Below are 115,343 nucleotides of genomic sequence, written 5' to 3'. Positions count from 1 at the left end.
TAAATAATTCATTTAGATTTGCCAATTAATACACATAATGAAATTTAATTATACAAATGAACGCTTAAATTAAACTTAACTATTATTTATAAGATAATAGTTCGACTTGCCTCAAATTATCTATTACTTAAGACAAAAGCTGGAAACTTTTTAGTTCTTTAAGGTAGCTTTAGCTATTTCCTAAGGGTGAAAGCCAAATCCAGCTTTAGGAATTAATTTATTTCTAGGCCCTAGTTCAAATCGCGATAGATAGAGCATAACTAATTGTTAAATGAAAACAAATGAACGTTAAAGAAACAGGTATTATCTGGTTTAAACAAATAACACCTGTTAGATAAGAGTTTTATACTAACTATTGGTAAGCTGTTTATTTTTAAAGCGAATTAAATAATCTATAGCCCGAAAGGCTTCAGCTACTCGTTCGCCATTAGCGACACGCTCTTGTAAAAGAGCTAAGCTTGGTGCTGAAATAATACCATTACCTAGTAACAGACCATCAAGCGCAAATTTAATAAAGCATTCCTTAACATGCTCCCAGATAAACTCATAATGATCCGTGCTTCCTTTAAGGAGAAGACTAAGTGGAATATATCCTGCAAAAGGACGGTGTTGATGATAATATTGCATGACTGCAGGAATTTCATAAGTGCCTGCTTCTACGGTTTCTACCTGATAACTATAAGAGGACTGATTTAATAAATTAAGGCAGCTTTCTAATTGCTGCTCCGCTAATTCTTCATAGTAATTAGACCATACTACTAATATTTTTTGTTCTGCCATTGCTTAGCCTATCTACTTTTAAATTAATTTATATAGTTTCCTATTCTGCAAATGGATTACGTAATATCATAGTTGAATCACGTTCAGGGCCAGTTGATAAAATATCAATTGGAATATCTAAAAGCTCTTCTATTCGTTTGATATACGCTTTAGCATTAGCTGGTAATTGATTAACAGAGGTAATATCAGCTGTAGATTCTTGCCATCCAGGCATTTCCTCATAAATGGGAACTACGTGCTCAAAGTCGTCTGCAGCAGGCGGGAAACTAGTAATTAATTTACCATGCTGGTCTTGATAACCAGTGGCTATCTGAATTTTATCTAAACCATCTAAAACATCTAATTTAGTAAGGCAAATACCAGAAATACTATTAATATCAATAGAACGACGTAGTAAGACGATATCTAACCAACCACAGCGCCTTGGCCGGCCAGTGACTGCGCCAAATTCATTGCCTCGCTGAGCTAAGCGCTTACCAATATCATCGTGTAGTTCAGTTGGAAAAGGACCGCCACCAACACGCGTGGTATAAGCCTTTGCAATACCTAAAATATAATCTAAATAGCACGGGCCAAAACCAGCGCCATTAACGACACTACCCACGCAGGTATTAGATGAGGTAACATACGGATAAGTACCATGGTCAATGTCTAGGTGAATACCTTGTGCACCTTCAAATAAAATAGAATCTCCTTGCCTACGATGTTCGTGCAAACGAGTCGTGACATCACAAGCCATATTCCTTAAGGCATCAGCCCATATTAAAGCATCATCCAAAATTGGTTGTAATTCTACGGCAGGTTGATCGTAATAATTTTGTAATAGAAAATTATGATAACTAACTAATTTCTTTAATTTTTCAGTAAATTTTTCTAGATGAAAGAGATCATTAACTCTAAGCGCTCTCCTAGCAATTTTATCTTCATAGGCTGGACCAATACCACGACCTGTCGTGCCAATAGCCGTATTGCCTTTTTCTCTTGCTTTATCTAAAGCAACATGTGAAGGTAAAATCAAAGGGCAGCCCTCACTAATATGTAAACGCGAGCGCACTTCAATGTTTTTGCTTTCTAATTCTTTAATTTCTTTTAATAAATCATTAGGAGATAACACAACCCCATTACCAATATAACACTGCACATGAGAACGTAGCATACCGGATGGAATTAGACGTAAAACAGTTTTTTCACCATTAATTTTTAGTGTATGTCCCGCATTATGCCCGCCTTGATAGCGAACAACAACTTGGATATCACCTGTTAATAAGTCAACAATTTTACCCTTACCTTCATCACCCCATTGGGTCCCCACAATGACTACATTTTTACCCATATCTAACTCTTAATTTGCAAATTGGTGAATAATAGTAAGAAGCATTAAGCCTGCTAACATACTTAAGAATCCTATAATACGCAATACCTTTTCATCTTGTATAATGATTTTGCCCAATAAACGCTTCCAACGTTGCGGAAAACCAAATGGCATTAGCCCTTCAAAAACAAACACTAAAGCTAATGCTGAAAGAAAATCAACTAACACCTAAAATCTCCAAAAAATCTTTGCATAGGGCAAAAATTTAAAAACGCTTTAATTCTACTTTAAAAATCCGATCTAGTAGCAAGATAGATGTAGTGCTTTGGCTAATTTTCTAAATCCTGCGGACAAGCCGCAGGACGTTGGGAAAACATCTATTTATTTTCTTACACCAACGTCCCGCGACTTGTTCGCGGGATCCAGGCCACCTTCCTAGCTCCTTTGCACAGGCCGCAGAACGTTGGGAAAAGAATCTATTTCATAAGTTCTTCAGTTTCTGTCTTATGCTGCGCAAAAAAATAGGTTAAGCAAGTTACTTAACCTGTACTTAAATACTTTAGCAATCAGCCGACTAAATAGTCACTTTAAACGCTACTTTCTCATCAAGACAAAACTAACAATTATAATCCGTTTTTCTGTGCTACTCCATTATCTTTTACTAAGGAATGCTTAAAGTAATCAAAAAAAGCACTACTTTGATCAAGGACCATTAGAGTATGATCATTAGTTAAGCTTGCTTCGTATGCTTTTAAACTGCGATAAAAATCAAAGAAACTAGAGTTTTTACTATAGGCATCATTATAAATAGCTGCTGCTTGGGCTTGCCCCTGTGCTCTTATGATTTCACCTTGACTTTTTGCCTGAGCAATTAAAATGGTAACCTCTGCATCAGCCGCCGCCTGTATTGCTTCAGCCTCAGCAATACCATCAGCACGATGTCGATTAGCAATTTTTTGCATATCGGCACGCATCAATTGATAAACTGCGTTACTTGTACTAGGTGGAAGTTCAATTCCTTTTACCCTTACATCCATTACTTCAATACCTAAACCACGTGCTTGTTGTTCGGCTCTTTCCCGTAATAAATTCATAATATCATCACGACCAGACACCAAATCAGAAATAGTACGCTTACCGAACTCAGCTCTTAAAAAGGTATTTAACTGCTGTTCAAGTAAAGTTTCTGCTTTAAACTCGTTTCCACCCGTTGACTTAAAATAATAAGCCAAATTAGCAATACGCCATTTTACGTAATAATCAACGATAACGTCTTTCTTTTCTCGTGTAACAATACGTGATGATTTAATATCTAAGGTTTGTAGGCGGGTATCAAATATTCTTGCACTTTCAATAAAAGGAACTTTTACATGCAAGCCAGGCTCCAATACTTTAGCTTGATTCGTGTGTGAATCATTAACTAAACGTCCTAAACGCAATAAAATACCTTGTTGACCTTGTTGTATTGTAAATACACTGGCCAGAAATAACATTAAAATAAAAAATATCAATATGCCTATTATAGCTTTTAATGCATTCATTTATTCACTCCTTCCTGGGCGGAGAGTTTGTCTAACTGTATTACGAATTACTTTAGTATTATCCGTATCATTAACTCCCGTACTTTGCTCTGCAACAGCATCACTACCTTCAACTTTGTTTTGATTTGGATTCGTAGGAAGGATACTCGCTAACTTATCTAAGGGAAGATAAAGTAAGTTACCAGCTTTAGCTTCAACGATAATTTTATTACTTTGACTTAAGACCTTTTGCATAGTATCTAAATACATGCGTTGTGAAGTAACAAAAGGTGATTGAGTATAAAATGGCAAAAGAGCTAAAAATTCTGCAACTTCGCCTTTAGCACGTAAAACTACTTGCCTTGCATAAGCTTGTGCTTCTTCAGTAATACGTTTTGCATTACCTTGAGCTATAGGAATAACGCGAGCCTGATAAGCCTGAGCTTGCTGCTTAAACCGTTTCTCATCTTCTTGTGCTTTAATTGCATCATCAAAAGCATCTTGTACGTTTTCAGGTGCTCGGGCAGGCTGTGGCGCAACGTTAACAATCACAATACCCGTTTTATAAGTATCTAAAATTTTTACTAAAGCATCATAAACATTATTACCCCAAGCTTCACGCCCCTCAGTAATAATTTCATCTAAAGTTGTTAAGCCAACCACATGGCGCAGTGCACTTGAAGTGGCTTGTTGTAAGCTTACTTCTGGATCAGCTACATTAAATAAATAAGCCTTTAAATCGCCAATTCGGTATTGAACAACTAAGGAAACTGCAACTAAATTTCCATCTTTAGTAAGCATTTGGGCTGAATAAGAGTAATCAGATACACGTTCCACATTAACTACAATTTTTGAATCAATTAAGCGCGGGATCCAATGTGGTCCTGGTCCAACAGTTTTAATATACTTGCCAAAACGTAAAATAGCTGCTTGCTCTGCAGGATCAACAATAAAAATACCTGACAAAGCCCATAAGATAAAAAGAACTAATAAAACCATTAAAGAAATTAAGCCACCATTACCCTTGCCTGCTGGCCTTTCAGTGGGATCCTCTGGACTATTGTTTTGACTTCCGCCGCCCTTTAACGCTTTACGTAATTTATTTTGAAAGCGTTTTAAAGCTTCATCTAAATCTGGTGGCTGCTTTTTGCCAGTCCATGGATCTTTATCTTTCTCTGGCTCATTCCATCCCATGTGTTTCTCCGCACTCTTAATTTTAAAGAAAGCTAGAATTCTAGGGCCTACCTACATTTTAAGCAAGGGTAAAGACTTATCTTCTTCCAAATACTAGAATTTAACATGCCATAATGTTGCTATTTTATTCTCAAATACGCCAAGTTTTAGCATTGTTAATTTGCTCACTTAATAATAGAAATTTTATTAAGAATTACGTTAATTGAATGCATCTAAGTTAGTCTCAGCAGGTAAATGGAAGAATAACTTGTGGTAACTTAGCGAGCTACCACAAAATCATTATAAAAATATTGTGTTAATTTAAGGGTGAGAGGGAGGCTTTTTCTTCTATCTCAGTTAAATTGACATATACTTCTGGCTGAGGCTTAGTCATTTCTTCTACAATACGGGCTGTACGAGTTTTAGGATGCTCATTTGCATACTGACAAACGCCTTGCCATGTATTAATTTGACCTGTTGAAATTTTCCAGAGCATCTCACTCCAAGGTGAATAAAAGGTAGCTCTTTTAATGCTTTCTTTGTATCTTTTTACAAAACTAGCAAACAGTCTTTCATTTTCATCAAGCTTATCCTTATTTATATCAGCAAGCGCTATTTTTTCGCATTTGAATGCTAAGCGATCAGCAATACCAAAAAAGTTTTTTACTGACTGCTTCCATGTTTTGTTAGTATAAATAATTTCATGTAAAGGATTATTTTTATCATGGCTTGCACGAAGAAATTGAATACTAGGATGCGCACCTTCATTAGTATATTCTTTCACGGCTTTTACTAATGCTACTCGGTGACTATTTAATAAATTACGCCAGGCTTCCGTAGAAGGTACAGCGGCCCCATGGCATAATAAAATTGCAATACCTTGTATAGCCTGTTTCGGCTCATTACTCTCCTGCAAACGTTTACATAACAATTCAAGAGCTGTATAACCATTGCTATTTCTAATATTAAGCTGCTCATGGATTAATTCACGGCTTTTAGGGTGGTTTAATAACACTTTTAAAGCATCAATTGCTCCTAAATGAGCAGCCAGTAATAGTGCCGGTTCTTTAGTAGCGAGGCATGGATTTTCTACACTTGCACCAACACTTAAAAGCCTATCAACAGCATACGAGAAATTACACGCTATTGCTTGATAAAGTGGTTGTAAACATCCCTGCATTGTGTTTTCTAACGTTACTTCACTAGCTTGATTGATATCTAAATTAAGCGCCATAATAGTAGCAAAAGTTTTTTCATCCCCTAAATTAATGGCATGAGCTAGAATCGTTTGCCCAGTTATGTCATAAGAATTTAAAGCTTGCTTGAAATCAGCAGGTGGTAATTGCGCTAAGCAAATTGGTAATAAGTCTAGCTTAGCGAGTTTTAATATTAAATGCAGTGGTTGATGCAGATAAACATTTGTTTTTGTTAATAAAATAGATTGAATGAAAGCAGTTAAATTTTTATTTTCAGGGTCATGTTGCTGAATTAAATAATTTAGCACAGATATTTGTTGGCCGTCTAACCAAAAAGCTCGTTCTAAAAACTTAGAATCCAACTCTAATTGTCTATCAATAAATTCTTTAAATTCATTGATATTTTCAAGGCGTTCTGCCAGCTCATTAAACACATCCATAGTTTACCTCAAATCTTCAGTTAGAAAGACAATAATAGAGCTATTAATCACTCGTAAATTTTGTTTTATTATCAAGTGCAATAGATTCAAAAAGTGAATTTTACATGAAGTAAATGAGCACCACAGAAACGATTGCAATAGACCTCTTGCCTAACCTGTTTATTTTGCATGAATGTAAGGGGCAAGGGTTTTAAGAAGCGAAGTTTACATGGTGTAAATGAGCACCGAAGAAAACCTTGCAACACAGCAATTGCGTAAAATAAATAGGTTAGGCAAGAGGTCTAATGTGACAACAAAGCAAAAGATGCAGGTTATACACAAGCTCTAATTTATATTACCTCAAGCAATACTAGTATTACTAATATAAATTAAAAATTTGTTGCTTTAGAAATAAAATAACTTAATTAACTTTATCTACACCCGTGGCGCTCAGTCAAAAGAAAGATATTTTGCTTTAATAGTTACTTTTTAAAATAAATTAAGTCCCAAACACCATGTCCTAAACGGTGGCCTCTTAACTCAAATTTAGTAATTGGTCTTGAGCTAGGTCTAGGTGCATAGCCACCATCAGGTTGGCTATTTATTAGCGCAGTTTCAGCTGATAAAACTGCTCGCATCGACTCAGCATAATCCTGCCAGTCAGTAGCACAATGTAAAAAACCACCTGATTGTAAACGCTCAGCTATTAATTTAACAAAGTCCGGTTGAATTAAGCGCCTTTTATGATGTCTTTTTTTATGCCATGGATCAGGAAAAAAAACTTGTACACCATTGAGTGTATTCGGTGAAATTTGTTGTTTGAAAACTGTTACAGCATCGCACATAACAACGCGAACATTATTAATTTTTTTCTCATATAAATCAGCTACTAAACTACCTACACCAGCCCGATGAACTTCAATACCAATAAAATCTTTATCAGGATTTTGCTCAGCCATCCTAATAAGAGAAGCACCCATGCCAAAACCAATTTCTACTATAATTTCAGCTTGGCGACCAAAAATAGTGGCAAAATCCCACTGCTTATCATCTATTATTAATAGGTACTGGTCTAACCAATTATCTAACGCTAATTGTTGACGTTTACTAATGCGGCCTGCTCTTAATACAAAACTTTTAATGGTTCGCTGCATACATTAATTAATTTAACTAAAACAGTAATTATAAGCTAATTAACTAAAATAAAGTAACTATGTAATAATTTTTTAGACCTTTAGCGATTAAAACGAGGCAAAAAGTCGCTTATCGATTGCAAAAATCTTCTTTTTTTGTTATAAAAGCGCTCTTTGCCTAACACTGAGTCAACATCCATTTTAATGGTTGTGATTTTTCAGTTATGGTTTTACTTAGAGAAAATTTGGAGTCACAGCATGTCAAGAGTATGTCAAGTTACTGGCAAGCGGCCCATGACTGGTCATAATGTATCACACGCCAATAATAAAACTAAACGCCGTTTTTTACCTAATATTCAAAATCATCGATTTTGGGTAGAAGAAGAAAACCGCTTTGTTACATTAAGAATAAGCATGAAAGGTATGCGTATCATTGATAAGCTTGGTATTAAAGCAGTTATCGATATGTTAAGAGAAAAAGGCGAAAAAGTTTAATTAAGAGGAATAACCATGGCAGCTGTCACTATCAAAGTTAAAATGGAGTCTACCGCAGGTACAGGTTATTTTGTAACCACGACTAAGAATCCAAGAAATTGTCCAGATAAGTTGGAATTCAAAAAATATGATCCAGTAGTACGTAAACATGTGCTATTTAAAGAGAAAAAGATAAAATAATCATTTTGCTTTAAAACCTTCTCTTTCTTTAAAGAATTAATAAAAGCCATGCTCTGAGGCATGGTTTTTGCTTTTTAATTATCCTCTTTTCATTTATACAACTCTCTAACCTAACTTAAACTAGCTAATAATTCTAACTTTCAATGATCTAAATCAGCCTTTTATTACTTTTAATCATTTTACTTATGGCTTAAGCTACTGGATAATCCTTGTGAATCAGTTAAACTTAATAATAAGCAATGATTTAAGAGGATGGTGGATGAAACCCTCGTTGCAACTTAGTATTAGTCAACAATTGACGCTTACCCCTCAGCTTCAACAAGCGATTCGCTTGTTACAGTTGTCTACATTAGATTTACAACAAGAAATTCAACAAATCGTCGAATCAAACCCTATGCTTGAAGTTTTACCTAATGAAGAAAGAGAAGAAATTAACAATAGAAATGAACAAAATATCGAAGATAATGATTTTCAATGGTCACAACTTTATAACCTTAATAAACGTAATAATTTTGAAGATACCGATGTTAATTACGAAAACTTATATTGTACGACTACCAATCTACAGGAACATTTACGTTGGCAATTAGAACTAACTCCCATGAGCGATATCGATCGGGTTATTGCCACAGCCATTATTGATGCAATTGATGATGATGGCTTTTTAACTGTATCCGTTAATGATTTGCATGCTAGTTTAAATAGTGACTCTTACCCACTTGATATCGAAGAAATTGAAGCCGTTCGCCATCGCTTGCAACTTTTTGATCCAGTAGGATGCGCTACCTTAAATTTAGCTGAATCATTATTAGCTCAACTTAGCCAATTTTCCGACTCTGATAAAGATATTGAATTAACTAAAACCATTATTAAAAATGATTTAGAATTATTAGGCCAGCATAACTACCGTCAATTGATAAAAAATTACCATGTTAATGAAGCTACCATTCTGCAGGTACTACAGATTATTCAAGCATTACACCCTAAACCAGGTAGTTTAATTCAACAAAATAATATTGAATATATTATACCTGACGTCATTGTCAAAAAAATAGATAGCACTTGGCAAGTTTATTTAAATCAAAATACACTACCGCGTCTGACAATTAATAATCAGTATGCGGCTATGATTCAGCGGGCTAATACCAGTGCTGATAATCAATTTTTAAAGAATAATCTGCAAGAAGCCAGATGGTTTTTAAAGAGTATTCAGAGCCGACAAGAGACACTACTTAAAGTTGCACGTTGTATTGTAGACAGGCAAACTGAGTTTTTAGAACATGGTGAAGAAGCTATGAAACCCTTGATATTAAATGATATTGCTACTACTCTGAATATGCATGAATCAACTATATCAAGAGTAACCACCAAGAAATTCATGCATACCCCGCGCGGCGTTTTTGAATTAAAATATTTTTTCTCAAGTCATGTTGCCACAGCTAACGGTGGTGAATGTTCATCAACCGCAATACGTGCTGTAATTAAAAAAATAATCGCCTCAGAAAATCGCCAAAAGCCCCTTAGTGATAGTAAAATTGCACAACTAATTAGTGAGCAAGGTATTAAGGTTGCTCGTCGTACAGTAGCTAAATACCGCGAAGCAATGTGTATTGCTCCATCTAATGAACGTAAAATAATTCGTAGTTAATAAGTTTTAAGAGGAGGAAAAGTTATGCAAATAAACTTCACTGGTCATCAAATGGATGTTACACCAGCATTAAAGTCTTACACTGAAGGTAAACTTGCTAAATTAACCAATCATTTCGATAATATTACTGCTATCAATGTAGTATTTAATATTGAAAAATTAGCGCAAATTGCTGAAGCGACAATACATATTGTGAAAGGAACCATTCATGCACGTGCTGAACATGATGATATGTATGTTGCAATTAATGACCTAGTTGAAAAATTAGATCAACAGCTCATCAAACATAAGGAAAAATTACGCTCTCATTAGTTATTTCTTACTGCTGCACCAAGGATAGGTGCAGAATTTTTCTTAGATCGTTATTAAATTATAAACTTGCTGACTTATTTAACCCAAGGTAAAATAATTATTTTTCACTAAATTATCTATGGAACTTAGTTATTTTCTTACCCTTGAGCACGTTTGTGTAGATTCAGTATCGCAAAGTAAAACAGCTGTTTTTCATAAAATTAGTGAACTATTCTCTACAACAACACCTGAACTTAACTTTGATGAACTATTTGATGCCTACTGGCAACGAGAAATTCTTGGTAGCACAGCCATTGGCCATGGGATAATTGTTCCACATTTACGCCTACCGAATGTGACCCGCCCTAAAGCTTGTTTTATTAAACTTATACACCCAATTGATTTTGGTGCAGAAGATAAACAACCAGCCGATCTAGTTATGGGCTTGATTGTTCCCTGTAACCAAGAAGAGCATCATTTAACTCTCTTGGCAGCAATTATTAAACAATTTCGGGATGTAAATTTTAGAAATGCTTGCCGAAAGGCAAATAATGCGGAATCATTATATAACCTGATGGTTAACGGTGTGCTGGAACCTCAAACTTAACTATTTGAATAATGCTATAAAACCAAGAAAATTTTTGTAGGTTCCATTAACAAGCAATTTAATGCTAAAAATAAGCTTATTTTACATTAAATTCACATTAATTGATGATTATAAGTTGATTCCTATGATTGAAACAAGTGTTCGGATTATTAACAAATTGGGCTTACACGCCCGTGCTTCAGCTAAATTTGTTTCTACAGCAGCTAAATTTCAAAGCCAAATTGAAGTTATTAAGCAATCTCAGAAAGTTAATGGCAAAAGTATTATGGGAGTAATGATGCTTGCTGCGACCCAAGGTTCAGAATTAATTATTAAAATTGAAGGTCCTGATGAAAAAGATATGGAGCAGGCTCTCATTGAATTAATTGAGAATCGTTTCGATGAGCCAGAATAAATTAATTTTTTATATAACACGCTTATATAACACGCAATCTTTAGATTATTTTAATAAAAACTTTTTCCGAAAGTGTTAATGACGAGTTAAGTTTAAAACAAGAGTTTATGAGCTTAAACTCGTTAAATAGTATCTATATAATAGAACAGCGGTATCTTAAATCTTGGCGAAAAACTCAATTTAAGTGATCTCTGAGTATTATCAACTATTCGTCTCACGTAAGTTAACAGTTGAACTAAATCATCTCTATTTTTTATTGCGAAAAATTAGCTGTCATTCTCGCACAGGCAGGAAGCTATTTTAGGTAGGCACAGTGTGAGTATGAAGATGGATTTCCGCCTGCGCGGAAATGACAAAAGTGTATGAAGTCAACGACCTTAAGCGAGCTCTTACACATTAACTATGCGCCTCAATTAAGTTAAAGTCCTACTAAATTATCTCTATTTTTAGTGTAAAAATTAATTGATGTCATACTAGTCACTAAAAAATTTCTTTTGTTTACGAAGCCTATATAATTTAATTAATAATTGTACAGGGCCAGATAGAACATAAATTACAAAACCAGTAAATAAAATTAAGGAAGGATTAGCCGCAATAGCCACAAATAAAATAACCACAAATAATAAGTATAAAAAAGGAACTTTACCGTGAAAATCGACTTCCTTAAAACTATAGTAACGAATATTACTTACCATAAGTACTGCAGCTAAAATGGTAATAATCGCAGTTATCAATGATATTAGCAGATAATGAGTTTGGTTTTGCTGACATAACCAGACAAACGAAGAAACTAGTGCTGCTGCTGCCGGACAAGCAAGGCCTTGAAAATAACGTTTATCAGCCGTACCTACTTTAGTATTAAAACGTGCAAGCCTTAAGGCTACTGCTGCTGTATAAATAAAGGCAACTAGCCAGCCAAATTTACCTAATTGCTGTAAATTCCAACTGTATAATAATAAAGCAGGGGCAACTCCAAACGTTACCATGTCTGATAAGCTATCATATTGGGCTCCAAATGCTGTTTGAGTATTGGTTAAACGAGCAATACGGCCATCTAAGCCATCAGCAATCATACCAATAAAAATGGCAATAATAGCCGCTTCAAATTGACTTTTAAACGAAGCAACAATAGCATAAAATGCTGCAAATAAACTTGCTGTCGTAAAAAGATTAGGCAATAAATAAACACCTGAAGGATTTTCTTTCTGGTTCACAACTAAAATCTACCAAATAAATATGCATAAATACCATTATAAGCTGCTTTAATATGCTTAGGCGCATATTTTAAGCAACTTAAAAGCATTTAAAGCAAGCAAAGTTATTTAAAATCAAACAAAATATCCTAACATACTCATTCCTAGACTGCTACGTTCATTAAACACTCTAAGTAATTTCTTAGAAATAATCTTTAATCCTACTTATAGCTTACCAATATGGTGCTATAATAGGCATATTGTTTTGATTATGTTTTAGCTATGACTAATTCTGATGTTGATAAAAAAAAGATTGTGATTGAAGGTGTTACCGAACAGGGGAAAACTTTTCGTCCGAGTGATTGGGCAGAAAGAATGAGTGGCACTATGGCTGTTTTTAAAAATAATCGTCTTTACTACTCTCCACTATTACAGCCTAGTATTAACACCCAAGGCTATAAATGTGTTTTACTTGATCCAAAGCTTAAAGAAACAAGTCCCGATGTCTATCAGGCAATTATGGAGTTTGCAAAAAAAAATAACCTTAAAATTTGTGATGAAAATTAAGTACCAATGTTCAAGGTCACAGAGGCTATCTTAGACATAAGTCCTGACAAGAAATTAACCGTATTATCAAAGTTAACAGCTAAAATTCCAGCAAATAAAAACAAAAATCCTTTTAAACCGTCTTGTGATTGCGAACCAGGATTACTAGCATGGCTTAATAATACAGCGCCTCGTACAAACCAAATAAGGCCGGCAATACGAATTATAATCGCCATAGAACCTAATACACTGTTACGATTATATTGTGCATACGATAAGATATTACCTACCCCAAAAACCGTATTAGATAAGGCAGTTAAAGCAGAGGGTAGAAACAAGATAGCAGCTCCGCCTAATATATAAGCAATAGGAACATAAATACTTTCATGTGAAGATGAATTTGCGCGATGATCACCAATCTTTCGTAGTTTTTGCAAGGCCGTCATAAAAAAGAGAATGCCAAGCATATAAGCTATTCCAGTAATTATAGGCTGCACATAAAAAAGCGATCGGCTTAGGTTGCCGAGCATTGCAATTAAATCAGTATTTCCAGTCATAGCTTAATTATACCTTAATTTATAGATTACCCCTTGCAATGCGAGCTATTTAGCCTATAGTAGATAACTTTTCCAGTTAGTAGTAAGAACATGCAAGTACAATTATTTCCCATTACCTTAATAGAAGCTTTTATGCTCTCACCTAAAGTTAAACATTTTATCTTTCAAGCAGATAAAATTCCGCCTTTTAATTACATAGCCGGACAGTTTATTACTATTCATTTTGAACGAGATAGTAAACTACTTAAGCGTAGTTATAGTATAGCTAATGTGCCAAACCAGGATAACCGCATCGAGTTTGCTGCAGGCTATGTAGAAAATGGGCCTGGTACTGAATTATTATTTAACTTAAAACCTGGTGACATAATTAATATTAATGGTCCTTTTGGGCGTTTAGTTTTAAAAGAAGAATTACCCAAGCGCTATATTTTAGCAGCAACAAGTACAGGTATTACACCTTACCGAGCAATGTTACAAGAACTTACTAAACGACTTAAGCAAAATCCTGACTTAAAAATATTGCTTATGTTAGGCGTACAACGGCCTGAAGATGCACTTTATGAGCAAGAATTCTTAGCATTTGCAAAGGCATATCCAAATCAAGTTACTTTTAGAGTACAATTAAGTCGCGCTAATGATACGAATCTAGAGTCAAATCAATTCAAAGGCTATATTCAGCATGCCTTTCCCGAAATAACCTTAGATCCTGCTCAAGATTTAGTTTATTTATGTGGGAACCCCGGTATGATTGATGCATGCTTTGAAGAATTAAAAACTCGTGGGTTTGTGATGCAACAAATCATTCGCGAAAAATATATTTCAGGTAATACAAAGTAGCTATAGTGTTATTTCTTAAGCTCTAAATAAGACGCAAGTAAACAGGGCTAAGGTACATATAATTAATATTATCTAATAACCTGACAAATTTGCAGTGCCGTATTACGGCTATAGGTAACACTATATTTCTGCAGTCTAACTAAGATGGGAGTGTAAATTAACATGTATTATGAAGAGTTAGCAGACACCATAGAACAATTAACTCAAGAAGGGAAAGGTATACTAGCAGCCGATGAGAGCAATGGTACTATCGGCAAACGTTTTGCCAGCATTAATGTTGAAAATACCGAAGATAATCGCCGAAATTATCGCCTTCTTCTAGCTAATACGCCTGACTTAGAAAAGTATATCAGTGGGGTAATTTTATTTGAAGACACCTTTAAACAAAGTGATGATAAGGGTACACCGATTCCAGAATTATTTAGACAAAAAGGTATTGTACCTGGCATTAAAGTTGATAAGGGCTTAATTAGTTTAGCTAATACTGATAATGAAAAAGTAACTCAAGGATTAGACGGCCTAGAAGAAAGGTTAATCCAATTTAAACAATTAGGCGCCCGTTTTGCTAAATGGCGCAACGTTTATTCTATCAGCGAGGCTACTCCAAGCTTAGCAGCTATGAAAGCAGGTGCTGAGAATTTAGCGCGTTATGCAGCCTGCTGTCAATCAGTAGGGATTGTTCCAATTGTAGAACCTGAAGTTTTAATTGATGGAAATCATAGCATTGAGTTATGTGCTGAAGCTTCAGAAATGGTGTTACATGAAGTTTTTAAAGCGTTATTCGTTTATCAAATCGATTTAGAGAATATTATTCTTAAGCCAAGCATGGTTACCAATGGTAAAGAAGCGCAACCTTTTAGCTCACCTGAGGAGATTGCTGAATATACTCTTAGCGTTTTTCGTAATACTGTTCCCGCTGCTGTACCTAGTATTAACTTCTTATCAGGCGGGCAAACTTCTGAACAGGCAACAGCTAATTTAAATGCAATTAATCACCTCGGTTATCAACCCTGGAATTTAAGCTTTTCATATGGTCGCGCACTACAGGAAGATTGCTTGAAAATTTGGCAAGGGAATTCAGCAAACATTGAGGCAGCACAAGCTGCGTTATTAAAGCGTGCACGCTTAAACAGTATGGCATGCTTTGGTGAGTATCAAGCTCATATGGAACAAGAGTAATTTTTTAAGCTATTATCAAGTAATAGTCAAAATTCATTGTTGGGCCGAGTGGCCCAACCTACTAGGTCTCTAAATAAATAGCTAATATATTATTTATTTAAATTAAGTGAAATTTGGCAAATAATGGTAGATGATCAGATAAAGTTCGCCATGGTTTACCACTGAAACACTGTGCTTTCTCCGCAGTTAGACCACGATAATAAATACGATCAATGCATAAAGTAGGCTTTAATGCCGGAAATGAACGTGCATGCTGCCCATCTAAAACTTTAAATGCTTCTTGAATACCTAATGCATCAGACAAAGGTTGCGATAAATGCATTTGCCAATCATTAAAATCACCAGCCATTAAAAGCGGCTCATTATCAGGTATGGCATCTATAATACGTCTCACTAAGGCTCGGCATTGAGAGGCCCGCTCAGCCTTAAAGAGGCCTAGATGTACACAGAGTAAATGTAAAATTTGATTATTATCTAATTTAATTTGTCCATGTAATATACTTCGAGAGGCCCTATTTTGTCTTGATACATTAATATTTTCAAAACTAACAAAAGGGTATTTGCTTAAAATGGCATTCCCATGATGCCCAGACTGATAAATAGCATTTTTTGCATATAAATAATGTGGCCACTCCTTCTCAGCAATATATTCAAACTGAGGTAAATCTGGCCAAGTTTGTATTCTCTGAGCTCGCCGTTGATGAGAACCTTGCACTTCTTGCAAGAATACAAAATCCGGATTTAATTTAGACAATGCATAGCGCATTTCAGGTAGCAAAAATCTTAATTTGCCAACGCCAAAACCTTTATGAATATTATAAGTTACCAGCGACACACTCTGTCGCGGTTGCTTCATAATGTGTAACCTTAAGTTAACAGAATTATAAGCATAGCATTATTAATTTCTTTTTAAAGTAGCAAACCTTAATTTAATAATATAGTTAGTAAAATTTTTTACTTTTTACCATTTATGCAAAAATGTCACAAAAATAAAATAAATAAATGTCACTAAATTTGTGTAAAATATTACTCTATGTTATTCTATAGTAGTTGTCAATAAAATTGAGTCAACATATAACTATAATAGTAATTTATTAAAGGAGAAAGCTATGCAGCGATCCTGGTGTAAAAAAATTATTTGTCTAGTTAGTGCGACAATAGGTAGTGGATTAATTTATGCAGCTTCTAATGAGATAAAATTAAATGAGGGTTTACCTCTTATGGTTGATAGCAGAACACAGCTAAATGATATCCGCTTAAAAGATGATACGGTAACGTTTACTTATCAAATTAAAGATATTGATGTGCAGCATGCATTAGAAGTAAAAGAAGAGAATAAAAATATTATTGAGGAAAATGCTTGTGAAGATGAGCAAGTACAAGATTTATTTCATAAAGATTTTCATGTCAATTTTGTTTATTGGATTAAAGACCAAAAGATACTAGAGGTTCCGGTTAATAAAAAGCTTTGCCACACTCGCCAAAATCAAGTGATTTAATAAAATTAACACTTGCAACGTTAATTTAAATTGATGCGCTACCTTAGCGCATCGCAATTAATAAAATAGACCTCTTTCACAGAAGACGAATTATAACTAATTTTTCCTTGGCAAGAAGTACAATGTAATTCACAATAAATTATCCATTGCCTATACTTTCTCTCATTCTAATGGAAGAATTTAATTTAACTATTCCGGGTTTTACCATCGCTATTAAAACCTGGGGTAAGCGAACTTTACCTCCCCTTCTAGCAATACATGGCTGGCTTGATAATGCTAATTCTTTTTTACCTCTTGCGCCTTATCTAGAGCACGATTTCTATGTTATAGCTATTGATTTACCAGGGCATGGGCTATCTTCCCCTTTAAGTGAAGGAAGTTATTACCATTTTATTGATGGCCTTTTTACTTTAATGAATATTATTGATGCATTACATATTAAAAAAATTCATTTGCTTGGCCATTCGCTAGGCGCTTGTTTGGCAAGCCTATTAGCAGGTATTGCACCATTACATATTGCCTCGGTAGCACTGATTGAAGGGCTTGGTCCTTTTTCGCGTAGTGAAGAGACTTGCCGCGAGCAACTAAGTAACTACATTAATAAGATTAGTGAAAAAGGACCCCGAAAGCTTAAATATTATTCTTCTTTGGATTTAGCAGCAGAAGCTCGCGCCGCTCAAGGCTTTTTATCCTTTGAATTTGTTAAACTGCTTTGTGAGCGTGGAGTAAGTGAAGTAAATGGTCAGTTTTACTGGCACCATGATAGGCGGCTAGTATACCCTAGCCCTTTACGCTTAACAGAAACACAAATTCTTTCCTGTCTTCAAGGCATTACGGCACCAATAAGCCTTATTCTTGCAAAACAAGGCTCTTTGTTTAATGAAAATGACATTAAACATCGGATTGCGGCTGTAAAAAATTTACAAATCTTTAGTGTAGATGGTGGACATCACTTGCATATGGAAAAACCAGATGAGGTTGCAAAGCATTTAGCTAATTTTTATCAGGGTGTATTTAACGGCTAGACGAGAAACCAGTTATACTAACAGAGTTAAAATGATTCAAATACTACTAACAAATAATCCTTTAAAGATTAATTATGAAAATTGCTATATATCACGTTGATGCATTTACTAATCAGTTGTTTCATGGCATGGCAGCTCTCGCAACGTGGGGGCGAAGTTGTATGTGAACTTTATAAAGATCATATTACCTTTTTATATATGCAAGGCGCTATTTTTATGACTAGACCTCTTGCATAACCCGCCAATAACTACAACATTATTTTAAAAAGCAAATTGATTTGTGTTGATAGTTAACTACAATTTAATTTTGAGTGTCTGAATAAAACCAAGGAGGGAGTCATGAAAAAATTCTTATCACCTTTATTAGGTATTATATGCTTTACAATGGCCAATTTAGCATTTGCCGGTATGCCAGGAAGCCCTTGTATGGGAGTAAATGGAATGGTTTGCAATTCTGGAACACAAAACTGTGTCTGCCAAAAGAATAAAATTGGCAAATGGTGCCGTGATGTGAATGGGCATCGTTGTCATCGCGGAACTCGTGGCTGTATCTGCAGACATTAATCAAAGAAATTGTTTTTATACTATAAGTTAAATGGCCATATTTAATAACATGGCCATTATACTAATTTCTATTTAATAGCGGTATATAATTGCACCCATCTAACAATTTAATCGCAAATCCCAGTAAAAAATACTTAGTAGATGATGTCAGTGAATAAGAAGCTTCATTAATAAACCTTTCATAAAACACCTACATGTTATTAATCATTTTCGCAGCAGAAATTGAGATAATTTAGCTCAGATGTTAACTTAAGTGAGGTAACTAGTTGCCGTTTAATCAAATATCGGAATAGATTAGCTAAATTTATTGCCGAAAAATACTAATAGTTGTCATACTGGCTATCAATTTAACTAATAAGTAACACTGTGGCCATAAATGAGAGGACTGCCAAATGAAGCGACTTATCTTACTAATTTTTTCATTTCTATTTTCTATACAAAATACCTTTGCCTTATCCAGTCTTAAAACTAATACGATTTATCAAATTGCTCAACCTACTAGCTGTATTACGGCAAATTTTAGTTCAACTGGGAATAGCTCTTGGAAAACTATTTCATTAAAACTAATTAATAATTGTAGCCAAGCAGTCGATTTTCAAAACGCAGCTATTACGTTTACCAATGCCTCTGCTCTAAATACTCCTTTTTGGGGTGATTTTTCTCCCCTATCCTATCCAGACAATACCTTACAAATTACGTCGCAAACACAAGCAGGAGGTAGTTTTTTAGCCACACTTAATCTACACTTCCCAACTTCTACTGGCAGTAATAGCATATTACCTAAAGGTAGCTCAATTACCATTATCTATGGTGCACCCACGGCTGATTATGTCGCAAATTCTGTAAAAGTATACTTACAGACTAGTCCCGCTACTGGAGCGATAACTTTAACTAATACTTCTCTTAAACCAGCTAATGTTAGTCAACCTTATGCTTTAGTTAATATTACTTTAAATGGTCAACCTATAAGTAGCGCGCAAGTCCCTTGGTCTGGTCGACAAACAATATCAGGAATAGCCGCAGGCACCTATGTTATTTCGCCATTGAGTGTAACGGATAGTAATGGCGTTGTTTATCAAGGTAGCGCGAGTCCTAGCACTGTTACGGTGACTGCTAATAGCACCGTTCTCTCAAGTATTAGTTATGCAGCTCAAGCCAATACAGGTGCGATTAATATTAAACTCCAAGCCTTACCTAGCCAATTATCAGGCTATACTGCAACACCCACCGTAACCCTTACTCGAGCAGATAATCATAGTTCAACGACTGCAGCAGTTAAGTGGAATGCTACTACTACGGTCAATCAATTAGTAAGTGGTGTTAGTTATACTTTTTCTACCCCCGCAATTAGCTATAATGGGTATAACTGCATTCCAAGCTTTACACCTACCTCAGCAACGGCGGCTGCTTCTGCACCAACTGTGCAATTAGCTTATAGTTGTACAGTTGTTACGCAAACACCAGTGACATTAAAAATTAATGGCCTACCCGCCTCGGTTACTTCTATTACTGTAACTTTAACGCCTACTGATGGTTCTAATCCTGTTAAGAAAACTATCCCCTTAGTTAATGGCTCAGGCTCTACTGTATTAAATCTGCCACTCGGAGCAATTTATACTGTTTCTACTAATTCAATTTCAGGTTATTCAGTCAATTTTAACCCGCAACCATTGACTACTTCAGTTAACAGCAGCGAAACCATTACTTTCTCAGCTGGTAAAATAGCTGTACCAGGCTGGCCAGCATACCTTGCTATGGGAGCAGTTACTGATGATTCGCCTGCTACTAAGTTATCCCTTGAATCTCGACCTATAGATACTATTTTTAAATATGCAGGGCTAGGTGGTAATGGTGATCCAGGACAAATTATCTATCCTATTTTTGATCTGCAAACAGTGGAACAAGCTCAAGCTTTAACTACCTACTATCAGCAACACAATATCGCAAATCGCGTTATACCCACCATGGTAATTTATACAGCTCAGATGAGTGGAGGCGCCACCTTTACGGATTTTGAATATGATAATTTAGTTATGCATTATATTAATCTCATTATGGAATCCCAAAAATTACAGTCCTATAAGACACCACAAATGCCTTACCCTGCTTCTATTATTCTTAATCCAGATTTGTTAGGTATGATGCAGCAAGGAAACTTAATGAGTCAGGCTAATGCTGCAATTAGTCAAGTACCTTTAGCAAAGGCGCTAGCTACAGCCATTTGTTTTGCCACCTCTACTATCGATACTACTTATGGCAGTGGTTTAAATTACGAGCAACTGTTTGCAGCTATACGTAGTAAAACTACCGATAATTGGTCAGCAATGAGTATTTGGGATACTTATAAAATACAGTATTTTAATAATTGCACCGCAAATCCAACTGTACCCAGTTCTATTACTATACCTTCGTTTACCAATGATTTTCCTGGCTGGGCAGAATCTACTAATTGGTTAATTCGTCAATTTGCACCTAATGTTACCTTTGGTTGGCAAGTTAATTTATGGGGAGTTGGAAGCTCTAATTGGGTACATCAAAATTATGATGCGACTACTTTAAAAACCACAATTAGTGACCCCACCGCTGCTTTAATTAAAGCAACGAAGACGTATGCTAGTCCTTATACACCTGATTTTATAGTATTTGATAAATATGAGATGGACGCTATTCCTAGTGCTACAGGTATCGGCTACCTATTTAATGCTAGAGATTGGACTAATGTTTTAAATTATGTAAAAAATATCTCTGAAGCGTTAGGTAATATGCCTGTTATGTTGTGGCAAATACCTGGAGGCCACTTACAACAGCAGTCTAATGATGTAGACCCACGTAATAATCATGCCTCAACAGAACCTGACTTCTTTTTTGGCGACAGCTATAATCCCTTAACTAATCTACGCAACTATATAGCAAATACTACATTGCCTACTGGCATCTATGGTACCAGTAGCATTATTAATTATTTACAGATGGACCCTTCAGGAACCACAAATCTCTATAATTGGCAAACTAACAATTTACAACAAGCAGCAAACAGTCATGTATTCTCGATTTTATGGGGAGGCGGCAATACTACCAGTGTAAGTAGTTTCCCAAGTGATGATGGCGGCTGGCTTGCTAGTAAAATTATTAATTATTATAAAAATCCCATTAATCTATCATTAAAATAATCTTTTGCCCTGTTATTACGATAGATAACGGGGCACATAAACTAACTTTATAGTAGAATTAAACTAGTTATATTAAAAAAGTATAGTTTAGCAGCTTTAAATTATAGCTAGTATAATAACCCCTCTCTAAATATCTATCACTGAGTTAGAAAGTGAGCAGCAAGCTTAGGATCAATCACATAACTATTAAGTTCACAGGTCAATGCTAATTCAGAAGAAGTACTAAGATAGGTTTTCCACTTTTTAAAACCAATTTTAGTCAGCATATTATTAGGCAACTTATTAGATGAACGAGGTTCACATAAAATCATTTTTAAATTAAAAATTTTATAAAATTCAAGTGCAGCCATACAAAATAATTTTGCTCCATAACCCTTGCCTCTAGATTCAACATCCCACATATGTAAGTGCATATGCGCAATTTCATCTCGTAAGATATCTTTTAAAGCGCTATAACCGATTGCTTTCTCATTAATAAGCCAAACTAAATAATAGGACGCCACCTCTTTTAAAGGAGCGCTACAAATAGCTTGTAAGGAATGAGCAAATTTTATTGGTGAATTTAGCTTAGCTTTATCTGCTCCCATCCGTATAAAATTAGCATCATTATTTTCAAACCAATAATTAACAATATTAGGAATATCTTCCTCTCTTAGCGCTCGTATGGATAAATTTGTCATGGTGATTTAATAATTGTATTGAAAATGTATTCATAATAACTATTTTTTAAAGCCAAAAGTCAACAGTACCCGGTTGATTACATAATTTTATAGGTTAATCCATTATTAATTACTTAACTATTTGCTAAAAAATAAATTAAGTATGTTAACTAGTATTCATTTAAGATAATTCTTTATTTTAAACTAAATAAATAGAATAATTATGAACTTGAAGTTGGTACTACTTTATTTAGATTAATTATAATTCAAATTGTTTAATTAATTTCTATATTTATTGTTATTTAAACAACAATTACGCACCAGGCGCTGAGTCCTGGCTTATTTGAATAGAGGCCGTTTCAATATTATCCTTGTTCCTTTTGTTGGAAAAAAGTAAAAGGTCATTATTTAAATTTTGTTTAACTTTAGACTCTAGAGCTGCATGTTGTTCTATAATTTTAGCAACCTCCTCATGGCCCATAATTTTAGCCATTTCGTGAGGCATGACTGAAATATTGGTATTTGCTGGCACATTACCAAGAAACTCAGCCATACGCCTTATTACTTCATTATTATTAATAGATGTTGCAAACCACCTTAGTTGCCCAGCTGTGCATTTAAGAGCAATGGTGTAGTCAGCCCCAGCTTTCAATAAAGATTCAACAACTCCTCGACGATTATTTTGAGCAGCGATAAAAAGTGGAGTTACTCCATCAGTTTTTTGGTTTAAATCAGCTCTATCAAGATAGTGAGTTAATATTTTAATAACCTCCGTATGCCCATATTGTGCTGCAATCCAGACAGGCGTTATGCCACTTTTATCAGCTTTATTTAAGTTTGCTTTATGTTGAGCTAATACGTCTATAACTGCAGCATGTCCCTTTTGAGCGGCAATTAAAACTGCCGTTTCACCAGCACTATTTGCTTGATCTAAATTAGTTTTATTCTCTGCTAATACTTTCATAACATTAGCATGGCCATTATATGCAGCAATTAGAACTGGCGTTGTATTATTATTACTAGCTTCATTTAGGTTAACGTTATACTTCACTAATACTTTCATGATATTAGCATGACCATATTCTGCTGCTATTATTGCTAAAGTTGTTCCATCATCAGCAGGCCCGCCTAAGCTATTGTATTTTGCTAATACCTCTACCACCTCAGCATGACCATTAAATACAGCACCTAAAGCTAGTGGTATACCTTGATAGGTTTGATTTAAGTTAACTTTATGCTTTATTAATATTTCTAAGATGTCGGCATAACCTTTTTTTGCCGCCATCCAAACTAAAGGCTCTCCGTTATAAGCCTGATTTAGGTCAACTTTATACTTTGCTAATATTTCTAGCGCCTTAACATACCCTTTTTCTACAACGGACCAAACGGGCGTTTTACCATTACAACGTTGTTCTAAGTCAGCGTTATTTTTGGCCAATACTTCTAAGGCCTCGGTTTGATTATGTTCAGCTGCAATCATGGCTGGCGTGTCGCCATTGATATTGGTCTGATTTACATTAATACCAAATCGAGCTAATTCCTCAAGCATCTTTGCATGGCCATATTTAGCTGCGAAATGTATTAAATTTGCTGCATTTGCTTTGCGAAAGGCTATCTCTTTGGTTATTTTGTGAGTTTGTTTAAATTTATCTAGCTGATATTGTATTTCCTTATATTGGGGAGCGAGCCTAGGTAATACTACTTGCACATTAAAGGTAATATAGGGCGTAATTTTCTTAGGATTACAGCTTTGCATGATAGCCGCTGCAACTTGCTCTGTGGTAGGCGATTTATTATGATTGATTGAACTTGGATTAATATCCCGATATTGAAAACCTTGGCCAGGTGTATAAAGTAAAGCTACTGTATGGCCTTCACCTTCTAATAAGATTCCTATAGGCTCTTTCGAGAGACCTGCAGCGATGTCAAGTTGCTTACTTAAATTATCTAAATATTCTTTAGTCTCAACTTCTGTTGTAACAAACGCATCAGAATAAAGTGCTTGTAAACCACCCACTTGCAATATTTTAATTGCAGAAGCTGCAGAAGATAGGCCCTCAAAATCAGATTGTACAATATAAGGTTTGTTGATTAAATAAGACCACGGGTAGGGCCTCTGAAGCAAAATAAGGCTGTCATAAAAACTAAGAATATCAAGCAGCTCCTCATCAAACTCCGTTTTATTTTTACCCTTTTTTGCTTTAGCTTGCTCAATTGCTTTCACTAAATCACTGGTTGATGCCGTAGTGATAAGGTCTATACGCTTTTCTAACCGTAATTGTTCTTCGGGGCTTAGCAAGGATGCCTCTAACCAGCGCCGCGAAAAACCATGACACAATCCGGGTATTTTCGGGTAATTTAGAGCATGATATAAATCTAATAGCGCCTGATGAACTGACATAATAAAACAAGATCAGCAACCAATATTTTTAATTATAATACAATTAGTACATTTTATATAAAATTATTGTTTTTTTTACCGCAGAAAAAGACCTATAATCAAGCTTTATCTAACCATTGTCTAATATTGTAATTTGTTAATAAACTTAGAGTTTTCTATTAGTATTCTATTTTTACAATTTCTAATTGCTCTAGGCCGTTAGGAGTTTTAACCTTAACAATGTCATCTACCTCCGCTTTAAACAAAGCCTTGGCAACTGGTGAATTCCAACTTATTTTACCTTGCTCAATATCTGCCTCATCAATACCGACTAATTTTACAGTTTTTTCTTCATCGTTTTGTAAATAGGTGACCGTAGCACCAAAAAATACTCTTTTAAGGTCTTTTTGTAAGGCTGGCTCAACCACATAAGCCGTTTCAATGCGTTTATTTAGATAGCGTACTCGGCGATCAATTTCTCTTAATCGTTTTTTTCCATAGATGTAATCACCATTTTCTGAGCGATCGCCATTCCCTGCAGCCCACCGCACTACCTCTACAATTTTTGGCCGCTCAACATATAATAATTCTTGTAATTCTTTTTGGAGCTGCCCAAATCCATAAGGTGTCACATAATTTCTATTATTATCAATCATAATTTCTGGTAATTCTAAATCGCTATCATCGTCATTTTCTTTGGTAAATGCTTTACTCATAAGTGCTATCCCTCCACTAAATTAGAAAAGCCTAAATTAAGTTAAGCTACTTTGCCAAAGACAAAATCAAATACCGGTTAAAAACCTTTTTTATCAAGCTTACGTCCCGTAGCTTGTTTATAGAATCTAACCCTGTAACTGGAAAACTGGCTCCCACAAATAATTCATGGGACCTCGGCAGAGGTTAAAGATCTTTTTTACTTGGCCTGTACAAAGCTTAATTTATCTAGGTGAAAAATAATTAATAATTCAATGATAAATTTCAAAGGTGCTTATTATTAAGTATAGATTTAGAGGCCAGATATAAAAATTTTTAATTGCTTAAATTGACTGGTGTTTAAAACAATCTGCTAATATCTAAATATAAAAAACCAAGTGCCGATAGCAACACTTGGTTGAATTTATAAATTATATTTAATGATTATTTACAAGAACTATAGTCAATAGCTACTGTTTTTAGCGATTGCTTAATGCCATCAAGTTTAAAGCCTAAATCTTTTGCAGCACTTAGTATACCGCAACCACCTTCAACAAAGGTTGAATAAGGTGTCCAATAATCCATATTCGCTTTAACCATAACATCAAATGCTTTACGGGCGTCATAGCCTGGAAGATTAGCAATTAAGTAATATAAATGGTTATATACGCCACTAGAATAGTGAACATCTAACCCACCATAATAATCATCAGCTGTATCAATTGAGCTTCCATCACGGCTTGGTAAATCCATATAGCGTAAGGCTTCATAGCCACTGCTTTCTTTCATAATTTCAGCACCAATCATCCAGCTTGCTTTACCTACAGAGTAAAATTCTGCAGCTTGAGCCGCCATATCTGAGAATGACTCATTCATACCACCCGATTGACCATAATACTCTAAATCAGAATGTTGTTCGGTAAAACCATGACTAATTTCATGAGCACCAACTCCAAGTGACACGAGAGGATACATCATGTGTTCGCCATCACCGAAAGTCATTTGTCGGCCATCCCAATAAGCATTTTCATAACCATCACCATAATGAACGCGCATTACTAATTGCATAGGCGAACCATCAGATTTAGTAAGGACATTAATACCATACCAATCTTTATACATATGGTTAATCACATAGCCTGCATAATGGGCATCATTAGTAGGTGAATAAGCACCATTTTCTTTATCATAGCCATCTGCATTATAACCAGACCAATAAGTGTCTTTTTCAATTGTTGTTTTACAATCAAACACCATAGGCAGGTTTTTTGAGGAATAACGATGTGCCATGTCAACGACTCGTACGCCATCATTTTCCATATAGCATTTTGCCGTATCATCATCGCGAGTTATGTCAAGTAGAGGTAACTCACCACCGTAGGAAAAACGGCCTACCTTTGTATTGCCACCATAACCTTTAGCTTTTACTTGCGAACGTTCGGTTTTTACATTATTCCATTGTACAAAGGGTTGATAGGTTGTTGCATCAATTATTGCAGTTGGCCTTTCAGGAATTTTGTCTTGATACGTTACAAATACGCTGACTTTATAAGCCCAATGCGCTTTTGAATTATTATCTATATAAACGATTGGACTTACTGATTCTTCACTTACTAAGTGACCAGCAAATTGAGCTTTAAATTGTTGTAGTGCTGCTTGAGCATTTTTAAAAAATGTTGGCGCAGGCTTACCTAGTTCTTTTTGTAAACCTTCATAAACTACCCCGTTCATTTTGATATCAGGACTTCTATCATTTGCTAATAGCGTTGGGGCTACTTGTGATGTATGAATGATAGCATAGCCACCTACGACTACTAATCCTTCATATTTTTGCTGCATACGAATATGATTAATCTTATTCTTATCAGTGTGTTGCTTAATAAAATCCAGCGTATTAGTAGCCATTAATCCCTTCGCTGACATATTAAGAGTAAACTGCTTCTTAACTGCTGGTAGAGATGATTTATTTAAAACTACAGGTTCTGCTGCTTGTACAGAGGAAACCACTGTTAGCGCTAAACACGCAGCTAGCGGTGATAAATAAAAATTAGAGTGCATTAATCTTAACTCCTTAACTTAATACACATGAAGCAAATCCATTTAGAATGCTCACGTCGTTAATATTGTCCATGTGCGCACAACCAATCTTCCCTTTAAATAGAAAGTTCCTTGTAAGCTGTACTATGCCTTAAAGCATTCTCAGAACCTACCTTAATAGGCTACTAGGGTGGCCAAAAGAGATTGATTTTCGTCTCACTCTAGCGACCCTCAAGATAGGTTCTAAATAATAAGTACAACCAAATAAGATTACTTTGTTATTAAAGTGGCTGATTCATAACATCCAGCTATGAACAACATGGTAACAAAAGCAATTATTGAATGCCTATTTTAATTGCATCATAGAATTTAAGACTAAGAGGTTGGCCTTACTCTCGAATTCAAGGACGTAATTCTAACAGGTAACGATCAAACTACCATAAATTTTTAAAATTTTAAATTAGACTTCTTTAGAAGAAAATAAATTTACTAAGAAAACTTAGACTCTTGGTGATTCTTTTTAGTACAATAGTAATTTTTGCGGAAAAAAGAATTTTACTAAATTATTTTTGAAGCAATAAATAGACAAGTTTTAAGTAACAGAATTTAAGGTTATAAAGGTAGCTTAAAAAGCTTTCAATATATTCCTGACTTAAAGCCATCAAGACAAATAACTAAATTAATTACATTATGAGTACTATTACTACCAATATTGATGAAGCTATTATTGAATTAAAGGCTGGTAATCTTGTTGCCATACCTACTGAAACTGTTTATGGTTTGGCTGGTAATGCTGAAGATAAAGAGGCTATTTTAAAGATTTTTACTCTTAAAAATCGACCTCTAAATCACCCTTTAATTATGCATGTTGCAGCGAATTGTGACTTAACTAGATGGGTAGGTAATATCCCTTCTTATGCGCAAAAATTAATTGATGCCTTCTGGCCTGGCCCTTTAACAATAGTATTTAATTGTAAACCTGGCTCGGTAAATCCTTTAGTTACCGGTGGGCAGTCTACAGTTGCTATACGTTGTCCTAAGCATCCTATGGCTCAAGCATTACTTGCAGCAGTTAAGTTTCCGCTTGTTGCACCGTCGGCTAACCCTTTCGGTAAAATAAGCCCTACTACAGCTTGCCATGTTCAACATAGTTTTGGTAATCAACCCTTATTAATACTGGATGGAGGACGTTGTGAGGTAGGTATTGAATCAACCATTGTGGCAGCAACAGATCCAGACCACTATCAAATATTGCGCCATGGCATCATTGATGAACAAATTATTGAAACAACCATAGCCATTGATGCATTGAAAAATGACAGTAAGATTCGTGTTTCTGGCCGTCTATTAACCCATTATCAACCAGAAAAGCCACTTTATTGCTTTGCAACGAACGATGAGCTTAAGCAACTACTAAACTTATATCCGCAGGCTTATATTTTTTCTTTTAATGACCATTTAAACATCAATAACGCTTTTCACTATCAATTTCCCCTAAATGCTAAACAAGTTGCCTATGAGCTTTATTATCAACTACGTTGCGCTGATGAGTCAGAAGCTTCTACAATTTTAGTAGAATTACCTCCAACCAAAAAGTCCTGGGAAGGCGTTAAAGAACGTTTATTAAAAATGGTTAATCAACCAGATGCTAAAACAAAGATTGAATAATTAGCCTAAATTTTTAAAAAAGTGTTAAAATAATAATTATATAGATTTGAATGGAAAACAAATGGCAGAATTACATAAACCCTATAAAAAGTTATATCGCTCACGTACTGAGAAAAAAATAGCTGGTGTTTGTGGCGGGTTAGCCGCTTATTTTAATATGGACCCACTTTGGATTAGGCTTTTATTTGTCCTTTTTTTTCTTGTTGGGGGCTCTGCCTTCTTACTTTACATCATTTTATGGCTTCTTGTTCCACTTGAACCAACCGCACCTCCTTCTGGCGATTGGAAACCTTAATGTAAGTTGGGCTAGGCCCAACTTCTCTAAAAACTTTTAAGATGACTCTATTAGGTACTATAAAGCAATCATGAGCATTTTAAAGCACATTTTTCAACTGAGATTGGCGCTCAATAGTAGTTTGAAAAGAAGTCCAATCTTTCGGTAATATGGCTAGTATTATGCTGAGATCATGCCGAGATCATCGAATTTCTAGACATTAACTAAAACTTCAGGCAGAATCGCAAAAACGTTGTTTTAGTTCACCCAAAATGAAGAAAATTTTAGTTTTACATGGACCTAATTTAAATCGCTTAGGTACCCGTGAGCCTTCGGTATATGGCTCAACGAGTTTAGCAGATATTAATAATCATTTGCGTAAACAAGCAGCAGACAAGGGTTGGGATTTAAGTTGTTTTCAAAGTAACAGTGAAGCAGCTTTAATTGATGCCATTCATCAAGCTGCTGATGCTGGTATTAATCATATTATTATTAATCCAGCTGCTTTTACTCATACTAGTATCGCACTTCGCGATGCATTAAGCGCAGTAGCAATACCTTTCTTTGAAGTGCATATTTCTAATATTTATGCTCGTGAGCCTTTCAGACATCACTCTTATTTGTCTGACATTGCTCAAGGTGTAATAACAGGATTTGGTATTAGAGGCTATTTATTAGCCCTACAAGCCATTTTAGAAGAGTCTAAGAACCTATCTTCAGAGGTACTAAAGTGAAACAAAAAAGATTAATTTTTAAAGGCTATGGCAGAACATACATAAAAGTATACGAGCAACAGACCAAAGAAAATCAATTCTTTTCGACCACCCAAGTAAACTATGAAAACAGGTTCTAATTAAGAGAGAGCTATTATCAATGGATATCCGCAAAATCAAAAAACTTATTGAATTGTTGGAAGAAACAGGTATTTCGGAAATAGAAATTAAAGAAGGCGAAGAGTCAGTTCGCCTAAGCCGTTATAGTTATCCGCCTGCTGAAGTAATGCAACCTCGCTATAATCCTTTACCACCCCAACAATCCCATTTACACACAAATACCGCGCCAGTAACCGAGCCCTTAGCAACACCAGAAGTAAAATCAGCAGAAAAAACTGTCCAAGGCCATCAAATTCGCTCACCTATGGTCGGTACCATGTATACGTCCCCTTCGCCTGATGCGCTACCCTTTGTTACTGTCGGCCAGACAGTAAAAGCCGGTGATACCTTATGTATCGTTGAAGCAATGAAAATGTTTAATGAAATTGAAGCTGACAGAGCCGGTAAAATTACAGAAATTTGTGCAAACAATGGCGATCCAATTGAGTATGATCAAGTTTTATTTATTATTGAGTAAGGAAGTTTTGCATGCTTAACAAAATTGTAATTGCTAATCGTGGTGAGATCGCTTTACGTATTTTGCGTGCTTGTAAAGAACTTGGTATTCAAACTGTTGCTGTGCATTCTAGTGTTGATAGAGATTTACTCCACGTACGTCTTGCTGATGAAACTGTTTGCATTGGCCCGGCACCTTCACAAAAAAGCTATTTAAATATCCCTGCTATTATTTCAGCTGCTGAAATAACTGATGCAGTTGCTATTCATCCAGGTTATGGCTTTTTATCAGAAAATGCAGATTTTGCTGATATTGTTGAACAAAGCGGTTTTACCTTTATTGGTCCTCATAGCGATACTATTCGCTTAATGGGTGATAAAGTCTCAGCAATTGCAGCCATGAAGAAAGCAGGAGTTCCCTGCGTACCTGGTTCAGATGGGCCTTTGTCTGATGATGATCAAACAAACTTAAAATTAGCAAAAGAAATTGGCTATCCAATTATTATTAAAGCAGCTGGCGGTGGCGGTGGTCGCGGTATGCGTGTAGTTCATACTGAAGCAAATCTGTTAAATTCAATTGCTTTAACACGCAGTGAAGCAAAAGCTGCCTTTAATAATTCCATGGTATACATGGAAAAGTTTTTGGAAAATCCTCGCCATATTGAATTTCAAGTATTAGGCGATGGCAAAGGTAAAGCAATTCACTTAGGTGAACGTGACTGCTCTATGCAAAGACGTCACCAAAAAGTTGTAGAAGAAGCACCAGCTCCTGGAATTAGTGAATCCTTACGGCAAGAAATTGGAGCGCGTGTTGTTAAAGCTTGTTCAGAATTAAATTACCGTGGCGCAGGAACGTTTGAGTTTCTTTATCAAGATGGCTGTTTCTATTTCATAGAAATGAACACACGTATTCAGGTAGAACATCCTGTTACTGAATTGATCACTGGTATTGATTTAATTAAAGAGCAAATTAAAATAGCTAGCGAGATACCTTTTACTTTAAAACAAGAAGACATCCAACTAAATGGTCATGCCATTGAATGTCGTATTAATGCCGAAGATCCTAGAACATTTATGCCTTCTCCGGGTACTATTCGCCTACTTCATCAACCAGGCGGTCCTGGTATTCGCTTTGATTCTCACATCTATAGTAGTTACACAGTACCTCCAAACTATGACTCTATGATCGGTAAATTAATTAGTTACGGAAAAACGCGTGAAGAAGCTATTTGTCGAATGCGCAATGCTTTAGATGAAATTATTATTGATGGGATAAAAACAAATATTGAATTACATCAACGAATTATGCATAACGAAGAATTTGTTCGTGGTGGAACCAATATTCATTATTTAGAATCTATGTTAAAGGAATCTTAAAACGGTGTGGTATCAACTAGAAATTGATGTTTGTCTTTCTGAAGAAGTGGATAACCTAAGTGATATTCTTGAAACAAGTGGTGCTGTATCCATTACTCTCAGTGATAAAAATGATAACCCAGTTCTTGAACCGCTGCCAGGTTCAACACCCTTGTGGCCAGAAATAACTATTAAAGCACTTTTTTTATACGAAGAATTAGCCGAAGAGATTGCTAAAAATTTACTTAACTTATATCCACATCTGCAAATCAATATCGCTTCTTTGCCTGATCAAGATTGGGAACGAGCCTGGATGGATGATTTCAAGCCGCAGCAATTTGGCGAGCGTCTATGGGTTTGCCCCTCGTGGATTACGCCACCTGATCCACAAGCGGTTAATTTAATTCTTGACCCAGGCCTTGCCTTTGGTACTGGCACTCACCCTACTACCCAACTTTGCTTAACTTGGCTTGCTAAAGCAGAGCTTGCTGCTAAAACTATTATTGATTATGGTTGTGGCTCAGGTATTTTGGCTCTAGCTGCTTTAAAATTAGGTGCCGCTTTTGCCTATGCTGCCGATATTGACCCCCAAGCACTACAAGCTACCCAAAGTAATGCCAAAGTTAATCATATTAGCGAGCAACAACTAACTATCACTGTGCCCGCTGACCTTAGCGTTCAAGCTGATTTAATTATCGCTAATATTCTTTTAACTCCATTAATAGAATTAAAAACTAGATTTAAGCAACTTATTGCGCCACATGGCTTATTGGTCGTTTCAGGAATCCTAAATGAGCAAGTAGCAGATTTGATTGAAGTATATCAATCTGATTTTATACATCAACAAACAAACAGCTTAGCAGATTGGTCTCTAATTGTATTCACACGTCGATAAAATGCTTGGCCTATGCATGGAAAGTTATCTTTGTATATTTCATGATTTATCCGCAGAAACTTCTGGATCCCGCGAACAAGTCGCGAGACGTAGGGGGAGACGTTATTTGCATATGAAGTTGGAGTAGAGCAAGGACTGAAAGCCGGAAATAGCTTTACCGCTCTACGTCCTGCGGCTTGTCCGCAGGACCCAGAAGATAGTTAATAATTAAATGCAGCAAACAAATCGCGGGACGTAGGATGAGATGTTATTTGCAGATGAAGTTGGAGTAGAGCAAGGACTGAAAGCCGGAAATAGCTTTACCGCTCTACGTCCTGCGGCTTGTCCGCAGGACCCAGAAGATAGTTAATAATTAAATGCAGCGAACAGGACGCGGGATGTAGGATAAGAATTAGATTGAAATAATTAAATTTAATAAAAGTTTTTAGATATAGATCCTAATAGAACAGCAATATTGGAGAAAATTATAAAATGCTCCCTTTTAAACCTAAAAGAGCGTTATTAAGTGTTTCAAATAAAAATGGCTTATTAGAAATTGCAACTATCCTTCATGAGCATCATGTTGAACTAGTTGCCACTGGCAATACAGCTGCTTTATTACGTCAAGCATCACTGCCTGTTACCGATGTTAGTGATTGCACTCATTTTCCAGAAATAATGGATGGACGAGTTAAAACACTACATCCGGCTATTCATGCAGGCTTATTAGCACGCGGGAAGCAAGATCAAAAAATTTTGGAGCAACATACTATTGCTCCTTTTGATATTCTTATTGTTAACCTCTACCCTTTTGAACAAGTAATTAGTAATCCTGATTGTAAATTCAAAGAAGCCATTGAAAATATTGATATCGGTGGGCCTGCGATGATTCGGGCAGCAGCAAAAAATCATGATCATCTTACGGTTATTGTTAGTCCTAATGACTATCAACAATTAGCAGATTATCTAAAGTTAAAAAAGATCCCTAAAGATTGGCGCTTTAGTTTAGCTAAAAAAGCTTTTGCGCATACTGCGGCGTACGATGCAGCAATTGCTAACTATTTAAATGCACTAGATGATCATAAAAAGCCCAGTGGCTTTCCCACTGTTCTAACTTGCCAATTTAATAAACAACATGAGCTCCGTTACGGCGAAAATCCACACCAACAAGCTATCTTTTATACTGATAAAAATGCCACCCCCGGCTCTTTAGCGCTGGCTAAGATTATTCAAGGTAAAGCGTTATCTTATAATAACTTATTAGATGCTGATGCTGCCCTAGATTGTGTGCGAGACTTTTCTAGAACAGCTTTCGCCTGTGTCATCGTAAAACACGGCAATCCCTGTGGTATTGCTTTGGCAAATAACCAAGTACAAGCTTATCAACGTGCTTATCAAAGTGATCCAACTTCAAGTTATGGTGGTATTTTAGCTTTTAATCAATGCTTAGAAGAAGAAACGGCAAGTATTATATTGGCAAGTCAATTTGCTGAAGTCATTATAGCTCCTAAATTTAATGATGCCGCAAAGAAGGTTTTAGCAACTAAACCCAACATTCGCATTTTAGAAACTGGTGATTTATCTATTGATCAACAATTTAAACTAGACATGCGGCATATTGACGGCGGTTTTCTTGTTCAAGAACATGATAATTTTTCACTAGATCTTAATAGATTTACTATTGTTACTGCAAAAGAACCTACAAAACAGCAAAAGCAAGATTTAGTATTTGCTTGGCAAGCTGTCAAGTATGTTAAGTCTAATGCTATTGTATTAGCTAAAGATTTAGCAACTATTGGTATTGGCGCAGGTCAAACAAGCCGCGTTATGAGTACTCGTATTGCTCTATGGCAAGCAGAACAGGCAGGTTTTTCAACTGAAGAGGCAGTCCTTGCGTCAGATGCTTTTTTTCCCTTTCCTGATAGTATTGAGTTAATTGCTAAGGCAGGTATTACAGCTATCATTCAACCAGGCGGCTCTATTCGAGATGAACAAATTATAGCTGCTGCTAATGCAGCTGGTATTGCAATGATCTTTACCGGTACAAGGCATTTTAGGCATTAATAAATAAGTATAAATATCACTTGAGCAAACTAATAAACACTTAGAACAAAAAATAATTATTTAAGCATTGACTAATGCATAAACATGAAGAATAATTATAGACCACCAAAGCAAACTGCTTAGTTTTAAATGTTGTAAACGTAATTTTAAATTACGAAGAGGTTTAGTATGCTCACAGAAAATGATATCAAGCAAATTTTAGAATTGGGCCGATCATTAGGTAAAATTGGTCTTAGTAATGGCGTGAGCGCCCAAATGCCTAAACTTATTATTGACATTTTAAAGCCCCCCAAAGATTTTATAGGTGTTAATTCAAATCCAGCTATATTTGTTAATAAATCTACCTATCAATATTGGGGTAAAAAGCATAAAAATTGGATAGTAAATGAGACCATTGCCATTAAAGATTCTTTTTTAAAGCAACCTAAATTAGAAGTTATTGGCGCGATTGTCCATGAGATAGGCCATGCCTTTAATGTAGCAGCAAATATAGCAAACACTGAAGCTAATGCTTATATCTTTGAAATTGAAGTCTTAAACAGACTTATCCCCGCAAACTTAGAGCTATTTAATAATATCTCAGATGAAGATATTAAATCTTACTTTGCTATGCGCTTACCCTATTATAAGCAAGCTATTTCTAGCAATGCTCACCTTACTGAATTAGTTGATCAAATCAACAGACAATTTAACTTAGATCCTAATTTGTTTACATTAACAACTTTTAAAGCTGGTGCACCAGACGTTAATAAACTGATGTTTTTTCAACAAAAAAGGGATGTAGAGAACGAACTTATATTAGTAAATTTAGCTTTATCAACTTCTAAGTAAAAATAATGGGGTAAACATTCACCTAATGGCACCAACTTAAGAATAGCTTTGCCATTTCCGCCTGCGCGGAAATGACAATGTTTTAAGTTAGCACTATTTGGAAGAATAACTCTGTCATTTCCACGTAGGCGGGAATTTATTTTTACGTAGGCACAGTGCCAATATTAGAATAGATTTCCGCCTGCGCGGAAATGACAATGTTTTAAGCTAGCACTATTTGGAAGAATAACCCTGTCATTCCCGCGTAGGCGGGAATCTATTTTTACGTAGGCACAGTGCCAGTATTAGGATAAATTTCCGCCTGCGCGGAAATGACAGTGTTTTTAAGTTAACCCTATTAAACATTCACTTCCTTTGCACAGTTAGAAAAACAGGCAAAATAGCATGCTATAGAACCGTCATTAATTACGTATATTTTTGTCTAATATTTAAATTTAAAGTTTGCGAAGATAATAATACATTTTGATTAAATTTACTGGAAGCAGACTCAATAAAATACCGCAAGCCATCTTCTATACACGTCTTCGCAGTAAATTTTAATTTTTCTTTAGCTAAGTCTGTACTACCCAAAGAGTAATATAAATCACCTTTGCGTGGCTTTTCATGGTAAATAGGTACTTTTTTAGCGTACATTTTTAACATTATTTGTGCAAGTTCTAAAATAGAAATAGCTTTACCGCTACAGATATTAAATACGCCATAGGTATCAACAGGAGATAAAACTGCAGCTAAAATCCCATCTACTACATCATCAATATAAATAAAATCCCGAGTTTGCTTACCATTGCCGAATATGATTAACGGCTTTTCCTGTACAATAGCCGTGTTAAAACTAGTTATTACACTACTATAATTATTACCTCCTTGACCGGGGCCATATACATTAAAAAAGCGCAGCCCAATAGGATTAATCTTAAAAGTTTGATGAGCTATCTCTGCATAAATTTCATTAGATAATTTATCAGCGCCATAGGCAGAACAAGGTTTAATAGCTTGAGCTTCCGTTAAAGGTAAATTTATTTCATTGCCGTAAACCGCTGCGGAAGAAGCATATACTAGTCGAATGGGCCTAGACATTTTTCTTATCACATCTAATAACCCATTAAAGGCAATAACATTATTTTCGTGACTGAAAAGCCAATCTTTGGCACAAGCTGATATGGAAGTCGTGGCAGCCAAATGAATGCAAGCGTCTACCTTACTTAAACATTCCTTTAATAATTCCTTAGATAATACATCCCCTTCAATAACTTGAGCGTTGGTGATATCACAGTAAGTTGGTCTGTAGATTGATTTATCTAATATTGTAACCCTTATACCTAAAGAAAGTAGGCGATGTGATAAGAAGTTACCTATAAAACCCATTCCACCTGTAATTAATACACTTTTCATAAGTTATCCTAGTCTCACTATAAAATTAGACTAAAATTTATGCGTATTACAAGTACAAATTGATTTTTCAGTTATCTTTGTTAAGATAGTTTAGATATAAAAATTTCTTATAAAGCCAGTACATCACACTCTAATAAGCTGATGTTTTTTTATAAACAGGAAATAACGAAAAATACTAATTCTAGCTTAATAGGTTTCTATAAAAGGCAATTGTATAAATTTTAATTTAAAAACCTAAATTCAAAGAGTAATCTTTTTAATTAAGATATTAAGATTTACTGGATGATGTAAATAATATATCTTTACCAATTTATTAATAGATTAATTTATTAATAAATTTTAAAGAGAAATTAGAAAGCATAAAAATTAATTTACCTAGCTTTCTTTGCACATTGCTTAAAAAATATTATTCTCTTTATAGTATCAGGGAAGATTTACATGTATTTATCGGTTACAACAAAGTTTTTTATTGCAATTTTCTTTTCATGTTGCTGGTTAATCTTTTGCATCTGGTTTTCATTACCCTGGATAAATGATTTAGCAGTCTATATTGGCGATTTCTTCGCTTTTATTCTTATTTTTTTTATGGCCTTGTTACCCGGTTTTATGAATATGTTTTTGATTTTAGCTTATATTTTAGATAAAAGGCCGAAATATAAACCAATAGAAGACTGGATTAATATTTCTATTTTAGTGCCTTCTTTTAATGAAGAGGCGTCAATAAAAACCACTATTGATAATATTTTAAATCAAGACTACCCTGGCGAAATTGAGATTATTGCTATTGATAATGGCTCTACTGATAAAACATTAGAGATCTTAAGGAGCTATCAACTCAAAAATTTAGTCATACTTGAGGAATCTAATAAAGGTAAATCATTTGCGTTAAATCTCGGCTTAAAAGCCGCTAAATATGATTACATCATTACCTTAGATGCTGATACATTGTTATGGAAAGATGCGATTAGGCACTTAGCAACTCGATTATTAAGCGCTCCCCCCATAACGGCAGCTGTAGCAGGAAGCATCTATGTTCGAAACTCCCGCGAAACGTTTATGACAAGAGTGCAAGAATGGGATTACTTTAATGCCATTGCTGGCGTTAAACGTATGCAAAGTTTATTTCAAGCAACTCTTGTTGCGCAAGGCGCATTATCTTTGTATAAAAAAAGTTATATTGAAGAAGTAGGAGGATGGCCACATACGGTCGGCGAAGATATTGTACTAACTTGGGGACTACTCAGCAAAGGCTATCGTATAGATTTTGCTGAAAATGCAATCGCCTTCACTACAGTGCCTACTAATTATAGAAATTTCTTTCACCAACGAAGCCGCTGGTCACGCGGTATGATAGAGGCGTTCCTAGCACATCCTGAAGTATTAACAAGAAAAAGATTAATTACGTTTATAGTCTATTGGAATTTACTTTTTCCAGCTTTAGACACCACCTTTGCACTGGTATATGTTCCTGCAGTTATAGCTGCATTTTTTGGTTATTTTTTATTAGCAGGTCCTATGACTCTAGCAGTTTTACCCTTAACAATTTTAATGAATTTAATTTTCTTTACGGGTCAGCAAAGAATGTTTGCTTTCAACAAGCTTAGAGTACGTAAAAACCTCAGCGGTTATATTTATTATATTTTATTTTATAATTTCTTAATGGCTCCAGCTTGTATTCATGGATATCTTTCAGAAATTATTGTTAGGAAAAAAAGCTGGGGTACTAAATGACAAAAAGAAAAGTGTGGCCAATAACTTTAGTGTATTCATTTAGTGTATTTATATTTTTATTATCAGTTAATGCGGCAAACTCTTCAGTAAGAAATAGCAATTTAGCGTTAGCTGGATTACAGAATAAACCGATGTCAAAATCACAAGAATTAACTCAAAAGGCTGAAAGTGAAAATAATCTTAATTTAAAATGCATAAAAATAAGCGAAGACATTGTTTCAAGCATAACCATCTCAAAGTTAACTAATCTTATTCCAGCAAGTGTGGCCATTGCATTATTACGCTCTTCTCCGCAAGAGACAAAATTTTTATCCTATGCAGAACGTGTTAATTTAGCGAAGCAATATATTAATCAAAATCAAGGCAAAAAAGCGCTAGATACCATAGCTCCATTATTATTAAATCAACCAACTTATGAAGTGTTAATTATAGCGGCGCAAGGAACCGCTGAGCAAAATGATCCGCTTAAAGCGCTAGACTATTTTACGTTAGCTTTAAAACAAGCTAAAGCCCCTGACGAGCAAGCAATTGCTGAGCAAGGCATTGTAAAAATGCAAACTTGGATAAAACAAAACAAGCAAAACTTACAATTACCCTCAGGAGAGACAAATTTTTTACCCTATGCAGAGCGCATTAATTTAGCAAAGCAATATATTAATCAAAATCAAGGTAAAAAAGCGCTAGATACTTTATTACCTCTATTAAATCAACCCAACTTTGAAGTTCTCATCATGGCAGCGCAAGGAACCGCCGAGGAAAATGATCCGCTTAAAGCCCTAGACTATTTTACGCTAGCTTTAAAACAAGCCAAAGACCCTAATGAGCAAGCGATTGCCAAGCAGGGAATAGTAAAAATGCAAACTTGGATAACGCAAAAGCAAAATCTACAAGCAAACTCAACTGAAACAAGCTCTGCTGCCTATTCACAACAAATTAATCTCGCAAAGCAATACATTAATCAAAATCAAGGTAAAAAAGCGCTAGATACTTTATTACCGCTACTACTAAATCAACCTACCTTTGAAGTTCTCATCATAGCAGGCCAGGGAGCCGCTGAGCAAAATGATCCACTCAAAGCTTTAAACTATTTCTCGTTAGCTTTAAAGAAAGCCAATGGTTCAGGTGAGCAAGCGATTGCTGAGCGAGGAATAGCAAAAATGCAAACTTGGATAACGCAAAATGCAGCTAAGCTGCAAGCTTCGCAACAATTAGAAAAAACCACACTTTATAACCAGAAGATAGCCCTTATTAAAGAGTATATAAACGCTAATAAAGGTGCCCAAGCGCTGGAAGCATTGAATTCCTTACCTGATAAGAAAATGGATTACGATATTTTAATTTTATATGCTCAAGCCTCAGCCGAAGTTAACCAGCCACTTGAATCTTTAGCTTATTATTCGCTGGCAAGTAAGCTCGCAAAAAGTAGCGTAGAAAAGAAGCTAGCAACATTAGGTATAGCTAAAATGCAGGCTTGGGTTAAAGCAGATACAATCACTAATACGAAAAACAAAGCTAATAAAGTTTGCAGACAACCTGAATTGCCTTGTGATAAATATGCTCGCGAAGGTGAAAGCGCCTTAACTTTTAATCAACGTATTGCCTTAGCAAAAAAATATATTGAGTCAGATAAAGGCAAGCAGGCTTTAGAAATATTAGAGCCCATATTAAAAACTAAAATAAACTTTGAGGTCTTGATATTAGCAGCTAAAGCTTATGCTGAGATAGAACGCCCTATTTCAGCATTAGATTATTATAAACTAGCTTATAAAATTGCTGCTACTACGGCAGAGCTCCACCTTGCCGAATTTGGAATAGCCAGGATGCAATTTTGGCTCAGCCACTATTTTTCAGCTTTCTACACTTACTATCATTTATTAACTGACGGATTAACTGGAACTGACTATGAATTGGCTAAAGCTGGTGAAGTAAAGAGCTTAGCGTATGCTGATAGAGCAATCACTGCTTATCGCGAAATTCCGTTTCAAATGACTTTCAAAACACCAGAAATGTTAGTGGCTGCTGCACAAGCTACATTGTGGGCTGATCAAGCTGATCTTACTAAACAGTTGATAGAAACATATCCTGAGATAATTAATAAAATTAAGCCAAAATCAATACTAGATAATGATTTAAGAGATGTAATATGGCAAATGAATCTTAATACTAATCCTAATAAAATTGCTGCAACGATGTTTATCTCGCGTGATTCAGAGGCCTTTCAAATAATACGCTCCAATCTTAATTATTCACATTATTGGTCACAAGTACAACAGTCCTATTTTGGGCTTGAAGATATACACTATGATCAAATTATTTCACATTTAACTGCAACAGGTTTTTATGTGGCTGAAACTTGGCGGCCTACACGAGAACTCATTTTAAATGGCAGATTAAATCCCATGAATTATAAATTGTGGCAGCCATTTTTATGGTCAACTAACATTAACTATCGACCAACTGATTTTTTTGGTATCCAGTTACTGGCTTTAAAAGAAGTAGTAGAAACATTTCCAGCTTTTACTCAGCATATTACTGATAATCAATACGCTGCTGGCATTACTTTAAAACCGCTACCCTATGTTAAAGTTGATGCTTCACTTAGTAGACTTAATTTTAGTGATACTAATATACGCAATACCTATTATGTAGCTGCTTCTTTCTTAGTCTCACCTAACTTTGGTATCAATCTAATTCTACAAGAACGCGCTTTTACTGATAAATTTGTATCTCGTCTTTATTTTAGTCCTAATCGCTATGTAGCCGATACCTTGATTGTAAGATGGAGTAGTAAAGCTGGCTCATATTGGCATTATTACATTGATGGCGGATTAGGAACTCAGTTAATTAAGAATAATGGTTCTGAAGGTGCGCGTAGTCCTACCAGACAGTGGGGGCTGGGTATTAATGGACCTATTACTGATAACTTAATATTAAATGCATACTATGCTATGACTAATCAAGCATCCGCCTTTATTAATACGCCGGACTATCGCTATCAGTATGGAGCAGTAACTCTCACCTGGTTAATTTAAATATAAAATATTAGGCCTAGAAAAAATGTTCAGCAGAAATGCCTTTGTAAGAATAGCTATGGCTATGATTATGTTATTACCATTATATGGTGCTATAAGTTTTATAATTAATTTTTCAAAACAAATTTATTGTAATATCCCTACTCAAAAACAGCCTATTCCTACTATACCTAGAATTGCGTGGCCTCAACATGGCTTACTTACATTATGGTTTGATGATGCTTATAATTCTCAAGGTTCACCTGCATTAATTCAATTGATGCAGAAATATGGTTTTGTAGCTGCTATCTCTGTACCAACTAGCTTTATATGTAAGCCTGGTAGATTAACTTGGCAGCAGCTGCAATACCTACAAAATATTGGCTGGGAAATTACTTCTCATTCTGTCTCCCATTACTGTAATCCTAATAATTACACTAGTGCTGCTATAATTGATAGGGAAGTAGCCCAATCAAAAATAACTTTAGAATCTCGGAGTTTACGGGCAGATAATTTTGTTATTCCTGGTGGATTTAGTAATGGCGTTTTACCAAACGTAGTAAACCGCGTAAAACAATTTTATTCTTCTTACCGCATAGACAAAGAACAATCTAATCCTCTACCGCTCCCTAATGCCTATGAGATAACTTCCTACTCTATTAATAATACTACTGATGAAAAAGATATTGCACACTGGATAAATTATGCCAAGGAAAAAAATCGTTGGATTATTCTAACAATTGATCAAATTGACAATAAATTATTAAAGCATCATATTAGTTTAGATAAATTAGAGCGTATTATGAATCTAATAACACAGGAAAAAATTCCAGTTGTTTTACCCGATCAAGTTATACAAATTGCAAAAATTGAATAGGCTAACTGATTAACACTATTTAATTTATAAAAGTAACGTAAGCCGTCAAATCAATTTGAACTTTATTTAGGATAGCTATTTTCTAGCATCGTTTGTTTATGACAGCAAACAAATGCATGGCGCTGTTAATAAATAAAAGAATTAAATAGTTAGTAATTTACTATTAATTTGTGAATATTTTTTCTTCTATTCAAAATAATTTTATTAACAACGCCACAGTAAAATTTATTCTAGTTTAGTTAATTTTTATCTCTACTTAGCGAAATAGCTATTAATCATCTAATAAACCTAATGACTTCACCATTTCCCGCTCTTCGCGTAATTCATTTAAAGTCGCATCAAATTTAGCTTGGCCATACGCATTATGCGTTAAACCTTCAACCACTTTAACGTTGCCTTGCTCGGTTTTACAAGGAAAAGAAAAGATTAAATTCTCATCCACACCATATTCACCTTGTGAGCAGCGACACATAGAATAAGAATCATTGGCATTGGTGTCAGTGTTTAGCCGTTTAACCCCTTCAATAACAGCGTTTGCGGCTGAAGCTGCAGATGATAGGCCTCGTGCTTTAAGAATGGCAGCACCGCGTTGCTGAACAGTAGGAATAAAAGTGTCTTGCAACCAAGCTTCATCATTGATTACCTTTGCTGCTGATTGGCCGTTTATTTTAGCATTATAAAAGTCAGGATACTGGGTAGAAGAATGATTACCCCAAATAGTCATATTAGTTACCGCCGTTACATCAACGTTAGCACGTTTGGCTAATTGAGTTTTTGCCCTTAATTCATCTAACATAGTCATTGCAAAAAAGCGATCATTAGGAATATCTTTAGCATGGTGCATAGCAATTAAGCAATTAGTATTGCAAGGGTTACCAACAACAAAAACGCGTACATCATCAGCCGCATTATCGTTAATTGCCTTACCTTGTTTGGTAAAAATACCTCCATTAATTTGTAGTAAATCGGAGCGCTCCATACCTTGTTTACGAGGAACTGAACCAACTAATAAAGCCCAATTAACGCCATTCATTGCTTCATTTAAATTGGCTGTACAAACAATTTTCTTTAATAATGGGAAAGCGCAGTCATCCAGTTCCATCGCCACTCCATTTAAAGCAGGAAGTGCTTGCTCTAACTCTAGTAACTGCAATTCAACTTCGGTATTTGGACCAAACATTTGCCCTGAAGCAATACGAAATAATAAAGCATAGCCAATTTGGCCAGCGCCACCAGTGATGGCAACTTTAACTCGATTAGTCATTCTTTTTTTCCTTCTCTAACCACTGTTTAACTAAAAATAACGCAGCAATACTGCGTGCTTCTGAAAAAGATGGATTATTTATTAATTCATTATATTCTGCTAATGGCCATTCAACCACTTCAATAGGCTCAGGCTCATCACCCATTAGCGAGCTTGGGTAAAGATTGCGCGCTAACACAAGCTCTGTGTGCGCTTTAAAATAGCCTGGTGATAGCGATACAGATTTTAGCCAATAGAGCTCTTTGGCCGCAAATCCCACTTCTTCTTGTAATTCACGATTAGCTGCAATGATAGCCTCTTCTCCAGGTTCAATAATTCCTTTGGGGAAGGCTAAGGTGTAATCATCAATACCAGCACCATATTCACGTATTAAGAGAAGCGAATTATTAGCTGTAACTGCAACAATTAAAACGGCTCCTCCTTCATTGTGGCCACCAACACGCTCATAAATACGTTCCTCACCATTAGAAAAATGTAGGTGTAATTGCTCAATAGTAAATAATTTAGTTTTTGCTATTACCTTTTTCTCTTTACAGGCAGGTTTTTGCCGCTTTTCTTCTGTCACTTTTCCTCTTTATCTTAAAATGAATTTAAGTAAGCAGTCATGTATTAGGCTCAATTTAAGTCCAACCTACATAAAAATCATTACTTAAACAGCTATGAATTTAAAACGCTAAGCTATCTAGCTGATGAGACTCATGATACTATTGCAACGTTTAACAAGCCAGTATCCTGTAGATAATGTTACCTACTTCTCTTTATATTCATATTCCTTGGTGTATTCGTAAATGCCCTTATTGTGATTTTAATTCCCATAAAAGCCCTGAAATTTTACCAGAAGAACATTACATTGAAGCATTAATTGCTGATTTAAAAAATGATTTAATTTACTTTCCAAGCCGGGAAATTAGTTCTATTTTTATTGGTGGTGGTACTCCAAGTTTATTCAGAGCTCAAGCCTATAGCGAGTTGTTTGCGCGCATACAACAACATTTATCTTTTGCTAAAGATATTGAAATCACCTTAGAAGCCAATCCAGGCACCGTAGAACAAAGCCGTTTTCAAGCCTATAAACAAGTAGGTATTAATCGTTTATCATTAGGTATTCAAAGTTTTAACTCGCAGCACTTACAAGCATTGGGACGTATTCACGATGATAAACAAGCACATCGAGCTATTGAAGCAGCAAGACTCGCGGGCTTTGATAATATTAACTTAGATTTGATGTATGGCTTACCTACGCAAACTATTGAACAAGGAATTAATGATTTACAGCAAGCGCTTCAATATCAGCCCGAACATCTTTCATGGTATCAACTAACTATAGAGCCAAATACAATATTTCATAAAAAACAACCCACCTTACCTAATGAAGATGTCTATGACTTATTAGAACAAGCTGCTTTTTCTTTACTAAAGGACCACGATTTTATACGTTACGAAATATCTGCATTTAGTAAAAAAAATAAAATGGCACGTCATAATTTAAACTATTGGTTATTTGGTGATTACTACGGCATTGGCGCAGGCGCCCATGGTAAATTGACCCTAGATTTAAAACCCACAATCTATCGTACTCGCAAACATCGTCAACCTAAAGATTATCTGAAAAAACCTCATTTTGCGGCTAAGACAGAAGTAAGCCAAGATGATTTATTATTTGAATTTATATTAAATACTACTCGTCTATATCAACCTATTGCTAATAACCTTTTTACAGAGAGAACCGGACTTGCTTTTGCAAAATTAGAAGTAAAACTTAAAGAAGCGCAAGAGAAAGGTTTGATTATATTACAAGATAATTATTGGCAAGTAAGTGAGCTAGGCCATCGTTATACTAACGATTTACAAGCATTATTTTTACCGAAAATTAAGTTAGCTATTAGATAGAAAAGTAGCCTGAGTGAAACAAGTGAAACCCAGGTTTCGGCTACATTTACTGTTAGTTATGTAAGAGGTCTATATTATAATGCTTCACAAGAAAGTGACTTTCACTGATAATGAGCCATTTATTGCGAAATTAATTTCGGGAATATGTCTTATAACCTATTAAAATAGGTATATTAAACTCAGGGTTGGAGGTGTAATGCTAAGTTTTTTATTTTTCATAATTTTTGTATTATTTGGTTATATTTGTGGTTCTTTTTGTTCCGCTATTATTGTAAGTCGGATTTTTTCTTTACCTGATCCTCGTTTAGAGGGATCTTTAAATCCTGGTGCTACCAATGTTCTACGTCTATCTGGTAAAAGATATGCCAGCTTGGTTTTAATAGGTGATATACTGAAAGGATTTATTCCCGTTATTTTAGCTAAATCACTAGGACTTGGGCCTGTAATAAGTAGTTTTACCTGTCTTGCAGCAATATTAGGGCATATGTATCCCATATTTTTCAAATTTCAAGGTGGTAAAGGCGTTGCTACAGCATTGGGTGGCTTATTAGGGTTAAGTTTTCTTGCAGGCTTTGTAACCATTATTATTTGGCTTATAGTGGCTAACTTTACGGGTTATGCGTCGTTAGCGTCTATTATCGCTCTAACACTTGCGCCACTATATAGTATTTTTGGATTTGGTAGTATTGACGTTTTCCTGCCTTTATTCTTTATGGCCATTCTTATTATATATAAGCATCGTAATAATATTAATCGCCTGATTGATGGCGATGAGCCTAAATTGAATTTTTCAAAGCATCATTTTAGTGAAGTCACAGAAGATATAGTTATTGATGAACAAGTTAATCAAGCCTTTGAAGAGGAAGAGAAAACAGCTGATGTTGTTTCTCCAGAAGAGAGTTTAGCGAGAGCAGAAGCAAGCGATTCAACGGCTACAGACAATCAAGAAGATATTAATCGTGAGCCGCCAACTGCAGCTGAGCAACCTATTATTAATGATCCTACTTCGACAACAACTAAGCAGCAACCAAAGCAAGATATTGATGAAGGATCTAAAGAGCCTTCTTAAACTTTTTTGTAAATACTTAGAAGCTTGCTTTAACAAAGTCAGGAAGCGAGACAAAAAGTGGTGATTTTTTAAAGATATTAGTCAAGCATACATAGCAGTAAGTGAGCAAGGAATTACAGAAAATCAACACTTTTTGGCTGTCGTAATAGACTTTGAAGACAGGCTTTAGGCTAGTGGCCAACGAGCTTTTACATCAACTGCTAAACTCGCATCACGCTTGCCTTGTTGTAAATGTAGATTGCCAGCAAAAGCTACCATCGCCCCATTATCAGTGCAATATTCTAGGCGTGGAAAAAATACTTCTCCTTGTTTTTCTTGCATTAAATTTGTTAAAGCTAGACGTAAAGCGCGATTTGCACCGACCCCACCAGCTATGACTAACTGCTTTAACTTAGTTTGTTTAACCGCTCGACTGCATTTAATCAATAAAGTATCTATAATTGCTTGCTGAAAAGCATAAGCGATTGCAGCTCGTGCTTCGTTATCTTGCTTGCTTTTTCTCCACACGGTTAATGCATGTGTTTTTAAGCCACTGAAGCTAAATTCTAAGCCAGGCCTATCTGTCATCGGCCTTGGAAAAGGAGGAAAATTAAGTTCTAATTTCTTATCAGCAAATTCATCTGCTAAACTCGCCAATAAAGCGCCACCAGGATAAGGAAGTCCCATTAATTTTGCTATTTTATCAAAAGCCTCTCCTACTGCATCATCTAAAGTATCACCTAGTAATTGATAATGGCCTAAACTTTTTGCTTCGATTAGTTGAGTATGGCCACCTGAAACTAAAAGCACTAAGAAAGGAAAATGTAGAGCATTCGTATCTAATAAGGCTGCCAGTAAATGAGCTTCTAAATGATGTATTGCAATAGCAGGTATATTAAGACTATAGGCTAAGCTTTTAGCAAAACAGGCGCCAACTAGCAGAGCGCCAACTAAACCAGGCCCTGCTGTATAAGCAATCGCATTTAAATCACTTTTATTTAAATTTGCTTCTTTTAACGCTTGATCAATTAGCGGGATTAGCCACTTGATATGATCACGTGATGCTAATTCTGGAACTACTCCGCCATATTGCTGATGTAATTTAATCTGAGAGTATAAGGCATGAGCAAGTAATCCTTGTTCTGAATCATATATAGCAATACCCGTTTCATCACAGGATGACTCAATTCCTAATACTCGCATTTCTACCTCTACTATTAATTATCTAAATACGTTATAATATATGATGATCTATCATCTAAGCTTATAATTTTAAGCTTTCATTTATTAAAATTGCTTGCAATCTAACAATAACTTGACGATTTTAACAAGTAGAACTAGAATTGCCGGCTTATTGTGTTTAATTATACCAGAGGACTAATTAATGCCCACCGTTCGTGTAAAAGAAGGTGAAAATCCAGAATACGCATTGCGTCGTTTTAAACGTTCTTGTGAAAAAGCAGGAATTTTAACTGAGTTACGTCGTCGTGAATTTTATGAAAAACCTACTGCTGAGCGTAAACGTAAGCAAGCAGCAGCCGTTAAACGCCATTTAAAGAAAATAGCACGTGATGTAGCTACTCAACGTAATGCTAAACGCAGACGTAAATAATTATGTCAATTAAAGACAGCATTAATAATGACCTCAAAGATGCAATGCGTGCTAAGGATCAAAAGCTAGTTGGCACGCTACGCTTAATTACAGCTGCAATCAAGCAAGTTGAAGTGGATGAACGAATAACTGTAGCAGATGATCGCATGCTAGTTATTTTAGATAAACTTGCCAAGCAACGTAAAGAATCTATTACTCAATTCAATAATGCAGGTCGTGAAGATTTGGTAGCCCAAGAGCAATATGAATTGGATATCATTGCTAAATACTTGCCAGAGCCTTTGTCAGAAGCAGAAATTAATGCGCTTATCAATGAATCTATTGCTAAGCATGATGCTAAACATCTTAGTGATATGGGGAAAGTAATGAACTCGCTTAAGCCTTTATTGCAAGGCCGTGCTGATATGAGTAAAGTTAGTGCTTTAATTAAGGCAAGATTGAGTTAATTATTCTATGTCCGGCTTAATACCGCGACCTTTTATTGATGAATTACTTCATCATACAGATCTAGTTGAATTAATTGATAGCTATGTCCCTTTAAAAAAAAGAGGTAATAGCTACACTGCCTGCTGCCCCTTCCATAATGAAAAAACACCTTCTTTTAATGTGGTTGCTAAGAAACAATTTTACCATTGCTTCGGCTGCGGTGTGAGCGGTAATGCAATTAGTTTTGTCATGAGCTATTTAAGTCAAGGCTTTGTTGATGCTATCGAGACGCTAGCTTTACGCCTTGGGATGCAAGTGCCTCGTGAGCAAAATCAAGAGAAAATTCAACAATCTTTAAGCCTTTATCAAATTTTAAATAAAGTAAGCCAATTTTATCAAAAATCATTAAAGAACGCGCCTACAGAAGTTATTAATTACCTACGCCACCGTGGCTTAACAGGCGAGATAGCTAAACAATTCCAACTAGGTTATGCGCCACTTGGCTGGCATACCTTAGAAGGCCAATTTAAGGAATATAAAGCAGATTTAATTACAACTGGCATGCTAGTTAAAAAAGATGATGGTAAAACCTATGATCGCTACCGACATCGAATAATTTTTCCTATTCATGACCGCAATGGACGTATCATTGGTTTTGGTGGACGCGCTATTGATGCTGAACAAAAACCAAAGTACTTAAATTCGCCTGAAACTATTATTTTTCAAAAAAATCGCGAATTATATGGCTTACATCAAATTTTACAACAACAAACTACTAACGATACAATTTTAATTGTTGAAGGCTATTTAGATGTTATTGCACTTGCACAGCATGGTATTTCAAATGCTGTTGCAGCCTTAGGTACAGCAGCAAGTAGTTACCATATTCAATTATTAAGTAAACATACTCGCCAAGTCATTTTTTGCTTTGATGGCGATGAAGCAGGAAAGCAGGCAGCTTGGCGCGCTTTGGAAAATAGCTTACCTTTGCTGGATAATAATCTTGATGCTCGCTTTGTTTTTCTCCCTGATGGCCATGATCCAGATAGTTTAGTGCGCGTCGAGGGTCGCGAAAAATTCCTTGAACGTATAAATGGCTCCATACCCCTTAGCCAGTATTTTTTTGACACCTTAGCGCATAAAATTGATATGCAAAGTGTAGCTGGAAAAAGCCAATTAGTTAATGAAGCAAAACCTTTCCTATTAACTATTCCAGAAGGACCTTACAAGCAATTGTTATTAGATGAGCTAGCTATACGCACGCGAATAGAAAACCACCGCTTAAGTCAATTGTTAATGACTGAAACTGCTCCACCCAAGCTTGAAACGAGCATTCAACGTTCTCCTTTACGTTTAGCTATTGCCTTATTATTGCAGCATCCAGAAATTTATATGGCTTGTAAGGAAGCTATTGATTTAACTACGCTAGATCATGAAGAACAAGGTTTACTGCAGCAACTAATTAAGCAAATTGCTATTAATCCTAACGCAAATACTGCTACACTTATTGAACAATGGCGCAATACACCCTATTTCAATTCTTTTAACAAATTAGCAACTTGGGAATTAGAAATAGCTGAAAATGCGCTAACTACTGAATTTATTGATATACTTAACTTTATACAAAAACAAAATTTAGAGTATAAAATTAATGAATATATTGCAAAATCTCGGAAACAAGGATTAACTGAAACTGAACGATTAGTCTTGCAAAAGTTGTTACAACAACGGCATCAAACCACACCTGGTAAAAAATAATACAAATTTTTACTGGCAAGTTTGCAGCTGCAGGTTTATAATCAAAAACTTTTTTTATATTTAATTACTCATTTGATATTGCCTATGACTACGAATGAACAAGAGCAACGCTCCCAAATCACTAAGGTGATTAGTTTGGGTAGAGAGCAAAATTATTTAACGTACGCCCAAATTAATGACCTGTTGCCTAATATTGTTGATACTGAGCATTTTGATGTCATCATCAGTATGTTAGAAGGCATGAATATTAAAGTATTCGAAACGCGACCTAGCGATGATGAACTAGCCCTTTTGGGTAACACTGAAGAAGTGCCAGAAGATGTTGAGGAAGCGGCTGCGGTCCTTGCATCGGTGGATAAAGAAACAGGTCGAACAACTGATCCTGTTCGCATGTATATGCGCGAAATGGGTACAGTTGAATTATTAACGCGTGAAGGTGAAATTCGTATCGCTAAACGAATCGAAGAAGGAATCTATCAAGTCCTTAAATCCCTTGCCCATTATCCTGAAACTGTCCAATTAATCTTAGATGATTATGACAGTGTTTTACGCGAAGAGATGCGTTTAAGTGAAATCATAAGTGGCTTTTCAGATAGCGATGAAGAAGCACCTGCATCAAGTATTGGCTCAATGCTTGATGAAGTTCAACCTGATGAAGATATACTTGAGGATGTTGCTCTAGAAGAACTAGATGAAGATGAAGATGGCGAAGGCGGCAGTATAGCTGAGACTGATGATGGCCCTAACCCAGAGCAAGCAAAAATTTACTTTGACGAATTACGTGAAACTTACGAGAAGGCGATGCAGTCTTTACGTAAAGAAGGCCGACATAGCCCAAAGACTATCGAATTATTAGAAACAATGTCTGAGTCCTTCTTAAAGCTTAAATTAACTTCGCGTCAAGTTGATAAGTTAACCCGTCATTTTCGACAATTGCGTAATCATATTCGTGAATTTGAGCGTAGTATTATGCGTTTTTGTATTGAAAGAGCGCGCATACCACGTAAGCTTTTTATTGATACGTTCCCAGGCCAGGAAACTGACCCAAGCTGGCTTGATACCATTATCAAAAAGCATGGTAAAAAGTTAGATTTAAACCGAATTAACGAATATGCTAATGAGATTAAAAGCATACAAGCAAAGCTCGCCTCATTTGAAGAAGAATTTGGTTTAACGATTAGTGAAATTAAAGACATTAATAAAAAAATGTCTATTGGCGAGGCAAAAGCTAGACGCGCTAAGAAAGAAATGGTTGAAGCAAATCTCCGACTTGTAATCTCAATTGCCAAAAAATACACTAATCGCGGTCTGCAATTTTTAGATTTAATTCAAGAAGGCAATATCGGCTTGATGAAAGCGGTTGATAAATTTGAATACCGCCGCGGCTATAAATTTTCAACTTATGCTACCTGGTGGATTCGTCAAGCGATTACTCGTTCTATTGCTGACCAGGCACGTACTATTCGTATTCCTGTTCACATGATTGAAACGATTAATAAACTTAATCGTATTTCACGCCAAATTCTCCAAGAAACCGGCCGTGAGGCTACACCGGAAGAATTAGCTGAAAAAATGGATTTAAGCGAAGATAAAATTCGCAAAGTCTTAAAAATTGCTAAAGAGCCAATTTCCATGGAAACACCAGTAGGTGATGATGATGATTCTCATCTAGGTGATTTTATTGAAGATAATAATATTGAATCTCCTATTGAAATGGCAACAGCTGAAGGCTTACGCGAAGCAACGCTTGAAATTTTAGAAACACTTACTCCTCGCGAAGCAAAAGTTTTACGCATGCGCTTTGGTATTGAAATGAATACCGATCACACGCTGGAAGAAGTAGGTAAGCAATTTGATGTAACCCGTGAGCGTATTCGTCAAATTGAAGCCAAAGCACTAAGAAAACTACGCCACCCTTCTCGCTCCGAGAAATTACGTAGCTTCCTAGAAGGAGATGATGATTAATCATCTCTCTTCTCTGGTTGGGCTTAAATGCAATTTGCAAAAAGACTAACCTACACGTAGCCTAGGTGCAGACCCATGCGGCCGAAACCTGGGTTTTACTTCGTTTCACCCAGGCTACTTTTCTACTTAATAGTTATTTTAGATTTGGTAAAAATTGAATTTTAGCTCAAGATACGTTAAATGTAGTCTTTCATTACCTAGTGTATGACCATTTACAAATTCAATTGTGAAAAAGATCAATTAGTGCCCCTTCTTTTAGCAATTTAATATAAAATTATTATGGTTTTCTTTTAAATTTAAGATTACAATACACCTTCCTTCGGGCCCATAGCTCAGTTGGTCAGAGCAGCGGACTCATAATCCGTTGGTCCTAGGTTCAAGTCCTAGTGGGCCCACCAACATTTCTAGTAAAATCAACAAATTATTGGTCTTCCCTGAATTAGGAAACTCTTAATCTGGTCTTTATCCGCAAATTCAAAGGCTTAGCTTAGGCTATATCGATTAAAGTGCCCCCTCAAATAGTGTAGAGCCCTTCATTCAGGCTACGCTTGCTATATAACTTTAAGCCTAATCAATAAAAGTAGCTGGCGTAACATGAAATCGCTCTGCCAATTTCTTAATATGAGAAATATTAAGCTGTCGTTTTCCGTTTAAGATTTCAGAAACAACACCTTGGCTTCCAATTTCATTTTTAAGATCACTTTGATCTAAACCATGTTGCTGCATGAGAAACTTTAAGGCATTAACCCCACTTCCTTTCTGAGGTTGCTCACCATGATTTTCATCATACCTAGCGATCATATAGCTAATCACATCAACTAATCCTATTAATTCATGAGATTCATCGCCACCAACAATATCTAATAATTGATCAAGCATACGAGCAAGTTTCTCATAATCATCATCATTTTGAGGCTCATGAATAATAGGGGCGATATGTTTCCAATATTGGATTGTCTCTTCTAAATAATTATTGTTTGTTAAAGCAGTCATACTTACTCCTTCCACTTATCTTTGTCATATTCTTCATGGGTCAAGATATAGCGTATATATAATTTTTTCCGGTTAAAATGAATGCTTGCTATTAAACGGAGTTTATTACCTCCTATATCAAACACATATAAATCATCCACTTTATCAATACTATTAAAGGAAGCCTTTAACTCAGCAAAGTTTTTAAATTCGTTCTCTTCTACAACTTTTAACCATCCAGCTAAAGCAGATGCACACTGTGGAAACAATGCCTTAGCTTCTGTAATTCTTCTTCTAGTTATAATATGCATAACAAATAAATACCTTATTAAATTGAATTTTATCTCATTTTGAGATATATGTAAAATAATCTATTATAGATGTTTACTAATCAACATGGCTTTTTTATAAAATTTATAATTTGCGGCATTGGTTTACGTAAACCTTTTACATCTTTCGCAATGTAACCTGCGGCTACATCACTATTCATTTTATGGTTAAGCAGCTGGCGTAGCCTGGGAGTAGGCCCAAAGGGTCGTATCCCAGGTTTTCATTTAACTTCCCTAGCTCAACAAACCCCTATAAATTTCTATTCATAAGAAATCCAATCATCCTGTAATTTAAAAAAAATGGTTTTGTTCAAACTCAGGGATTATAGTGAATATAATTAACAAGAATGTAAACCTGGGATACGGCCCTTTAGGCCTACTCCCAGGCTACGCCGGCTGAGGAACTGGAAGGCTAAATAGGGAATTTTCATTGAAGCCCCAGTATTATATATTAACAAATTGCAATAATACGTTGCCTTAGATAAGGAGATCATATGAAAGCAGCTATTGTACCCTCTGCGAAAGCCAAGTGGGAGATTCGTGAAGTTAAAAAGCCTGTAGTTGGTCCTAATCAAGTGCTCATTAAAATTCATGCGAGTGGCCTTTGTTATACAGATGTCCATCAAACAAATGGTCATTTACCTGGCGAATTTCCTCGCACTTTGGGACATGAGCCTGTTGGCGAAATTGTGGAATTAGGAATTGGTGTCGTTAATCGAAAAATTGGCGATCGTGTTGGGGTTCCCTGGATTCAAGCCACATGCGGGCGATGTGAATGGTGTTTAAGTAATCGTCCTATGTTTTGTTCTAACCAAATAGCAACAGGAATGCAACTGCCTGGAGGTCATGCTGAGTTTATGCTGGCTTATGCTGATGCCACCATGCTCATTCCAGATAATGTCAGTTTTGAACAAGCGGCTCCTATTTTTTGCGCAGGATATACTGTATGGTCGGGATTACGGTGGTCAGATCCTAAACCTCACGAACGAATTGCTGTATTAGGTATAGGGGGCCTAGGTCATTTGGCTGTTCAATATGCTAAAGCTGCAGGTTTCGATACCATTGCAATTTCACACTCATCTGATAAAGATAAGCTTATTAAAGAATTGGGCGCAGATGAAATAGTTCGTTCTGGTGCCGAGCTTGCGAAAATGGGTGGTGCCGATATCGTCCTGAGCACAACTAATTCAAACCAAGCAATGGTAGATAGTATAGCTGGATTACGTCCCGATGGGCGATTTGTTGCAATGGGATTTGATGAAAAACCATTGCAAATTTCAATGACCGATTTAATTATGAAACGAATTCGAATTATAGGTAGTCAACAAAATGGAAGCGAATATCTTTATGAGGCTCTTGATATGGTTTCAAAAGGAAAAGTGAAAGTTTATACAGAAACCTATCCCTTCAAAGAAATACAACGAGCTTATGAAAAAGTTGATAAAGGCGAAGTACGATTTCGAGCAGTTATTACTTATGAATAAAAATTTTATGATTTTAATAAGAAGGGAACGGTTAGCTTCCTTTGCTAAGCCAGCATAGCCTTGATGTAGCGCAGCGTAATCAAGGGCCCCACTCGTTAAATCACTTTTGCAATTATTTACTGTACATGTCTTGCAAACGTAGAGCAGGCCTTAGCCCACTAATTTGCGATAATTATTATTCTTTAAACCTTGATTACGCTGCGCTGCGTCAAGGCTACCTCGCTGAAAACATAACATGAAAGTAAAAAGTACTCGTTTCCTTTGACTCAAATGAGCATGGATAACGTAGTATGGCTTAGCTGTAGAACAGCATAATCTAGAGATTTTATGAATTCAATTCATTAGGAATTAATGCTCAGTTTAAATTATACTAAGTTAGAAATTTTTTCTCGAAACTAGAACTATATTTTTGTGAATACGAAACTTTACAATTAGAGTAAGTAAGCCCCCAAAGAACAAGGAGAGCAGTATGTCAGTAAATACCATAAAACCGCTAGTAACTGCAACGGCAACTAATACAGGAGGACGCAACGGCCATTCTGAAACCACCGATCATTCGGTTAGTGCAGATTTTTCTGTTCCCAAAGAGATGGGGGGACCTGGATTACCGAATACCACTACACCAGAACATCTTTTTGCTGCAGGTTATGCAGCTTGCTTTGGTGGCGCATTAGAATTTGTGGCAAGTCAACACAAGAAAAAAGTTAACGGTGCAATAGTAACATGTCATGTCTCTGTTGGTCCTCGTGAAGGCGGAGGGTTTGGTATTTCAGTTAAAATGAATGTTAAAGTTCCCTCTCTTTCTACTAGCGAAGCAAAAGAATTAGTAGAGGAAACGCACGAAAAAATTTGTCCCTACAGTCATGCCACACGTGGTAACATCGATTTTGAGTTAGACGTTGAAGGTATGTAAAATTTTAGCAAGCGTAGGTTGGGCCACCCGGCCCAACATTTTAAAACATTCATTATTTCTCAAACCTGATTGACAAAAATTATCTTCACTAGCAATATGTCGCTCACTTAAACCAATAAATCGTAGCGCCGAAAATCATTATGGATACATTGGTAATTAACTCTACTTCATCTCACAATAATTCTTATCAGGTAACCATTACTATTGATGCAAACTGGAAAAAATATTGGTTGAAAAAAGAATTTAATACGTCATTCTATCAAGCACTCGCAGACCACATCATTAACACTCCTTATGTAGATATGAAACATAATTTTATGGAAGTCGATGGTGTTATTATTTATCGCCCAAATCACGATGTGGGACATAGTCTAAGACAGGCAGTCAATACTCAATTTTTATTAGAGACTATTGCCATCGTTGGTTTACCCGAAATTAAAAATGCGCTTCAGCATCTTACCGATGAAGAAAGAGAAGCTGTGATGTTAGCAGCTTTTCTATTTAGAGCTGGCAGAACTAATGAACGTGGTGGGATTAATGATCCCAGTAATGCAGAACGCTCGGCCTTAATATTTACAGAAATTGCCAAGGCAGTTGAATTTAATGTAGCACTTATTGACAATATTGCCTTTAATATGTGTCATTACGTACCTATCATAGATGAAGAATTGACCAAATCACTCCCTTATCAAGGTTATGAAGGCGATAAATCAATACAGATCAATAAATCAAAATTAATTAAAGCCGTGCTTGACTTAAGTCATCATAGCGACTTGGTTAGATGTTGGGGTAATATTGAGAGAATAAATAAAAATAATCTTGAGAATTTATCAGGATTATTAGAGTCTGATTATGTAGAAAAATCTCATAATGTTTTACTAGATTTTGCTCGAGCCGGTAATGCCATCACTGGTAATCCATATTTTAAGCACAATGGAACGCATGATAAATTTCTGCCACCAATGTTGTTTAGGAAAAAAACGGTAACACACGTTGGTGACATATTTGCAGATCTATTAAAGCTGATGAATCAATTCTTACCTTATATCAAACTTAAGGAAGTTGAAAAATCTAAACAAAGCCTATCAGACGTCGAGCAAAATATTAACCAAGCAAGCAAAGTTAATTCTAATTCTGACAGTTATCTAAACATAAGGTTAGCTTTTTTTAAAGAAGCTAAGGAACAAATCATTGACAGTGTTATTAAAAGATTTAATTACTCTTAAAGAAGGATACATCAACGCAACGTCTTGGATTAAAATTCAAGACAGTCGCTACCGTTTGCTAGATTCCGCAACAAGTCGCGGAACGTAGGCTCATAGAAATGTGGAATTTAAGCAGCTGGAGAATACCAAATGCCATCGCTTAGAGCCTTTTAGGTATCAGCTGTCTGCTTATATCCTGCAGCTTGTCTGCGAGCTCCAGGCATTTAAGTGGCTCTTATATCTCGTGAGTAAGTGTAGAACACTGCCATAATCACTTAGTGACGTAGCAACTGTTTTTAAATTTAAGGCAGTTGCCACGCTTGATAAATCAACTAATTGTTTAGGGTTATTTTACTGTCTAAAGAGTCACTTTGAGCATTGGTTATATCTTGCTTCTCATGTTCATGATGAAAAAAGCGGCCAAACATTTTAGCTTTCGCTTGAATTTCATATTTTATTAATTTTGGAATTGCATGATTGCTCCATTCCAAAGCAGCTTCTACTAGAGCTCCTTTAATGCCTTTTACCTTACAACCATTTTCTATCAAGAATTTTATTATTGGTGCACAATCTTTAGTAACTGCTAAACCTAGCGCGCTTTCTCCTGATGAGTTGACGGCATTTTTATCTATACCAGCAGCCAGAAGTAACCTAATAATTTCAATGCGATCTTGCATGTTGACATCATCGCTATCTTCAAAGTCAATGGCACAATGGAGTGCTGTCTCTTTTTCGGCTAAACTTGTATCATTAATTGGCATACCTTTTTCCAATAGCGTCCTTACTATGTCAACAAAACCATTTGCTGCAGCTTTATGTAGCGCATTTTTTCCACCATTGTAGTTCTTGACATCTTTCTTTTTAAAATCGATTTCAGGCAAGGTTAATAAGTAAGCTAAAGTTAAAGGATTATACTCTGCTACTGATAAAAGAGTTCTTTTAAAATCACATTCTGCACTAAAATCAAAGCGACCATCTTGATGCAGTATTTTCAGTACTTCAACTTGATCTTGTGTTGCAGCTAATTCAAGCAATGATAGTTTTTGATAATAAAGTCCATTTGAAACCTCAACTTCTGCATTAAATTGTGTAAAAGTTGATTGCGATAATAAAAAGCGGACAATATCACAATGACCCAACGCCACTGCATAATGTAGCCCAGTAAAACCTCGACCGTTTACGGCGTTAATATCAACACCTAAATTAAGGGCCAATCGAACGTAGTACTCATTACCTGTTAAAACGGCATAATGGAAAATATTATTACCATCAGTATCTACCTGATTAATATTAATCGATTTTAATTTTAATAATGCATGAATATAACTCTCTTTCTGTAAATTAAATGCCGATTGTAATAAGTTTTCTTTACAACCTGGCACCTCAACCACTTCATTAATATAATTTTCATAATCTGGTTGCTTAGATAGTGTTTGCAAAACTTGCTGGAAAATAAGTGGCCTATCTTTTTTAATTGCAAAATAGGCAATTTGAATAAGTGTTTTTGTGTCATGCAATTCTTGAATATGCGTAGCAATTAATTTTTCTAGAATTTGAGTATCCAGTAATTTTAATTCCACAAAAAAATCTAAAATATGTAAATAACCTTGGCTAAGTATCTTGATAATTAAAGAATGCCCATCTACATTCTTGTTTAAATACTTAATAAGAAATTCAGGAGGTAAAAAAAATAACAATTCAAAATTATTTTCTAATATCTTTTCGAGCAAATAGTCATCGTTTTGTAGGATTTCTTCGGCCTCCGCGATATCTAACATTTGCTCTTGCTTCGTATATTGTTTTAAGTGTAAGGCCGATGTAGGCATATAATAGCAAATCTTTACTTCATAATCGGGTGGGCACTCATTAACATTACTTAAGCGCGCATAGATCATCCTGGCATAAATTTGAGCCAATAATCGTGCTTCTAACGTATCCACATTGATAAATACTTGACAACTATCATCTGCAGTAAAGCGCAAATGAGCAAAGACTTCATTATGATATTTATAGTCTTTTTCATTGCGTAAAGCCGTCTTGAATGCTTCAATATTATCTTTGGCAAATAAGACTTTATTAACTCGTCGTTTAAAATATTGTTCAGCTTGTGGCAAGAAATTAAAATCATTGGGGCGGACAGCAGAACCAGCATCGCGTGTTAATAAGTGATCAGCTAGCAAGGCGTTTTTCATATCAAAAAAGATAACCCCTACTGTTTTCACTTTTTCTTCGGAGAAATTAAAAGGATTAGGTTGTAAATCAGGCATGCCATAAGTTGTAGATTGTTTTTTTGAATATAATTTTTTTTGTTCTTTATTATAGGTAGGGATTTTTTCACTGCGTAAATGCACCCCTTTTCCATCTACCGTGTATATCTTTTTACTCTTAAAACGTAGAGGATGATGAATAAAAGGCGATATGACGCCATCTATAAATTGTAAAAAATAATTGGCATTGTCACCGCGCAATGATTTAAAGAGAAAATCATTATTAATCGTTATCGTGTGTGCAGCGTGTCTTATTTCGTCTCGTTGTTTAATCTTTATATCTTCTAATACATTTACCTTGCGTGAAGGTAACGTATCATTTTTGTAGTACTGAGATAACATCGAAAATTTTTTTATATCTTTTATAACGTCCTCATAACAATGATTCGAATACTCATAATGAACTTTGACCTTTGACTTTGGATGAGGGCTGCGTTTTTCATAAATCAGATCATATTTTTCATCCATAATCTGTACGCCATTAATCCCAATATCCTGCTGCAGAACCATCATGTCTAATACTTCTTTAGCTAGTCCTTCTATTAATTTTTCTTTGTTAATTTTTTTAAGTTCTGCGAACAAAGGTATTTTATTAATACTAAACATTGAATTTGCTTTACGCATATTATTCAGTGAATCAGCACTGTTAAAAATAATTTTTAACCAATTTTGCTTTGGACTTTGAGACGATAATTCATTAGGATCAAGCAGCTGGGCGAATTGATGAGCAAGTGTATGATTAACACCAATACTTTTCAAAAAATTTTGACAATTAACTTTAATTGCTAAGAGGCCTTCATCATTTAAGTTATTTTCCCAAATGGAATGAGCAAATAAAGCTATGATTTGCAAATAAAATAAATCTTCTGGGGTAATTAGATTGGCAGCGTCAGGCTGAGTCTCTTTAAGTATATTAAACAAAATATTAATCAAAGCCGCTCGTCTACAGGCAGATAATACACCATAGGATTGTTGAGGGGTTAAAAAATTCCAATATTTATTCTTATCTAGTGTTTTTTGTTTTATAAGTGGTAAGTGGTATTTAGCAAATATATTTGATTGAATGACTTCTAATAGTGGTGTTTCTATCATAAAAAAATTCCATTTATTATAAACTTGCGTAAAGTAATAAACCACCTGTGAAATAGCAAGAAATAAATTAAAAAATCCGTATTAATTTAAATTGTGCCGATTGTGAAAAAAATAATAAATCAGCAATTGCTTTATGGTTTTTTTGATAGACTATTCTTATTAAAACGCTAGGTGTATTAGAGCCAAATATTAAAATCAAATTAGCAAGCCTAGATGAAGCAAGACGTAATCACCGGCCCCATTCATTAAATCACTTTTGCAATTTATTTACGGTGGTGTCTTGCAAACCTAGAGCAGGCCTTAGCCCAATAATTTGAGATAACGATTATTCTCTAAACCTTGGTTGCACTATACTGCATTAAAGCTACCTCGCTTTATCGGTTTTAAATTTAGAGCTCGTGTCGAATTGAAAAGTATTTGTTAGGCCGAATGGCCTAACCTACGCTTGCTTTTATGAATTAATTTAAAATAAATAAACTAATACTAATTAATAGTATGAGAATGATAACGATTATTTTATGTTTATGTGCCATTAGAAAATAGCTCCTGCACAAATAAAATGTTGAAATTTGCTTACCTAATAAGATCATAGCTTAATTTAAATTGTACAAGTATGAATTATGATCTTTCCTGAGATTAACAAATATAGATAATATCTTTAAATCAAGCAAAGTTTTCATTAAAGGTTGTATCTTTTTAAAACGCTAAAGATGATATAAGCTAATTTATACATCCCAATAAGATTAAGAAAAAACCATAATCCTATTAAAGTAATAAAATAATTCTTTATTGATTTTTAACTTCAATATTCGCTTTAGGGAAGGTCATTTTAAAATGGGTAATCTTTATAGTGGCTATAATATGCTCTGGTTTAACAGCGGGAAATTCATCGGGGTTGATACACGCTTTGATTAGCCTTGCAGGTCTTACCCATCCATAAGCCTCAGGACGAAAGTTAAAAATGTGGGTTTTATCATATTGTATAAAAGTGCGCCATGTTTTAGGTACAAAGCTTGTAGTAAATGGCATAGGCAAAGGCCAGGAACGAAAGGTGAGATCGGCAAAGACTTTTCCTTGCTTGCTGACTATGACTCTATCGAGTCCAAGTTTATCATAATGCACCTCAAATTCAGCTAATTCCTTAGGAATGCCCCAATTTTGTTGGCCGTTAATTACGCTATCCATGGATGAAACAAAGATACGCGTGATGGAAAGATATTGCTGTCCATTTAGATCAAAATAGCCTGGAATAAACAGTAATTCGTAGTAAGGGCCCACAGGAGATTCAGTATAGTCTACCAATATCATTAGCGAATACGCATTGCTTTTTTTACAATTACTAAGCTCTTCTGGAATAGAAGACTTAAAATTTGCGTGTATTGAGGAGGCCTTTAATAAACAAATATATCCTTGGCCACGTAGTTGCCATGGTGCAGGTGCGCTAGGAGAAGTAGTTTGTTCTAACATAATTTAAGTACTTCCTCCGCTGCCCGTTCACCTGAAAGAGTAGCACCTTCGATGCTACCACTCCATTTTATTGCAGTCTCTGTACCGGCCCAATGAATGCGACCACAAGGTTCACGAAGAGCTCGCCCAAATCCCGTGAGTACCCCTGGGGCATAATGAGCAAACATATCACCACGAGCCCAAGGATCTGCTGACCAATCGTATTCATCAACAGCGATAGGCTCTGCAGCACGAGGGCCAAAACGTTTTTTCAAACCCTTTATCCAAACTTCTAACCGTTCCTCTGCGGAATAACTGGCTAACTTCCGAGCCGAAGGACCAAAAGCAAAGCCTGCAATTACACCTGTCTCTCCACTAACTGGCGAACAGTCTATGGTAACATTCGGAACATCGTCCATATCTGCTCCTTGCCCGGTAAGACCTTCTTTACGCCAGAATGCTTCCTTATAAACAGCGTGCCACTTGATACCTTGACCGGGAGCTGAGCGTTCCAGCAATTGAGATTTAATTAAAGGCAAGGCTGGCTCATAATTAATACGCGAAGCCAGTATTGGTGGAATAGCAATAATTACCCGTTCGGCCTGCACAGTTAGATTAGTAGCTCTTACTTTAATGGACTCGTTATCTTGTTGGATATGTTGTACGGGTGCTTTAAGGTGTATTGTATCTGCTCCAAGCTTTGCGGCAAGCTGGTCAGCAATACCTTGCATGCCACCCACAATTAAATCCTGCTGCGCGCCTCCAATAGCAGACAGTATCCATTCTAAGCTCTTAAGAGAATGAATTAAGTGAAGGCCATGCAACAGGGAGACTTCGGCGGGATCTGACATAAATAAATCACTAAAGATTGATCGTATGATTTTTTGTCCTGTGTCTGTAGTCACATGCCAGCGTGAACTAATCCAACCACCAATAGTTTGTGAATCCCATTCTTTGGCTTTTTTGCTATTCCAAGGCGAATCAAGAGGAACTTGTTTTGCCATTCTATTGAGCTTATTCATAGCTAGACCAACGTCGGCAAGTGCTAGTAGATTAATACTCGGGAGTGTGCCAGCGTAACGATGAGTCTTGCCATTTAAGATCATTAAATTGTCGCCTTGCACATATTGCCGGTATGTTGCCATGCCTAATTCTTTGACAAGAGCATGCATGCGCTGGTGGCCTTGACCTAACCAGGTACCCCCTCGATTTATAGCTATATTATTAGACAGAGAATGGGTATAGACGCGACCACCAACCCGATCACGTGCTTCCAATACAACTAAGGTTTTACCCGATTGTTTCAGTTTATAGGCTGCCGCCAAACCGGCAAAGCCAGCGCCGATAATACAAACGTCCACCTTCAATGATTTCATAGGTATTATTTTTGTAATTTACATGTGAGTACTATAAGTTCTAGTTTACTTTAGTGTTTTTGTAAATTTTTCTTGCAATAGCCAGATAATCTTTATAATTTTAATAATAGGATTTTACAGTTATGTGCAAAACCGTTATACCTCTACTTTAACCTTCTTACTAATGAATACTCAGTTATTAATTAGCATTGAATAAATTTCATTTACTATTAAGAATAGAAAAATTATTGCTCTAATATGTAATCAAATTTTTCAGATATTAAAAGTTACCGCCATTTTATTTATCGTGAAAATTTCTAATCTTTCTTAAATAGCCTTGATAAACCTAATCGTGTCAAGTAGCTAACGATACAAAGAGCCAATTGAACTTTGATTCTCTGTGCTTCATCAAGGCTATATAATTTTTTTGTAGCCAGCTTAATGACAAGCGCAAGCAGGTGATGCAGTACCATCTTTACATATTTGGTGACCTCGAGCCTTATCACATTGAGCTATCCCGCCATGACGTGAGCAACAACCTTTAGTCATTGTATTACCATGAGAGTTACTTTTAGAGTCAGCAGCTGGAAGGGTAGTTGAAAGCGGTGTTTTGGTGGCTTTTGATTTAGCCTTAGTACAAGTACAGCTAGGCGACGCTGTGCCGTCTTTACACATCTGATGACCTGTAGACTTATTACAAGAAGTAACGCCGCCATGGCCAGCACAGCATGCAGCATAAGCACCCAATGGGCTAACTAATAAAAAAAGTGCAATAAAAAAATGATTGAGTCCTTTCAACTTATAAGACAAATTAATATTCCTCATTTGAAACTCCCTTTCTGTGGTTAACAGAAGAAAATATAGCTCATATTAGGTAAAATTTCTGAGTTTTCTCAAATAAGCAGGTGGTTTAGTTAAGATAAAACTTAGCCCGTTAAGTTTTTAAATAAAAAGATTAAAGTACCTTCTTTAGCCATCGTAGCGTTGATAAAGAAACGCATAATTAGATTTTCAACCTCAATGTCATTCTCCTCATTTATTTACTGTGATAGCACCTTAATGGCTTCAATAATTTTTTTACTTACTAAATTGTTATGTTTTTCAGGGCGATATACTAGACAAATTTCATCTTTAAAAATAGGTGCCTCTTCTAGTTTTTTAAGATGGGTATATTGAGAAGCGACCCTGGTAGGTAAAATACCATAGCCAAGACCAATAGCAGTTAATTTAGCAGCAACTTCTAGATTAGATGAACTTAGTAGGCCATTAAAATTTATCTTTTTATTAATCTTCTTAAGTATAAATTGTGATTGAGAAAGATTTTTATCATAAATAAGTTTCTCTACTGCATTTTCGGCATAAAAAATAGTAACTTCATCAGTGCATAGCTTCCGAATCACCAAATCTGGATGTTCTATGGGATTAACAATAATACCAAAATCTGCTTCCCAACTAATTACTTTTTCAGCCATCTCTCTTGAGAGACCATGAATAAAATTAAAATCTAGGCCAGGAAAATCAGCATAAAGTTTTGGTAAAAAGAACTCTAGAGTATAAAGAGCAACTGACGGATGAACAGCAATAGTGTAGCTTCTTTGCACTAGCCCTGATTCTGGATTAACTAAGTTTTGAGCTTGCTCCCACTCATGTAATAAGCGATGAGCACGTTTTTTAAATTCCTCACCTAATTTCGTTAGTTGGATACCAGTTTTAAGCCTAATAAGTAACTGCCCGCCAAGTTTACTCTCAAGCCTTTTTATCGCATAACTTAATGCTGGTTGAGAGATCCCAATGATTTCAGAAGCCCTTGTCAAGTTAAGGGTTTCCGTAACGGTAACAAAATACTTTATATCATCCAATGACAAGGACATAAGATCGGTACCAGGATAAGATATAAATAAATCTTATCATAATGATTAAAATAAGTAATTTTATTTATTGAAATAAAGTTTGTAATATATCCTTAGGAGGTAAAAAATGAACAATACAGCTTCCAATTTTAGGATAATATCGAATCATTCTATTAATAGTTTTGATAAACTTGAGAATAGGGATTTTGCTACGGAAATAGCTAACAAAATATTAGCTGAGGTTATGCTTTTTCGCCGTGTGCCAGAATCAACATCTTCATGTGGCGATATAGATTGTCAAAAGTGCACGTCACCTCATTTACCAAAGATAATCGCTGCCATAAAGAATAATCAACCGGTTACTTTTGTCTTACCAGCCTTCCCTGGGAAATCGCCTAATCCTGAAAAAGTATTAGGGCCATTACCCGATTTAGCTGAACGCCTGTCTCTTTATTTTCTTGGCAATCTCTGTCAAAGAATAAAAAAAATTTATACTCCTGGAATTAAAATAATTTTGTGCTCTGATGGAAGAGTTTTCAGTGATATAGTTGGAATGCTAGAAAAACATGTCAGTGCTTATCAAATTGAATTAGACAAATTCATAGCAGAAATGTCCCTTTCAGACATATCAACTTTTAATCTTGATTGCCTTTATAAGGAACTTACCTTTACCCAAATGCGTAGCGAACTTATGAAGCACTATGGAAAATCACTAGATTTTCTTAAACAGAAGATTCGTAATGGCGCACAACCTTCAGCAACTCCTGATGAACAAGAAGCCAATTATATGTATCGCGGCATTACCCGCTTTTTATTTGAAGACGCCATGCATATAGACCAAATTAAAAGCCGCTCTGCCATTCAAAAAGAAGCTCGTTCTAAAGCTTATGAAGTTATCAGGAGAAGTAATGCCTGGAGTCAGTTAATTGCTGAGTATTTTCCAGAGGCTGTTCGTTTGTCCATTCACCCACAACCTTGTGGAGCAAAAAAACTAGGCATTCGCTTAGTAGGTAATGAAAGCTGGATGACTCCTTGGCATGGCGTTGCTGTGCAAAGAGAGGAAGGCTATATCTTGTTAAAACGTGCAGAAGCTGAAGCTTTAGGCGCTAAGTTAATCTCTTCTGCTGACGGGCGTCATAGTCATTATACCTTAACAGGAGAATAGCATGAATTATAAAGTGACACCGCTTAAACCATTTGGCGTACTCTTAGAACCTAAAAATGAGAATGTTCATGTACAAGATCTAGAGATTGAAAACTTGCGCAAATTATTTTGGCAAGAACAACTTGTATTATTACGAGGATTTCGTACTTTTCAAAATAGTAATGAGTTTTCTGATTACTGTGAGCAATGGGGAGAAATTAGTATTTGGCCGTTTGGCAAAGTACTTGAATTAATTGAGCAAGAAAATCCAGAAGATCACATTTTCGATAATAATTATGTTCCTCTCCATTGGGATGGCATGTATCGGCCCCAGGTTCCTGAATATCAGATTTTTCATTGTGTAAGAGCACCCTTAGCAGGACAAGGCGGAAGAACCACTTTTTCCAATACCATTTTAGCTCTAGAACACGCTTCTTCTAGTGAAAAAAGCCTCTGGAGCAAGGTAACAGGCGTTTATAAAAGAAAAATGGAATTCTATAATAGTAAAACAGTATCCCCTATTATTACCAAACATCCCCATAAAAACTTTCCCATTATTCGTTATAATGAGCCCCCCTTAGAAAACAAGGGTCATTTTTTAAATCCACCTGATCTTGAGTTTACGGGCGTAAGTCAAGAAGAGCTAGGCATCTTCCATCAGAGTTTAGTAAAGGCGCTGTACTCAGCTAAAACTTTCTATGCCCATGAGTGGCAAGATGGCGATATAGTTATTGCTGATAATTTTTCTCTCTTACATGGAAGAGAAGGATTTACTTCTAAGTCACCTCGTCATATTCAACGAGTTCATGTTTTGAGTAATCGACCGTTCAATAATCCTGGCTTGGAATCGTACGAATGAATACACAATTAGCAGATATTTTAATTGTTGGAGCAGGCCCTGTAGGCCTTATGTGCGCTTATCTAGGACAACTTTGTGGCTTGCGTACCATGATTGTTGATAAAAATGAGGGCCCTCTAGAAGTAGGTAGAGCAGACGCTCTGAACGCACGCACGTTACAATTACTTGAAATAATTAACTTATTTGCTGAGCTTTATCCTTTAGGTAAAACATGCAATACCAGCTCTGTGTGGGCTGGGGGAAAATTTATCTCACGTCAATCTTCATGGTGGGAGGAGTTAGAAGGCTGCTTGCATAAACATTTTTTAATGCTTGGCCAATCTTATATAGAACAAATGTTGAATAAAAAAATTAGAGAGTTTGGCAGACCTGTAAAGCGTTTAACTGCAATTGAAAACATCGAGCTTAATAATGGCGGTTGTCTTACGACTCTTACCAATGGTGAGCGTATTCAATCAAGTTATGTCATTGGTGCAGATGGCGCCCAATCCTTCGTGCGAAACCATTTTAAAATACCTTTTGAAATCATAAGGCCCCAAATTATATGGGCTGTTATTGATGGTATTATCGACACAGATTTTCCAAAAGTTCCAGAAATTATTGTTTTTCAGACAGATTCATCTGATGTAGCCTGGATTCCAAGAGAAGGAGAGATTGATAGATTTTATGTGAGAATGGATATCAAAGAATTTACCTTGGAGGAAGCGGTTAACAAAATTAATCGTGCTATACAGCCTCATGTCTTAAGTTTTAAGAAGATTATTTGGTTTTCCCAATTTTCAGTTAAAGAATCTGTAGCTGAGAAATTCTTTACAAACGATCGTATCTTTCTTGCCGGTGATGCCTGCCATATTCATTCAGTTAATGGCGGACAAGGTCTAAATACAGGTCTTGCAGATGCATTTAATTTAATGTGGAAATTAAATATGGTTATTAATTTTAATATGCCCACTAAATTACTACAAAGTTATGAAAGCGAACGCCGCGCAGTTGCTCAAAGTGTCATTGATACTTCTGGCGAGCTTGTTCGTTCAACTAAGTATTCGCAAAATGGAACGCATGCAGAAGATTATGTAAAAATTATTCAAAGACGGGCAGGATATATTACAGGGATGGGGATTCGCTATGGCAAAGAAGAACTTTGCGGCTCACGCCTCTTTGATTTTGAAATTTTTAACGGCACTGTCAAAACAAGGCTTTATTCTCTTCTAAATTATAGAAAGTTTACTTTATTAATTTTTGGTTATGGTAATTTAAAACTAAAGCTACCAGACTATGTAAAAATTATTCAGATTTATCCTGATAAATCTAAAGAAAACCTCTGGACGAAGTGCACTCACTACTTCAATCAAGCGATTTTAGTTAGACCGGACTCTTATATTCAAGCAGTCGCCCCACTAGATAAAGCTCAGTGCCTAGTTGAGTTAGTTAGCAAATGGTAACTAGTTTAATTTTTTTAGCCATAGGAATGTTTGCAGTAGGTTGTAATACTTTTTTAATTGCAGGCCTTCTCCCCTTAATAGGCGAAACCATTAACCAATCCATTGCTGTAACTGGACAAGGTATTACCTTATTTAGCTTAACCTACCTTCTTTCTGCTCTGCTCTTTACAGTGCTCCTCGCTAATAAACCAATAAAGGCTATCATTCAATTTGCACTTACTCTATTTATCCTTGGCAATTTAATAACCCTACTTGCTGAAAATCTTGCGATTTTTTTAATTGGAAGAATGCTTGCAGGCGTAGGCGCTGGTATTTTTACACCATTATGTATCACCCTAGCAGTTCATGTTGTTAAAACATCAGCCAAGGGGCGAGGCTTAGGTTTTATATGGAGTGCTAACAGTGCAGGTGTTGTATTTGGCACTCCTATTGGACTTTACCTATCATCCGTATTTAATTGGCAGTTGTCGATGGCCTATATCATCATGTTAAGCTTAATAGCATTAATTGGTTTGGCCCTACAAAATGCTGATATAAAACTGCCTAATTCCCAGCTTTTGGGTAATGAGCTTCGCCTTTTAATTAACAAAAAAACACTATCGGTAATTGGGATTTCTTGTTTTACAGCTTCAGCAAGTTTAGGTCTATTTTCATATATTACCTTGCTTCAATCAGGCTCTGCCCATTCACTTACAATGATTTTATTTAGTTGGGGATTGGGAGGGTTTATAGGAAGCTCATTAGTTGGAATTATTATCGATTGTACTCAAAAACCACAAGGTATTATGGCTCTCGTTTTGCTTGGCCTTGCCCTGACTATCCTTTCAATACCATTTACTAAAAATTTACCCTATATAGGATTAATTCCTTTTTTTATGTGGGGCGTTTTTGGATGGGCTACCACTAATCCTCAACAACAAATTTTATTTGAATTGTATCAAAGACCTATGTCTATTCTGGCTGCTATAAATACTTCCGCTTTTGGATTAGGTGCAGCTTTAGGAACTTCACTTGGTGGCTTAATTCTTACGTCTGGATTTAAGGAAAGCTACCTTCCCTTCCCGGCTGCGATGTTATTGCTAGCTGTATTTATATGTCAACTAACGTTGATAAAAAACTCAAATAGAGAGCATTGTATATGAATAGGCCTGTTATTATTGTAGATCCATTATCATCCGGAATAGAATTGGCTCCTGCTTTTAGAGCGCGCGGAATACCTGCTATTGCAGTTACTCTTAAACCCGCCGCATCATGGGTTGGCTTTGGCGCAAAAATTCAAACTGCAGACTTTATTAAAATTATTCCAGACCAACCAAATCTTGTAACAATACTTAGAAAATATAATCCTCTTGCCATTATTCCTGGTACTGAAGAAGGCGTCCCTCTTGCAGAAACACTGGCTACCATACTAACACCTCAGTTTGCTAATGACCCTAAAAAAGCTCTCAATAGATTACATAAGGCTCTTATGCAAAAAGCTTTGCAAGAAGCAGGGGTTCCTGCTCTAAAGACAATCAGTACTGCGTCTGAAGATGAAGCTGAAACTTGGCTTAAACTAAATCAATTAACTGATGCACCGTTGATAATTAAACCGCCAATATCTGCCGGTAGCGATAAAGTCTTTCACATTCCTGCCAAAGGAGACTGGAAGAAAGCATTTAATCAAGTTTTAACTGAACCCTCTAAATTGAGCGGAGCAATTAACAAAACTGTTGTTATACAAGAACAAGCTATTGGTACTGAATATGCGGTAGGCACGGTAAGCGCTAATGGAAAACACTATTTAGCGCATTTGATTAAATATAATAAAACCTCTTTTAATAATCGCCAAACTATTTACGACTATGTTGAATTTGTTCCTTATAATGAAAAAGCACATCAAGAATTATTCGCTTATACACAAAAAGCTCTAGATGCATTAGGAATTCGCTGGGGAGCTGCTCATAATGAAATTATGCTCACGAAGGAAGGGCCACGCCTTATAGAAACAGGCGCCAGAATGTGCGGTGGTCCAGTTGTTGGTTTTGCCAGAGAAGCTAGTGGTAGTAGTCAAGCAGATAAACTAGTTGAGATTTATGCTGATGGCGATGTAGCAATTAAAAACTATGAACTAACAAAAACCGTTGTACCCGTTTTTTTGAAATCACCTGCTAATGGACAACTAGCTAACGTTGAAGCTCTTACTAATATTCCTAAATTACTAACTTTTCTCAATCAACATATTTGGTTTAAAAATGGTGATTTTGTACCACAAACCGTTGATTATTTAACAAGCATTGGGATTGTCGCGTTGGCAGGCGATCGCAAGTCTATTTTCCTAGATTACCAAAAAATCCGCCATATGGAGTCTAAATTAATAGTTTTGTAATCATTGCAGGCTAAAAGATAATACATAAATTTGCCTAGTTAATTTTAAACTTAGCTTATCTTTTATTTAATTTATTAGACCTCTTTCCAAACTGGCAGTAATGAGACAAGGTCAGTCGAAAAAAGCTGAAAAAATGCCGTGTACATGAAGTACATGAGCATTTTGAAGACCTTTTTTCGACTGAAATTGGCCATCAATGCTAGTTTGGAAAGGGGTCTATTTTTAAATAGCTTATGAATTTCTTAGCGCAATACTACTGTCTATTTCGAATTTTTTCAGGATAAATTGTTTATAATTAAACCAATATACTTTTAATAGCTATTCTAGGTAAGCGATGAGGACATCCTATCTCTTTAAAAATGCAAATTTGATTTTGACTGATTTTAATGAACTACAAGAAGGGTATGATGTATTGGTGCAAGATAATGAAATTTGCGCTGTTTCTAAAACGCCTACTCATTCTGACGCTACTATTGTAGAGACTAAGGGCATGACCTTAATGCCTGGCTTAATTGATTCCCTAATTCAAAGAATTGAGTCGGCTGAAGTTAATAATTTAGCACCAAGCATCATTGAAAATCTAAAGAAAACTCATCAAATGAGTCAACAAGTCTATAAGTGGGCTAAAAAATATCAACTAAATATTGGGTTTGGCATTGATTTATGGGGGCCGGAGGCGCAAAAAGAAAAAACGAGAGAGTTTGAAATGCGTCAAGAGTTAGACTTGCCTATTAATATTATTCGTTCAGCGACCGAAGTTAATGCCAACTTATTAATGCAGAAAGACAAATTAGGCACTATCGCCTCAGGAGCCTATGCGGATTTATTAGTCGTTAGAGGCAATCCCTTAATTGATTTAGAGTTATTGTATTATCTCAAAGATAATTTAATGCTCATTATGAAAGACGGGGTTATTTATAAAAACTTGCTTCATTGAGATTTAAATTATGGATCATAAGATTGCGCTTGAAGAGCATTTTTCTATTGCTGAGTTAGTCGATAATTCTAAAGTTTATTTTGATTTAGCAATTTGGGATGAAGTTAAAAAATATATTCTAGATATCCACGAATATAGATTAGCTAAAATGGATAAAAATAATATTGAACTAAGCATTCTTTCACAAAACTCACCGGCAATACAGGGTATTTCTAATAAACTAAAAGCCATTGAAATGGCGAAAAGATCTAACGACTTTTTAGCTGAGCAAATTAGCAAAAATCCTACACGTTTTAAAGGCTTTGCAGCCTTGCCTATGCAAGATCCTAACGCTGCAATCGAAGAATTAATCCGTTGTATTAATGAGCTTGGTTTTGTTGGCGCCTTAGTTAATGGCTTTTCTGAATTAGATAATATTAACAAAGCCATCTACTACGATCTTGACCAATATTGGCCATTTTGGGAAATAGTTGAAAAACTAGGTGTTCCTTTTTACCTTTATCCCCGCGAACCTTATATCACCCAACAGCAATGTTATGAAGGTCACCCTTGGCTATTAGGAAGCGCTTGGGCTTTTGGTTGTGAAACAGCGACACATGCATTGCGTTTAATGGCTAGTGGTCTTTTTGATAAATATCCTAAATTAACCATAATACTTGGACATATGGGTGAAATGTTACCGTTCGTAATTTGGCGAATAGACCATCGCATTAAGTGGTCTGCACGGGGAATAAAAGCTAAGAGGCCATTAGGTGACTATTTTAAGGAGAATTTTTATATTACGACTAGTGGGAACTTTAGAACTCAGGCATTAATTAATGCTATTTTAGAAATTGGAGCTGACAAAATTTTATTTTCTACGGATTACCCCTTTGAAAAAATGACAGAAGCTACGGAATGGTTTGATCAAGCAACAATCAGTGAAATAGATCGAATTAAAATTGGCTGTATAAATGCTAAAAAATTGTTCAAAATAATATAAATATCTATACAATCTAGTAGTCTTAGTTACTAAGTAAATCCTTGACTGCCCTGCCTCTAAACCATACCTGATTATTTAAAATCTATTACTAAAATTAAAACAATAAGGCTTTAGATAAAAAGGGGCTCGCTATTTTAAATGCCATGGCCACCGCCGCTTGGCTTAATGTAGCGACAATTGATGGTGATGCAGAAGGCCCTAAGCATTTTGGTTTTAAAGCCAACTTATTATCTGAAATATAAATTCTATAATAACTATATGAGAAATTTTAATGAAAGGTAAAATTAATGATACCTACTATAGATTTAGACCCATTATTTTCGAATAAATTGCATGGTTTGGAAAAAGTTGCATCGCAAATCTATGCTGCCTATTCTACTTATGGTTTTGGGCAAATTATTAATCATCGAGTGCCGCAGCAAATTATTAAAGATATTTATACTGCCTCAAAAAATTTTCAACAACTGCCGTTTGAAGAAAAAATTAAAATTCGCTTTAAGAAAAACTTAAGAGGCTTTTTACCTGTTAATAGTTCAACGTTGAAAATAACAGAATTAGGTGAGGCCAAAAAAAGTAATCAGTCTGAATCGTTTGTACTGCTTAATGATATCCCTAAAGATAGCCCAGAATTTTCTAGCGTACTTGGTGGCGAACAACTATGGCCCACTCAATTACCTGAATTTAAAAAGCAAGTATTAAATTATTATTCAGAGTTAAAAAAGCTTAGTAAGCTATTAATTAGAGCCTTCTCCGTTGCTCTTGATTATTCGCCTCATTATCTAGATCAATATTTTCGTGAGCCTAATGCTTTACTTAGATTACTCTCCTATCCACCAAAACCTTCTCACGCACCGTCTGATTTATATGGTTCAGCACCTCATACTGATTACGGCTGTATTACTTTATTACATCAGGATAACAGTGGAGGATTACAAATCTTAACTGATGATAATAAGTGGTTAGATGTTTTGCCAAGAGAAGACAGCTTTGTTTTAAACACCGGTCACATGATGACAATTTGGTCTAACGGGAAGTTAAAAGCAACAAAACATCGCGTTATTAACAAAAGTAATCACCAGCGCTTCTCCATACCATTTTTTTATAACTGCAGCTTAGACGTTACTGTTTCCCCACTTTCAAAATGTGTCTCTTCTGAAAATCCTGCCCATGTTGAGTCTGTTCATTATGGAGACTTTATAAAGAAAATATTACTTACCAATTACACATTTCAAATGTAGGACAGTCAATGCAACCCGGACGAAAATGCCCAGTATTAAAGCCTGGGCTTCAATAAAGGCAATTTTGCTCTCGCTAAAAAATTAAAAGAAAAATAGTTAGCTTTTCATACGTTATTGCGACACGGTACATTTTTTTTAGCAAATAAGGTCACGTTTTAATCAAGATAGTGTAAAATATAGCTTTATTTACTTGGATTACTTAGATGCCTACTATAAGTGAAGCCGAAGAGCCCAAACATCAGGATAATAATTTTCCTTATAAAACATCTATTTTCTTAGGTACCTCGCTAGCTATGTATGGCCTGATGCGCAGCGGTAATTACCGTGCTGCTTTTCTTTTGTATGCTAAAGGTGGCGGCGGTTTTAATCTATATCAACAAAGAAGTAATCAGGTAAAACGCGTTTTTGCTATTGATTATCATCCTTTTTGGAACAAGACAGCGAAGGAAAGCACCTGGCGACTACATTATCATCGTGGTGAAAATAACAGTCAGATAAAAAAACATCGTCCTTATGAAGGCGGCTGGTAACAAATAAAACTTAGCATAAACCTAATCTATGCTGTCTTCACAAGGTTAGACTAGGTCTAGTTACCTACAAATAAACTATAGTTAATCTATAAGGCCGTGTAATAATTTTATTCTGGTAATTAGTTAAGTCGCTTTATAAGCTTAAATTATTTAAAATCTTGCAAAAAATTAGATAAATTAGCTGCATCTAGTGGTGGACTAATGTAGTAACCTTGAATTTGATTACTATGATGATTGCGTAAAAAATCCAGTTGCTCTTTATTTTCAACACCCTCTGCAAGCACTTGAATTCCCATAGAACGGGTCATATTAATAATAGCTTGAACTATATTGTTATCATTCATATTAGTATTAATTCCTTGGGTAAAGCTTTTATCAATTTTAATTTTGTCAAATGGAAAAAATTTAATATAGCTTAGGCTAGAATAGCCAATACCAAAATCATCCATAGAAAGTTTAATACCCATATCTTTTAAGGTTTGCATGGTTTTAGAAACGTCAGTTGAATTTTCTAAAATAACATGTTCTGTAATTTCAAGTTCTAAGGATTGAGGGGAAAGACCGCTTTCTGTAAGGGCCTGCTCAACTACAGAAACAAAATCTTTTTGTAGTATTTGACTTCCTGACACATTGACAGCAACGGTTAAGTCTGCAGATATGGTTTGTTGCCATTGTTTAATTTGTTTACAAGCCGTACGTAAAACCCAATTACCAATAGGAGTAATTAAACCTGTTTTTTCTGCAATGGCGATAAAAGTACCTGGTAAGAGAAGACCTAGCTCTGGGTGATTCCAACGTAATAAGGCTTCAACGCCAATAATTTTATTAGAAGATACGCTTAAAAGAGGTTGATAAAAAAGGGTAAACTCATTATTCTCTATCGCATTTCGCAAGCCTGTCTCTATTTCTACCCGCTTTAATAAATTATCATTAATTTCAGCTGTATAAAATTGAAAATTATTTTTACCGATTTCTTTTGCATGATAAAGCGCTGTATCGGCATTCTTTAAAAGCTCTTCAGGAGTTTCGCCATCAAGAGGATAAATGCTAATACCAATACTACCTGTTACCCTGACCGGATAATCATTAATTAAAAATGCCGTGTTAAATATTTCTTTTAATTGCTGGGCCAGGACACTAAAATTTTCTAGATTAAGATAATTAGATAAGACAATTATAAATTCATCGCCGCCAAAACGCGTAACTGTATCTGATTCACGAAAACAATTTTGCATTTTTAAAGATACTAAATTAAGTAACTCATCGCCTGCTTTATGGCCAAGTGTGTCATTAATATGTTTAAAATTATCTAAGTCGAGCATTAATACGCCAACAAGAAAATTATTGCGCTTAGCATAATTAATGGCCTGCTGTAGACGATCCATTAAAATAATACGATTAGGTAAGCCTGTTAGTGCATCATGAGTAGCTAAATGTAATAGCTCTTCTTCAAGGTGTTTTCTTTCTGTAATATCACGAACGCTTAAAACTACTCCTTGATTATCGTCATTTCCATCTTGAGAAAATCGATGAGTATATAATTCAAATACTTGTCCATTAGTTAATTTTATTTCTTTAATACTTTTAGTTTTTGCTTGCCTACAAAAATTTAAAATCATAGTTAAAAATTCGCCAGGATTATCAACATTTAAAGCCAACGTTTTTAAAAAATTCAACGGTTTTCCTGCAATAATTAATTCAGCAGGAATATTCCATAAATTTAAAAATTTTTGATTATAAATTAGTACATTTTCATTTTTATCTAAAACGACAATTCCTTCTTGGGTTGATTCAATAGTTGCTTTAGTAAGATTTAAGGAACTATCTAAGTCATTATTCAATTCTTGTAGTTTTGCTGTGCGATCAGCGACTGCTTGTTCTAGATTTTTAACTTGTAATTGGACTTGTTTTTTTAAGTCCCATTTTCTTAAAAGAGCAGTAGTTAACTGGCGAACCTCAATAATATCAAATGGTTTTTTTAAAATAAGTAGATTGTCTTGCCCATCTAATATTTTTGCGATCTCTTCTAGCGAGTAATCTGAATGGGCAGAACAAATAACCATTTGAATATTTGGGTCAACTTCCCATATTTTTTTAATAGTCATAATACCATCCCAACCAGGAGGCATACGTATGTCTACAAAGGCAAGCGCGTAAGGCTTTTCAATTTCACTAGCTTTTTTAACTAAATGATAGGCTTCCTCTCCTTGAAAAGCTGAGTCGAGTATAATAAATTCAACATTCTCTTTTTTTGGTGTTGTAGAATTGGGATTAAATACAAGTTCAAGCGTTTCATGAAATGTATCAGCTATCTTATTTTCCTCTATATTTAGAATCTTGCGAAAATCGTCATGAATAGCTTGGTTATCATCAACTAATAAAATTCTTTTTTCTTGATCACTATACATAATTTTCCTGTGTCCTTTCCAAAGAAAAATCTTTGCCCACCTTATAAGGGAAAATCATTTTAAACGTTGCCCCTTTTTTCTCACCCTCAGAGCTTGCTTTTAAAACCCCTGACATTTCATTTGCTGCTATGGCGCTAGCATGTAGACCGAATCCATGACCATTTTTCTTTGTTGTAAATCCATGCGAAAAAATTTTAGTTAGGTTTTGTGCACTAATGCCTAAGCCATTATCTTTTATCTCAATAAAGAATTTGTCGGCATTAATGAGGCCTGTGCGTATTAAAATAATACTTTCATTATTATTTAACGCTACTAGTGATTGTTTAGCATTTTCAATTAAGTTAATTAAAATTTGGGTGAGTTTAGATTTATCAATACAAACTGGCTTGAGCTTGCTATATTCCTTCTCTACTTTAATATGATGGCGATTAAAATTTATACTCACCACAATTAAAGCTTCTTCAATAACCTCTTCAATAACGACCAGTTCTTCGAAATTAGTAATCCCACTGAATTTTTGTTGCGCGGCAATGATGTTTTTAATATGCTCGATATTTTGCGATAGTTGATTTAATTCTTTCTGGGCAGATTGAAACTCATTATGCCAATATTCAGCCATTTTTTTAAGCAGCGCCGGTATTTTTGAGCCTTGCGGATCAACCGTTATAAATTCCCCTAAATCATGTTGATGCTCGCTAATTAGCTGATTAAGCTTATCTAAATTCTTTAAATTAATATTTTTTAAATGATCAACAATTAATGACGAAGAAATATTGATACTATTTAAAACATTACCTACATTATGCAATACATTAGAAGCAACTTCTGCCATACCAGCTTTTCTAGCCATTTCCATTGAATTAGCATGCAATCTCGCTTGTATACTAGAGAGAATAACTGCAATTCCTAAAACTAAAGTGGTGACGATAGCAACGCCAATAGCTAAAGTATCAGGATTAACAGAAGACAGAAGATGATGATGACTCATTGAAGGCGTCATTACTGCTGCTGCCATGCCAACATAATGCATACCCGCAATTGCTGCACCCATCACAAAAGCACTGCCAACTTTTAAGCGGTTGCGTGCTTTTTTATGTACTTCAGAACTTTTTAAGGCTAAATATAATGCAGCCTCTGAGGCGATAAGGGCAATAATGATAGAAAGCAAAAATAAGTTAGGTTGATAATGAATATCCATACCTAACATAGCAGACATACCCACATAATGCATTGACGCAATAGATAGACCTAGTATTATCCCACCCAATATCAATGCATTTTTTTTAATCCTTTTTATTTGCAGTAATGAGAAAGCAATGCCTGATGCAAATATTGCAATTAACATAGATAAAATAGTTAAAAAGAGATCATAAGCCATAGGCATTGGCATGATAAAAGCAAGCATACCAATAAAATGCATAGACCAAATGCCTGCCCCCATGGCAAAAGCACCGCCTAAAATCCATAAAATTCGATTGTAAAAAGTGATTCCTACTTCCCGAACACGATTAGCAATATCTAAAGCAACATAAGAGGCAGCAACCGCTACTAAATAAGAAATAATAACTAAGCGAATACTGTAGGTTCCTTGAATTTGATTATCTGGTAGCGGTAGAACTTGAAAAAATTCAGCTAACATGTCCTTCCCTGATTAATATTTTCAATTCGGTTTATTAACGCTTTGTTAATAGATTATTTTGCAAATAGAATATACTATTTGCCTATTAATTATAGCTGAAAATTAAAGATGGATAATATTGTGCTTGCGCTGTATTAAAACTGCATAGATTTTTATAATTCTAAAGAAGCGCTTAAGTGACCTATCTAATAAAGTCAGCTAGGCCTATTGCTAGAACTACTTGCACTTTTATATTCCTTAGCCGCATCTATTTCTTGTCGTAGTTCCTCTATTGTTTGTTTTATGTTTTCTAAGTGCTTTGTTAATTTAGTTATCGTATTTTTATCTTTTCTATGATGTCGCATTAGAAATTCTTTTGCACCGTCTCTTAAATAGCTAATAAGATTCTCATTTATGTCCTCAACAGTCATTCTTTCTCGAGTAGGCTGAAGCGCTTCATTTTCTTTTTCTAATTGCGCTATTTTTTCCTCTACCGCTATCCAAGCTTTTATCTCCTTTTCAAGAGGTATGTCGTTAGCAAGCTTTTTAGCAGCTAAAGCTCTTAGTTGCTTAATTTCATCATTATTATTTTCCAATATTTTTGTTCGTTGCGCTGGTGTTAGGCTTTTCTCACTATTTTCAAAGAATTTAAAAGAATTTTGATCAGGCAATGCAGTAAAATCTTGCTTTTTTAATGTAAATTCTTCTTCTATCTTTTTTTGTACATCTTCAAAAATCTGTCTGGTGCTTATTTGTTCTTTAATCTTTTTTAAAACAACATATCCCTCTTCTAGAGTCGCGGGTTTCTTTTTGTATTGTAATAATTTGTCCCGAGATAACTTCAGTACTTTAAGTTTTTGAGGATCCTTCTCTTGCTTAATACGGTTTTGAATTAATTTTAAATCGTTATCTAAATTAGTAGCATTCCTTACAGGAAATTTAAAAGTTTGCAGCTCCTTTTCCTGAGATTTAATAGAATCAATATAACGCTGTACTTCAGTTGCTCTATCTCTAAGAGTTTTTATTCCAGCCTGTCGAGTTTTGGCGCCTATTAATATATCAATTTCTTCATCTGCTTTATCTTTATTTGCAAGGACAAAGGCATAAATTTTCTCATTTTCTTGATTTTCAGATAAGTTATAAATCGCTCGATCTAGGCTGTCCTTACTAGAGGCCCAATCAGATTCAGGATCTTCAGGATTGCCCAGTTTACTTTTTAATTGACTTATTTCATTAGCTTTCTCTTCATCATTACCCCATTTTTTTATAGCTAACCTATCCAATTCCTCTAAAAATTCTTTCTTAGTAGGATAGCGGCCAACACCACGTTTACCGCCTTCCTTGGGGTTACCAAATAAGCTTAATAACAAATTTAATTCATTAAGTGAAAGATCATAGCGAATATTTTTCTTTATTCCATCGGTAGACATTATTACAAGTTCTTCTTTTAATTTGAGCTCTCTTTCTAAATTTGCATAACCTATGTTCTTTTTTAAAGCAACAATTACTTCATCAATTTTACTTCTTGGAGAACCATCATTAGTCCACTTCTGAAGTATTAATATACTCTGATTTAATTTATCTAGCTCAGCTTGAGCCACTAACTGATCATTGTGAAACTGACCATCGATAAAACCCGTAAGGAAGTTAGATACATTAGAATAGGCGGTATATATATTTCGACTATCCTCAGGTTGCTGTAAATTATTATTTTCCCCTTTTTCAGAACGACGCTGCATACTACACTCAACTCTAAAGCCTAATGATTTAATTATAGACAATAAAGATAATTTAAAATCACTTAGATCAAATTATTAACGAAATTTATCCATTTAGCTTTGAAGAAGCTAGACTTGATTGAAAATCATAGTGTTCTTGTAAGTGCTTTTCATCAAACAGATTAAAAAAATTATTGGCAAATTTTTCTTTAGACATTAATGAAGATAAGATATCAGGATTAACCTTGGTATTTTCGCTAAAAGGAACAAGGGGTTTTCCTAAACCTTTTAGAAGCGAACAAATTACCAATTGAGCAATTGAGGCAGAACCTCGACAAAATGGGCAAGCATCTGCAATGGGCTGATAAATTCGGCCTAATTCAATAAATAATTCTTTATCAGATAAAGACTTAAGCTTGTTTAAGTTAATAGTTTTAAGTGGAGCAAGAACAGTTTCTACCTCTTTTAGCTTGGCTGAGCGAAGATAAAGGTGATAAAACTTTCTAGTAGTAGGGTCAAATTTTCCTATACGATCTAAATTTTTGTTTAAATCTTGTACGCTCTCATCGCCTTCCTTTAGGAACTCAATAAAATTTTCTGGCACAGTTGAAATAACATATTCACTCTTAACTCCTTCTAGCTTTATATCTTTTAGTTCCTGCAGGAATTCTTTTATATGTGAAATTTGATCTTGATAACGTCCTTCTAACGTAGATAAGGGCGTCACAGCCCGTTCCTCATTAGTTTCATATCTACTTCGCGGTACACCAAATTTTGGAGTCTCATTTTCTTGTTCTAATACAGTAGCTATCAATGCTCTTTGGACTGAGCATTTTAACATTAATTCATAAGCATCATTTATTTTGCCTTGCTTAAGTAACTTAGCATTTATAAGTGTCGCGTTATAAGATAAATTTCGAAAGGAAATAGGTTTATTATCTATTACTTGGCGAATCGCATTCGATAATTCCCTTACTATATCGTTAGTCTCTTGCGTTTCGCTAACTATTTGCACAATGTTTTCTATATCTCTCTCGTTAAGGCCAAGAAAGGCTAGTAAATCTATATCTTTAATTAACGCAGTCCTAATATCAGTTATCTGGGGTTGAGAAGAATTTTTAAAATCATCAATTTTTCTTTCTTGACTATCAGAAAGCTCACTAAAACAATCCGTTAATTTCTCCTTATTTTTTATTTCAAGTAATGTAAGACATAAACGACGAGAAATTGGGTCAAGTGTAAAAGAAGAAGGCGCAGACCACGCCTTAGCTAGACCTTTAGTATTTGGACTAAAAACTTGCGCTTCATCATAATCTTGTTTGGCGTTTTGAAATATACCAAATTGAGTATCCGTAACGGATGTTTGTTGCTTGGTTGTTTCTTCTATTTCTTCTTTATGTTTATTAGGCTGATCATGCTTCATAAGCCCCCCCAACTGCTTTTTCAAAGTATAGTTTATGAGGGAACTCCTTTCCATAAGCGTAAAGCCCTTCGATTATTCTTAAACGTTTAAGTCTTAATTGTCTATTTTGCTTTGAGTAGAAATTAGCCTAGCATTAAAACTACCTATTAAGCTTTAACCGAGATACTGGGTAAACTAAATAAGCATTGCTCATTATTTGCATCATAGTTACCGACTAACCATTGTTTAGTTAACTCTTTTTCCCGATTTGTAAGTGCATTACTAAAAAATACGGTCCTATTGGTAAGATAACGACCAGCCATAAAAGCTAAGCCAAGGCCTGCAAATAATATCCCAACCATCATTAAGGCATCAGCCAGGAGTCTTCTGGTACTATGACGGGGTTGAAATAAACTATGCGCAGTTTTTGTGATAGCTTCTGCTTGTTGTTTAATGGGCATAGACGATAAGCGCGTCTTTAAAGCCTTTTGATAAAATAAATTCAATGATTGATTATACTCTTGGCCAAAAAGCTTATCATTTTCGAAGTTAAATTTAGTTTGATGAAAGGTCTTTAATATTAATAAATCTTGGATTAATTGTTCTGAAAACGTTTCTTTTTGCGAAGAAATAATAGCTTTCCAGAAAATTTGATCACTAAATAGAGTCTCTTTTGTAATTTCGTTATAATTATAAGCTTGTAAATAGTTGAAAATAGACTGTAATTTACCAATAGGCTCATGCCCTTGTAAGACTTGATTTTCGAGTAATTGCTGATAATTCTCATTAGAAACTTTCAATAAGTTAAAGTCTATTTTATAGTTTGTTTTGTAGGATTCTGGTAATTGTTCAAAAGCACTTTTAAGCCTTGAAAAAGCCGTCACACATGCCTTAACTGTTTGTTGATTGCGATAATGAACTAAACATTGGTAATAGGTAATTTCTTTTTCTATATCAATTACTTGTTGTCGATAATTTTGCTGCTTAATCTGATAGCTTTCTTGTAATTCAATCGGTAAAGCTTGAAAAGCTTCATTTAATTGTTTATAAATTCCAACTCTTTGTTCTGAAGTACTAGCTGCTAAAAAAACTCTTTCGTGCGCGAGATAAGAATCATTGCGTTTTTCCCAATCTATTAATAATGTTACTCTATCATTAATTACCTTTCTGATATCATCACTATCTTGCAAAAATCTAGGTAACTTTTCATAGTCTAATAAAAGTTGTTTGAATGAAGCTTGTTTTGCGTCAAGTTGTTTTATTAAATCGAAATTTTCTTTTTGTACTTGAAATACTGCAAAATGCGCATGCCACTGTTGTAAAGAAGCCATTTTTATTTGTGGATTATCTATACGGGCATTAAAGCTACCTTCAGAGTAGGCCTGTTCAACCTTATCCCATAAAGCATTATTTTTTATGATACGCATGATTAAAGCACTAGGCGCGGTAGCATTTAATTCTTCAAGACAAATGGTTACCAATTGCTCACCATTCATCAAATTAAGTTCAGAATCCGAAATAGGATAGAAAAATAAACTTCCTGAAGTAGTGACATTATCTAATTTAGAGCAAGATTCAAATTGCTTATTTAAAAGTTTACTTGCTTTAACAAATTTTTCTAAAGCTTGCTTTAATAATATTGAATTTTCCTTGATGTTTTCTGAATTATTTAAATTGACATCAGATTGGTTTTGAAATTTTTTTAAAAGCTTTAAACAAGTAATAACCTCGTAGCCCCTGTTTAATACTTCCTCAACGCAAGTCCAAAGTGAATCAGGATTGTCTTTTTTATATGCTGCCACAGGCAATTCATAGGGCATAAAACGCGAAGTTACGCCATTTTCTAAGCTAAAAAGACGTTTTAAAATGGTACTTTCACGATAGTGCGCTACAAAAGCATGTCCTAACATAGCTTTTGCTTCTCCCTTGTAATAAGGGGCAAACATATTAATATTACTGGACGAGTCAGAATTCCAAAGGTTAAAAATTTCTGCTTGATAAGCTAGATGTTCGAGATAAAAATTAAATTGCTCAGATAGGGCCGCTAAGTTAAGAGTAGCAAAATTTAAGTTTTGACCTTGGTTTATTATTCCTAACCATAAGCTTAATTGATCAGGGAAAGGCATACTTGGTTCAACAGTTAATACCGTAGGCGGTAAATCGATTAATGTGCTAATAATACTTTCGTATATTGATAGTTTATTATTTAAACTATTATCACTTTGGGTAAATTGTTTTTGGGCCTGCTCCTTTAATTGGCCAATCTTTGTTAGGCGAATTGTTAACAACATGGAAAAAGTTTCTGCCACTTCCTGATACCCTTTTTCCTGGTCAAAAGAAATAGTTGCAAAAGCAGGAATAGCAAGATAATCGGCCAGAGCAGCTTTTGTTTTTTGCGCAAGCATATCAACAGGTATTTTATTAAATGCACTCATCACAATATCATTGATAGAACCTGGCTGCGTGCTTAATCGATCATTTAAAGTAGTTGCTCTTTTAGCGATAGCAGAAAATAAGCCAATTATATTTTTATAGTTAGCAATATAGCCTTTAGTAAACCATTTAAAATTGAGCCAACCCTGATATTCATAGGGCTTTAAGATATCTTGATTATTTTCTTTATGAGCATAATTACGAAACGCAGCACCCCAATCTATACGAGCAAATTGTTTCACCGGTAGCTCTTGCTGAAAAGTATTTAAAAGCGCATCGCGAAGGACAACATTGCCACTATGAACGCTGTAATCGCCAAGCAAGAGCGAAAACATTAAGGAGATAGATAAGCCAAAATACTTGCCTTGTTGGGTTAAAGTTGGATAAAAATTTGGGCCTGCAATCATTTCAATCAGAGGGTCACGATCAGAACTATTATTATTTCCTGTGCCAATAATTTTGTATAATTCTGTAAAGGAAACCTTAGGTTGGATAAGGCCATAACTACCATCATCAAATTTAATTAAGTCAGCACAAATTAATGAATCAAAGTAAATTTTATCAATCAATCCACGACTCATAAATTCTTTTAATAAAAGGCCTGCAAATAATTCAGTAAATAATTCTCTTTCGTCACTTGGTTTTTTAATGAAAAATTCTCTACCATCGGTATCTTTATAAAAACCATCTACTTCAGACTTATTTTTACCACCCTTTTTTGCATCAATTTTTATTAATTCTTTGCCTTTATAAAATATCATTTGCAGCCAACCGAAATATTATGATTTCTTATTTTTATAATTAAATAAGCCGTTATTAAATTAGCTCAATAGTAGCAATGACTTCTGTATAGGATAAAGATTAGCAACATCTTTTTAATCCTCTCCCAAAGTTCTCTAACTTGCTACCGACATCCTGCGACTTGTTCGCAGGAGCCAGTGCTCTAGTAAATCGCTGGATCCTATAGAGCAAACCACAGGACATAGACCTTACGATAAGCCAATAGCCTTTGGTGAACAAATATAAGCATTACCTAAATTAGTCACATTAGTTTGCTGCGAACTACCACTCATATAGCCATTATTTTGCGCATTAAAGCCACTCATAGATCCTGTTGTTCCAGCTCGATTAGTTAGCAATTGGATGTAGTTTGCCCCTAATTTGATAGCTTTATTTTTAAGATCATTCATTGCACCTTCCTCTAAATTGCGGTTAGATGTGAAACCGCCGGTGAGAAAATTACCTTGATTACCCACTACTTGACCTAAATACTTACATCCCTGGGGTGCTGCTTTTGGCGAAACGATAACGCCACGAACAGCTTGCGGTTCAGGCGGAATAGCCGCACAGCCAGCAAATAATAATGTAAAGGAAGATATAACAAGTATTTTTTTCATTCTTATCACCTTAGTTGAAAGGAGCTCAGATAGTAATCGATTGATTTGGTGATTTCAACTTGATCAGATTATAAAAATAGGAAGCATTAATTAGTACTAAATTTACTGAGAAATTAAGTTCTTTAACTTTGAATTTAATACAAACTCTTTAAATAGCTGATTAATATAAAGAGCGCTTTTGTCTTTGTGGTAAATTAAATAATAATGATTATCTGCATTAAACCAATCTGGCAGCACTCTTACTAAGGTCTTATTAGCTAATGTTTTAGAGCATAAATAATAAGGTAAAAAAGCAATGCCTTGATCAAGGCAGGCCATTTTATGTAAAAAAATCAAAGAATTACTTTCTATGGCACAATTTTTAACCTGCAATTTAAATATATCTTCATCACTTTTTAAAGGCCAGTTAGGCAATAAACTATGCTTTAATAACTTATGCTCTGTTAAATCTTCTGGGTGATTAATAGGGGCATATTTTGCTAAATAAGCTGCTGATGCTACAAGGCAACGAGGAACTTTGCCAATATAGCGTGAGACAAGACTGGAATCAGGCAGTTTCCCCGTCCTAAAAGCAAAATCAATCCCCTGTTGAGTCAAATTTATAAATTGATCGGTAATAATTAACTGCATTTTTATTTCAGGATAGTAGCTGTTAAAGTCCTTTAAAAGATTGGGTAACAATTCTAAGCCGGTAATTTCAGGGCATGTAATAATTAATTTACCGGTAGGAGATTTTGCGTATTCTCTTAAATGATTTTCCGCGCTAGTGACTTCTTGTAACATCACCTGACAATGTTTAAATAATATTTCTCCACCTTGAGTCAAACTTAAAGAACGTGTCGTTCGCTTAAGTAATTTAATACCTAATGAATTCTCTAATTGCGAAATTTTCTGACTAACCCAGGCTTTTGAAATACCTGCCTCTAGCGCTGCTTGAGTAAAGCTTCGGTTTTTTACTACTAAAGCAAAAATAGCTAAATCATTTAGATTAAGTTGATTGTTTATCATAGTGAACAAAGTATTTATATTTTTTGGTCTAATCAAATAATCAATCACTCTATACCATTAACTTCTGATAGACAACTACCAGGAGCCATCATGCGAATTATTCTATTTTTAATCAGTTCATTGCTATTAAATGTTAGTTTTGCAAAAGTCTTTAACTATCAAACAGACAGTTTTGCTGATATTGCAACCCTATATGAAAAAACAGTAACAAACCCAGAAAACACCTTAATGGTTTTTGATATAGACGACACTCTGCTTACCATGACTGAGTCATTAGGAAGTGTGGGTTGGTGGGATTGGCAACATGAATTACAAAAAAGCAAAAAACAAACAGATAAATTATTTACTGCTGATTACGATCAACTAGTACGGATTCAAAATATTTTATTTCAATTAATCAAGATGGATGTGACCGATGAATATGTCATCCCCTTCCTTAAAGATACCACAAGCCAAGGCACTACAATTATGGGTTTAACTGCACGTGGCAAAGAGCATTTAAGTGCTACTCTCATGCAACTTAAAGATAATAAATTTACAGTCGACAATCAACCTTTATTTCAAGAAAAAGGATTAAAATTCCTCAATAATAAGACCTCCGAAGCAGGTTATGTTCATTGTCCACAATTTACTAAAGAAGTTATTTATCAGCAAGGTATTATGTTTCTAGATAGTGAAGATAAAGGGCAAGCGTTACTTTGTGCACTAACTAAAACCAAAAAAGATATCAAAACGATTATTTTTGTTGATGATGTAAGAGCAAATGTTTTATCTATTGAAAAAGCTTTCGCTAACCGTGCTGACATACAGGTTTTAAATATTCTTTACACAAAAGAAAACGCAAAAGAATTAGAGATTCAACATAATCCATTGCTACAAGCACACTTATTTGACCAGTGGACTACTATCAAAAAAGCCTTAAACGAAATCACTACTCATTCTAATTTTTAAAATTTAAGCATTAATATAGCGTCACCCACTAAGCTTTATACAAGGCGCAAGTGAAGGAGGCGAAGGAGTGTACACCGAAGTACATGACTTAAGCCGTAAGAGCTTGCAACAAAATATAAAACTTAGTAGGTGACGCTATAACGATTAAACGAGCTCTGGGCTTAAACCCGGAGCTCCCTAGTATAAAAGTAGAAATTTCTTTTATCTAATGTCAAACTACCCACTTAGTTTTATTTGCTAAGTAGGCAATTTCTGTCACGTACACAACGTCTTTTAGACCTGCTCCAACTATTACGGCAACATCATTATCCAGTGAGTGGTAAAGTATTAGCTGAACAATTAGGAATTAGTTTACGCACATTGTACAGAGATATTGCAACCCTGCAATCACAAGGTGCAGATATTCAAGGCGAAGCGGGCCTAGGTTATATCTTACGCCCAGGTTTTATGCTTCCCCCACTTATGTTTTCTGAAGAAGAAATTGAAGCTATAGTACTTGGCTCACGCTGGGTAGCACGCAGAACTGATGATAAACTTAAAGTTGCAGCCCTTAAAGCACTCACTAAAATTAAAGCAGTTCTTCCTGAACCTCTTCGCTATCAGCTTCAATCTTCTAGCCTCTTTATAGGACCTGCTAAAACTATTCCAATAAATGATGATTATGAAGCGTGTATTCGCCAAGCTATTCGTAAAGAACATAAATTACAATTAAGTTATACCGATTTAAAGGGTGAAAATTCAGAACGTATTATTTGGCCACTGGCGCTAGGTTTTTTTGAGGAAATCAGAATTCTTGTTGCCTGGTGTGAATTAAGAGCAGATTTTCGTCATTTTCGTACTGATAGAATTACGCAATTAATATCATTAGAAACACACTTTGGCCAAAGACGCCAAATTCTTTTAAAGCAATGGCGAGAACTATTTAATATCCCCGAACAATAAATTTATTTAATAGATTTCTCTACATAGACTAAGCTTAATAATAATTAGCTTAAAGCCTAAGTTAATTTTCCTTAAGTAGGCTTGTAAAGCTTAAGTCATCTTAAGACTTGTTGAAAAATTGAATTTTAGTAAGTTGCACCAAAACTTTAAATTTTCAAGCTTATAAGGATTTAAAGCATGAATAATTACCCAGATGTAATCACACGCTTTCTTGACCCTAAAGAACGATTAATACTCTCACAAGAAAACACCATGCCTTTAGTGATTGAGGCTAAGAAGAAAACACAAGCAACTTTTTTACAAGACTTTTTGACACAACATACAGATACTATCTTAAATGATTTAGCTTGTTATGGCGCAATTTTATTGCGTGGCTTTGATATTACCCACGAGGAGACCTTTGAAAAAACTATTTTAAGTATTAAATCATCAAAAGGTATCGCTGATGCGTTTATGTCTGAAGAGGGACGTATTCCTGTTAATAACCTTCGCTATGTTTTACATACTAATGCCGTCTATAAAACTGGTGGAACCTTATATTTAGGTGGCTTTCATAGTGAAAATTATTATACGCCTGATGTGCCTACCTATCTTGCTTTTTGTTGTTTTAAACCTTCTAAGCGTGGCGGAGAAACAGGCTTAATTAATATGGAAAAAGTTTATCAATTTTTAAATAACGATTTAAAAGATAAATTAGAGCAGCGTACTTTTTTCGTAGCTAAATGGTTAGTGTCGGAAGTAGCCGCTCGTTACCAACTATCTTACGAAGCGGTTGAAAATATCTGCCATTCTTTTAATTTACCAATCATTGGTGAAGGTCACAACCGCTTTATTTTAATGTACAAACCAAGTGTCTTTGAGCACCCTTTAACCGGCAAAAAAGCACTACAAATTAATCTCTTTGAGCTAGTGACCTTAAATCCGCTTTTAAGAAAATGCTTTATGAACGATTACCAGGGTAAAGAATGGTTCTGGCATCGCTTTGTTTGGCGTCTACCATCCTGGGTATTTACTATTTTAGAAAAAAGTTATGTAGCGTGTGCTTCTTTTATTTATTCACCTACAGAAGCTTGGCATAGGTTATTAAATAAATTAAAAACCTATCAAGCCTCTCATTATTTACCTAACTTTAATCAAGAACGGGTTGGTTTAAGTTTCAATACCGAAGACATAGAGGAATTAGCTCAGTTAATGCGACAATATTATTCATCCTGTTTATGGCAAAAAGGCGATATCTTATTAATAGATAATCGAAAAGTAGCTCATGCTGGCATGCCAGGCGCAGGTCCTCGTCGGATAAGAGCAATGATTTGTAACCCTTTACAGATGAATTATACTGAAAAAGCCTCAGGTCTTTTACTTTGTCGAGAAAAAGCTCATGAAATTGGTTATTATTTTGATAAAGAACACGCGTTTAATTGCCCAGCAAAATCATCGTTAGAAAATTAAATTTCTTCTTAAGCTTTCCTCTCCTCTGCTAATCGTGAAGTTCATAACTATTTTGAATGTGTATTAATTACTTAACGGAGATTGACGGTCAATGACAGTTTGGCAAAGCCTACTGACAAAAACTGTCACTTACTACCTTTAGACTAAGCCTTAGTTAATTACCTACTTTGGAGGCTTAGATGATACTTAAACCTGCTGCCGTTGTTATGTATGTTGATAACCTAATTAAAAGCGAGCGCTTTTATCAAAATTTATTAGGATTAGAAGCTGAAGAGGCATCACCTACTTTTAGAATGTTTAAATTAGCAAATGATTTAGGATTAGGTTTAAAAGATGCTCAATCAGTAGAGCATAACCATGATGACCATAATCAAAATGAGTTAGTATTCTCAGTAGAAAACAATACACAAGTTGAGGCCTTAGCACAACAATGGCAAAAACAAGGAGCAATTATTATTCAACCACCCAATCAATTATCCTTTGGCTATACTTTTCTTGCCCTAGATCCTAATGGTAACCGGCTTCGAATACTATCATTAGGAAAATAATTATGTTAATTACTAAACCTTACGAACAATATGTTAGCAATTTTACGGTTATAGGCTTTAGTGTAAAAACTAAAAATAGTGATGAAACAAACCTAAACACTGCTAAAATTCCTAACCTTTGGCAGCAATTTTATGCAAGCAATTTAGCTAATAAGGTGCCTACGTTTGGTGTGTACTCCGATTATGAATCCGATACACAAGGCGCATATACCATAACGGTTGGTATTGCTAAAAATCATCAAAAGCAAGATTATCCTAAGCAGGTTGTCATTAATGCTGGTAACTATTTAGTATTTAAAGCTATAGGCCCGTTACCAGCTGTAGTCATTAGTACTTGGCAATATATTTGGGAGTATTTTACTCTACACACTAGTTATCAGCGCAATTTTAAAAGTGATTTTGAACAATGTAATGGTTCTAATGAGATAGCTATCTATATTGGTATTCAATAGCAATAACTTAAAAGAATGCATAGCGAGCTTATACCAGTAAATTAGTGAGTATCATGATTAAGACTTTAGATATGGTTTAATATCCCTTTTTTTATAGGGATTGTTCATAAAGCTCTATGGGCAAATTATCTGGATCAAAGATAAAAGTAAATTGTTTATTGGTTATTTCATCGAGACGAATTGGCTCAGCTAGAATCCCTTTCTGGGCTAATTCTTTAATGACTTGCTCTAAATTATTAACTGCAAATGCTAAATGTCTAAGGCCTGTTGCTTCAGGTCTTGATAAACGTTTAGGTGGCGTTGGAAAAGAAAAAAGCTCAATAATATATTGGCCATTTAACGCTAAATCTAGCTTATAAGATTGGCGCTCTTCCCTATAGGTTTCTTTAATAACGGTTAAACCTAAAACATTGGTATAAAAGGCTTTAGATTGTAAGTAATCAGAGCAAATTATGGCAATATGATGAACATGCGTAAACATAAGGTTAATAATGAAATTGGCGATTTATTAAAATAAAGTATTAACAAATGAATAGCTACCTAATTTAGAGTTTAAATTCAAAAGCCTCTCTCCATTTAGCCTACGTCTTGTGGCTTGGCCACAGGATCCAGCGATTTAACTAGCTTACTGGATCCTGCGAACAAACAGTGCCGAATTAGATAACTCTTTAAGAAATGTTTTTAATGGCGGAGAGGCTATGTATAATGAACTCTCAGCTAAACTAACGTAATACTCAATAAGCTATTACGTTAGTTTCGGTCAATTATACCAGTATAATTTCTAGATTATAGTGGTACTTCAAGCTTTACAGGCTCATCAAAATTATTTTGAGCTTGTATAGTTTTTAACTCACCTTTAAATGCTTTTAAATAAGCATTTAGTGTTTTGTCATAACCCACTGTATCTGCATTAACCCTAGGTTTAAATTGTTGTAGCCCCTGGTTAACTAAAGAGATTAACTTATCATACTGGGTCGCATCCTCTTGATAAGCCTGATAACTTTGCTTCAAATGATTGATATACTCTTCCCGCTGTGCTTGTTCGCTTTTCCAACCAAAGCAGCTGAGAACGCTTGCAGCGATTGAGCCTATAAAATCTCTAAACCAGAAAGCTTGATGTCTTTGTACTAAATAGCTATCAAAGTAACCAGGTTCATTTGCTGTACCAATGTAAGTTTCACCAAGATTATTCCTTGCCTCCTGAAATATATTTTTTTCATCTAAACTAACAGGCTTAAACAGACTCGATGTTACATTTAAGGGCTTATCAACTAATTTATCGCCATTAAGCTGTTGTTGCCATTTGTGAATTTGTTCTTGCCATTGATGAATAGACGCTTCCAGTGCTGAATTAACAGGAGAAGCGCTAGTCTTTGAAAACAATTTAAATAATTCACTGTTTTCAAAGGCAACAATATCTTCATAAAGTTGCTTTCTATCTTTAGTATGGAATTTATACTGAGGCAGAGTATATTGATTATACCTCTCAACCAAACTTTGATAACCTTCCTTTATCTCATCAAAAATGAGTTGCAAAACTTGCGCTTTCTTAACATTATTAATCTGTGAAACGACCTCTTCAGATTGCTTCTTCTTAAATTTTTCAAGCAAAATACTTTGCTCAAATTTCATAATATTTCTATAGAATTCTAGCCTTTCCTCATTTTCATAGAACCGGCTTTTAGGATCACGAGGTGGAAGTTTAGCATAACTTAGAATTAAGCTATCATACTCAGCCTCAACTTCTAAAGTGAGCTGACTTAAGAAGTTTACGTTTTCTTCTGCATCTTGATTCCACTGGTGCTTGAATTCTTGAAGACGCTGCTGTAAGTCTTTAATATTAGTGAGTATATCTGTTAAAGATTGATCAACTTCTTCACTTTCAACTACTGCAATATTAGCTTTTTCAAGCCATAGTTTAGCATATTCATTTAATTGATGAATAGCTCGACCTAATTCAAAGCGTGGAGCAAGTCTCGTAATATTTTCTGTAGCAAGATGTTGGCATTTATCAAATAATTGTTCGTATTGAGTTACAAGCGGCTCAACTGTTGCCCTAATGCAGCTCAATTTTACTTGCTTACATTCTGCAACCACAGATTTAACTTCAGCAAACTTGGTTTTGACAACTGAATTTTGCAAGCTTGACGCTTCATTTTCTTCTAACTGATTAAGACGTAATTGGACTTTTGCAAGTTGTTCATCAATAAGTGCAAATGATTTAAGTCTTGCATTTTTATCTTCACTTGGTAAGGATTCTAATTGCTTCTTTAACGATAAAATTTCTAATTGTATCCAAGTAAGGCGCTGTAAAACTGTGGTAAATTTTTTGACTTGACTCTTTGTTGCCTCTATTTTTAGCTTTTGCTCATTAAGTGCCGAAAAATCATTTTGCGCCGCTTGTTTTAATTGTTGTAAATTATCAGGCATAGTAGCAATTTTACTAATCTTACTAATCTTACTTGCAAGGAGTTCAATCTCTTGCTGCCAGAGTTTCTCTAGTGCTTTAAATTGCCAAACCACATTCTGCTCTAATTCCGCACAACTTAACTCTTTATAACTAGTGCTATTGGTAAATGCTCGCTCAAAATCAATTGTTTCTAAATCATGTTTTGCTTGTTTAAAATTATCTATCGCTTGATTGCCATGAATAGTTGCATTAACTACAACATTTAAATCTTGAGCTACTTTATCTACAATTTCTGTGTACTTAGGCTCTAAAGTAGCTAATTTATCTGCAAGTATTGCTTGCTTGTGATTAGCCTCGGCCAATTTCACACAAAAAGTAGCTTTAGCCAATCTTTGTTTTAAAGGAAGCCTATCTTTTTTCCATTTAGTCATTGCTGCATTTTCTTCTTTTTCAAGAGCTTCTAATTTTTCTAAAGCTTTTATCTTTTTAACAGTTTGATATGGCCGCTGCAGTGCATATAAATTATCCTCTGGTAGTTTATCAGAGCCAGAATAAGTAACAGGTTTTCCATCCATCTCTACTGCAAGCTCTGCAGAAACTTGTTTTAATTTATCGTTAACAAGCTCGGCTATTTCACTCCAATCTTCATCAGCTTCCGTAGTTGAAAAGACAGTTGTACGATATGAGAACTGTTCCTTTAACCAAGTCCAATTGCTTTCTTCAGTAGCTTTCGCCCGCTCATAATAGTCATCAAGCCATTTAGAATTAAAATTCTTATCAACTTCTAGGTAACGTTTTAATTCTTCTTTAGGAATTTTAGCAGTAGGAATATAAATACTTTTATTATCATTAAGAATTTGCTGATATTGAGTTAATGCAGCTTTAGCCTTTATAAGAAATGTTTGTCGCTGATTAGCTTTTTCACTTAATATTTCTAAGGCATGATATTTGTCTTTATCAGCAGGTTGGCGTAAGTTCAACACTGCTAACGCATCAGAATATTTATCTGAGGCATTTGCTGTAGTACCTGAGTCATTGGCTGCAGGAGTTATCTCAATACCTAATATTTCTAAGGCATTAATATATTTATCACCTTCTTTAGAAGAGGCTAATTCTAGTGCAGTTAACGCATTAGTATATTTATCTGGGTCATTTGCTGTAGCGGTTATCTCAATACCTAATATTTGCTTGAAGTGTTCACTAACTTGTTGTTGGTAATTTTTCAACCAAGCATCATAACGTGTCATATACCCGGCATAAGCTGCTTTAGCAGCAACTTCCTGTGCTTGGGCTTCTTGTGATTGTTGAAAGGCTTCTCTAACACTTATAGTCATTGGAATACACCTAATTTTACGAAGTTTTTACTGAGAAATGCTTAAGGGTGCGATTATATAGCCCTTTCCTTAAGGGAAGATTAAGCAAAATACACTATGGTTTATATTTCAACTAAAAATAAGCGCAAATTAACTGGATATAGGACGTAAAACCCACAGTAGACTAGTATTAGCAGTATAAGTATTTAAATTAGGTAAAGGCTAAATCATTAAAAGGAGGTTGTGATGGCAATGAAGGCACTTGTATTTCATGACATTGGTGATATTCGCTTAGAAGAAATAAAAAAACCACGCATAGAAGATCAATACGATGCACTAGTTAAAGTCACAACTTCAGCTATTTGCGGCACTGACTTGCATTTTATTCGAGGCACTATGGGCCCTATGAAGTCTGGTACTGTATTAGGACATGAAGCAGTTGGTATTGTTGAAGCGATAGGAAGCGGGGTTAGAAATTTAAAAGAAGGTGATCGCGTAGTTATCCCTTCAACGATTGCTTGTGGCTATTGTGTTATGTGCCGTAAAGGCTGTTATTCTCAGTGTGATGTTGCCAACCCTAACGGGCCTGCAGCAGGAACCGCTTTTTATGGTGGCCCTAAAACCACGGGTCCATTTAATGGGTGTCAGGCAGAATATGTTCGTGTTCCATTTGCTAATAATAATTTAATTAAATTATCTGATACGATTTCAGATGATCAAGCGATTTTAGTATCTGATATTTTTCCAACTGCCTACTTTGCAGTAGATAATGCCCAAGCTAAACAAGGAGACGTTGTTGTTGTTTTAGGTTGTGGGCCAGTTGGACAATTTGCAATTGCCAGTAGTAAGTTACGTGGTGTTTCACGAATTTTTGCTATTGATGCTATTCCCTCTCGTTTAGAAATGGCACGCTTACAAGGTGCTGAATGTATTAATTTTAATAAAGAAGACCCTGTTGAAGTTATAGAAGATTTAACGAATGGTACGTTAGCTGATGTAGTAATTGATGCAGTAGGTATTGATGCCTTTGCGCCTAAACATGGGCCAGCTGCCAAAAAAGCAAGACAACAGCAAGCAGAATTTGAAAAAGAATTAATGCAACTTGCCCCCAATGCGTTAAGCCAAAATGAACATTGGGTACCAGGTAATGCGCCTAGCTATGCTTTAAGAGAAGGCGTACAACTGGCTGCTAAATGTGGTACGATTTCTATTGTTGGCGTTTATCCACCAAACTTTAAAGTCTATCCTATTGGTGAGGCAATGAATAAAAATTTAAAGATTGTCATGGGGAACTGTCCACATCGAGCTTATATACCGCAATTACTCGCCTTAATTGAAGATAAACGGATTGATCCTTTAACTGTTTTAACCCAAAAAGTTGATATTTGTAACGTATTAGATGCTTATGAACAATTTGACAAACGCGAAGCAGGTTGGATAAAAGTTGCCCTGCATTTACATGAATAATAGTTAAAGAGTAAGGCGGCCTCTGATGAGGCTCCTTACTTTTTTATTTTACATATATGAACCACGACCGCCAAGATTGCCAGCATTACCCCACTGACTCATATCAGGCCAATGATTTTTATCAAAACCTTGATCTTTATTTAATTTGTCTTTATCAATATTTAAAATAAAGCATTCTTCTGCTTCATTATAGCTAATACTTTTCCAAGGAAATGCAAAATATTCATCGCCAAACCCCATAAAACCGCCAAATGATAAAACAACATAGCGTGCTTGGCCACTGATTTTATCAAGCACAATTTCTTCTATTGTGCCTAAATCTTCTAAATTAGGCGATTTAACTTCTTTACCAAGAACATCAGCTGTTCTAACAATATTTTCTGAATGATTTTCCATCTTACTCTCCTTGTAATAAATAATTTTATAAGGTTATTTAACCTTTTTATATTTAACATCAATAGCTGCATATAAAAGCATAGCAATAACCTAGTAGGTATTCCATTTGCACACAGCTATTTAAGTATAGAGTTGATTTTATAAATAAAGAGAAAATTAACCTGCTTATTAACTTAAATTACCTAATTTCTAGTAATTTGCGTTAAAATAGTTTCTTTAAATGCAATAATTTTTTAAAACTAATAAGGAAAGTACCATGAAAAAAAAGGAAGGTTTAAGTCACGGATTTAATAGATTTGCTGCTATTACCTGTGATGCTGCAGGCAGCCCTTGGACTTTCTTAATTGCGTTATTATCAATTGTTGTCTGGACTATTACAGGACCTATCTTTCACTATTCTGATACTTGGCAATTAGTAGTTAATACTGGAACAAGTATTCTTACTTTTTTAATGGTTTTTTTAATTCAACACACACAAAACAGAGATACTAAAATCTTAAATTTAAAATTAAATGAACTAATTAAATCCAACCATAAAGCTAATAACTTTTCTATTGATTTAGATAAATTAGATGATGAAGAATTAAAAATTTTAGAAAAAGAATATAAAAAATTATGCAATAAGAAAACAGAACATTAAGTTCCTATGCTCTACTCTCCTGTTAAAATAAGGAAAACACCAAAAGCGTCAATTAAGGTTAATAAAAAAATTTTCAACGAGCCAGGTTCTTTAAGATAGAAAATAGAAAAAAGGAAGACAAATATAATAGACGTCGCCCGAAGCGCAAGTACTGATGATGTTTTCGTATAAGCAAATGCCCAAATAGCTACCGCATAGCCTATTCCAGCTAATAAACCAGCTAAAATATAACTATTATTCTGCCTCATTTCTTTAAAAAGGCGTAATCTATAGAGGATAAAAATAGGAATAAATAAAATTAATGCCTTAATAGTAAAAAGCCAACTTATATAGGCAATAATATTAGGTGCCTGACGTACACCAAATGTATCAATTAATGAATATAAAAAGATAAAAATAGTAGTTGCCAAAGCGTAAATAATTCCTAAAGTACTAATAGCTTCCTTATCTCTTTTGGCAAAGGTAAAACTTATAATACCAATAGAAAGTAACACTACCCCTAAATCTGCCATTAAGGATAAAGGATTTTTTAAAATAAAATGCCAAAAAAATAAAGATAATAAAGGAGGTATGCCAATAGCTAGAGGGTACACTCTATTTATTAAACCATGTCTATAAGAATTGCTTAGAAAAAGTATATATCCTGTCTGCACTATAGCACTCGCAAGGATATAGTAAAAACTTTGCAAAGTAATAGCGGGCCTTAGTAGCGCTAGGGGTAGCGCAATAATAAATTGTGGAATAACCATCAATGTTACAAATATCATTTGATCATTAGACTTTTTAACATTAATGTTCCAAAAAGCACTACCAATCGCAACAAGTAAAACAATTAAAAGGCTAAGTGTTTTTAACTCCATCAACCTTCCTTACTCCACACCCCTATATTTTATTATCGTACAAATTTTACAATTTAATTGATGAACTTATTCATTGGCTTATCTTACAGCCATTAATAAAGCCAAATTCCGCTTTTTATTGGTGTTAAGTAGTTAAAATTTTTTCTTTAACAATATCAACTTGTTGTTCGGTAGCTAGTAGGCCATTAATAATTAAATCAGCCTCTGCCCTAAAGGCGCTATCATCAAAAAGTGGTCTTGATTCATCGAGATAAAATTTAAGTTCATCTAACAATTCACTTTTTGATTTATGAATACTACTATAATCGCGAAGTAGCCAACGACACAATGAGACATCAAGTGGTGTATTGATATGTATCCAGGTATCAATATAAGTACCCGTTTGTTTATGAAAACGTCCTAAGGGCGCATCAAAAATAATAAAAGCTGTTGGCTTGATTAAAGTATTTAAGGCAGGATGTGCTACCAATTTACCTAATTTAAGCCTAGCGAGTGTTTCAGCAAGGCACTGGTAATTCCACTCACTATAATCTTGTCCTCGTTTATACCAAGCAATGTAATCTGGGGGGCTTACCGATAAATCATCAAAATCATCCCATGACAATAATGAAGCATGTAGATTTTTAGCAAGCGCTAAAGCTAAGGTAGATTTTCCAGCACCCATATTGCCACTAATACCAATAATGTAAGCCATAGTTTCATTAATTTAATGAGGAAATTTATAACCTCTATTATAATAATTTTTCTAATAAAGCTAGCGCTTAAATATGAAGACACTTACAAAAAATATCTTAGGAGCATTTGGCCTACAAGGAAGACAGTGGCTAGATGAGCTTTTTAAAGTTATAACCATATTAGCTAAAGACTGGTCATTATCTGATCTTCGCCCTGTTGAAAACATGACTTGGCATTATGTCGCTAAAGGGCAAATGAACCATAGTAAGCCCATTGTATTAAAAATTGGTTGCGATAAAAAAACCATTCAAGATGAATATCATGCTTTATCCCATTTTAATGGATATGGCTGTATTAAATTACTAGACTTTAACTTTACGTACAATGCATTGCTACTTGAACAAGCCACTCCCGGAGATTTATTAAAACAGACTGATACTTTAACATTTAACGAAAAAATAACGCACTACGCCAAAGTTATTAACCAGTTAGCAAATCATCCTTTACCGCAAAACCATCCATTTAAGTCTGTAAACTATTGGTTAAGAGCGCTTGATAAGCTAGCTCTGCCCATTTTTACACCACCTCTAATTGCTAAAGCACAAGAATTAAGAGCTAAACTTCTAAAAACTCAAAAAGCAGTTTATCTTTGTCATGGGGATCTTCACTTAGAAAATATTATTAATCAGCAAAATAGCTGGCTAGCTATTGATCCTAAAGGCATAATCGGTGAAATAGGTTTTGAAGCAGCAGCTTTTGACTTAATTAGTGAAGAAGAATTAAATAATAAAGAACTAAACTGTACAGAAATTATTTTAGAACGTGTAGCAATGCTTGCTAATAGCTTAAACATTGACTTTAATCGTTTACTATCATGGATATTTATTCGGGTAATGTTGTCTGCACAGTGGTTTGTAGAGGATGGAGGCGATCCAACTTTTATGTTGTCGCTGGCTAAACTTATTCACTCGTTACTATAAATAGTAGGTCGGACCAAGGCCTAATGGTACTGCCTTAAGGCTTTTTGACTCAATCGACATCTCTCAGCTCATCCATGGGATTAAGCTATCTCAGTCAAGGACTAGAACGCTGGATCCCGTGGACAAGCCACGGGAAGTAGGCTAGAGCTTTAAGGCAACGCCATTAGGCCTTGGCCCGACAGATAGCCAAACTTAATCTAGCTCTATAGTATAAGAATAAGAGCCAGTACCATCATACTTAGTACCTATATAACGAATTCCGCTGCAAGTTGCTTTAACCACAGGATGACTCATATAAGGGCCATCTTTAATATCTAAAATACACCAGTTGTAATTATCATAGGCAACTGTCACATGCGCATAACCACTACGGCAGGCAGGTGTATCCCGAAGTTCAAAGCTACGTGGGCTAATCACTTGCATAAAAAGTTCAGGTGAGGTGTTAGCCTCCACAATATAAATACCAGGATGCGTTGCATCGCTTAAACGAAAATAATCTTTATAGCCACAGAAGAAACTGGGGCTGGTTGACTGAGCATGTACTGCAGCTGATAAACCGCATACTAAAAGCATCGCTATTTTTTTCATAAATTCCTTACTCCTTTCACTTAACTTCTAAGCATGCCTATAATACCTCTCTAAGAGTAATAAACAAATAAGTTGTACATTTTTTTTTAACAAATTAAAAATTATTATGAATAAAACAATCATTTTGCTTATTGTTGCTTTCGTGATGTTTATGGAAGCTATAGACACAACTATTATCAATACTGCTATTCCAGTTATGGCGCAAAGTTTTAAAGTTAATCCTGTACACTTAAAACTTGCACTTATTAGCTATCTGCTTAGTCTGGCAATTTTTATTCCCATCAGTGGCTGGTTAGCGGATAAATTTGGCGCTAAAAATATTTTTATGACAGCCATTATTATTTTTACGCTAAGCTCCATTTGGTGTGGCTTTACCGATAATCTTTTCGAACTCATTATTGCACGCTTTATTCAAGGCTTAGGCGGCTCTATCACTATGCCAGTTGGCCGTCTAATTATTATTCGAACCTGCGAAAAACATGAATTAATTAGCAAACTAAGTATCGTGGTGATGATTGGTGCTATAGGTTTAATGTTAGGGCCTGTGCTTGGTGGCTTAATTAGTAATTATTTTTCTTGGCGTTGGATTTTTTGGGTAAATGCACCTATTGGCTTGGGCACTTTATTGTTAGCTAATTTTTTGTTACCTGCAATGCCAGCTCGTGTAGTACCCCAGTTAGACAAAATAGGCTTTATTTTATTTGGGAGTAGCTTAGCTCTATTAACCTATAGCTTTGCAAGCTTTAGTGAAACACGGCTATCAGATATACGCTCAATACTAACTATAAGCATGGCAATTGCACTATTGATACTTTATTCGTGGCATTCGCAAAATAAAGCACATCCTATTGTAAAAATTCATTTATTATCAATAAGAACCTTTCGCGTATCTATTATAGGAAATTTTATTTGCCGTATAGGTTTTGGCGGCATTCCTTTTCTGTTGCCATTGCTATTGCAAGTAAGTCTTAATTACTCACCACAAACCTCAGGCCTTTTGCTAGCACCAACTGCTTTAGGGGTTTTAATCGTTAAACCGATAGCGGTCTATATATTACGCCTTTTAGGCTATAAAAAAATTTTAATTTTAAACACTTTTCTGGTTGCAGCAGCGATTGCATCTTTTTCCTTTATTAACGAATATTCAACCATTTTAAATATTGCTATTTTAACCTTTTGTTATGGTTTTTTAATTTCATTACAATATACAAGCATGAATTCTATTGCCTATGCTAATGTCTTATCAGAAGACCTTAGTTCTGCTACCAGTATTATGAGCACTGTTCAACAATTATCACAAAGTTTTGGGGTTGCTATCGCCGCAATTTTATTAAATTTATTTCAAGTCTCTCACGCCGCAAATCCGCTGCTTACAGTAGAGACACTGCACTATACTTTTATCGCTATGGGGTGCATAACCTGTTTATCGCTATTAATTTTTGGTCAACTTAAAAAAGAAGATGGGCAAGAATTGATTCAAGCACCGACCTAATTTTAACTTACCCTCTAAAACTTCCGAAACTAGCTACTTGTTAATCTATAAAAATAGTTTGAATTAAATGGTGAAGGAGCAGCCGCCTTAAGGCTTCAAATTTTTCTAATGCATGATGAGCTTCTTCATACTCATTAAGGTTAGCTAAATCGACAATTTTATTGGCTAGCTTATGATACTTTTCATGCAATTTATATAATTGATTAAATGCTTTAGGATTTAGCCTTTGTTTATACTTAAGCAACCATTTATCAATTGCACAAGCACTTAAATTTAAATTTGGAAGCAATATTGTTTTATCTTTTAAATAACGAGGAATAGTTTGAAACTCCATATAGTGGTTAATAGCTATGATTAGGAGTTCATTAATTATTTTTTTCGATAGCTTATTTTTTCGCCAGGATGGATCAAGCTTCCAGTTTCTCAACCAATCTATAAGCTTATCAGCAGGCATAGCTTGAGCAATAGCAAACCCTTGTATTTTATTACAACCGAGATAGCTTAACAATTTCGCATGTAAAAGTGTCTCTACTCCTTCAGCAACTAATTCACGGCCCATCACTCGGCATAAATCAATAGTAGGTTTTAAGATAGCTAGGGCCTGTGGTTTAATTAAAGTATCTTGAATAAAACTTCGATCAAGCTTTATTTCAACAACATCTAATTCTTTAAGATAAGTTAAGGATGAATAGCTGGTTCCAAAATCATCTAGAGAAAAAATTATCCCCCTTGTTTGACACTCTCTAATAACTTTAGAAACAAGCTCTAAGTCAGCTATAGCTTCCGTTTCTAAAATTTCTAGCATAATCATTTTACTAGGCACATTAGGATAGTGAGCTAATACTGCATCAAGTTTTTTAATAAACTCCTTATCTTGTAATTGATAAGAACTGACATTTAAGCTAATAGGAATGTCTAAATTATACGAGATTAATACTTCAGCTTGTTGTAAAGCTTGATGAATGACCCAATGACCAAGCTCTAAAGAAATTGGATGATAATCAATGTGAAATAGAAACTGAGAAGCATTTAGTAAACCACGTTCAGGGTGCTCCCAACGCAGCAGTGCTTCAAACCCAATAACTTGACCTGTTTGAAAATTAACTTTAGGTTGATAATAGAGCTTCAGTTGATTTAAGCGAATAGCTTTCTGAATCGATTGAATGTATTTATTAAACTCAAGTGTTTCAATTTCAACTTGTGGGTCAAAAAAATCAAATTTATTAACGCCAACTTGTCTTGCCTTGTGTCGGGCAATTTCAGCTTGGTGAAGTAACTCTTCGGCACTAAAAGCAGCCTCTTTCGTATAAGCTGTTATACCAATAACACAATAAATTTTATAACTTTTTTCACTGACTTTGTAAGGTTTAGTAAGCATTTTAATAGTTTGCTTTGCAGTAGATGAAAAACTTTCTAGATTTTGATGCGTTAAATAAAGAATAATAAATTCGTTATAACCAATACGGGCTAAAAAGTTTATTTGCTTTGCAGAGCGACGAATACGCTCAACAACTTGTAAAATAATTTTATCCCGAGTTGGTAAATCGGTGCCGTAGGCAGAATTTTTAGACGAGCCAAATAGCCTAATACTAAAAACAATTAGATTTTTTTTCCCCAGAGGCGCCTTATTAATGTAGCGTTCAAGATAATGTGTTAAAAAAAATTTATTTGGTAGGCCCGTTACAACATCATAGTATTTAGCTCGTTTGAGTTGCTTTTCTTGATCTTTAATTAAGGTTAAGTCATGAAAGAAGCAGATATAATTAGTAATATCACCGTTTTCATCTTGGACTGAGGAGAGAGTCGTTAAAACAAGCGCTTTGTTATTGTGCTTTTCTTTCCCTGTTAATTCACCACTCCAATAACCTTGCCTAAGTAAAATACTCCATAAATTTTCATAAAAATCTCGGGTTTGCTTTCCAGAATGAAATATATTTGGATTTCTACCTAATACCTCCTGTTCACTAAAACCGGTTAATTTAAAAAAAGCTTGATTTGCTTGGATAATAATGCCTTTTTCATCAGTTATAACAATGCCTTCTGATGCTGCATTAACACCTTTAGAGGTAATATTTAATAGTTTATCTTTCTTTTTAAGTTCACTGATATCTACTAACGAAACAATCCAAGCAAATTGCCCCTGCCAAGCGCCCCGCTTAACTGTCATCTGAGCGATTAAAAGCTTACCATTGGACTTATATATTTCTATTTCTTGTGTTTCATTAGCTGATAAGGGATGGGTAAAGTACATACCAATAAGATCTGATGGTGCAAATCCAAATAGCGATGCTGCCGCCTCATTAGCATAAAGAATGATTCCACTTTTATCTATTATCACAACTCCTTGTGCTAGCGCTTCAATGAGCTGAGACCAATAAATTTCCTTTTTATTTATCATAAAAATTTGCTAGTTGGTTCTTCCAATATTTCGATTACTTTTTGATGATCTGCTAAATCTCCTATAATACGTCGTTGCGGCAAAGGCGCTTGTTTTATTAAAACTGGTGTAGCTAAAATTTTTTCTTTTTCTGCTAATTCATAATGCTTGCACAAATCGATTACTTCTACATTGCAAAGATCTTTTAAATCTGACGTGGCGCAAATTTCTTTAAGATTAGTAATGGCCCGCCTTGAAATCGGGCTATGACCTATTACATATAATTTTAGTATAATTTTAGCCATTATTAATCTCTTAAGACCTTATTTGCTTCTCTTTGAGTTTTCACCTGCTCTTGTTCATTAACTAATCTCTTTTGTTTACGTAAAAGCTTATTTTTCTTCGCAAGATAATTTAATTCGTTAATTTTTCTTTGGGCGGCTAGCTCATTGTCTAGTGCTTTTAATTCATCATCTAATTGTTTTATCGCTTGACGGCGGCAAATATCTTGTTGTTTGTCTTTTAAAATCCAAGCAGATTTTTGGGAACCAAAAATCATTTCTCCATCGCCTATATAAGGCGCTTCAATAGTAAGACCTGTATCATCTATTATAAATTCTTTAATTTGATTAGAAGTTTTAATTCCGCGTGATTTAGCGATATAAAGTAAACGATTAAACTCACCATTATTGGCTACTTGCGATAAACGCAGCCAGGTTGTTGTTAAACTTGATAAACCAAGCTCACTATATCCCTTCATATCATCAGGTAACAATTCAGTAAATAGTAAGGTCTTGTTTAGCGAAGTCATATGAGCAATGAAACGAATAAATAAATTTTTAACATTCATTCTAGTACCTAAGTCTAAAAGAGCTGAGATGGGATCAAGTATTAATACACTAGCCTGGTGATGATCAACTAGCTCAATTAAAGTAATAATATGATCCTCTAGACCCATCTCAACCGAGCGCCTAGCAAGAATAGTTAACTTTTTGTCTTTAATTAAGGGAGCTAAATCTAAATTTAGAGAACGCATATGCGAAATAATATCCTTAGGTGATTCTTCAAAAGAGACTAATAATACCTTTTGCCCTTGAGATGCTGCCGCATAGGCAAAATGGGCAGCGAAAATACTTTTTGCTGTGCCTGACTTACCACTAATCATAATAGAGCTACCCACCTGATAACCTTTATTACCAAACATCTTATCTAAGTCTTTAATTCCTGTGCTTAGGTATTGTCTAGAAGTGTAAGTATCTAGTTTCGTTTCAGTAATGGGAAGTAGCGATATCCCATTTTGAACAATTGAAAAGGGATATTCATTGGTGCCGTGTGCTGAGCTACGTAATTTTACTACCCGTAGATAGCGGGTCATTAAATTATTGGTAATTGCTTGTTTTAACTCAATAATACAGTCAACAATATACTCTTCATAAAAATCTGTTTTACAAATTTCTGCATGTCCAGCAATGGTTGCTAAAAAAGTTAATCTTTCCTGTTTTATCCATTGAAATAATCTTAAAATTTCGACGGAGAAATTATCTTCATGCGTTAATCCTAAAAATAAGGAGTGTAACGAATCAAGGATTAAAACATCGCTATTAAATTTTTGTTTCGCTCTTGCTATGCGCAACAAAACTATATTTAAATCGAATTCACCAACGATCTCATCAAAAGTGGGGGTAAAATCAAGGATAATTAATTTATTTTTACGCTGTAATTGAGTACCATTTAAGCCGAAGCTATCCATATGTAATAGAATCTGCTCAGGCTTTTCATCACAGGTTATATAAATAACATTTTTTCCTGCTTTAATTTGGGCATAAGCAAAAAGTAAGGTAAAAATGGTTTTCCCTGTTCCAGGGCTACCTTTAAGCAGAGTCGATTGACCCTTTATATACCCGCCCTGTAAGATTTTATCTAGGCCAATAATCCCTGTACTAGTTTTTTTAATGCTCACCGCACACTCCTCTTCCATTTATTAAGTATGCCTAGCACTATTAATAATAGTTCTCATTACAAGTAATAATAGCTCTTATTACAAGTAATAGCCCGTATTACAAGAAAATTACTAATTATTTAAAATAAAAACACTTATTCATTGCCCAGTATTAAAATAATAAATTTACTAATATATTATTTTTCGCTTTAATGATTAGCTGGGAATTTTTTGATTAAAATCATGAGGTTAATTTACTTATGTAGTGATGATTATTTTACAAAATATTAAGCGTGTCTTGAGATATTTTGCTAATTAAACCTCTATAAATTATAAAATTTTAAGGCTATAGCCCAAGATCACGCTTGGGCCATTAACAAGTACTACTTACTTCTACCTTCATGAGAGTGCTTACCACCCTTAGCTTTAGCTGATTTTGATAAATTAGAGCTGCTAGATTTGCTTTGACCGCCGTGAGAATGTTCGCCACCTTTCTTGCGAGCATCTTGAGATAAATTAGAACCACGGCCGCTACCTTGCTGATTAGCCATAATAATCTCCTTATTAATAAATTAGCTATTAGACCTCTTTCCAAACTGAAGGTTAGTACATAACATACTATTTTTCCAATAATCGTTTATTTTAATATTTAGCTATAATTTTCAAGACAATACTTTACTTATTAGCTCATTTATATTAGAACTAAAATCTTTTAATAACCGAGGAGCTTAAAGTGATGAATTTTAAACCAGGGAAGTTTTTTTTCTTTGCTTTTATGGTTCCAACTCTCACCTTTGCAGAAGTCATTACAGGCGAAGTGGTACGTATTATTGATGGCGATACATTAGTCGTATTAATTGATGGTAAGCTACAGGAAAAAGTTAGATTGGCAGAAATTGATGCACCTGAACGTAGCCAACCCTATGGTACTCGCTCAAGGCAGGCGTTAGCCGCACTTTGCTTTCGCAAGCAAGCAGTGCTTGATGTTCAAAAAAGAGACTTTTATGGCCGGTTGTTAGCTCATATCCAATGTAATGGCGTGGATGCCAGCACGGAACAAGTTCGAACAGGCATGGCTTGGGTTTATAATCGCTATGCTCATGATAAAAATCTCTATACGCTACAAGAAGAAGCTAAAAAAAATATGGTAGGCTTATGGGCAGATCTTTATGCTTTTCCACCTTGGCTATACAGAAGGCGCTAAGTCGTTTTCTATAAATAATAAAGGAGGATCTAGCACTAGCGTAAAAGCGCTAGCCAACTACTAGGCAGCAATTATATTATCTAAGCTATAAAACAGCCAGATGAGTATAAAAATGAAAGAAATTATTTTAGCTACGACTAATTCAGGAAAAATTATTGAATTACAAGCCTTACTCTCGCCAATTTCTTGTATAAGTCAAAGCAGTTTAGAAATAGAATCTATTGCTGAAACTGGGCTAAGTTTTTTTGAAAATGCTCTTTTAAAAGCCAGACATGTTAGTCAAGCCACTAATAAACCAGCTTTAGCAGATGATTCAGGCTTAGTGGTACCCGTGTTACAAGGAGAGCCAGGTATTTATTCGGCTCGTTATGCAGGAGAACAAGCTAGCTCTGCGCAAAATATGCATTTACTTTTAAAAAAACTAGCGAAAATTCCTGATGATCATCGGCAAGCTTTTTTTTACTGTGCTATTGTTCTAGTACAATACCCAACCGACCCTACGCCCTTAATCGCTTTCGGTCGTTGGTTTGGTAAAATTGCTCATGAGCCAGCTGGCGAGCAAGGGTTTGGTTATGACCCAATTTTCTATTTACCTGAGTATCAATGCACGGTGGCTCAATTACCTGCTAATATAAAAAATGAGCATAGCCATCGCGCACAAGCATTAGCACAACTCAAATTGCAGTTTGAATTATTATGACTTCCGAAAATGAATTATTTACAAAAGCTAATCAACTTCATCAAAATAATCAATTGCCTGAGGCAATTGATTTATATGAAACGATTCTTAAGCAAAATCCAGAACATGTTCAAAGTCTACATTTTCTAGCTTTAGCTCAAGCCGAACTTGGTGATTTAATACAGGCAGTAACCTATTTTAAAAAAGCATTACAGTTAGATGCCAATAATCCTATTTTATATAATAATTTAGCCAATACCTATAAAAAAAATCATCAATTTGATGAAGCTATTTGTAATTATCAAAAAGCGATTACGTTAGAGCCTACCTATGCTCAAGCTCATAATAATTTAGCAAGTACTTATGCAGTTTTAGGGCAACATCAGCAAGCCCTTGCTCACTATCATCATGCACTTAAAAACGCTCCAGATTTTGCCGCAGCTCATTTTAATTTAGGTTTATTGTTTATTAGTCAAAATAAACTAGATGAGGCCCGTATTCAATTTCAAAATGTTCTCGCTTTAAATCCTAAGCATTTAGAAGCAATGTTTTATCTAGGTGTTTTAGCTTTAGAAGCTAATCAGTTGACTGAGGCTGAACAAGCTTTTCAACAAGTAATATCAGAAAATAGTAACCATGTTGAAGCGTTAACGAACCTCGGCGTTATTGCCCTTAAACGCGAGCAGGGACAATTAAGTGTGGATTATTTTAGTAAAGCGTTAGCTCTAGATAATGAACATATTGAAGCACGTAATAATTTAGCTGCTACCTTTATGCATTATGACCGCTTTGAGAATGCTTTAATGCATTATGACTATTTGTTACAAAAGGACCCCACCAATATTGAATATCTTTATAATAGTGGGGTGGCACAAATGGCACTAGGCCATTTAAATGAAGCTATTAATCACTTTGAGCATTTACTAAACGAGCAACATGATCATTTTGCTGCCTTAAATAACCTTGCTGCTATTTATATGCGCCTAAATGACAAAGAAAAAGCAAAAGTCCTACTTACGCAAGCATTAGCTGTTAATCCTAATGATAAAACTAGTAAACACATGTTAAATGCAATTGCAGGCTCCACTGAGCAAGCTGAAACTTCTACGGAATATGCAGCAAACTTATTTAATAATTATGCTCTTTATTATGATCAGCATGTACAAAAGCACTTAAAGTACTCCCTTCCCAATCAAATCTTAAATTTACTTGAGGAATTAAAGATTTCTCATTGTGAAAAAACACTAGATTTAGGTTGTGGTACTGGCTTAACTGGCCAAGTATTACGTGATAGTACCCAACAACTTATTGGCGTAGATATTGCTAAAAAAATGCTTGACTGGGCACGTCCTAAAGGTATTTATGATAATCTTATTGAAGCAGAGGCTCTTACTTACTTAACGAATAATAAAGAATTATATAATTTAATTGTTGCAGCTGATGTCTTACCCTATTTTGGTGATCTATCCTCCTTATTTCAACAAATTTCTCAACACCTTGAAAATGAAGGCTATTTTATTTTTACTACAGAAATTAGTTCGATAATGCCTTGGCAACTACAAACAAGCGCTCGATTTAGTCACCACGAAAAATATCTTGAACAACTAGCTCATGCTAATTTATTTGAAATTAAAGCTAAAAAACAGATTATAGCGCGTCATCAAGATAGCTTGCCCTTACCTGTTTGGTTAGTAGCTTTACAAAAAAAAGCTTTTTCATTTTGAAAAACCAACTATTCGTTTTAATATCTAGCCAGGCTGAAAATTAATTAATACCTTTGAATTAATTTCAGGCCTTCATACTTATTATTAGGCTTACAGGAAAAGAGTTTTGAGTTTTTTAAATTATTATTTAATCAATAAAATACCTAATTATTATAAAAAAGCACTTGGCTATTATCCAGATATGCTTGTTTATCAACATAATGCCACTCAATATGCAGCACAATGGCAAAGTTTAATACAAGCAAAATACATTTATACTAACGGGTATGATCTAAAACCTGTAAGCATTTTTCGTTATGCTTTTGAAATATTTAAAGGTTGGTTAGGTTTTAACAATCATTGCGAGCAGCAAAAAGTAAAACTATCTCTCTGTAAATTTGCTTATTATGGTTATCTCCAAAACTATTCGCAGTCTCACTTACAACAACCGCTATTGTATTGTAATTTACCTACCGAATATTTAACGTTGGTACAAAAACCACGGGATGGGGCTACTTCAAAAGCATTACAAACTTTACTTATCAAGTATTACTGGGAAAGTGCTAGCTTACTGCCTCAATCACCAGATTTTGCTGTACACACACAATATGCCTTTGGTGATTGTTTCAAACTATTAGGGCAATGGACCGAAATACCCAGACTTGATCCTCAATCTCCTCTGCTTATTAACAATACCATTAATAAACTAGAATTTGAGCTTGCCATAAAAAACTATACTTTTTTTGCAAAAAGTTATTATGCACAACTGGCAGCGCAAAGTTATCTTAACAAAGCACAGGAAGCACAACAAAGTTATTTATATCATTGGACATGGCTTAGCAATGCACAAGCTCGAACTCATGCTTATCTTAAGCAAGCCCTATCTTTTAACCCAGATATTACTAGAAAAGATTTAATAATTTTTATTGATTATTTTCTTAAACAACATGATTTTGCACAAGCGCTTACCCTAATTGACCAATTACCAAATATAAATGACGCCATTAACTATGTAGTAGCAAATTTTACTACACGCGAGCAGCTGACTTTAATTACACCAAATTCTAATTTGGCCAAAGCATTAGCTAAGTATTACTTACAACAGAATAAACTTGAAAGCCTTCGCCTAGCAGTACAATTGGATACAAATTTAGATAGAACTGATCCAGTTAATAGGTTTAAATTATTTATTGCTGAAGAAGAAGATGAAAAAGCCTATGAGTTATGGTTGGCAAATCAAGACAAACATACCTTTACTGCTAATGATTTAAGAAAACTTGCTGACTATTTTGATGAAGCTGGCGAGCAAGCTTATCAAATAGGGAAAAAATATCGTCAAACTAACCAATGGGAGCCAGCAACTTTAGCCTATAAACAAAGTTTATTAGCGAAAGAAAAAGCACTTAAAATCGAGCCTAATATTAAGAGACAAGAGCAGTATTATGTTCATACTCGTCTTTATGCCCAATTACTAATTGATGCTGACCTAAACCAGAATAAACCTACCGAAAGCGATATTAATAATATTCAAAAAGCAATAAATCTACTAGATAGGTGTGATGCAACAGCAGTTAGCTCCGAAGAACGACTAAGACATTCTAAAACGTTAGTAAAAGGATTAATGCGGCAAGTTGATTATTTAACGTCCATTTTCTCCGTTTCTAGCATTTATGATAGGGATCACGACACGCAATTACAGCATAAAAAGAAACATCAAGATGACTTTGAGCTCGCTATTAAAGCGTTACACCGTATTGTAAAACTACTTAAAGATACGAAAAGCCCTAAACAAAAGAAATTATTAGGCAAAGCTTACTTTTTACTAGGCGATATTGCTTATTTCTTTGATCTTGATTCTTATAATGCACCTTCTTACTTTAAAAAAGCAATGGAAACCGTGCCTAAGAATCCTTTTTATTTATTACGCTGTAGCGAACTATTTCCAGAACAGCAAGAAAATTTACGTGAGCGAGGCGTGCCTTTGCTTAAGGAGCTAGGCTTTAGTGCACACGATTATACTGATTGGGATTTAGAGCGTTGGGAGAAAAAAGAAATTGGAAAGAAAAGTCCTATTAAAGATATTCATAACCTTGAGGTAAAACAACCTCCAAAAGTGACCACTATACTTAATTTTTCCTAAAACTTAATTAAAATAAAACTAGTTACCTAGGCAAAATTTAAGCACTGCTAATTTAGTTTTTTTAGCTAAATATTTTGTGGCTTACTCATAGGACGCAACAATCTAGTTGGCACTAAATGCCAACTAGATTTACTTTTAAAAAGGAATTAATAAGTCTTTTTCAATTCTAAGGAGTTCCTGCTTAAATAGTTGTTGAATACTATTTAAACTACCTTGATCTTTTGCTTCAAATCGGGCCACTAAACATGGCGTAGTATTGGAAGCACGTACCAAGCCCCAACCATGCTCAAACTCAACTCTAATACCATCAATTTTTATAATTTTAGCTGTATCAAATTCAGCTAAATCACTAAATCTTTTCATGAAATTAAACTTGTTTTCTTCATCAATAACAATTTTAATTTCGGGAGTATTAATACTATCAGGAATAAGACAAAATTGTTCATCAACTGATAAATCACTTTCACTAACTATTTCTAATAAGCGGCAAGCACTATAGAGTGCATCATCAAAGCCATACCATTTATCTTTAAAAAATAGATGACCGCTCATTTCTCCAGCCAAAGCGGCCTGCGTTACTTTCATAACATCTTTTACAATAGAATGACCGGTGGGACACATTTGTGCACGTCCGCCAGCAGCTTCAATTACAGCGGCCAAATGTGCTGAACATTTCACATCATAAACAATAGTTGCACCAGGATTATTTTTTAGCAAATGACGCGCATAGAGCATCATGAGACGATCAGGCCAGATTACTTTACCTGTATTTGTTACAACACCAAGCCTATCAGCGTCCCCATCAAAAGCAAGCCCTATATCCGCATGATGCTCTTTAATAGCTTTCTTTAAATCAGTTAAATTTTCTTCAACGGCGGGATCTGGATGATGGTTAGGAAAACGGCCATCTACTTCACAATAAAGAGGGATTACTTCACAACCGAGGCTTTGAATAACTTCTGGAATAATGGCGCCAGCAATACCATTGCCACAGTCAACAACTACTTTTAAAGGTCTTCTTAAATTGATATCTCTTACTACTCGCTGCATATAGGCAGGTAAAATATTGAAAGTCTCTTCTTTCCCTTCACCATTAATAAATTCAGCATTTAAAATAAGATCATAAAGAATATCAATATCTAATTGAACTAAGGTTTTACCTGCTAATACAATTTTAATGCCATTATAATCGGCAGGGTTATGACTACCGGTGACCATTACACCACAATCTATATCATATTCATGGGTTGCAAAATACATCACAGGCGTAGGCGCCATTCCTAAATCAACTACATTAATACCACTATCTAGTAAACCTTGTTTTAAGGCAGAAGCTAAACTTATACTGGTAAGCCGCCCATCACGAGCAATGACTATTTTCTGCCTATTAAGTGTATGCATACGGCAGCCAATAGCACGACCGATACTATAAAATGCATGCTCATCAAAATCTGCATTTATAACGCCACGAATGTCATAAGCGCGAAACACTGCACGCTTTACTGTTCTAGCTTGATATTGCATTATGCCCTCCCTGAGCTACCAAAACCGCCCTCGCCTCGATCTGATTGAGTAAATGTTTCAACTATCTTAAACTCAGCTTTTACAATTGGTAAAAATACTAGTTGCGCAATACGATCACCCGGGTGAACAGTAAAGTGCTCTTGGCTACGATTCCAACAGGAAATTTTTAGTTCGCCTTGATAGTCTGAATCAATTAAGCCTACTAAATTACCCAAAACAATACCATGCTTATGCCCTAAGCCAGAACGAGGCAAGATAACTGCTGCCAAATTAGGATCAGCGATATAAATAGATAATCCTGTTGGCAATAATATGGTTTCCTGAGGTGCAATTTGCAGTGGCTTATCAATACATGCTCGTAAATCGAGCCCCGCTGAACCTTCAGTGGCATAAGTAGGTAGCGCAAATGTTTCATTAAGGCGAGGATCTAAAATTTTTAATTCGATGGCCTGCTTCATAAAATTTATACCTTGTTGATTTCTTCTTAAATTGTTAGCACTGAGTTAAGTTCAAACGACAAAAGCTCAAAAGCCGCAGTGTACATAAAACACATGAGTATTTTGTAGCCTTTTTTCCGTCTAATATTAACCAGCGATGACGTTTTTGAAGAAGTCTATTATTAAATAGCGTCATTTTGAATAGCTGCAGCAAGAATTTCAATGATTTGTCCTGCTAAACGAATTTTATTAGCAGGCTCTAAAGCAACTTGTGAGTTAGTTGTAAGTATTGTGACTTGATTATTGTCGCTATCAAAAGCAAGCCCATTACCGACTTGATTAGCAATAATCATATCTAACTGTTTTTTTTCTAATTTTTGTTTTGCATGTTCAATCACATTATCCGTTTCTGCAGCAAAACCCACTACATAAGCTGCCTTTTGGCTTTGTGCAACTGAGAATAGAATATCTGGATTAGGTATTAGATCAAGAACTAATTTTTCTTGATTTTGTTTTTTGATTTTTTTATCTGCTTGTTGATTAGGGGCATAATCAGCAACAGCCGCGCAACCAATAAAAATACTTTTTTCAGCTAAATGCTTCATAACTTCAGTATACATTTGCGCAGCTGTCATAACAGAATACATTTCAACACCTGGTGGTGGGGAAAGCGCAGTTGGCCCACTAATTAGAATAACCTTAGCGCCCGCCATTGCTGCTGCCTGTGCTAGTGCATAGCCCATCTTGCCTGAGCTGTAATTAGATAGGTAGCGTACTGGGTCAAGTGGTTCTTGTGTTGGCCCTGCCGTTATTAAGACAGTTTGGCCCTTTAATAGTCCATAAACTGCGTGTAGCCGCAAAGCATTAATAATATTTTCTAATTCACTTAAACGTCCAAGGCCATACTCACCACAGGCTTGTCCC

The 115,343-nt window shown here is 35.1% G+C and carries 101 protein-coding genes and 1 tRNA gene (2 of these 102 running past the window's edge); 56 read left to right on the top strand and 46 right to left on the bottom strand.

What is annotated here, in order from left to right:
- The 8 genes from ACNVED_RS02745 to trmB form a co-directional block, all read right to left on the bottom strand.
- On the bottom strand, positions 1–12 hold the beginning of the coding sequence (locus ACNVED_RS02745; RefSeq protein ID WP_419420232.1) for a hypothetical protein. Its footprint begins 264 nt before the window's first position; 12 of the gene's 276 nt are visible here — the first part of the coding sequence; it begins with the start codon at positions 10–12; its stop codon lies off the left edge, out of view.
- Between the two features lie 336 nt (positions 13–348).
- Positions 349–780: a 6,7-dimethyl-8-ribityllumazine synthase gene (locus ACNVED_RS02740; protein ID WP_419420231.1), complete on the bottom strand. Its 432-nt coding sequence runs from the start codon at positions 778–780 to the stop codon at positions 349–351.
- 40 nt (positions 781–820) lie between these two features.
- Positions 821–2,113 carry an adenylosuccinate synthase gene (locus ACNVED_RS02735; RefSeq protein WP_419420230.1) on the bottom strand — a complete coding sequence of 431 codons (1,293 nt, stop codon included), beginning with the start codon at positions 2,111–2,113 and terminating at the stop codon, positions 821–823.
- A 9-nt stretch (positions 2,114–2,122) separates the two neighbouring features.
- On the bottom strand, positions 2,123–2,320 hold the full coding sequence (locus ACNVED_RS02730; RefSeq protein ID WP_419420229.1) for a DUF2065 domain-containing protein: 198 nt from the start codon (positions 2,318–2,320) through the stop codon (positions 2,123–2,125).
- A gap of 395 nt (positions 2,321–2,715) precedes the next feature.
- The gene (hflC, locus tag ACNVED_RS02725) at positions 2,716–3,633 is read right to left on the bottom strand and encodes a protease modulator HflC (RefSeq protein ID WP_419420228.1); all 918 of its coding nucleotides are present in this window, start codon (positions 3,631–3,633) and stop codon (positions 2,716–2,718) included.
- The gene (gene hflK, locus ACNVED_RS02720; protein WP_419420227.1) at positions 3,634–4,806 is read right to left on the bottom strand and encodes an FtsH protease activity modulator HflK; all 1,173 of its coding nucleotides are present in this window, start codon (positions 4,804–4,806) and stop codon (positions 3,634–3,636) included.
- Positions 4,807–5,101: 295 nt separating this feature from the next.
- Complete coding sequence (locus tag ACNVED_RS02715) at positions 5,102–6,421, bottom strand: hypothetical protein (protein WP_419420226.1); 1,320 nt, start codon at positions 6,419–6,421, stop codon at positions 5,102–5,104.
- A gap of 461 nt (positions 6,422–6,882) precedes the next feature.
- Positions 6,883–7,554 carry a tRNA (guanosine(46)-N7)-methyltransferase TrmB gene (gene trmB, locus ACNVED_RS02710; RefSeq protein ID WP_419420225.1) on the bottom strand — a complete coding sequence of 224 codons (672 nt, stop codon included), beginning with the start codon at positions 7,552–7,554 and terminating at the stop codon, positions 6,883–6,885.
- Between the two features lie 237 nt (positions 7,555–7,791).
- On the opposite strand from trmB, the gene rpmB reads away from it, so the two are divergent.
- The 6 genes from rpmB to ACNVED_RS02680 all read left to right on the top strand — a co-directional run bounded on the left by rpmB (position 7,792) and on the right by ACNVED_RS02680 (position 11,148).
- The gene (gene rpmB, locus ACNVED_RS02705; RefSeq protein WP_419420224.1) at positions 7,792–8,028 is read left to right on the top strand and encodes a 50S ribosomal protein L28; all 237 of its coding nucleotides are present in this window, start codon (positions 7,792–7,794) and stop codon (positions 8,026–8,028) included.
- A 15-nt stretch (positions 8,029–8,043) separates the two neighbouring features.
- On the top strand, positions 8,044–8,208 hold the full coding sequence (rpmG, locus tag ACNVED_RS02700; protein ID WP_419420223.1) for a 50S ribosomal protein L33: 165 nt from the start codon (positions 8,044–8,046) through the stop codon (positions 8,206–8,208).
- A gap of 259 nt (positions 8,209–8,467) precedes the next feature.
- Positions 8,468–9,856 (top strand): RNA polymerase factor sigma-54, encoded by a 1,389-nt coding sequence (locus tag ACNVED_RS02695; protein ID WP_419420222.1) that lies wholly within the window; start codon positions 8,468–8,470, stop codon positions 9,854–9,856.
- A 24-nt stretch (positions 9,857–9,880) separates the two neighbouring features.
- Positions 9,881–10,168, top strand: coding sequence for a ribosome hibernation-promoting factor, HPF/YfiA family (gene hpf / locus ACNVED_RS02690; RefSeq protein WP_419420221.1), 288 nt, complete (start codon positions 9,881–9,883; stop codon positions 10,166–10,168).
- Between the two features lie 118 nt (positions 10,169–10,286).
- Positions 10,287–10,754: a PTS sugar transporter subunit IIA gene (locus ACNVED_RS02685; RefSeq protein WP_419420220.1), complete on the top strand. Its 468-nt coding sequence runs from the start codon at positions 10,287–10,289 to the stop codon at positions 10,752–10,754.
- 124 nt (positions 10,755–10,878) lie between these two features.
- On the top strand, positions 10,879–11,148 hold the full coding sequence (locus ACNVED_RS02680) for an HPr family phosphocarrier protein (protein WP_419420219.1): 270 nt from the start codon (positions 10,879–10,881) through the stop codon (positions 11,146–11,148).
- Positions 11,149–11,621: 473 nt separating this feature from the next.
- Here ACNVED_RS02680 and pssA read toward each other — a convergent pair whose 3' ends face one another.
- Positions 11,622–12,362 carry a CDP-diacylglycerol--serine O-phosphatidyltransferase gene (gene pssA / locus ACNVED_RS02675; RefSeq protein ID WP_419420218.1) on the bottom strand — a complete coding sequence of 247 codons (741 nt, stop codon included), beginning with the start codon at positions 12,360–12,362 and terminating at the stop codon, positions 11,622–11,624.
- Positions 12,363–12,623: 261 nt separating this feature from the next.
- On the opposite strand from pssA, the gene ACNVED_RS02670 reads away from it, so the two are divergent.
- Positions 12,624–12,908 (top strand): DUF3579 domain-containing protein, encoded by a 285-nt coding sequence (locus ACNVED_RS02670; RefSeq protein ID WP_419420217.1) that lies wholly within the window; start codon positions 12,624–12,626, stop codon positions 12,906–12,908.
- Here ACNVED_RS02670 and ACNVED_RS02665 read toward each other — a convergent pair.
- Positions 12,905–13,444, bottom strand: coding sequence for a type IV secretion protein IcmC (locus tag ACNVED_RS02665; RefSeq protein WP_419420216.1), 540 nt, complete (start codon positions 13,442–13,444; stop codon positions 12,905–12,907). The two genes, ACNVED_RS02670 and ACNVED_RS02665, sit on opposite strands and share 4 nt — an antisense overlap.
- A 90-nt stretch (positions 13,445–13,534) precedes the next feature.
- Here ACNVED_RS02665 and ACNVED_RS02660 point away from each other — a divergent pair, with 90 nt between their 5' ends.
- A complete protein-coding gene (locus ACNVED_RS02660) occupies positions 13,535–14,281 on the top strand; it encodes a ferredoxin--NADP reductase (protein WP_419420215.1) in 747 nt (248 codons plus the stop codon).
- 162 nt (positions 14,282–14,443) lie between these two features.
- Positions 14,444–15,460, top strand: coding sequence for a class I fructose-bisphosphate aldolase (locus ACNVED_RS02655; protein WP_419420214.1), 1,017 nt, complete (start codon positions 14,444–14,446; stop codon positions 15,458–15,460).
- Positions 15,461–15,557: 97 nt separating this feature from the next.
- Here ACNVED_RS02655 and ACNVED_RS02650 read toward each other — a convergent pair whose 3' ends face one another.
- On the bottom strand, positions 15,558–16,316 hold the full coding sequence (locus ACNVED_RS02650; protein WP_419420213.1) for an endonuclease/exonuclease/phosphatase family protein: 759 nt from the start codon (positions 16,314–16,316) through the stop codon (positions 15,558–15,560).
- Positions 16,317–16,569: 253 nt separating this feature from the next.
- Between ACNVED_RS02650 and ACNVED_RS02645 the strand changes: the two genes are divergently transcribed.
- The 4 genes from ACNVED_RS02645 to ACNVED_RS02630 all read left to right on the top strand — a co-directional run bounded on the left by ACNVED_RS02645 (position 16,570) and on the right by ACNVED_RS02630 (position 21,718).
- The gene (locus ACNVED_RS02645) at positions 16,570–16,959 is read left to right on the top strand and encodes a hypothetical protein (RefSeq protein WP_419420212.1); all 390 of its coding nucleotides are present in this window, start codon (positions 16,570–16,572) and stop codon (positions 16,957–16,959) included.
- A gap of 170 nt (positions 16,960–17,129) precedes the next feature.
- Positions 17,130–17,984: an alpha/beta fold hydrolase gene (locus tag ACNVED_RS02640; RefSeq protein WP_419421135.1), complete on the top strand. Its 855-nt coding sequence runs from the start codon at positions 17,130–17,132 to the stop codon at positions 17,982–17,984.
- 339 nt (positions 17,985–18,323) lie between these two features.
- Complete coding sequence (locus tag ACNVED_RS02635; RefSeq protein WP_419420211.1) at positions 18,324–18,548, top strand: hypothetical protein; 225 nt, start codon at positions 18,324–18,326, stop codon at positions 18,546–18,548.
- Positions 18,549–18,940: 392 nt separating this feature from the next.
- On the top strand, positions 18,941–21,718 hold the full coding sequence (locus ACNVED_RS02630) for a hypothetical protein (RefSeq protein WP_419420210.1): 2,778 nt from the start codon (positions 18,941–18,943) through the stop codon (positions 21,716–21,718).
- A 137-nt stretch (positions 21,719–21,855) separates the two neighbouring features.
- Here ACNVED_RS02630 and ACNVED_RS02625 read toward each other — a convergent pair whose 3' ends face one another.
- The 4 genes from ACNVED_RS02625 to proA all read right to left on the bottom strand — a co-directional run bounded on the left by ACNVED_RS02625 (position 21,856) and on the right by proA (position 27,508).
- Positions 21,856–22,398, bottom strand: a complete 543-nt coding sequence (locus ACNVED_RS02625) for a GNAT family N-acetyltransferase (RefSeq protein ID WP_419420209.1) — start codon at positions 22,396–22,398, stop codon at positions 21,856–21,858.
- Between the two features lie 292 nt (positions 22,399–22,690).
- Positions 22,691–24,778 (bottom strand): ankyrin repeat domain-containing protein, encoded by a 2,088-nt coding sequence (locus ACNVED_RS02620; protein WP_419420208.1) that lies wholly within the window; start codon positions 24,776–24,778, stop codon positions 22,691–22,693.
- 158 nt (positions 24,779–24,936) lie between these two features.
- Positions 24,937–25,473 carry a transcription elongation factor GreB gene (gene greB, locus ACNVED_RS02615; protein WP_419420207.1) on the bottom strand — a complete coding sequence of 179 codons (537 nt, stop codon included), beginning with the start codon at positions 25,471–25,473 and terminating at the stop codon, positions 24,937–24,939.
- 421 nt (positions 25,474–25,894) lie between these two features.
- Positions 25,895–27,508 carry a zinc metalloprotease ProA gene (proA, locus tag ACNVED_RS02610; RefSeq protein ID WP_419420206.1) on the bottom strand — a complete coding sequence of 538 codons (1,614 nt, stop codon included), beginning with the start codon at positions 27,506–27,508 and terminating at the stop codon, positions 25,895–25,897.
- Positions 27,509–28,177: 669 nt separating this feature from the next.
- Here proA and ACNVED_RS02605 point away from each other — a divergent pair.
- From ACNVED_RS02605 to ACNVED_RS02570, 8 genes are all read left to right on the top strand, one after another.
- A complete protein-coding gene (locus tag ACNVED_RS02605; protein ID WP_419420205.1) occupies positions 28,178–29,155 on the top strand; it encodes an L-threonylcarbamoyladenylate synthase in 978 nt (325 codons plus the stop codon).
- A gap of 61 nt (positions 29,156–29,216) precedes the next feature.
- The gene (locus ACNVED_RS02600) at positions 29,217–29,450 is read left to right on the top strand and encodes a PspC domain-containing protein (protein ID WP_419420204.1); all 234 of its coding nucleotides are present in this window, start codon (positions 29,217–29,219) and stop codon (positions 29,448–29,450) included.
- A 251-nt stretch (positions 29,451–29,701) separates the two neighbouring features.
- Positions 29,702–30,163: a type II 3-dehydroquinate dehydratase gene (aroQ, locus tag ACNVED_RS02595; RefSeq protein ID WP_419420203.1), complete on the top strand. Its 462-nt coding sequence runs from the start codon at positions 29,702–29,704 to the stop codon at positions 30,161–30,163.
- 139 nt (positions 30,164–30,302) lie between these two features.
- Positions 30,303–30,779 (top strand): acetyl-CoA carboxylase biotin carboxyl carrier protein, encoded by a 477-nt coding sequence (accB, locus tag ACNVED_RS02590; RefSeq protein WP_419420202.1) that lies wholly within the window; start codon positions 30,303–30,305, stop codon positions 30,777–30,779.
- Positions 30,780–30,790: 11 nt separating this feature from the next.
- Positions 30,791–32,134 carry an acetyl-CoA carboxylase biotin carboxylase subunit gene (gene accC / locus ACNVED_RS02585; protein WP_419420201.1) on the top strand — a complete coding sequence of 448 codons (1,344 nt, stop codon included), beginning with the start codon at positions 30,791–30,793 and terminating at the stop codon, positions 32,132–32,134.
- A gap of 4 nt (positions 32,135–32,138) precedes the next feature.
- A complete protein-coding gene (gene prmA, locus ACNVED_RS02580; protein WP_419420200.1) occupies positions 32,139–33,008 on the top strand; it encodes a 50S ribosomal protein L11 methyltransferase in 870 nt (289 codons plus the stop codon).
- 471 nt (positions 33,009–33,479) lie between these two features.
- On the top strand, positions 33,480–35,051 hold the full coding sequence (gene purH, locus ACNVED_RS02575; RefSeq protein ID WP_419420199.1) for a bifunctional phosphoribosylaminoimidazolecarboxamide formyltransferase/IMP cyclohydrolase: 1,572 nt from the start codon (positions 33,480–33,482) through the stop codon (positions 35,049–35,051).
- Between the two features lie 168 nt (positions 35,052–35,219).
- On the top strand, positions 35,220–35,882 hold the full coding sequence (locus ACNVED_RS02570; RefSeq protein ID WP_419420198.1) for a hypothetical protein: 663 nt from the start codon (positions 35,220–35,222) through the stop codon (positions 35,880–35,882).
- 405 nt (positions 35,883–36,287) lie between these two features.
- Here ACNVED_RS02570 and ACNVED_RS02565 read toward each other — a convergent pair whose 3' ends face one another.
- On the bottom strand, positions 36,288–37,274 hold the full coding sequence (locus ACNVED_RS02565; RefSeq protein WP_419420197.1) for an NAD-dependent epimerase/dehydratase family protein: 987 nt from the start codon (positions 37,272–37,274) through the stop codon (positions 36,288–36,290).
- A 438-nt stretch (positions 37,275–37,712) separates the two neighbouring features.
- On the opposite strand from ACNVED_RS02565, the gene ACNVED_RS02560 reads away from it, so the two are divergent.
- Genes ACNVED_RS02560 through ACNVED_RS02550 form a run of 3 tightly spaced genes read left to right on the top strand, consistent with a single transcriptional unit; the run spans position 37,713 to position 42,893 of the window.
- Positions 37,713–39,005, top strand: coding sequence for a glycosyltransferase family 2 protein (locus tag ACNVED_RS02560; RefSeq protein ID WP_419420196.1), 1,293 nt, complete (start codon positions 37,713–37,715; stop codon positions 39,003–39,005).
- Positions 39,002–42,037, top strand: coding sequence for a hypothetical protein (locus ACNVED_RS02555; protein WP_419420195.1), 3,036 nt, complete (start codon positions 39,002–39,004; stop codon positions 42,035–42,037). Before ACNVED_RS02560 ends, ACNVED_RS02555 begins: the two co-directional genes overlap by 4 nt.
- A gap of 25 nt (positions 42,038–42,062) precedes the next feature.
- Positions 42,063–42,893: a polysaccharide deacetylase family protein gene (locus tag ACNVED_RS02550; protein ID WP_419420194.1), complete on the top strand. Its 831-nt coding sequence runs from the start codon at positions 42,063–42,065 to the stop codon at positions 42,891–42,893.
- A gap of 271 nt (positions 42,894–43,164) precedes the next feature.
- Here the strand turns inward: ACNVED_RS02550 and ACNVED_RS02545 are convergent, their stop codons facing one another.
- Positions 43,165–44,157, bottom strand: a complete 993-nt coding sequence (locus ACNVED_RS02545; protein WP_419420193.1) for a malate dehydrogenase — start codon at positions 44,155–44,157, stop codon at positions 43,165–43,167.
- Positions 44,150–44,722: an ADP compounds hydrolase NudE gene (gene nudE / locus ACNVED_RS02540; protein ID WP_419420192.1), complete on the bottom strand. Its 573-nt coding sequence runs from the start codon at positions 44,720–44,722 to the stop codon at positions 44,150–44,152. The genes ACNVED_RS02545 and nudE overlap by 8 nt, the downstream gene beginning before the upstream one ends.
- A gap of 176 nt (positions 44,723–44,898) precedes the next feature.
- Here nudE and hemW point away from each other — a divergent pair, with 176 nt between their 5' ends.
- Positions 44,899–46,047, top strand: coding sequence for a radical SAM family heme chaperone HemW (gene hemW, locus ACNVED_RS02535; protein ID WP_419420191.1), 1,149 nt, complete (start codon positions 44,899–44,901; stop codon positions 46,045–46,047).
- Between the two features lie 196 nt (positions 46,048–46,243).
- A complete protein-coding gene (gene plsY, locus ACNVED_RS02530; RefSeq protein ID WP_419420190.1) occupies positions 46,244–47,116 on the top strand; it encodes a glycerol-3-phosphate 1-O-acyltransferase PlsY in 873 nt (290 codons plus the stop codon).
- A gap of 165 nt (positions 47,117–47,281) precedes the next feature.
- Here plsY and tsaD read toward each other — a convergent pair whose 3' ends face one another.
- Complete coding sequence (tsaD, locus tag ACNVED_RS02525; RefSeq protein ID WP_419420189.1) at positions 47,282–48,298, bottom strand: tRNA (adenosine(37)-N6)-threonylcarbamoyltransferase complex transferase subunit TsaD; 1,017 nt, start codon at positions 48,296–48,298, stop codon at positions 47,282–47,284.
- Between the two features lie 181 nt (positions 48,299–48,479).
- On the opposite strand from tsaD, the gene rpsU reads away from it, so the two are divergent.
- The 5 genes from rpsU (at position 48,480) to ACNVED_RS02500 (ending at position 53,254) form a co-directional block, all read left to right on the top strand.
- Positions 48,480–48,707 carry a 30S ribosomal protein S21 gene (rpsU, locus tag ACNVED_RS02520; protein ID WP_419420188.1) on the top strand — a complete coding sequence of 76 codons (228 nt, stop codon included), beginning with the start codon at positions 48,480–48,482 and terminating at the stop codon, positions 48,705–48,707.
- Between the two features lie 2 nt (positions 48,708–48,709).
- Positions 48,710–49,153: a GatB/YqeY domain-containing protein gene (locus ACNVED_RS02515; protein WP_419420187.1), complete on the top strand. Its 444-nt coding sequence runs from the start codon at positions 48,710–48,712 to the stop codon at positions 49,151–49,153.
- A 7-nt stretch (positions 49,154–49,160) separates the two neighbouring features.
- The gene (gene dnaG, locus ACNVED_RS02510; protein WP_419420186.1) at positions 49,161–50,891 is read left to right on the top strand and encodes a DNA primase; all 1,731 of its coding nucleotides are present in this window, start codon (positions 49,161–49,163) and stop codon (positions 50,889–50,891) included.
- Between the two features lie 84 nt (positions 50,892–50,975).
- A complete protein-coding gene (gene rpoD, locus ACNVED_RS02505) occupies positions 50,976–52,856 on the top strand; it encodes an RNA polymerase sigma factor RpoD (protein ID WP_419420185.1) in 1,881 nt (626 codons plus the stop codon).
- Positions 52,857–53,177: 321 nt separating this feature from the next.
- Positions 53,178–53,254: transfer RNA gene (locus ACNVED_RS02500), tRNA-Ile, on the top strand.
- Between the two features lie 169 nt (positions 53,255–53,423).
- On the opposite strand, the gene ACNVED_RS02495 is transcribed toward ACNVED_RS02500, so the two are convergent.
- On the bottom strand, positions 53,424–53,849 hold the full coding sequence (locus tag ACNVED_RS02495; RefSeq protein WP_419420184.1) for a helix-turn-helix domain-containing protein: 426 nt from the start codon (positions 53,847–53,849) through the stop codon (positions 53,424–53,426).
- A 2-nt stretch (positions 53,850–53,851) separates the two neighbouring features.
- Positions 53,852–54,139 (bottom strand): type II toxin-antitoxin system HigB family toxin, encoded by a 288-nt coding sequence (locus ACNVED_RS02490; RefSeq protein WP_419420183.1) that lies wholly within the window; start codon positions 54,137–54,139, stop codon positions 53,852–53,854.
- A 512-nt stretch (positions 54,140–54,651) separates the two neighbouring features.
- Here ACNVED_RS02490 and ACNVED_RS02485 point away from each other — a divergent pair.
- The 3 genes from ACNVED_RS02485 (at position 54,652) to ACNVED_RS02475 (ending at position 57,780) form a co-directional block, all read left to right on the top strand.
- Positions 54,652–55,641 carry an alcohol dehydrogenase catalytic domain-containing protein gene (locus tag ACNVED_RS02485; protein WP_419420182.1) on the top strand — a complete coding sequence of 330 codons (990 nt, stop codon included), beginning with the start codon at positions 54,652–54,654 and terminating at the stop codon, positions 55,639–55,641.
- Between the two features lie 469 nt (positions 55,642–56,110).
- A complete protein-coding gene (locus ACNVED_RS02480; protein ID WP_419420181.1) occupies positions 56,111–56,554 on the top strand; it encodes an organic hydroperoxide resistance protein in 444 nt (147 codons plus the stop codon).
- 140 nt (positions 56,555–56,694) lie between these two features.
- Positions 56,695–57,780 (top strand): SidE phosphodiesterase domain-containing protein, encoded by a 1,086-nt coding sequence (locus tag ACNVED_RS02475; protein ID WP_419420180.1) that lies wholly within the window; start codon positions 56,695–56,697, stop codon positions 57,778–57,780.
- A gap of 311 nt (positions 57,781–58,091) precedes the next feature.
- Here the strand turns inward: ACNVED_RS02475 and ACNVED_RS02470 are convergent, their stop codons facing one another.
- From ACNVED_RS02470 to ACNVED_RS02450, 5 genes are all read right to left on the bottom strand, one after another.
- On the bottom strand, positions 58,092–61,118 hold the full coding sequence (locus ACNVED_RS02470) for an ankyrin repeat domain-containing protein (RefSeq protein WP_419420179.1): 3,027 nt from the start codon (positions 61,116–61,118) through the stop codon (positions 58,092–58,094).
- Positions 61,119–61,904: 786 nt separating this feature from the next.
- Complete coding sequence (locus ACNVED_RS02465; RefSeq protein ID WP_419420178.1) at positions 61,905–62,585, bottom strand: hypothetical protein; 681 nt, start codon at positions 62,583–62,585, stop codon at positions 61,905–61,907.
- Positions 62,579–63,940 (bottom strand): flavin monoamine oxidase family protein, encoded by a 1,362-nt coding sequence (locus ACNVED_RS02460; protein WP_419420177.1) that lies wholly within the window; start codon positions 63,938–63,940, stop codon positions 62,579–62,581. The genes ACNVED_RS02465 and ACNVED_RS02460 overlap by 7 nt, the downstream gene beginning before the upstream one ends.
- Positions 63,941–64,357: 417 nt before the next feature.
- Positions 64,358–64,744, bottom strand: a complete 387-nt coding sequence (locus ACNVED_RS02455; protein ID WP_419420176.1) for a hypothetical protein — start codon at positions 64,742–64,744, stop codon at positions 64,358–64,360.
- Positions 64,745–64,959: 215 nt separating this feature from the next.
- The gene (locus ACNVED_RS02450) at positions 64,960–65,790 is read right to left on the bottom strand and encodes a LysR family transcriptional regulator (RefSeq protein WP_419420175.1); all 831 of its coding nucleotides are present in this window, start codon (positions 65,788–65,790) and stop codon (positions 64,960–64,962) included.
- A 106-nt stretch (positions 65,791–65,896) separates the two neighbouring features.
- Between ACNVED_RS02450 and ACNVED_RS02445 the strand changes: the two genes are divergently transcribed.
- The 9 genes from ACNVED_RS02445 (at position 65,897) to ACNVED_RS02405 (ending at position 75,269) form a co-directional block, all read left to right on the top strand.
- Positions 65,897–66,934, top strand: a complete 1,038-nt coding sequence (locus ACNVED_RS02445) for an L-tyrosine/L-tryptophan isonitrile synthase family protein (RefSeq protein WP_419420174.1) — start codon at positions 65,897–65,899, stop codon at positions 66,932–66,934.
- A gap of 1 nt (position 66,935) precedes the next feature.
- Positions 66,936–67,772: a TauD/TfdA dioxygenase family protein gene (locus ACNVED_RS02440; RefSeq protein WP_419420173.1), complete on the top strand. Its 837-nt coding sequence runs from the start codon at positions 66,936–66,938 to the stop codon at positions 67,770–67,772.
- Positions 67,769–69,214: an FAD-binding protein gene (locus ACNVED_RS02435; protein WP_419420172.1), complete on the top strand. Its 1,446-nt coding sequence runs from the start codon at positions 67,769–67,771 to the stop codon at positions 69,212–69,214. The genes ACNVED_RS02440 and ACNVED_RS02435 overlap by 4 nt, the downstream gene beginning before the upstream one ends.
- Positions 69,208–70,356, top strand: coding sequence for an MFS transporter (locus tag ACNVED_RS02430; protein WP_419420171.1), 1,149 nt, complete (start codon positions 69,208–69,210; stop codon positions 70,354–70,356). The genes ACNVED_RS02435 and ACNVED_RS02430 overlap by 7 nt, the downstream gene beginning before the upstream one ends.
- The gene (locus ACNVED_RS02425) at positions 70,353–71,582 is read left to right on the top strand and encodes an ATP-grasp domain-containing protein (protein ID WP_419420170.1); all 1,230 of its coding nucleotides are present in this window, start codon (positions 70,353–70,355) and stop codon (positions 71,580–71,582) included. Before ACNVED_RS02430 ends, ACNVED_RS02425 begins: the two co-directional genes overlap by 4 nt.
- A 334-nt stretch (positions 71,583–71,916) precedes the next feature.
- Positions 71,917–72,519 carry a hypothetical protein gene (locus tag ACNVED_RS02420; protein ID WP_419420169.1) on the top strand — a complete coding sequence of 201 codons (603 nt, stop codon included), beginning with the start codon at positions 71,917–71,919 and terminating at the stop codon, positions 72,517–72,519.
- A gap of 10 nt (positions 72,520–72,529) precedes the next feature.
- A complete protein-coding gene (locus ACNVED_RS02415; RefSeq protein WP_419420168.1) occupies positions 72,530–73,501 on the top strand; it encodes an amidohydrolase family protein in 972 nt (323 codons plus the stop codon).
- Positions 73,502–73,788: 287 nt separating this feature from the next.
- Positions 73,789–74,739: an isopenicillin N synthase family dioxygenase gene (locus ACNVED_RS02410; protein WP_419420167.1), complete on the top strand. Its 951-nt coding sequence runs from the start codon at positions 73,789–73,791 to the stop codon at positions 74,737–74,739.
- A gap of 203 nt (positions 74,740–74,942) precedes the next feature.
- Complete coding sequence (locus ACNVED_RS02405; RefSeq protein ID WP_419420166.1) at positions 74,943–75,269, top strand: hypothetical protein; 327 nt, start codon at positions 74,943–74,945, stop codon at positions 75,267–75,269.
- A gap of 146 nt (positions 75,270–75,415) precedes the next feature.
- Here the strand turns inward: ACNVED_RS02405 and ACNVED_RS02400 are convergent, their stop codons facing one another.
- From ACNVED_RS02400 to ACNVED_RS02370, 7 genes are all read right to left on the bottom strand, one after another.
- Complete coding sequence (locus ACNVED_RS02400) at positions 75,416–77,677, bottom strand: EAL domain-containing protein (RefSeq protein ID WP_419420165.1); 2,262 nt, start codon at positions 77,675–77,677, stop codon at positions 75,416–75,418.
- Complete coding sequence (locus tag ACNVED_RS02395; protein ID WP_419420164.1) at positions 77,670–79,316, bottom strand: MHYT domain-containing protein; 1,647 nt, start codon at positions 79,314–79,316, stop codon at positions 77,670–77,672. The genes ACNVED_RS02400 and ACNVED_RS02395 overlap by 8 nt, the downstream gene beginning before the upstream one ends.
- 194 nt (positions 79,317–79,510) lie before the next feature.
- A complete protein-coding gene (locus ACNVED_RS02390) occupies positions 79,511–81,076 on the bottom strand; it encodes a hypothetical protein (protein ID WP_419420163.1) in 1,566 nt (521 codons plus the stop codon).
- A 43-nt stretch (positions 81,077–81,119) separates the two neighbouring features.
- On the bottom strand, positions 81,120–82,436 hold the full coding sequence (locus tag ACNVED_RS02385) for a hypothetical protein (RefSeq protein ID WP_419420162.1): 1,317 nt from the start codon (positions 82,434–82,436) through the stop codon (positions 81,120–81,122).
- A gap of 146 nt (positions 82,437–82,582) precedes the next feature.
- Positions 82,583–85,609 (bottom strand): LepB GTPase-activating domain-containing protein, encoded by a 3,027-nt coding sequence (locus tag ACNVED_RS02380; protein WP_419420161.1) that lies wholly within the window; start codon positions 85,607–85,609, stop codon positions 82,583–82,585.
- Positions 85,610–85,837: 228 nt separating this feature from the next.
- Positions 85,838–86,245 (bottom strand): DUF4156 domain-containing protein, encoded by a 408-nt coding sequence (locus ACNVED_RS02375; protein ID WP_419420160.1) that lies wholly within the window; start codon positions 86,243–86,245, stop codon positions 85,838–85,840.
- A 102-nt stretch (positions 86,246–86,347) separates the two neighbouring features.
- Positions 86,348–87,253: a LysR family transcriptional regulator gene (locus tag ACNVED_RS02370; RefSeq protein WP_419420159.1), complete on the bottom strand. Its 906-nt coding sequence runs from the start codon at positions 87,251–87,253 to the stop codon at positions 86,348–86,350.
- A gap of 90 nt (positions 87,254–87,343) precedes the next feature.
- On the opposite strand from ACNVED_RS02370, the gene ACNVED_RS02365 reads away from it, so the two are divergent.
- The 5 genes from ACNVED_RS02365 (at position 87,344) to ACNVED_RS02345 (ending at position 91,595) form a co-directional block, all read left to right on the top strand.
- Positions 87,344–88,204: a DUF2608 domain-containing protein gene (locus tag ACNVED_RS02365; protein ID WP_419420158.1), complete on the top strand. Its 861-nt coding sequence runs from the start codon at positions 87,344–87,346 to the stop codon at positions 88,202–88,204.
- Positions 88,205–88,438: 234 nt separating this feature from the next.
- The gene (locus tag ACNVED_RS02360; protein ID WP_419420157.1) at positions 88,439–89,146 is read left to right on the top strand and encodes a helix-turn-helix transcriptional regulator; all 708 of its coding nucleotides are present in this window, start codon (positions 88,439–88,441) and stop codon (positions 89,144–89,146) included.
- Positions 89,147–89,323: 177 nt separating this feature from the next.
- Complete coding sequence (locus ACNVED_RS02355) at positions 89,324–90,595, top strand: TauD/TfdA family dioxygenase (RefSeq protein WP_419420156.1); 1,272 nt, start codon at positions 89,324–89,326, stop codon at positions 90,593–90,595.
- 179 nt (positions 90,596–90,774) lie between these two features.
- A complete protein-coding gene (locus ACNVED_RS02350) occupies positions 90,775–91,143 on the top strand; it encodes a VOC family protein (protein WP_419420155.1) in 369 nt (122 codons plus the stop codon).
- A 2-nt stretch (positions 91,144–91,145) separates the two neighbouring features.
- The gene (locus ACNVED_RS02345) at positions 91,146–91,595 is read left to right on the top strand and encodes a GyrI-like domain-containing protein (RefSeq protein ID WP_419420154.1); all 450 of its coding nucleotides are present in this window, start codon (positions 91,146–91,148) and stop codon (positions 91,593–91,595) included.
- A gap of 91 nt (positions 91,596–91,686) precedes the next feature.
- Here ACNVED_RS02345 and ACNVED_RS02340 read toward each other — a convergent pair whose 3' ends face one another.
- Both ACNVED_RS02340 and ACNVED_RS02335 read right to left on the bottom strand, forming a co-directional pair.
- Positions 91,687–92,076, bottom strand: a complete 390-nt coding sequence (locus ACNVED_RS02340; protein ID WP_419420153.1) for a VOC family protein — start codon at positions 92,074–92,076, stop codon at positions 91,687–91,689.
- A 305-nt stretch (positions 92,077–92,381) separates the two neighbouring features.
- Positions 92,382–95,339 (bottom strand): hypothetical protein, encoded by a 2,958-nt coding sequence (locus tag ACNVED_RS02335; protein WP_419420152.1) that lies wholly within the window; start codon positions 95,337–95,339, stop codon positions 92,382–92,384.
- A 225-nt stretch (positions 95,340–95,564) separates the two neighbouring features.
- On the opposite strand from ACNVED_RS02335, the gene ACNVED_RS02330 reads away from it, so the two are divergent.
- Positions 95,565–96,785: a zinc-dependent alcohol dehydrogenase gene (locus tag ACNVED_RS02330; protein WP_419420151.1), complete on the top strand. Its 1,221-nt coding sequence runs from the start codon at positions 95,565–95,567 to the stop codon at positions 96,783–96,785.
- Positions 96,786–96,833: 48 nt separating this feature from the next.
- Here ACNVED_RS02330 and ACNVED_RS02325 read toward each other — a convergent pair whose 3' ends face one another.
- Positions 96,834–97,181, bottom strand: a complete 348-nt coding sequence (locus tag ACNVED_RS02325) for a PRC-barrel domain-containing protein (protein ID WP_419420150.1) — start codon at positions 97,179–97,181, stop codon at positions 96,834–96,836.
- Between the two features lie 256 nt (positions 97,182–97,437).
- Here ACNVED_RS02325 and ACNVED_RS02320 point away from each other — a divergent pair, with 256 nt between their 5' ends.
- Positions 97,438–97,821 carry a low affinity iron permease family protein gene (locus tag ACNVED_RS02320; protein ID WP_419420149.1) on the top strand — a complete coding sequence of 128 codons (384 nt, stop codon included), beginning with the start codon at positions 97,438–97,440 and terminating at the stop codon, positions 97,819–97,821.
- Positions 97,822–97,832: 11 nt separating this feature from the next.
- On the opposite strand, the gene ACNVED_RS02315 is transcribed toward ACNVED_RS02320, so the two are convergent.
- Complete coding sequence (locus ACNVED_RS02315) at positions 97,833–98,681, bottom strand: hypothetical protein (RefSeq protein ID WP_419420148.1); 849 nt, start codon at positions 98,679–98,681, stop codon at positions 97,833–97,835.
- A gap of 124 nt (positions 98,682–98,805) precedes the next feature.
- On the bottom strand, positions 98,806–99,375 hold the full coding sequence (locus ACNVED_RS02310) for a uridine kinase (RefSeq protein WP_419420147.1): 570 nt from the start codon (positions 99,373–99,375) through the stop codon (positions 98,806–98,808).
- Between the two features lie 73 nt (positions 99,376–99,448).
- On the opposite strand from ACNVED_RS02310, the gene ACNVED_RS02305 reads away from it, so the two are divergent.
- Positions 99,449–100,336, top strand: coding sequence for an aminoglycoside phosphotransferase family protein (locus tag ACNVED_RS02305; RefSeq protein ID WP_419420146.1), 888 nt, complete (start codon positions 99,449–99,451; stop codon positions 100,334–100,336).
- 192 nt (positions 100,337–100,528) lie between these two features.
- On the opposite strand, the gene ACNVED_RS02300 is transcribed toward ACNVED_RS02305, so the two are convergent.
- Positions 100,529–100,924: a hypothetical protein gene (locus ACNVED_RS02300; RefSeq protein ID WP_419420145.1), complete on the bottom strand. Its 396-nt coding sequence runs from the start codon at positions 100,922–100,924 to the stop codon at positions 100,529–100,531.
- A 106-nt stretch (positions 100,925–101,030) separates the two neighbouring features.
- On the opposite strand from ACNVED_RS02300, the gene ACNVED_RS02295 reads away from it, so the two are divergent.
- Entirely contained in the window at positions 101,031–102,416 is a 1,386-nt protein-coding gene (locus tag ACNVED_RS02295; protein WP_419420144.1) for an MFS transporter, read from the top strand.
- A 40-nt stretch (positions 102,417–102,456) separates the two neighbouring features.
- On the opposite strand, the gene ACNVED_RS02290 is transcribed toward ACNVED_RS02295, so the two are convergent.
- The 4 genes from ACNVED_RS02290 to ACNVED_RS02275 all read right to left on the bottom strand — a co-directional run bounded on the left by ACNVED_RS02290 (position 102,457) and on the right by ACNVED_RS02275 (position 107,283).
- Positions 102,457–104,814, bottom strand: coding sequence for an EAL domain-containing protein (locus tag ACNVED_RS02290; protein ID WP_419420143.1), 2,358 nt, complete (start codon positions 104,812–104,814; stop codon positions 102,457–102,459).
- Positions 104,811–105,098 carry a circadian clock KaiB family protein gene (locus ACNVED_RS02285; protein WP_419420142.1) on the bottom strand — a complete coding sequence of 96 codons (288 nt, stop codon included), beginning with the start codon at positions 105,096–105,098 and terminating at the stop codon, positions 104,811–104,813. The genes ACNVED_RS02290 and ACNVED_RS02285 overlap by 4 nt, the downstream gene beginning before the upstream one ends.
- A gap of 2 nt (positions 105,099–105,100) precedes the next feature.
- Entirely contained in the window at positions 105,101–106,753 is a 1,653-nt protein-coding gene (kaiC, locus tag ACNVED_RS02280; RefSeq protein WP_419420141.1) for a circadian clock protein KaiC, read from the bottom strand.
- Positions 106,754–107,115: 362 nt separating this feature from the next.
- A complete protein-coding gene (locus ACNVED_RS02275) occupies positions 107,116–107,283 on the bottom strand; it encodes a hypothetical protein (RefSeq protein WP_419420140.1) in 168 nt (55 codons plus the stop codon).
- 185 nt (positions 107,284–107,468) lie between these two features.
- Between ACNVED_RS02275 and ACNVED_RS02270 the strand changes: the two genes are divergently transcribed.
- The 4 genes from ACNVED_RS02270 (at position 107,469) to ACNVED_RS02255 (ending at position 112,458) form a co-directional block, all read left to right on the top strand.
- Entirely contained in the window at positions 107,469–107,936 is a 468-nt protein-coding gene (locus ACNVED_RS02270; protein WP_419421134.1) for a thermonuclease family protein, read from the top strand.
- Positions 107,937–108,048: 112 nt separating this feature from the next.
- Positions 108,049–108,636 (top strand): RdgB/HAM1 family non-canonical purine NTP pyrophosphatase, encoded by a 588-nt coding sequence (gene rdgB, locus ACNVED_RS02265; RefSeq protein ID WP_419420139.1) that lies wholly within the window; start codon positions 108,049–108,051, stop codon positions 108,634–108,636.
- Positions 108,633–110,339, top strand: a complete 1,707-nt coding sequence (locus tag ACNVED_RS02260; protein ID WP_419420138.1) for a tetratricopeptide repeat protein — start codon at positions 108,633–108,635, stop codon at positions 110,337–110,339. Before rdgB ends, ACNVED_RS02260 begins: the two co-directional genes overlap by 4 nt.
- 106 nt (positions 110,340–110,445) lie before the next feature.
- Complete coding sequence (locus ACNVED_RS02255; RefSeq protein ID WP_419420137.1) at positions 110,446–112,458, top strand: hypothetical protein; 2,013 nt, start codon at positions 110,446–110,448, stop codon at positions 112,456–112,458.
- 135 nt (positions 112,459–112,593) lie between these two features.
- Here ACNVED_RS02255 and ACNVED_RS02250 read toward each other — a convergent pair whose 3' ends face one another.
- From ACNVED_RS02250 to coaBC, 3 genes are all read right to left on the bottom strand, one after another.
- Complete coding sequence (locus ACNVED_RS02250) at positions 112,594–113,982, bottom strand: phosphomannomutase/phosphoglucomutase (RefSeq protein WP_419420136.1); 1,389 nt, start codon at positions 113,980–113,982, stop codon at positions 112,594–112,596.
- Complete coding sequence (gene dut / locus ACNVED_RS02245; protein WP_419420135.1) at positions 113,982–114,440, bottom strand: dUTP diphosphatase; 459 nt, start codon at positions 114,438–114,440, stop codon at positions 113,982–113,984. Before dut ends, ACNVED_RS02250 begins: the two co-directional genes overlap by 1 nt.
- Positions 114,441–114,601: 161 nt before the next feature.
- Positions 114,602–115,343: the 3' portion of a bifunctional phosphopantothenoylcysteine decarboxylase/phosphopantothenate--cysteine ligase CoaBC gene (coaBC, locus tag ACNVED_RS02240; RefSeq protein ID WP_419420134.1), read on the bottom strand. 464 nt of this gene lie beyond the right edge of the window; only the last 742 of its 1,206 coding nucleotides appear in the window; its start codon lies off the right edge, out of view; it ends in the stop codon at positions 114,602–114,604.

Source organism: Legionella sp. D16C41, from assembly GCF_048541585.1.
In the GTDB taxonomy this organism is placed as follows: domain Bacteria; phylum Pseudomonadota; class Gammaproteobacteria; order Legionellales; family Legionellaceae; genus Legionella_C.
This window is presented reverse-complemented; position numbering and strand designations above follow the sequence as displayed.

Coding starts and splice junctions, on each gene's coding strand:
- trmB (WP_419420225.1), bottom strand. CDS start 7,554: ATGCAGCGAACCATTAAAAGTTTTGTATTAAGAGCAGGCCGCATTAGT.
- ACNVED_RS02460 (WP_419420177.1), bottom strand. CDS start 63,940: ATGAAATCATTGAAGGTGGACGTTTGTATTATCGGCGCTGGCTTTGCC.
- ACNVED_RS02485 (WP_419420182.1), top strand. CDS start 54,652: ATGAAAGCAGCTATTGTACCCTCTGCGAAAGCCAAGTGGGAGATTCGT.
- ACNVED_RS02285 (WP_419420142.1), bottom strand. CDS start 105,098: ATGGCTAAAATTATACTAAAATTATATGTAATAGGTCATAGCCCGATT.
- ACNVED_RS02305 (WP_419420146.1), top strand. CDS start 99,449: ATGAAGACACTTACAAAAAATATCTTAGGAGCATTTGGCCTACAAGGA.
- ACNVED_RS02365 (WP_419420158.1), top strand. CDS start 87,344: ATGCGAATTATTCTATTTTTAATCAGTTCATTGCTATTAAATGTTAGT.
- ACNVED_RS02435 (WP_419420172.1), top strand. CDS start 67,769: ATGAATACACAATTAGCAGATATTTTAATTGTTGGAGCAGGCCCTGTA.
- dut (WP_419420135.1), bottom strand. CDS start 114,440: ATGAAGCAGGCCATCGAATTAAAAATTTTAGATCCTCGCCTTAATGAA.
- ACNVED_RS02260 (WP_419420138.1), top strand. CDS start 108,633: ATGACTTCCGAAAATGAATTATTTACAAAAGCTAATCAACTTCATCAA.
- ACNVED_RS02325 (WP_419420150.1), bottom strand. CDS start 97,181: ATGGAAAATCATTCAGAAAATATTGTTAGAACAGCTGATGTTCTTGGT.
- ACNVED_RS02345 (WP_419420154.1), top strand. CDS start 91,146: ATGTTAATTACTAAACCTTACGAACAATATGTTAGCAATTTTACGGTT.
- ACNVED_RS02685 (WP_419420220.1), top strand. CDS start 10,287: ATGGAACTTAGTTATTTTCTTACCCTTGAGCACGTTTGTGTAGATTCA.
- ACNVED_RS02465 (WP_419420178.1), bottom strand. CDS start 62,585: ATGTTAGAACAAACTACTTCTCCTAGCGCACCTGCACCATGGCAACTA.
- ACNVED_RS02735 (WP_419420230.1), bottom strand. CDS start 2,113: ATGGGTAAAAATGTAGTCATTGTGGGGACCCAATGGGGTGATGAAGGT.
- ACNVED_RS02405 (WP_419420166.1), top strand. CDS start 74,943: ATGCCTACTATAAGTGAAGCCGAAGAGCCCAAACATCAGGATAATAAT.
- ACNVED_RS02420 (WP_419420169.1), top strand. CDS start 71,917: ATGAGGACATCCTATCTCTTTAAAAATGCAAATTTGATTTTGACTGAT.
- accB (WP_419420202.1), top strand. CDS start 30,303: ATGGATATCCGCAAAATCAAAAAACTTATTGAATTGTTGGAAGAAACA.
- hflK (WP_419420227.1), bottom strand. CDS start 4,806: ATGGGATGGAATGAGCCAGAGAAAGATAAAGATCCATGGACTGGCAAA.
- ACNVED_RS02680 (WP_419420219.1), top strand. CDS start 10,879: ATGATTGAAACAAGTGTTCGGATTATTAACAAATTGGGCTTACACGCC.
- ACNVED_RS02355 (WP_419420156.1), top strand. CDS start 89,324: ATGAATAATTACCCAGATGTAATCACACGCTTTCTTGACCCTAAAGAA.
- ACNVED_RS02270 (WP_419421134.1), top strand. CDS start 107,469: ATGAATTTTAAACCAGGGAAGTTTTTTTTCTTTGCTTTTATGGTTCCA.
- ACNVED_RS02395 (WP_419420164.1), bottom strand. CDS start 79,316: ATGTTAGCTGAATTTTTTCAAGTTCTACCGCTACCAGATAATCAAATT.
- rpoD (WP_419420185.1), top strand. CDS start 50,976: ATGACTACGAATGAACAAGAGCAACGCTCCCAAATCACTAAGGTGATT.
- ACNVED_RS02340 (WP_419420153.1), bottom strand. CDS start 92,076: ATGTTTACGCATGTTCATCATATTGCCATAATTTGCTCTGATTACTTA.
- ACNVED_RS02655 (WP_419420214.1), top strand. CDS start 14,444: ATGTATTATGAAGAGTTAGCAGACACCATAGAACAATTAACTCAAGAA.
- ACNVED_RS02670 (WP_419420217.1), top strand. CDS start 12,624: ATGACTAATTCTGATGTTGATAAAAAAAAGATTGTGATTGAAGGTGTT.
- ACNVED_RS02545 (WP_419420193.1), bottom strand. CDS start 44,157: ATGACTAATCGAGTTAAAGTTGCCATCACTGGTGGCGCTGGCCAAATT.
- ACNVED_RS02715 (WP_419420226.1), bottom strand. CDS start 6,421: ATGGATGTGTTTAATGAGCTGGCAGAACGCCTTGAAAATATCAATGAA.
- ACNVED_RS02410 (WP_419420167.1), top strand. CDS start 73,789: ATGATACCTACTATAGATTTAGACCCATTATTTTCGAATAAATTGCAT.
- ACNVED_RS02400 (WP_419420165.1), bottom strand. CDS start 77,677: ATGTATAGTGATCAAGAAAAAAGAATTTTATTAGTTGATGATAACCAA.
- ACNVED_RS02620 (WP_419420208.1), bottom strand. CDS start 24,778: ATGTCAGTTCATCAGGCGCTATTAGATTTATATCATGCTCTAAATTAC.
- ACNVED_RS02480 (WP_419420181.1), top strand. CDS start 56,111: ATGTCAGTAAATACCATAAAACCGCTAGTAACTGCAACGGCAACTAAT.
- ACNVED_RS02290 (WP_419420143.1), bottom strand. CDS start 104,814: ATGATAAATAAAAAGGAAATTTATTGGTCTCAGCTCATTGAAGCGCTA.
- ACNVED_RS02385 (WP_419420162.1), bottom strand. CDS start 82,436: ATGAAGCATGATCAGCCTAATAAACATAAAGAAGAAATAGAAGAAACA.
- ACNVED_RS02375 (WP_419420160.1), bottom strand. CDS start 86,245: ATGAAAAAAATACTTGTTATATCTTCCTTTACATTATTATTTGCTGGC.
- ACNVED_RS02645 (WP_419420212.1), top strand. CDS start 16,570: ATGCAGCGATCCTGGTGTAAAAAAATTATTTGTCTAGTTAGTGCGACA.
- ACNVED_RS02605 (WP_419420205.1), top strand. CDS start 28,178: ATGAGTACTATTACTACCAATATTGATGAAGCTATTATTGAATTAAAG.
- ACNVED_RS02640 (WP_419421135.1), top strand. CDS start 17,130: ATGGAAGAATTTAATTTAACTATTCCGGGTTTTACCATCGCTATTAAA.
- ACNVED_RS02515 (WP_419420187.1), top strand. CDS start 48,710: ATGTCAATTAAAGACAGCATTAATAATGACCTCAAAGATGCAATGCGT.
- ACNVED_RS02625 (WP_419420209.1), bottom strand. CDS start 22,398: ATGACAAATTTATCCATACGAGCGCTAAGAGAGGAAGATATTCCTAAT.
- rpmB (WP_419420224.1), top strand. CDS start 7,792: ATGTCAAGAGTATGTCAAGTTACTGGCAAGCGGCCCATGACTGGTCAT.
- ACNVED_RS02425 (WP_419420170.1), top strand. CDS start 70,353: ATGAATAGGCCTGTTATTATTGTAGATCCATTATCATCCGGAATAGAA.
- ACNVED_RS02570 (WP_419420198.1), top strand. CDS start 35,220: ATGCTCACAGAAAATGATATCAAGCAAATTTTAGAATTGGGCCGATCA.
- ACNVED_RS02635 (WP_419420211.1), top strand. CDS start 18,324: ATGAAAAAATTCTTATCACCTTTATTAGGTATTATATGCTTTACAATG.
- ACNVED_RS02300 (WP_419420145.1), bottom strand. CDS start 100,924: ATGAAAAAAATAGCGATGCTTTTAGTATGCGGTTTATCAGCTGCAGTA.
- dnaG (WP_419420186.1), top strand. CDS start 49,161: ATGTCCGGCTTAATACCGCGACCTTTTATTGATGAATTACTTCATCAT.
- ACNVED_RS02565 (WP_419420197.1), bottom strand. CDS start 37,274: ATGAAAAGTGTATTAATTACAGGTGGAATGGGTTTTATAGGTAACTTC.
- ACNVED_RS02440 (WP_419420173.1), top strand. CDS start 66,936: ATGAATTATAAAGTGACACCGCTTAAACCATTTGGCGTACTCTTAGAA.
- ACNVED_RS02430 (WP_419420171.1), top strand. CDS start 69,208: ATGGTAACTAGTTTAATTTTTTTAGCCATAGGAATGTTTGCAGTAGGT.
- plsY (WP_419420190.1), top strand. CDS start 46,244: ATGCTAAGTTTTTTATTTTTCATAATTTTTGTATTATTTGGTTATATT.
- rdgB (WP_419420139.1), top strand. CDS start 108,049: ATGAAAGAAATTATTTTAGCTACGACTAATTCAGGAAAAATTATTGAA.
- ACNVED_RS02650 (WP_419420213.1), bottom strand. CDS start 16,316: ATGAAGCAACCGCGACAGAGTGTGTCGCTGGTAACTTATAATATTCAT.
- accC (WP_419420201.1), top strand. CDS start 30,791: ATGCTTAACAAAATTGTAATTGCTAATCGTGGTGAGATCGCTTTACGT.
- proA (WP_419420206.1), bottom strand. CDS start 27,508: ATGCACTCTAATTTTTATTTATCACCGCTAGCTGCGTGTTTAGCGCTA.
- ACNVED_RS02310 (WP_419420147.1), bottom strand. CDS start 99,375: ATGGCTTACATTATTGGTATTAGTGGCAATATGGGTGCTGGAAAATCT.
- ACNVED_RS02450 (WP_419420175.1), bottom strand. CDS start 65,790: ATGTCCTTGTCATTGGATGATATAAAGTATTTTGTTACCGTTACGGAA.
- ACNVED_RS02380 (WP_419420161.1), bottom strand. CDS start 85,609: ATGATATTTTATAAAGGCAAAGAATTAATAAAAATTGATGCAAAAAAG.
- ACNVED_RS02445 (WP_419420174.1), top strand. CDS start 65,897: ATGAACAATACAGCTTCCAATTTTAGGATAATATCGAATCATTCTATT.
- ACNVED_RS02415 (WP_419420168.1), top strand. CDS start 72,530: ATGGATCATAAGATTGCGCTTGAAGAGCATTTTTCTATTGCTGAGTTA.
- ACNVED_RS02495 (WP_419420184.1), bottom strand. CDS start 53,849: ATGACTGCTTTAACAAACAATAATTATTTAGAAGAGACAATCCAATAT.
- ACNVED_RS02555 (WP_419420195.1), top strand. CDS start 39,002: ATGACAAAAAGAAAAGTGTGGCCAATAACTTTAGTGTATTCATTTAGT.
- ACNVED_RS02475 (WP_419420180.1), top strand. CDS start 56,695: ATGGATACATTGGTAATTAACTCTACTTCATCTCACAATAATTCTTAT.
- tsaD (WP_419420189.1), bottom strand. CDS start 48,298: ATGCGAGTATTAGGAATTGAGTCATCCTGTGATGAAACGGGTATTGCT.
- ACNVED_RS02455 (WP_419420176.1), bottom strand. CDS start 64,744: ATGAGGAATATTAATTTGTCTTATAAGTTGAAAGGACTCAATCATTTT.
- ACNVED_RS02350 (WP_419420155.1), top strand. CDS start 90,775: ATGATACTTAAACCTGCTGCCGTTGTTATGTATGTTGATAACCTAATT.
- ACNVED_RS02600 (WP_419420204.1), top strand. CDS start 29,217: ATGGCAGAATTACATAAACCCTATAAAAAGTTATATCGCTCACGTACT.
- ACNVED_RS02470 (WP_419420179.1), bottom strand. CDS start 61,118: ATGATAGAAACACCACTATTAGAAGTCATTCAATCAAATATATTTGCT.
- ACNVED_RS02740 (WP_419420231.1), bottom strand. CDS start 780: ATGGCAGAACAAAAAATATTAGTAGTATGGTCTAATTACTATGAAGAA.
- purH (WP_419420199.1), top strand. CDS start 33,480: ATGCTCCCTTTTAAACCTAAAAGAGCGTTATTAAGTGTTTCAAATAAA.
- hflC (WP_419420228.1), bottom strand. CDS start 3,633: ATGAATGCATTAAAAGCTATAATAGGCATATTGATATTTTTTATTTTA.
- ACNVED_RS02295 (WP_419420144.1), top strand. CDS start 101,031: ATGAATAAAACAATCATTTTGCTTATTGTTGCTTTCGTGATGTTTATG.
- ACNVED_RS02330 (WP_419420151.1), top strand. CDS start 95,565: ATGGCAATGAAGGCACTTGTATTTCATGACATTGGTGATATTCGCTTA.
- hemW (WP_419420191.1), top strand. CDS start 44,899: ATGTTACCTACTTCTCTTTATATTCATATTCCTTGGTGTATTCGTAAA.
- rpmG (WP_419420223.1), top strand. CDS start 8,044: ATGGCAGCTGTCACTATCAAAGTTAAAATGGAGTCTACCGCAGGTACA.
- ACNVED_RS02275 (WP_419420140.1), bottom strand. CDS start 107,283: ATGGCTAATCAGCAAGGTAGCGGCCGTGGTTCTAATTTATCTCAAGAT.
- ACNVED_RS02490 (WP_419420183.1), bottom strand. CDS start 54,139: ATGCATATTATAACTAGAAGAAGAATTACAGAAGCTAAGGCATTGTTT.
- rpsU (WP_419420188.1), top strand. CDS start 48,480: ATGCCCACCGTTCGTGTAAAAGAAGGTGAAAATCCAGAATACGCATTG.
- ACNVED_RS02630 (WP_419420210.1), top strand. CDS start 18,941: ATGAAGCGACTTATCTTACTAATTTTTTCATTTCTATTTTCTATACAA.
- ACNVED_RS02665 (WP_419420216.1), bottom strand. CDS start 13,444: ATGACTGGAAATACTGATTTAATTGCAATGCTCGGCAACCTAAGCCGA.
- ACNVED_RS02370 (WP_419420159.1), bottom strand. CDS start 87,253: ATGATAAACAATCAACTTAATCTAAATGATTTAGCTATTTTTGCTTTA.
- ACNVED_RS02250 (WP_419420136.1), bottom strand. CDS start 113,982: ATGCAATATCAAGCTAGAACAGTAAAGCGTGCAGTGTTTCGCGCTTAT.
- aroQ (WP_419420203.1), top strand. CDS start 29,702: ATGAAGAAAATTTTAGTTTTACATGGACCTAATTTAAATCGCTTAGGT.
- ACNVED_RS02560 (WP_419420196.1), top strand. CDS start 37,713: ATGTATTTATCGGTTACAACAAAGTTTTTTATTGCAATTTTCTTTTCA.
- ACNVED_RS02320 (WP_419420149.1), top strand. CDS start 97,438: ATGAAAAAAAAGGAAGGTTTAAGTCACGGATTTAATAGATTTGCTGCT.
- ACNVED_RS02695 (WP_419420222.1), top strand. CDS start 8,468: ATGAAACCCTCGTTGCAACTTAGTATTAGTCAACAATTGACGCTTACC.
- ACNVED_RS02550 (WP_419420194.1), top strand. CDS start 42,063: ATGTTCAGCAGAAATGCCTTTGTAAGAATAGCTATGGCTATGATTATG.
- ACNVED_RS02660 (WP_419420215.1), top strand. CDS start 13,535: ATGCAAGTACAATTATTTCCCATTACCTTAATAGAAGCTTTTATGCTC.
- greB (WP_419420207.1), bottom strand. CDS start 25,473: ATGAGTAAAGCATTTACCAAAGAAAATGACGATGATAGCGATTTAGAA.
- ACNVED_RS02335 (WP_419420152.1), bottom strand. CDS start 95,339: ATGACTATAAGTGTTAGAGAAGCCTTTCAACAATCACAAGAAGCCCAA.
- hpf (WP_419420221.1), top strand. CDS start 9,881: ATGCAAATAAACTTCACTGGTCATCAAATGGATGTTACACCAGCATTA.
- ACNVED_RS02315 (WP_419420148.1), bottom strand. CDS start 98,681: ATGGAGTTAAAAACACTTAGCCTTTTAATTGTTTTACTTGTTGCGATT.